This window comes from Cupriavidus necator A5-1 (genome assembly GCF_000744095.1).
GTDB classification, from domain to species: domain Bacteria; phylum Pseudomonadota; class Gammaproteobacteria; order Burkholderiales; family Burkholderiaceae; genus Cupriavidus; species Cupriavidus necator_A.
This window is the reverse complement of record NZ_JQLI01000008.1, coordinates 2733569-2845856: the sequence shown is the minus strand read 5'-3', so window position 1 is coordinate 2845856 and position 112288 is coordinate 2733569. Positions and strand designations below refer to the sequence as shown.

General features: G+C 66.6%; 111 protein-coding genes, 3 tRNA genes and 1 pseudogene (2 of these 115 cut by a window edge). 66 read left to right on the top strand and 49 right to left on the bottom strand.

Translation table 11 applies throughout. The features are described from left to right. On the top strand, nt 1-1316 hold the 3' portion of the coding sequence (gene pyk / locus K307_RS37115; protein WP_063771731.1) for a pyruvate kinase. The gene continues 169 nt to the left of window position 1, outside the view; the window shows 1316 of its 1485 coding nt (coding positions 170-1485); its start codon lies off the left edge, out of view; its stop codon occupies nt 1314-1316. Next, nucleotides 1313-2470: a glycerate kinase gene (locus tag K307_RS37110; RefSeq protein WP_230626306.1), complete on the top strand. Its 1158-nt coding sequence runs from the start codon at nt 1313-1315 to the stop codon at nt 2468-2470. Before pyk ends, K307_RS37110 begins: the two co-directional genes overlap by 4 nt. Before the next feature lie 34 nt (nt 2471-2504). Here K307_RS37110 and K307_RS48275 read toward each other — a convergent pair whose 3' ends face one another. After that, a complete protein-coding gene (locus K307_RS48275) occupies nt 2505-2819 on the bottom strand; it encodes a hypothetical protein (RefSeq protein ID WP_155301334.1) in 315 nt (104 codons plus the stop codon). 167 nt (nt 2820-2986) lie between these two features. After that, a complete protein-coding gene (locus K307_RS37105) occupies nt 2987-4408 on the bottom strand; it encodes an aldehyde dehydrogenase family protein (RefSeq protein WP_042886085.1) in 1422 nt (473 codons plus the stop codon). Between the two features lie 101 nt (nt 4409-4509). On the opposite strand from K307_RS37105, the gene K307_RS37100 reads away from it, so the two are divergent. Beyond that, nucleotides 4510-5433 carry a LysR family transcriptional regulator gene (locus tag K307_RS37100; protein ID WP_042886083.1) on the top strand — a complete coding sequence of 308 codons (924 nt, stop codon included), beginning with the start codon at nt 4510-4512 and terminating at the stop codon, nt 5431-5433. Nucleotides 5434-5581: 148 nt separating this feature from the next. Here K307_RS37100 and K307_RS37095 read toward each other — a convergent pair whose 3' ends face one another. Then, nucleotides 5582-5791: a hypothetical protein gene (locus K307_RS37095; RefSeq protein WP_042886082.1), complete on the bottom strand. Its 210-nt coding sequence runs from the start codon at nt 5789-5791 to the stop codon at nt 5582-5584. Nucleotides 5792-5940: 149 nt separating this feature from the next. Here K307_RS37095 and K307_RS48270 point away from each other — a divergent pair, with 149 nt between their 5' ends. The 4 genes from K307_RS48270 (at nt 5941) to K307_RS48265 (ending at nt 7565) form a co-directional block, all read left to right on the top strand. Beyond that, entirely contained in the window at nt 5941-6192 is a 252-nt protein-coding gene (locus K307_RS48270) for a hypothetical protein (protein WP_042887907.1), read from the top strand. A gap of 492 nt (nt 6193-6684) precedes the next feature. Further along, nucleotides 6685-6933: a hypothetical protein gene (locus tag K307_RS37085; RefSeq protein ID WP_042886080.1), complete on the top strand. Its 249-nt coding sequence runs from the start codon at nt 6685-6687 to the stop codon at nt 6931-6933. Between the two features lie 93 nt (nt 6934-7026). Beyond that, nucleotides 7027-7371, top strand: a complete 345-nt coding sequence (locus tag K307_RS37080) for a hypothetical protein (protein WP_051975345.1) — start codon at nt 7027-7029, stop codon at nt 7369-7371. 20 nt (nt 7372-7391) lie between these two features. Next, nucleotides 7392-7565, top strand: a complete 174-nt coding sequence (locus K307_RS48265) for a hypothetical protein (RefSeq protein WP_155301333.1) — start codon at nt 7392-7394, stop codon at nt 7563-7565. On the opposite strand, the gene K307_RS37075 is transcribed toward K307_RS48265, so the two are convergent. From K307_RS37075 to K307_RS37065, 3 genes are all read right to left on the bottom strand, one after another. Then, on the bottom strand, nt 7545-8510 hold the full coding sequence (locus K307_RS37075) for a Bug family tripartite tricarboxylate transporter substrate binding protein (protein ID WP_042886079.1): 966 nt from the start codon (nt 8508-8510) through the stop codon (nt 7545-7547). The two genes, K307_RS48265 and K307_RS37075, sit on opposite strands and share 21 nt — an antisense overlap. A 121-nt stretch (nt 8511-8631) precedes the next feature. Next, nucleotides 8632-9732, bottom strand: a complete 1101-nt coding sequence (locus K307_RS37070; protein WP_042886078.1) for a porin — start codon at nt 9730-9732, stop codon at nt 8632-8634. 144 nt (nt 9733-9876) lie between these two features. After that, entirely contained in the window at nt 9877-10800 is a 924-nt protein-coding gene (locus K307_RS37065; RefSeq protein WP_042886076.1) for a dihydrodipicolinate synthase family protein, read from the bottom strand. 190 nt (nt 10801-10990) lie between these two features. On the opposite strand from K307_RS37065, the gene K307_RS37060 reads away from it, so the two are divergent. Further along, nucleotides 10991-11920 (top strand): LysR family transcriptional regulator, encoded by a 930-nt coding sequence (locus K307_RS37060; RefSeq protein ID WP_042886075.1) that lies wholly within the window; start codon nt 10991-10993, stop codon nt 11918-11920. Between the two features lie 361 nt (nt 11921-12281). Here the strand turns inward: K307_RS37060 and K307_RS37055 are convergent, their stop codons facing one another. Beyond that, on the bottom strand, nt 12282-14732 hold the full coding sequence (locus K307_RS37055; RefSeq protein WP_051975344.1) for a TonB-dependent receptor: 2451 nt from the start codon (nt 14730-14732) through the stop codon (nt 12282-12284). A 180-nt stretch (nt 14733-14912) separates the two neighbouring features. Here K307_RS37055 and K307_RS37050 point away from each other — a divergent pair, with 180 nt between their 5' ends. From K307_RS37050 to K307_RS37010, 9 genes are all read left to right on the top strand, one after another. Continuing rightward, the gene (locus K307_RS37050) at nt 14913-16346 is read left to right on the top strand and encodes a histidine kinase (protein WP_080745362.1); all 1434 of its coding nucleotides are present in this window, start codon (nt 14913-14915) and stop codon (nt 16344-16346) included. Then, entirely contained in the window at nt 16343-16963 is a 621-nt protein-coding gene (locus K307_RS37045; protein WP_042886074.1) for a response regulator transcription factor, read from the top strand. Before K307_RS37050 ends, K307_RS37045 begins: the two co-directional genes overlap by 4 nt. A gap of 215 nt (nt 16964-17178) precedes the next feature. After that, nucleotides 17179-18162, top strand: a complete 984-nt coding sequence (locus K307_RS37040; RefSeq protein ID WP_042886073.1) for a tripartite tricarboxylate transporter substrate binding protein — start codon at nt 17179-17181, stop codon at nt 18160-18162. Continuing rightward, entirely contained in the window at nt 18159-18935 is a 777-nt protein-coding gene (locus K307_RS37035) for an ABC transporter ATP-binding protein (RefSeq protein ID WP_042886072.1), read from the top strand. The genes K307_RS37040 and K307_RS37035 overlap by 4 nt, the downstream gene beginning before the upstream one ends. After that, a complete protein-coding gene (locus K307_RS37030) occupies nt 18932-19951 on the top strand; it encodes a PQQ-dependent catabolism-associated beta-propeller protein (RefSeq protein ID WP_042886071.1) in 1020 nt (339 codons plus the stop codon). Before K307_RS37035 ends, K307_RS37030 begins: the two co-directional genes overlap by 4 nt. A 34-nt stretch (nt 19952-19985) precedes the next feature. Continuing rightward, the gene (locus tag K307_RS37025; protein WP_155301332.1) at nt 19986-21149 is read left to right on the top strand and encodes an ABC transporter substrate-binding protein; all 1164 of its coding nucleotides are present in this window, start codon (nt 19986-19988) and stop codon (nt 21147-21149) included. Between the two features lie 24 nt (nt 21150-21173). After that, nucleotides 21174-21986 carry an ABC transporter permease gene (locus K307_RS37020; RefSeq protein WP_042886069.1) on the top strand — a complete coding sequence of 271 codons (813 nt, stop codon included), beginning with the start codon at nt 21174-21176 and terminating at the stop codon, nt 21984-21986. A gap of 208 nt (nt 21987-22194) precedes the next feature. Continuing rightward, on the top strand, nt 22195-23937 hold the full coding sequence (locus K307_RS37015) for a PQQ-dependent methanol/ethanol family dehydrogenase (RefSeq protein WP_042886067.1): 1743 nt from the start codon (nt 22195-22197) through the stop codon (nt 23935-23937). A gap of 92 nt (nt 23938-24029) precedes the next feature. After that, nucleotides 24030-24356 (top strand): c-type cytochrome, encoded by a 327-nt coding sequence (locus tag K307_RS37010; protein ID WP_051975343.1) that lies wholly within the window; start codon nt 24030-24032, stop codon nt 24354-24356. 53 nt (nt 24357-24409) lie between these two features. Here the strand turns inward: K307_RS37010 and pqqE are convergent, their stop codons facing one another. The 5 genes from pqqE to pqqA all read right to left on the bottom strand — a co-directional run bounded on the left by pqqE (nt 24410) and on the right by pqqA (nt 27623). Then, entirely contained in the window at nt 24410-25567 is a 1158-nt protein-coding gene (gene pqqE / locus K307_RS37005) for a pyrroloquinoline quinone biosynthesis protein PqqE (protein WP_196251682.1), read from the bottom strand. Further along, nucleotides 25539-25811 (bottom strand): pyrroloquinoline quinone biosynthesis peptide chaperone PqqD, encoded by a 273-nt coding sequence (gene pqqD, locus K307_RS37000; protein ID WP_042886064.1) that lies wholly within the window; start codon nt 25809-25811, stop codon nt 25539-25541. The genes pqqE and pqqD overlap by 29 nt, the downstream gene beginning before the upstream one ends. Continuing rightward, nucleotides 25808-26500, bottom strand: a complete 693-nt coding sequence (pqqC, locus tag K307_RS36995) for a pyrroloquinoline-quinone synthase PqqC (protein WP_042886062.1) — start codon at nt 26498-26500, stop codon at nt 25808-25810. Before pqqC ends, pqqD begins: the two co-directional genes overlap by 4 nt. After that, complete coding sequence (gene pqqB, locus K307_RS36990) at nt 26497-27414, bottom strand: pyrroloquinoline quinone biosynthesis protein PqqB (RefSeq protein WP_042886060.1); 918 nt, start codon at nt 27412-27414, stop codon at nt 26497-26499. Before pqqB ends, pqqC begins: the two co-directional genes overlap by 4 nt. A 134-nt stretch (nt 27415-27548) precedes the next feature. Further along, entirely contained in the window at nt 27549-27623 is a 75-nt protein-coding gene (gene pqqA, locus K307_RS46975) for a pyrroloquinoline quinone precursor peptide PqqA (protein ID WP_012355514.1), read from the bottom strand. Between the two features lie 83 nt (nt 27624-27706). On the opposite strand from pqqA, the gene K307_RS36985 reads away from it, so the two are divergent. Beyond that, the gene (locus K307_RS36985; protein WP_042886059.1) at nt 27707-28645 is read left to right on the top strand and encodes an alpha/beta fold hydrolase; all 939 of its coding nucleotides are present in this window, start codon (nt 27707-27709) and stop codon (nt 28643-28645) included. A 64-nt stretch (nt 28646-28709) separates the two neighbouring features. Here K307_RS36985 and K307_RS36980 read toward each other — a convergent pair whose 3' ends face one another. Beyond that, nucleotides 28710-30707: a sigma-54-dependent Fis family transcriptional regulator gene (locus tag K307_RS36980; RefSeq protein ID WP_042886058.1), complete on the bottom strand. Its 1998-nt coding sequence runs from the start codon at nt 30705-30707 to the stop codon at nt 28710-28712. Nucleotides 30708-30993: 286 nt separating this feature from the next. Between K307_RS36980 and pedF the strand changes: the two genes are divergently transcribed. Together pedF and K307_RS36970 are read left to right on the top strand one after the other, a co-directional pair. After that, on the top strand, nt 30994-31473 hold the full coding sequence (pedF, locus tag K307_RS36975) for a cytochrome c-550 PedF (RefSeq protein ID WP_042886057.1): 480 nt from the start codon (nt 30994-30996) through the stop codon (nt 31471-31473). A gap of 84 nt (nt 31474-31557) precedes the next feature. Beyond that, the gene (locus tag K307_RS36970; protein ID WP_051975342.1) at nt 31558-32466 is read left to right on the top strand and encodes a substrate-binding periplasmic protein; all 909 of its coding nucleotides are present in this window, start codon (nt 31558-31560) and stop codon (nt 32464-32466) included. 97 nt (nt 32467-32563) lie between these two features. Here the strand turns inward: K307_RS36970 and K307_RS36965 are convergent, their stop codons facing one another. From K307_RS36965 to K307_RS36945, 5 genes and pseudogenes are all read right to left on the bottom strand, one after another. Further along, a complete protein-coding gene (locus tag K307_RS36965; protein ID WP_042886055.1) occupies nt 32564-32995 on the bottom strand; it encodes an HU family DNA-binding protein in 432 nt (143 codons plus the stop codon). 260 nt (nt 32996-33255) lie between these two features. Further along, a complete protein-coding gene (locus K307_RS36960) occupies nt 33256-33747 on the bottom strand; it encodes a polyhydroxyalkanoate granule-associated phasin (RefSeq protein ID WP_230626304.1) in 492 nt (163 codons plus the stop codon). A 465-nt stretch (nt 33748-34212) separates the two neighbouring features. Further along, nucleotides 34213-34728: pseudogene (locus K307_RS36955) on the bottom strand (cytochrome b/b6 domain-containing protein); the annotation flags it as partial. Nucleotides 34729-34753: 25 nt separating this feature from the next. Then, nucleotides 34754-35020, bottom strand: a complete 267-nt coding sequence (locus K307_RS36950; protein ID WP_042886052.1) for a PepSY domain-containing protein — start codon at nt 35018-35020, stop codon at nt 34754-34756. 100 nt (nt 35021-35120) lie between these two features. Continuing rightward, nucleotides 35121-36635: a CoA-acylating methylmalonate-semialdehyde dehydrogenase gene (locus tag K307_RS36945; protein ID WP_042887898.1), complete on the bottom strand. Its 1515-nt coding sequence runs from the start codon at nt 36633-36635 to the stop codon at nt 35121-35123. 185 nt (nt 36636-36820) lie between these two features. On the opposite strand from K307_RS36945, the gene K307_RS36940 reads away from it, so the two are divergent. The 11 genes from K307_RS36940 to K307_RS36890 all read left to right on the top strand — a co-directional run bounded on the left by K307_RS36940 (nt 36821) and on the right by K307_RS36890 (nt 46889). Continuing rightward, a complete protein-coding gene (locus tag K307_RS36940; protein WP_042886050.1) occupies nt 36821-37786 on the top strand; it encodes a LysR family transcriptional regulator in 966 nt (321 codons plus the stop codon). A gap of 225 nt (nt 37787-38011) precedes the next feature. After that, nucleotides 38012-38746 (top strand): succinate dehydrogenase/fumarate reductase iron-sulfur subunit, encoded by a 735-nt coding sequence (locus tag K307_RS36935; RefSeq protein WP_042886048.1) that lies wholly within the window; start codon nt 38012-38014, stop codon nt 38744-38746. A 2-nt stretch (nt 38747-38748) separates the two neighbouring features. Then, nucleotides 38749-39084: a succinate dehydrogenase gene (locus K307_RS36930; RefSeq protein WP_042886047.1), complete on the top strand. Its 336-nt coding sequence runs from the start codon at nt 38749-38751 to the stop codon at nt 39082-39084. Beyond that, nucleotides 39081-39428: a succinate dehydrogenase gene (locus K307_RS36925; protein WP_042886046.1), complete on the top strand. Its 348-nt coding sequence runs from the start codon at nt 39081-39083 to the stop codon at nt 39426-39428. Before K307_RS36930 ends, K307_RS36925 begins: the two co-directional genes overlap by 4 nt. Beyond that, a complete protein-coding gene (locus K307_RS36920) occupies nt 39429-41177 on the top strand; it encodes an L-aspartate oxidase (protein ID WP_042886045.1) in 1749 nt (582 codons plus the stop codon). A 12-nt stretch (nt 41178-41189) separates the two neighbouring features. Further along, on the top strand, nt 41190-42125 hold the full coding sequence (locus tag K307_RS36915) for a fumarate hydratase (protein ID WP_042886044.1): 936 nt from the start codon (nt 41190-41192) through the stop codon (nt 42123-42125). Next, the gene (locus K307_RS36910; RefSeq protein WP_042886042.1) at nt 42119-42802 is read left to right on the top strand and encodes a fumarate hydratase C-terminal domain-containing protein; all 684 of its coding nucleotides are present in this window, start codon (nt 42119-42121) and stop codon (nt 42800-42802) included. Before K307_RS36915 ends, K307_RS36910 begins: the two co-directional genes overlap by 7 nt. A 33-nt stretch (nt 42803-42835) precedes the next feature. After that, nucleotides 42836-43669 carry an amidohydrolase family protein gene (locus K307_RS36905; protein WP_042886041.1) on the top strand — a complete coding sequence of 278 codons (834 nt, stop codon included), beginning with the start codon at nt 42836-42838 and terminating at the stop codon, nt 43667-43669. Nucleotides 43670-43745: 76 nt separating this feature from the next. Continuing rightward, on the top strand, nt 43746-44660 hold the full coding sequence (locus K307_RS36900; protein WP_042886040.1) for a LysR family transcriptional regulator: 915 nt from the start codon (nt 43746-43748) through the stop codon (nt 44658-44660). Nucleotides 44661-44868: 208 nt separating this feature from the next. After that, entirely contained in the window at nt 44869-45963 is a 1095-nt protein-coding gene (locus K307_RS36895; protein WP_042886039.1) for a Bug family tripartite tricarboxylate transporter substrate binding protein, read from the top strand. A gap of 203 nt (nt 45964-46166) precedes the next feature. Continuing rightward, on the top strand, nt 46167-46889 hold the full coding sequence (locus K307_RS36890) for a sulfite exporter TauE/SafE family protein (RefSeq protein WP_042887897.1): 723 nt from the start codon (nt 46167-46169) through the stop codon (nt 46887-46889). Between the two features lie 105 nt (nt 46890-46994). Here the strand turns inward: K307_RS36890 and K307_RS36885 are convergent, their stop codons facing one another. Beyond that, entirely contained in the window at nt 46995-47870 is an 876-nt protein-coding gene (locus tag K307_RS36885) for a metal-dependent hydrolase (protein ID WP_042886038.1), read from the bottom strand. Between the two features lie 143 nt (nt 47871-48013). Further along, the gene (locus K307_RS36880) at nt 48014-49564 is read right to left on the bottom strand and encodes a serine hydrolase (RefSeq protein ID WP_042886037.1); all 1551 of its coding nucleotides are present in this window, start codon (nt 49562-49564) and stop codon (nt 48014-48016) included. 285 nt (nt 49565-49849) lie between these two features. Here K307_RS36880 and K307_RS36875 point away from each other — a divergent pair, with 285 nt between their 5' ends. Then, nucleotides 49850-50068, top strand: coding sequence for a DUF1484 family protein (locus K307_RS36875; RefSeq protein ID WP_042887896.1), 219 nt, complete (start codon nt 49850-49852; stop codon nt 50066-50068). Between the two features lie 219 nt (nt 50069-50287). On the opposite strand, the gene K307_RS36870 is transcribed toward K307_RS36875, so the two are convergent. Together K307_RS36870 and K307_RS36865 are read right to left on the bottom strand one after the other, a co-directional pair. Continuing rightward, nucleotides 50288-50374 (bottom strand) — tRNA-Leu (locus K307_RS36870). Nucleotides 50375-50436: 62 nt separating this feature from the next. Then, entirely contained in the window at nt 50437-51336 is a 900-nt protein-coding gene (locus K307_RS36865; RefSeq protein WP_042886036.1) for a LysR family transcriptional regulator, read from the bottom strand. Nucleotides 51337-51458: 122 nt separating this feature from the next. Between K307_RS36865 and K307_RS36860 the strand changes: the two genes are divergently transcribed. After that, nucleotides 51459-52421: a Bug family tripartite tricarboxylate transporter substrate binding protein gene (locus K307_RS36860; RefSeq protein WP_042886035.1), complete on the top strand. Its 963-nt coding sequence runs from the start codon at nt 51459-51461 to the stop codon at nt 52419-52421. Nucleotides 52422-52465: 44 nt separating this feature from the next. After that, complete coding sequence (locus tag K307_RS36855; protein WP_051975339.1) at nt 52466-53290, top strand: substrate-binding domain-containing protein; 825 nt, start codon at nt 52466-52468, stop codon at nt 53288-53290. 214 nt (nt 53291-53504) lie between these two features. On the opposite strand, the gene K307_RS36850 is transcribed toward K307_RS36855, so the two are convergent. The 6 genes from K307_RS36850 to K307_RS36825 form a co-directional block, all read right to left on the bottom strand. Further along, nucleotides 53505-53591: transfer RNA gene (locus K307_RS36850), tRNA-Leu, on the bottom strand. Between the two features lie 102 nt (nt 53592-53693). Beyond that, a complete protein-coding gene (locus K307_RS36845) occupies nt 53694-54515 on the bottom strand; it encodes a MetQ/NlpA family ABC transporter substrate-binding protein (protein WP_042886034.1) in 822 nt (273 codons plus the stop codon). Nucleotides 54516-54716: 201 nt separating this feature from the next. Then, a complete protein-coding gene (locus K307_RS36840; RefSeq protein WP_042886033.1) occupies nt 54717-55037 on the bottom strand; it encodes a type II toxin-antitoxin system PemK/MazF family toxin in 321 nt (106 codons plus the stop codon). After that, nucleotides 55031-55279: an AbrB/MazE/SpoVT family DNA-binding domain-containing protein gene (locus K307_RS36835; protein ID WP_042886032.1), complete on the bottom strand. Its 249-nt coding sequence runs from the start codon at nt 55277-55279 to the stop codon at nt 55031-55033. The genes K307_RS36840 and K307_RS36835 overlap by 7 nt, the downstream gene beginning before the upstream one ends. A 154-nt stretch (nt 55280-55433) precedes the next feature. Next, nucleotides 55434-55841, bottom strand: a complete 408-nt coding sequence (locus K307_RS36830) for a VOC family protein (protein ID WP_042886030.1) — start codon at nt 55839-55841, stop codon at nt 55434-55436. A 118-nt stretch (nt 55842-55959) separates the two neighbouring features. Continuing rightward, complete coding sequence (locus K307_RS36825) at nt 55960-56634, bottom strand: SGNH/GDSL hydrolase family protein (RefSeq protein ID WP_042886029.1); 675 nt, start codon at nt 56632-56634, stop codon at nt 55960-55962. A 166-nt stretch (nt 56635-56800) separates the two neighbouring features. Between K307_RS36825 and K307_RS36820 the strand changes: the two genes are divergently transcribed. After that, nucleotides 56801-57271: an SRPBCC family protein gene (locus K307_RS36820; protein ID WP_042886028.1), complete on the top strand. Its 471-nt coding sequence runs from the start codon at nt 56801-56803 to the stop codon at nt 57269-57271. Further along, nucleotides 57268-58749 carry a DHA2 family efflux MFS transporter permease subunit gene (locus K307_RS36815; protein WP_042886027.1) on the top strand — a complete coding sequence of 494 codons (1482 nt, stop codon included), beginning with the start codon at nt 57268-57270 and terminating at the stop codon, nt 58747-58749. The genes K307_RS36820 and K307_RS36815 overlap by 4 nt, the downstream gene beginning before the upstream one ends. Before the next feature lie 66 nt (nt 58750-58815). On the opposite strand, the gene K307_RS36810 is transcribed toward K307_RS36815, so the two are convergent. Then, on the bottom strand, nt 58816-59085 hold the full coding sequence (locus K307_RS36810) for an acyl-CoA-binding protein (RefSeq protein WP_042886025.1): 270 nt from the start codon (nt 59083-59085) through the stop codon (nt 58816-58818). Between the two features lie 128 nt (nt 59086-59213). Between K307_RS36810 and tsaB the strand changes: the two genes are divergently transcribed. The 4 genes from tsaB to K307_RS36790 are packed head-to-tail and all read left to right on the top strand — an operon-like array spanning nt 59214 to nt 62536. After that, nucleotides 59214-59966: a tRNA (adenosine(37)-N6)-threonylcarbamoyltransferase complex dimerization subunit type 1 TsaB gene (tsaB, locus tag K307_RS36805; protein ID WP_042886024.1), complete on the top strand. Its 753-nt coding sequence runs from the start codon at nt 59214-59216 to the stop codon at nt 59964-59966. Then, on the top strand, nt 59963-60523 hold the full coding sequence (gene rimI / locus K307_RS36800) for a ribosomal protein S18-alanine N-acetyltransferase (protein ID WP_080745361.1): 561 nt from the start codon (nt 59963-59965) through the stop codon (nt 60521-60523). Before tsaB ends, rimI begins: the two co-directional genes overlap by 4 nt. Next, complete coding sequence (locus tag K307_RS36795) at nt 60520-61428, top strand: uracil-DNA glycosylase (protein WP_042886023.1); 909 nt, start codon at nt 60520-60522, stop codon at nt 61426-61428. Before rimI ends, K307_RS36795 begins: the two co-directional genes overlap by 4 nt. Next, on the top strand, nt 61403-62536 hold the full coding sequence (locus K307_RS36790) for a DUF1853 family protein (RefSeq protein WP_042886021.1): 1134 nt from the start codon (nt 61403-61405) through the stop codon (nt 62534-62536). Before K307_RS36795 ends, K307_RS36790 begins: the two co-directional genes overlap by 26 nt. Before the next feature lie 50 nt (nt 62537-62586). Here the strand turns inward: K307_RS36790 and lplT are convergent, their stop codons facing one another. Beyond that, a complete protein-coding gene (gene lplT, locus K307_RS36785; RefSeq protein ID WP_042887891.1) occupies nt 62587-63906 on the bottom strand; it encodes a lysophospholipid transporter LplT in 1320 nt (439 codons plus the stop codon). A 580-nt stretch (nt 63907-64486) separates the two neighbouring features. On the opposite strand from lplT, the gene alr reads away from it, so the two are divergent. The 4 genes from alr (at nt 64487) to K307_RS36765 (ending at nt 68276) form a co-directional block, all read left to right on the top strand. Then, nucleotides 64487-65608 (top strand): alanine racemase, encoded by a 1122-nt coding sequence (gene alr, locus K307_RS36780; RefSeq protein ID WP_042886020.1) that lies wholly within the window; start codon nt 64487-64489, stop codon nt 65606-65608. Between the two features lie 107 nt (nt 65609-65715). Next, a complete protein-coding gene (radA, locus tag K307_RS36775) occupies nt 65716-67077 on the top strand; it encodes a DNA repair protein RadA (RefSeq protein WP_042886019.1) in 1362 nt (453 codons plus the stop codon). A 2-nt stretch (nt 67078-67079) separates the two neighbouring features. Next, complete coding sequence (locus K307_RS36770) at nt 67080-67751, top strand: GNAT family N-acetyltransferase (RefSeq protein ID WP_080745360.1); 672 nt, start codon at nt 67080-67082, stop codon at nt 67749-67751. Between the two features lie 39 nt (nt 67752-67790). Further along, nucleotides 67791-68276 carry a disulfide bond formation protein B gene (locus K307_RS36765; protein WP_042886017.1) on the top strand — a complete coding sequence of 162 codons (486 nt, stop codon included), beginning with the start codon at nt 67791-67793 and terminating at the stop codon, nt 68274-68276. A 240-nt stretch (nt 68277-68516) separates the two neighbouring features. Here the strand turns inward: K307_RS36765 and K307_RS36760 are convergent, their stop codons facing one another. Continuing rightward, on the bottom strand, nt 68517-70448 hold the full coding sequence (locus tag K307_RS36760; protein ID WP_042887888.1) for an ATP-binding cassette domain-containing protein: 1932 nt from the start codon (nt 70446-70448) through the stop codon (nt 68517-68519). A 282-nt stretch (nt 70449-70730) separates the two neighbouring features. Here K307_RS36760 and K307_RS36755 point away from each other — a divergent pair, with 282 nt between their 5' ends. The 16 genes from K307_RS36755 (at nt 70731) to K307_RS36680 (ending at nt 88247) form a co-directional block, all read left to right on the top strand. After that, entirely contained in the window at nt 70731-71726 is a 996-nt protein-coding gene (locus K307_RS36755; protein ID WP_042886016.1) for a MurR/RpiR family transcriptional regulator, read from the top strand. 8 nt (nt 71727-71734) lie between these two features. Further along, nucleotides 71735-72709, top strand: a complete 975-nt coding sequence (locus K307_RS36750; protein ID WP_042886014.1) for an isoaspartyl peptidase/L-asparaginase family protein — start codon at nt 71735-71737, stop codon at nt 72707-72709. Between the two features lie 52 nt (nt 72710-72761). Further along, nucleotides 72762-74666 carry a dipeptide ABC transporter ATP-binding protein gene (locus tag K307_RS36745; RefSeq protein WP_051975338.1) on the top strand — a complete coding sequence of 635 codons (1905 nt, stop codon included), beginning with the start codon at nt 72762-72764 and terminating at the stop codon, nt 74664-74666. A gap of 38 nt (nt 74667-74704) precedes the next feature. Next, on the top strand, nt 74705-76261 hold the full coding sequence (gene gsiB / locus K307_RS36740) for a glutathione ABC transporter substrate-binding protein GsiB (protein ID WP_042886013.1): 1557 nt from the start codon (nt 74705-74707) through the stop codon (nt 76259-76261). Between the two features lie 157 nt (nt 76262-76418). Further along, nucleotides 76419-77339, top strand: a complete 921-nt coding sequence (gene gsiC / locus K307_RS36735) for a glutathione ABC transporter permease GsiC (protein ID WP_042886012.1) — start codon at nt 76419-76421, stop codon at nt 77337-77339. Nucleotides 77340-77346: 7 nt separating this feature from the next. Next, the gene (gsiD, locus tag K307_RS36730; protein WP_013956996.1) at nt 77347-78261 is read left to right on the top strand and encodes a glutathione ABC transporter permease GsiD; all 915 of its coding nucleotides are present in this window, start codon (nt 77347-77349) and stop codon (nt 78259-78261) included. Nucleotides 78262-78264: 3 nt separating this feature from the next. Then, nucleotides 78265-79302: a P1 family peptidase gene (locus tag K307_RS36725; RefSeq protein WP_042886011.1), complete on the top strand. Its 1038-nt coding sequence runs from the start codon at nt 78265-78267 to the stop codon at nt 79300-79302. Continuing rightward, complete coding sequence (locus K307_RS36720) at nt 79302-80120, top strand: M55 family metallopeptidase (RefSeq protein ID WP_042886010.1); 819 nt, start codon at nt 79302-79304, stop codon at nt 80118-80120. The genes K307_RS36725 and K307_RS36720 overlap by 1 nt, the downstream gene beginning before the upstream one ends. An 86-nt stretch (nt 80121-80206) precedes the next feature. Further along, on the top strand, nt 80207-81004 hold the full coding sequence (locus K307_RS36715) for a hypothetical protein (protein ID WP_042886008.1): 798 nt from the start codon (nt 80207-80209) through the stop codon (nt 81002-81004). Nucleotides 81005-81088: 84 nt separating this feature from the next. Then, the gene (locus tag K307_RS36710; RefSeq protein WP_042886006.1) at nt 81089-82159 is read left to right on the top strand and encodes a M14 family metallopeptidase; all 1071 of its coding nucleotides are present in this window, start codon (nt 81089-81091) and stop codon (nt 82157-82159) included. Nucleotides 82160-82438: 279 nt separating this feature from the next. Further along, complete coding sequence (locus K307_RS36705) at nt 82439-83065, top strand: CDP-alcohol phosphatidyltransferase family protein (RefSeq protein ID WP_042886004.1); 627 nt, start codon at nt 82439-82441, stop codon at nt 83063-83065. 4 nt (nt 83066-83069) lie between these two features. Continuing rightward, nucleotides 83070-84839 carry a bifunctional alpha/beta hydrolase/class I SAM-dependent methyltransferase gene (locus tag K307_RS36700; RefSeq protein ID WP_042886002.1) on the top strand — a complete coding sequence of 590 codons (1770 nt, stop codon included), beginning with the start codon at nt 83070-83072 and terminating at the stop codon, nt 84837-84839. After that, a complete protein-coding gene (locus K307_RS36695; RefSeq protein ID WP_042886000.1) occupies nt 84836-86215 on the top strand; it encodes a phosphatase PAP2/dual specificity phosphatase family protein in 1380 nt (459 codons plus the stop codon). The genes K307_RS36700 and K307_RS36695 overlap by 4 nt, the downstream gene beginning before the upstream one ends. Next, entirely contained in the window at nt 86205-86657 is a 453-nt protein-coding gene (locus tag K307_RS36690) for a hypothetical protein (RefSeq protein WP_051975337.1), read from the top strand. The genes K307_RS36695 and K307_RS36690 overlap by 11 nt, the downstream gene beginning before the upstream one ends. Nucleotides 86658-86661: 4 nt before the next feature. Continuing rightward, on the top strand, nt 86662-87288 hold the full coding sequence (locus K307_RS36685) for a lysophospholipid acyltransferase family protein (protein WP_042885999.1): 627 nt from the start codon (nt 86662-86664) through the stop codon (nt 87286-87288). A 5-nt stretch (nt 87289-87293) separates the two neighbouring features. Further along, on the top strand, nt 87294-88247 hold the full coding sequence (locus K307_RS36680; protein WP_080745446.1) for a phosphatidate cytidylyltransferase: 954 nt from the start codon (nt 87294-87296) through the stop codon (nt 88245-88247). A gap of 13 nt (nt 88248-88260) precedes the next feature. Here K307_RS36680 and K307_RS36675 read toward each other — a convergent pair whose 3' ends face one another. Next, nucleotides 88261-89160 (bottom strand): LysR family transcriptional regulator, encoded by a 900-nt coding sequence (locus K307_RS36675; protein WP_042885996.1) that lies wholly within the window; start codon nt 89158-89160, stop codon nt 88261-88263. A 216-nt stretch (nt 89161-89376) separates the two neighbouring features. On the opposite strand from K307_RS36675, the gene K307_RS36670 reads away from it, so the two are divergent. From K307_RS36670 to K307_RS36660, 3 genes are read left to right on the top strand one after another with little or no spacing between them, the layout of a single operon-like run. After that, nucleotides 89377-90387 (top strand): tripartite tricarboxylate transporter substrate binding protein, encoded by a 1011-nt coding sequence (locus tag K307_RS36670; RefSeq protein WP_042885994.1) that lies wholly within the window; start codon nt 89377-89379, stop codon nt 90385-90387. Between the two features lie 11 nt (nt 90388-90398). Then, nucleotides 90399-91412: an NADPH:quinone oxidoreductase family protein gene (locus tag K307_RS36665; RefSeq protein WP_042885993.1), complete on the top strand. Its 1014-nt coding sequence runs from the start codon at nt 90399-90401 to the stop codon at nt 91410-91412. Nucleotides 91413-91427: 15 nt separating this feature from the next. Beyond that, nucleotides 91428-92585 (top strand): CaiB/BaiF CoA transferase family protein, encoded by a 1158-nt coding sequence (locus K307_RS36660; RefSeq protein ID WP_042885990.1) that lies wholly within the window; start codon nt 91428-91430, stop codon nt 92583-92585. A gap of 62 nt (nt 92586-92647) precedes the next feature. Here K307_RS36660 and K307_RS36655 read toward each other — a convergent pair. The 3 genes from K307_RS36655 to K307_RS36645 all read right to left on the bottom strand — a co-directional run bounded on the left by K307_RS36655 (nt 92648) and on the right by K307_RS36645 (nt 95446). Beyond that, nucleotides 92648-92724, bottom strand: a tRNA-Val gene (locus K307_RS36655). A gap of 108 nt (nt 92725-92832) precedes the next feature. Further along, on the bottom strand, nt 92833-94383 hold the full coding sequence (locus K307_RS36650) for a class I adenylate-forming enzyme family protein (RefSeq protein ID WP_042887885.1): 1551 nt from the start codon (nt 94381-94383) through the stop codon (nt 92833-92835). Nucleotides 94384-94447: 64 nt separating this feature from the next. After that, entirely contained in the window at nt 94448-95446 is a 999-nt protein-coding gene (locus K307_RS36645; RefSeq protein WP_042885989.1) for a tripartite tricarboxylate transporter substrate binding protein, read from the bottom strand. A 345-nt stretch (nt 95447-95791) separates the two neighbouring features. Here K307_RS36645 and K307_RS36640 point away from each other — a divergent pair, with 345 nt between their 5' ends. Further along, nucleotides 95792-96112 (top strand): helix-turn-helix domain-containing protein, encoded by a 321-nt coding sequence (locus tag K307_RS36640; protein WP_042885987.1) that lies wholly within the window; start codon nt 95792-95794, stop codon nt 96110-96112. Beyond that, a complete protein-coding gene (locus K307_RS36635; RefSeq protein WP_042885984.1) occupies nt 96105-97427 on the top strand; it encodes a HipA domain-containing protein in 1323 nt (440 codons plus the stop codon). Before K307_RS36640 ends, K307_RS36635 begins: the two co-directional genes overlap by 8 nt. A 9-nt stretch (nt 97428-97436) precedes the next feature. On the opposite strand, the gene K307_RS36630 is transcribed toward K307_RS36635, so the two are convergent. The 7 genes from K307_RS36630 to dapC form a co-directional block, all read right to left on the bottom strand. Continuing rightward, complete coding sequence (locus K307_RS36630; protein WP_042887883.1) at nt 97437-98696, bottom strand: MFS transporter; 1260 nt, start codon at nt 98694-98696, stop codon at nt 97437-97439. A 211-nt stretch (nt 98697-98907) separates the two neighbouring features. Beyond that, a complete protein-coding gene (prmB, locus tag K307_RS36625; RefSeq protein ID WP_042885983.1) occupies nt 98908-99801 on the bottom strand; it encodes a 50S ribosomal protein L3 N(5)-glutamine methyltransferase in 894 nt (297 codons plus the stop codon). A gap of 23 nt (nt 99802-99824) precedes the next feature. Further along, on the bottom strand, nt 99825-100976 hold the full coding sequence (dapE, locus tag K307_RS36620) for a succinyl-diaminopimelate desuccinylase (protein WP_042885981.1): 1152 nt from the start codon (nt 100974-100976) through the stop codon (nt 99825-99827). Nucleotides 100977-100997: 21 nt separating this feature from the next. Next, nucleotides 100998-101345, bottom strand: a complete 348-nt coding sequence (locus tag K307_RS36615; RefSeq protein WP_042885980.1) for an ArsC family reductase — start codon at nt 101343-101345, stop codon at nt 100998-101000. Between the two features lie 43 nt (nt 101346-101388). Continuing rightward, nucleotides 101389-101772, bottom strand: a complete 384-nt coding sequence (locus K307_RS36610; RefSeq protein ID WP_042885978.1) for a hypothetical protein — start codon at nt 101770-101772, stop codon at nt 101389-101391. A 100-nt stretch (nt 101773-101872) separates the two neighbouring features. Then, complete coding sequence (gene dapD, locus K307_RS36605) at nt 101873-102700, bottom strand: 2,3,4,5-tetrahydropyridine-2,6-dicarboxylate N-succinyltransferase (RefSeq protein ID WP_022535359.1); 828 nt, start codon at nt 102698-102700, stop codon at nt 101873-101875. 66 nt (nt 102701-102766) lie between these two features. Further along, nucleotides 102767-103966, bottom strand: coding sequence for a succinyldiaminopimelate transaminase (dapC, locus tag K307_RS36600; RefSeq protein ID WP_042885976.1), 1200 nt, complete (start codon nt 103964-103966; stop codon nt 102767-102769). Between the two features lie 193 nt (nt 103967-104159). On the opposite strand from dapC, the gene K307_RS36595 reads away from it, so the two are divergent. After that, nucleotides 104160-105125 (top strand): DMT family transporter, encoded by a 966-nt coding sequence (locus K307_RS36595; RefSeq protein WP_042885975.1) that lies wholly within the window; start codon nt 104160-104162, stop codon nt 105123-105125. 24 nt (nt 105126-105149) lie between these two features. Here K307_RS36595 and K307_RS44685 read toward each other — a convergent pair whose 3' ends face one another. The 7 genes from K307_RS44685 to K307_RS36565 form a co-directional block, all read right to left on the bottom strand. Next, nucleotides 105150-105737 (bottom strand): SCO family protein, encoded by a 588-nt coding sequence (locus K307_RS44685; protein WP_051975336.1) that lies wholly within the window; start codon nt 105735-105737, stop codon nt 105150-105152. Beyond that, nucleotides 105734-107902, bottom strand: a complete 2169-nt coding sequence (locus K307_RS36585; protein ID WP_051975335.1) for a heavy metal translocating P-type ATPase — start codon at nt 107900-107902, stop codon at nt 105734-105736. The genes K307_RS44685 and K307_RS36585 overlap by 4 nt, the downstream gene beginning before the upstream one ends. An 11-nt stretch (nt 107903-107913) precedes the next feature. After that, complete coding sequence (locus K307_RS36580; RefSeq protein WP_042885972.1) at nt 107914-108669, bottom strand: sulfite exporter TauE/SafE family protein; 756 nt, start codon at nt 108667-108669, stop codon at nt 107914-107916. 245 nt (nt 108670-108914) lie between these two features. Next, nucleotides 108915-109124, bottom strand: a complete 210-nt coding sequence (locus tag K307_RS36575; RefSeq protein WP_035824470.1) for a hypothetical protein — start codon at nt 109122-109124, stop codon at nt 108915-108917. Beyond that, nucleotides 109117-109293 (bottom strand): cbb3-type cytochrome oxidase assembly protein CcoS, encoded by a 177-nt coding sequence (gene ccoS, locus K307_RS48260; protein WP_116320632.1) that lies wholly within the window; start codon nt 109291-109293, stop codon nt 109117-109119. Before ccoS ends, K307_RS36575 begins: the two co-directional genes overlap by 8 nt. A gap of 8 nt (nt 109294-109301) precedes the next feature. Continuing rightward, nucleotides 109302-111017 carry a cbb3-type cytochrome c oxidase subunit II gene (locus K307_RS44680; protein WP_063771730.1) on the bottom strand — a complete coding sequence of 572 codons (1716 nt, stop codon included), beginning with the start codon at nt 111015-111017 and terminating at the stop codon, nt 109302-109304. Further along, on the bottom strand, nt 111014-112288 hold the 3' portion of the coding sequence (locus tag K307_RS36565) for a cbb3-type cytochrome c oxidase subunit I (protein ID WP_051975334.1). It continues 156 nt past the right edge of the window; 1275 of the gene's 1431 nt are visible here — the last part of the coding sequence; its start codon lies off the right edge, out of view; its stop codon occupies nt 111014-111016. The genes K307_RS44680 and K307_RS36565 overlap by 4 nt, the downstream gene beginning before the upstream one ends.

The window sequence follows — 112288 nt, the reverse complement described above, 5'->3', positions numbered from 1 at the left end:
AAAAGGAGGTGGGGAGGCCGATCGCCGTGCTGGCCGACCTGCAGGGCCCCAAGCTCCGCGTGGGGATGATGGGCCAACCCAGCATGCTCGAGGAAGGACAGCGCTTTATCCTGGACCAGTCTGAGGAACCGGGCGATGCATCGCGGGTCTTCCTGCCGCATCGGGAGTTGTTCGACTGTGCCGAGCCAGGAAGAACCCTGTTGCTCGACGACGGCAAGCTCCAGCTGCGTATCGACGCAGTCGAGCCGGCGAGACTGGTGACAACCGTTGTCACCGGCGGCGCGCTGTCATCGCGCAAGGGCATCAATGTGCCGGATGCCGTGATCCCCATTCCCGCGCTGACCGACAAGGATCTTGCCGATCTGGATTTCGCCCTGGCGCTCGGCGTGGACTGGGTAGCGCTGAGCTTCGTGCAGACGCCGGACGATGTGGCCGCCGCGAAGCAGCGGATCGGCGGCAGGGCGGCAGTCATCGCCAAGCTCGAGAAGCCGTCCGCAATCGAACATCTGGAAGCGATCGCCACGCTGTCTGACGCCGTCATGGTGGCCCGCGGCGACCTCGGCGTTGAATTGCCGCCTGAACGCGTGCCGGCGGTGCAGAAGCGGATCTCCCGCCTGTGCCGGCAGCTGGGCCGTCCCGTGATCGTTGCCACGCAGATGCTCGAATCCATGATCTCCGCGCCGGTACCCACGCGGGCAGAAGCGTCGGATGTGGCGAGCGCGATCTATGACGGCGTTGACGCCGTCATGCTGTCGGCCGAGTCCGCCACCGGGCGCTATCCGGTCGCCGCGGTCACGATGATGGATCGGATCATCCGCGAGGTCGAGAGCGATCCTCTGTACCGGAACATCATGGATGCCCAGCAGGTGGCCCCGCTTGCCAACCGGCAGGATGCGGTATGCGGCGCGCTGCGCGACATCACCCGCACCGTTGGCGCCAAGACCACCATCGCCTACACGTCGTCCGGCGCAACCACGCTGCGCGCCGCGCGCGCGCGGCCACAGACGCCAATCGTTGGCGTGACGCCGTCGATCGAGGTTGCGCGGCGCATCAGCCTGGCATGGGGCATTCACGCGGCGGTAAGTCCTGACGTCCGGGATGTCGACGAGATGGTCGCTGTTGCCAGCAGCGCCGCGGTGGCTGAAGGCTTTGCCGCCGAAGGCGAGGAAATCGTGATTGTGGCAGGGATGCCGTTCGGCATGCACGGTTCGACCAATTTGCTTCACGTGGCAAAGGTGACGGCACCGCGCCGCCCCGATGCCGTGACGGTTCACAACGAGCAGGCGTTCGCCAACGAAGGATCGATCTCACAATGATGGAAACAGCAGCGCTGAAGGTTCTGGTTGCCCCTGACTCGTTCAAGGGCAGCCTTTCCGCCACCGAGGTGGCTGACCGCATCCGCGCCGGCATCCGCCGCGCTGTTCCTCGTGCCGACGTTACCCTGGCACCGATTGCCGATGGCGGCGAGGGGACCGCCGAGGTCCTGGCGGCCACGCTGCCGGGCGTCTGGGAAGAGGTGATCGCCACCGACGCCAACGGCGCGCAAAAGCCGGTCCGCTACTTCCGCGGCCACACGCCGGAGTTTGGCGAACTCGCGATATTCGAAGTGGCTGAAGTGGTCGGCCTTCCGTACGCACTGGTGGAGCCGGGGCAACGCACGACCAGGGGGATTGGCCATGTCATCCGGGCGATCGCGGATCGGGGTGTCGATACCATCGCGATCGGGCTGGGCGGATCTTCCACCAATGACGCGGGCGCCGGCCTGCTGGCGGAAACAGGCTTCCGCTTTACCGATGCGGAGGGCAACGCATTGTGGCCAACCCTGGATACGCTGGACGTGATCAGCGGCGCAACCTGTCAGCGGCCTGCGCAGCTCGGCCGCATCCGGCTGCTCGGCCTGTCGGACGTCAACAATCCGCTCTGCGGGCCAAACGGCGCGACCTTTGTCTTTGGCACGCAGAAGGGCGTGCAAGACCTGGCCGCGGCTGATGCAAGGCTGGAACGGTTTGCGAAGCGATGCGTGGCCACTGTCGGGGAGGATGTTGCCGATGCGGAAGGCAGCGGCGCCGCCGGCGGCATAGGCTTTGCGCTGCGCTTGCTTGGCGCAGAGATTGTGTCCGGTGCGGCGTTTGTACTGGGCGCTGCCGGTCTCGATGCAGGGCTCGGCGCGTTCGACTGGGTCATCACCGGCGAGGGACGGTCCGATGCGCAGACGATGATGGGGAAGGGGCCTGCGATGATCGCGCGGATGGCGCGCGAGGCTGGCGTGCCGGTAACGCTGCTCTCCGGCGCCGTCGAGCCCGATGCCGGCTTGGCTGAAGCCTTCGATGGGTGTATCTCGATCCAGCAGGGGCCGGTATCGATCGGCTTTGCGATGGAGAATGCGGCGGCGTTGCTTGAGGATGCTGCATTCCAGCTTGCGAGGCTTTACGTCGCCGCGAGGCAGCAAGGACATCGCCCGGGCGTATAGCAGAAAAGCAGGAAACCGAAAGGAAAACGGTTCTTCACAGATTACCGGGGAAGGCCGCCCGGATCTTGAGGACGAAGTAGTGAGCATCGCGAAAGCTATAGGCCATGCGTTTGATCACCTTGACATGCACGGCGCTGACGCTCCGGCCACAGCCACGCAAACTATAGCCTTCCCAGCAGCCAAGCTGCGCCGTAACATCGCCTAAAGCCACCGCTACCTTCCCGTCACCGTTATTGTTGCCTGGCAACGATAACAGCGGTGACGGTGGGATTCTGGGATGATTTGCTAGGAAAGGGAAAAGGCCGAGTCGGCCATCTACAGGCGTTGGCCCGTAGTTGCGCAGTGCCATCCGAACGGCGGCTCCGCTCAGACAACGGACTTTCGCGCTGCGACCGCGAACGTTGCATTGTCGGCGTAAGCAGCCCACGCGGCACGGTTACCAACTGTCCTCCACGCGCTCTGGCAGTCCTCCTTGCAGCCCGGTGAGTCGCTTCAGCGAGCGTTTGGGTTGCGCGATCACGAAACAGTGAGAACGGCCTTCGGCTCGAGAAAAGCCTCGAGCCCAAACGTGCCGTACTCGCGGCCGATACCAGATTGCTTGAAGCCGCCGAATGGCGCGGCTGGTTCGTGTGCCAGCGCGTTGACTAGTACTCGGCCCGCTTCGATTCGCCGTGCGAGCGCGCGCGCACGCTGATCATCCGCCGAGAACACGTACGCTTGCAAGCCGTAATTGGTGTCGTTGGCGATAGCGACCGCATCTTCTGTATCGCGGTACGTGATAATCGACAGCACAGGACCGAAGATCTCTTCGCGGGCAATCGCCATGTCGTTGGCCACATCGCTGAAGACGGTCGGACGCACGAACCATCCTGCGTCGATGCCATCTGGGCGGCCTTCGCCTCCCGCGATCAGGCGCGCGCCTGAGTCGATGCCGATCCGTATATAGCGCTGCACGCGTTCCCACTGCTTTTGGCTGACCATTGGGCCGACAGTCGTCCGGGGATCGCGCGGATCGCCTGCCTGCGTGCGCGCCACTTCTTGCTGCACCCTCGCTTCGAATTCCGCGAGCCGCTGCTGCGGCACCAGAATGCGCGTGCCCGCGATGCACGCCTGGCCGCTATTCATGAAGCCGGCCTGAATCGCGAGTGGTACCACCTCGTCGAAGTTCGCGTCGTCGAGCACGAGTACCGGCGACTTGCCGCCAAGTTCAAGCGTCACGCGCTTCAACGTCTCGGCGCCCGCGCGCAGAATCGTCTTGCCGACCGCGGTCGAACCGGTGAACGACAGCTTTGCGACATCCGGATGAGAACTGATTTGCGCGCCGACCGTTTCGCCGCGTCCCGTCACGATGTTGAACACGCCCGGCGGCAAGCCGGCTTCGTGCAACGCTTCGGTGACGATGCGCGTCTGGATCGCGCTCATCTCGCTTGGCTTGATGACGGCCGTGCAGCCCGCAGCCAGCGCGGTGGCAAGCTTGCCGCAGATGAAGCCCGCGTTACTGTTCCACGGCGTAATTAGACCGGCGACACCTAGCGGCTGCATCACGACCTCAGCAGTACCCGCGCGACGCGTGAACGCATAGTCCTGCAGTACCTTCGCCGCTTCGAGCAGCACCTCGCTCGCGTGCTGCGCCATCCAGCGACCGCGCGATACGGGCGCTCCATATTCCTCCGTGATTGCTTCGTACAGCTCGTCCTCTTTGGCGACGATAGCTTCGTGTATGCGCCTGAGCATGTCGATGCGCTCGCACTTACTGGTGCGGGAAAACGCGGGAAACGCGCGCTTTGCGGCGGCGATCGCATCGCGCGCGTCTTGCGCATCGGCGAGCCGCGTCCGGCCGATTACCTGCTCGGTCGCCGGATTGACGAGGTTGAACAGTTCGTCGCCGTGCGGTGTGACGAACGCGCCGTCGATATAAATCTTGTCGATGATCTGCATGGCTGCTACCAGAAAAGGTTCCAGACGACGAAAGATAGACCCCGATGCATTCCGCTGACTAGTCGTACAATACGGCATGTGCCGTTGAAAAATTTGGGACAATGAACACCTCGGGCTTGGGCGAACTGGAGGCGGTGCTGGCCGTCGCGCGTCATCGCAGCTTTCGCGCGGCCGCGACGGATCTGGGCATGTCGACGTCTGCGCTCAGTCATGCGGTGGCGGCGCTCGAAGCGCGTATCGGCGTACGGCTCTTCAATCGCACGACACGCAGCGTGTCGCTGTCAGAAGCCGGCGCGCAGTTCGTCGACAGCGTCGCGCCCGCACTCTCGGCTATTCGCGGCGCGATCGAACAGGCGGGCAGCTTCCGCGACACGCCATCGGGCACGCTGCGCATCAATGCGTCAACCGGCGCGGCCAGGCAGGTGATGCCGCTCTTCATCGAATTCCTGCAGCGCTATCCGGAGATGAAGCTCGATCTGGTCACCGAAGGGCGCCTGATCGATATCGTTGTCGAAGGCTTCGATGCCGGCATTCGTCTGACCGAAACGGTGCCGCAGGAAATGATCGCGGTGCCGTTCGGTGACAGGCAGCGCTTTGCCGTGGTCGGCAGTCCCGCCTATTTTGCGCAGCAAAAGCCGCCGCGCACACCTGCCGATCTGAACGCACACCGCTGCATCCGCTCACGCATGCCGAGCGGCGCGATATATCAGTGGGAGTTCGAGCGGCACGGCGAAACGTTGCGTATCGACGGCAAAGGCGCGCTGACGCTCGACGAGCCGGGCCTGATGCTGGCCGCGGCACGTGCCGGTCTCGGTCTTGCGTATCTGACCGAATGGAACGTCGCCGCGGATCTGGAAGCTGGCACGCTGGTTCGCGTGCTGGACGATTGGACGCCCCCGCTCGACGGCCTCTGTCTATACTATCCGGGCCGCCGCCACGTGCCGGCCGGACTGCGTGCACTGATCGACATGATCCGCGAACACGCCGACGCGCGGCGGGCGCGCCGTCAGCGCAGGTCTGCATAGGGGACGGAGCCCGGCGCACGGACCTGGTGCGGCGTTACGAGGTACGGACGACCGATGCGCCCCCAAAGCTGCCGTTTACCTGATGAGACGGCGAACGGCGAAGAGGCGGCCCGAACCGCCGCCATCTCCTTCAACGATATGCCGAGGCTCAATGGCGCTTGCGCTTGGGGGCCGGCTTCCTGGTTGTCAGCGCATCGGCCCAAAACGTCATCACCTGCTTCGTCCCTTCCGTCATTGCGTTTGAAGCCTGACGCTTGCCTTCCGCCGTCATCCGGCCGCGTGTCGCGCCGGCGATTCGGTTGGCATTGCTGAGCCACATGCTCATGAACGGATTCTTCTTGTTCCAGGGGTTCTTCATAGCGTTTTCCGGGTGCGATTGCAATGAATGGAGTGCTCTGGACCGCAGTCGTCAGCCGCCGCAGCCGCTGACGATGGCTGCGGCGACTGAACCCTTCAGCTCACTGGCATGGGAGCCGGGAGTTGGAGGCCGGGACGTCAGGGGCGTCCTTGCCCGCCTTGCCCGCCCTGTCCGCCTTGCTGCCCACCCTGTTGACCGCCCTGTTGACTACCCTTGTCGCCAGGCTGTTGGCCACTCTGGCCGCCTTGCTGCTCGCGCTGGCCGCCGCGCTGGTCCTGGCCGCCTTGCTGACCACCTTGTTGGCCCCCTTGCTGGCCCCCTTGCTGGCCCCCTTGCTGGCCACCTTGCTGGCCACCTTGTTGCTGCTGCTGATTAGCCTGTTGCTGCTGATCCTGTCCTGATTGCGGTTGCTGTGCCATGGTGCGCTCCGATCGCGGCTGAATGCCACATCCCCGGTGCGCAAGGGCCGTACCAGGGCGACGACCGCCACGTCAAAGCAACGCCGCTGGGAGTAATCGCCGACCTGTGAGGCGCCACCATGGCCGGGAGTATTAATTTCCCCTGACCAGGGCGGCGCAGGGCAACTCCTCCAGGCATCGCTGGCCGCACTCGGTTCAGCCAGCCCCCGGACGCCGCTTTCTACAAGACATCGTCTAAGTTACCGGGGCTACAGCGCAATTTTTCAGCTGGCGGGGAGTGACAGCCCAGTGCTCGCAGTCAGCGAGAAGGTGGCTGGCAGCGGCCTTGGGGTGAACCGGGGTTGATACCGTGGCCCTGCATGATAATCGCGCCGCCCCACGGCACGGGAATTGCCTCATCAGGAGTCATAGCTGAAGCGTTTCATCTACCTTCACGACCTAACACTTATGGGATGACCTTATGGACCCCGGCACATGGATATCGATGACAAGCGGCTTACCAAATACCGTGGGTACCACATTCAGGTTGTCCTTATTGCTAGCGCTAAGGACATGTTCGAAGCCTGGTTCCAGATAGCGGGGCCCGTGAAGCCGCCGGGGGCTGCCGTGCTGGGAAAGCGTGTCAAGGTCAACGGCAGGCCGTTCAGCCGGCGCTGGGCCTATCTCGTTGGCGAGTTGGCAGGTAGGGCCGCAATTGACGGAATCCTGGGCGGCGATGACTAGCGTTTCATCACCGGGATCAGATGGGCTGCTGACAATGCTCGGCGGGTGCCAGGCCGGCCGGGGTGGCTTGTAGCGCTGCAAGGAGATATTTTCATGACGCACTTCGTTCCCTTCACTGTGCAGCATCTCGAAGCGGCATGCCGTGTCCTCGGAGACACCGAACGCGGTCTTACAGGACCGCAAATTGGGAGGCTGCTCCAGGAAATCGGACTCCCGGATCCGTGCCAGACCATGACCAAATGGAAGCGCTTATTCAAGGCACTGGCGAGTGCACAGCATCGCTTTCGGGTGGGCAATCATTTAATTTTGCTGATCGACCACGCCGCTCGTGAAGCCGACGGGCTTCGTTGGTGCCGGGATGAAATGAACGCTGTGCTGTCGTTTTCAGGCTTGTATGTGCGGAAGGACGGTCGTGTGGCATTCCTGGCAAATGGATAGCGCTGGAGCAAGCAACGCTGATGGCCGAACGCCTGCAGGAACTCGCCGACGGCACCGCGACGATCCAGCGCTTCGTGCCCGGACTGGAACAAGCCGAGACAACGCTGCGACTTTGTTCCGCCAAGGCGTCACCGCCGTCCTTGCACGCACGACTCCGTCCAGGCAGAAGCACCTCAGTCGAGTTTGATATTTGACGCCTTGATCAGGGTGCTGAACCTTGCCTTCTCTTGCCTGATGTATGCGATGAAGTCTGCCGGCTGGGACGCCGTGGCGGTAAATCCATATTCACCCAGCACCTTGGCCGCTCGCTCCGAAGCCAATGCCTTCGCGACTTCTCTCTGGATGCGTTGAGTCAGTTCGGCAGGCATGTTCGCCGGTCCCCACAACCCGTACCAGGAAACCATTTCGAAGCCATTCAACCCGGACTCCGCGACCGTCGGAACGTCCGGCAAGGCGGAAATGCGCTTCGCACTGGTGACGGCGAGCGGCTTTAGCTTTCCGCTCTTCACATGCGGCAACGTCGATGGCAAGGCATCCACCATGGCATTGATGTGTCCACCCATGACTTCGGTCAACGCCGGGGCAGTGCCCTTGTAAGGGATGATCTCGAACTGCAGCTTGCCTTCGTGCTTGATCGCTTCTTCGGCAAGATGGCTAGCCGAGCCGACTGCCGAGGTGCCAAAGGTGTACTTGCCCGGCTCCTTCCTGATGGCGGCCATGAATTCCTTCAGGTCTTTTGCAGGAACACCGGGATGGGCAGTGACCAGCATCGGGACGCTTCCCAGTTGCGTGATCGCCGTGAAGTCCTTTTCTATGTCATAGGTCTTCGTACTCATGAGCATCGGTGTGGCCACGAAAGTCGATGCCTGCACGAGCAGGGTATATCCGTCTGGCGCAGCGGCCGCCACAAGCTTGCTGCCGAGCGTTCCGCTGGCACCAGGCCGGTTATCGACAATGAATTGCTGGCCGAGATTCTCGCTCAGGCGCTGCGCAACAACCCGTGCGACAGCGTCCACCGTTCCGCCCGCGGGATACGGCACTACGATTCTTACCGGCTTGTTCGGGAAGGTCTGTCCGAGAGCTAGTGGGGCGGCAAGAGCAAAGCTCATGGCCAGTAACGTTCTCAAGATGCATCGCATTGTCGTCTCCTGATGTTGACTTGCATGTTTGATGCTCCGCCTCAACTGGCGGGCGCGCGAAGAATTGACTCTTTTCCCCGGCGGTTGCGAATTCCTGTCGACACACAGCGATAGCGCCAGCTCAGAAAATATGCTTGACACCAAGCATTGCCCCAAACTGGTTTCCACCCGGTGTCGGCGCGCTGGTTCCAACGGCGCTGCCAGCGCTGACCGACAAGGCCAGTTGGCCGCGGTTGTCAATAAAGCCAGTCGTGACATAGGCCGAGGCCCGCTTGGAAAAGGCGTAGGTACCGCGCAGGGCGCCGAGCCATGCCTTATTGGCGCTATGGTTAAAGCCCAGGTAATAGAGTTGCCCGGCAAGATTGAAAGCGGGCGTGAGATCGTAGGCCAGGCCAGCATAGTAAAGCTGGCTATGGGACGTGGTGCTGCCTTCATTATTCCTGAAGGTGCCGCCGATACCGATCTTCGCCTTGGACAACTGCATGTAAGCGCCAAAGTGCAGGCGGTCGTCCTTGAGGCCGCTGCTCACCAGTCCGCCTGCCGCGCCCGCGCCGCCGCGCAAGGAGTCATACGCGGTCGCCAAGCCCCACCAGTTGGTGTCATAGCGCAGCATCACGGACCATTCGCGGCATGCCTTGCTGTCAGCGGGATTTTCTCCCGGGCAGTTGGTTCCCGCCGGGTTTTGGCCTGCATTGACCGTGTCTCGCCCCAGGCTGTAGGTGGCGCCGACTGTCAGGCCACCGAACGTCCCTTTGTAGGCGATCGCATTGTCGGCGCGGGCATTGGGGCGGTAGCTGTCCAGAGCGTTGGCGCCGTAGATATTTGGCCCGAGGATATCGGAATCCAGTGTCGACCAGAAGGTCATCGTCCACTGACGGCCGAAGGAGAGCTGCCCCCAGCGATTGCTCAGCCCGACAAAGGCCTGACGACCAAACAATCTGCCGCCCTGGTTCGATGATCCGGAATCCGGCGCGAAGCCTGATTCCAGTACGAAGACGGATTTAAGTCCGCCTCCCAGGTCGTCCGTGCCTCGCATCCCCCAGCGCGAAGGCACGGTCGCCGTCAGGTTTGGCATGCGCACGACACTGTCTTTGCCAGCGCCAATATGATTGACATACTCGACGCCGGTGTCGATGACGCCGTATAGCGTCACGGATTGCGCCAACACGAACAGCGGCGTGGCACATAGCGCGCCGGCGCACCATTTCCCCGTACCCTTCACAGGTGTCTCCTTGTTGTTCTACGTTGTCACAGCGGGCGGAGGACAAGCGACCAGCTGCTTCGCTGCCGGCGCTGTAACGGAGGGGACGGAGGCCAGGCTCGGCCCGGCCTCCCGGCACAGCCTCCTGGCTGCGCCTGCCGAGGCTCAGCCGGCGAGGCCGGCGGCGCGAATCGCGTTGGCAATATCGATTTCGGCGCCAGGCTCCAGCGGCAGCAGCGGCGAGCGCACGGTAGCGTGTTCGAGGATGCCGCGCGCCACCAACGCATGCTTGAGCGCCACCGTACCTTCCATGTGCGAGCCGCGGTGGTACACGTTCTTGGTGACCGGGAGCAGCTGGTCATGCAATGCGCGGGCGCGCGGATAGTCCTTCGCCTTGCCGGCCTTGATCAGTTCAATCAGCAGCTCGGGGGCGATATTGCCGTAGCCCACCAGCGCACCGTCGACGTCGAACATGGTATGCAGCAGGTACTCGTCGTGGCATGTCAGGATCTGCAGGTCCGGGTTCTCGCGGCGGATCACGGGGATCTCGGTATCCCAGCGGCGCATATTGCGTACACCGTTCTTCATCGCGAAGACGCCCGGCTGCGCCGCGATCTCGAGCTGGGTTTCCAGGTTGTAGGTGGCCTTGGTGGCGTCCGGGTACTGGAACAGGATCAGCGGCAGGCCGCTTTCCTCGTAGATGGCGCGATAGCGGTCCTGGGGCGCGCCCTTCTGGTAGCCGAAGCGCAGCCAGCCGTGCGACGGATAGACGAGGCCAGCCGAGGCGCCAGCCTTGATGGCGCGCTTGGCTTCGGCAGCGGCCACCTGGGTGCCTTCCAGCGTGATACCGGCAATCACCGGCAGCTTGCCGTCCACCGAGTTCACGAAGCTTTCGATCACTGCCATTTGCTCTTCCTGCGACAGGAAGGTGCCTTCGCCCGCGTGGCCGAGGACGACCAGGCCCTTGACGCCGTCGAACCCGCCCAGCCACGAACCGAGTCGCTGGATAGCCGCATGGTCAACCGCGCCGTCGCGGGTGAATGGGGTAACGGGGGCCGGAACAAGACCGCGCAGATCAATGTCTTTCATGTCACTTCCTGTATGGGTGAGAAGTTCACCGGGTGGCAGGGTGCCCCCGCGGCGAGCCCGCCGCTCCCTGAGTTTTTCAGGGCTGCGACGTGCATGCGAGGCAGTCTAGGGCCCGAATCGCCATACCGGAACTGACAGATCAGCTATTTCAGATATACTGATCAGACATAGCGCGCAACTGAAGTCAGCGATGAACTACTCCGCGTGGAAACTGTTTCTGGCGGCTGCCGATCTGGGTAGCCTGAGCAAGGTGGCGCAGTCCTACGGCACGAGCCAGCCCCATATCAGCCGCCAGCTCAACGACCTGGAACAAGAATGCGGAGGGCGCCTGTTCCAGCGGACGGGCCGCGGCGTGGTGCTGACGGAGTTCGGCGAGCGCATAGCACCCAAGGTCAGGGCCTGGGTGGCCGGCACCGACCAGCTTGTCAACGACATCCACTCCACTTCGGGCAAGCCGATCGGCATGGTGCGCATCGGCATCCTTCCCTCAACTGCACACCCGCTGGTCAGCACGCTTTATTACCGCCTGAAGGAGCGTTACCCGCTCGTCCAACTCAGTGTGCGAGAGGGACAAGGTGCGCAACTTGAGAACTGGCTGGAAGCCGGTCATGTCGACCTGGCGATCTTGTTCCGGCACAGTCCGGTGCCCAAGCATGGCGACGTGTATCTGGTCGAAACCGCTACCTATCTGGTTGGCGCCGCCGGCGACAGCGTGACCGCCAGCCCCACCGTACCGTTTTCCGCGCTCCACAACCTGCCGTTGGTAATGTTCTGCCGGCCCAACAGCTGGCGCGACAGGCTGGACCAAATGGCACTGGAGCACGGCATCACGCTGAACGTAGCGGTGGAGGCCGATTCGCTAAGCCTGCAGACCCATATCGTTGCCGACGGAGGCATGTACGCGCTGCTGGGGCCGTATGCGATCTCGAACGCGGGCCGGGACTGCCGCTTGCAGGCTTCGAAGATCATCAATCCGCAGATCAACCGCCATATTGCGCTGGCCATGTCGCGCCATGGGGAACTCACGCTGGCGTGCCGCACCGTGATGCAACTCGTTCGAGAGATTGCGCAATTTGGAGGACCCGAGTCGACGGGGCGGGGAACCGAGGTCTCAACTTGAGAATCGCTGCAACGCGTGCGCCGTGCGCGGGCCATAAAGCTGTCAACGCGTCTTGCGCAATCTGAAGTGAATGACGTCTGTGCGATTCTTCACTATCTGACCGAACGCCATTCTCCGATCGCCGCATCGCAGTGAATCGCACCGTTCGCCATTGAAACACCCTTAAATGTGAAAGGTTTTAGACACTATGGCGGATGCTGATTCAATGACCATCGTTCAGCATGGAATACGCGGGGCAGGTGTTCGCTCCGCTTTTCCGAGCTCTCGGGGCACCCCCCCGGACCCCGGGGGCTTCTTTTTCAACATGCCTCTGAGCAGAGGAGGAGGGCGCGGTACGTGCCTGGCCGCCACCCCACATCCCCTACATCCGATACACCACCCCCACAAAGAAACTCCGCGGCGCCCCCGGTGCCACGAACAATGCGCTGGCGCCATCCCCCGGCGCGACATGCGGCTGCACCAGGTTCCCATTCGGAAATAAGTTGTTGGCGATCTGGCCATAGGTCTCATAACGTCGATCGAACAGGTTGGCCACGCGCGCGTAGACCTCGAAGCGCTTGTTCACCTTGTACGCCGCACGCAGGTTGACGGTCGCGTACCCAGGCACGCGCCAGTCGGCGGTCTTCGGCGCCGTGCCCGGCTGCGGATCGCTGCGCAGGCCGTCTTCGTTGCCGCTGGCGACAGTGCTGGACACCGCCACCATGTCGGCCCCGAGCGTCAGGCTGGCCATTGCCTGCCAGTCGACGCCGAGCTTGAGCGTGTGGCGCGGCAAGCCGGCCATGCGCATGCCCGGCCGGATGTCGATGGTGCGTTCGCCTGACGCGAGTTGTCCTGTTGCCTGGTAGGTGGCCTGCAGGTAGCTGTAGCCGAGCCGAAGCGTGACATCGCCCAGCCGCTGGCGCGCCGTGAGATCGAGGCCCTGATTGCGGGTGCGGTCGAAGTTGGCGAAATACCCCAGCTGGGTGTTGGGCGCGCGCAGGAACAGGATGTCGTCGTGATTGTCGATGCGGTACAGCGTGGCGGTGACTTCGCTGTCCTTGCCGGGGCGCCAGCGCACGCCGGCTTCGTAGGCGTGGGAGACGACCTGCTTCAGGTACGGGTCGGCCTGCAATCCTGCCGGCAGGCGGCACGGCCTGGTCGGGTCGGCACAGCCCAGTTCGAGCACCGTGGGCACGCGGTTGTTCTGGGCATAGCCGCCGAACACGGTGACGCCGCCACCGAGCTTCTGCGCAAGTCCCAGCGCGGGGTTGAGCCGGCGGTAGGTAAATTGCTCGCGCGGCTGTTCGCTGCCGTCGCTGTTGCGCAGCGTATTGCTGACCGTGGCGAGATTCCATCTTGCCGAGGCGGTCAGGAAGGTGCTGGGCGTCAGCGACCAGGTGTCGGACAAATACAGGCCGAACGTGCGCGAGGTGCCGCTGACCCCGGAGAACAAGGCATTGGGTTCGTCCGGATCGGCCACGGCGCCGCGGTCGGCGGTGAAGGTGCCAAGCTGCGCATATTGGGAATAGGTCAGGTTGCTGCGGTCGAGGCTTGCGCCGGCGTTCAGCACGTGGTGCTCGGTTTCCTTTGCCAGGCTGAGGGCCACGCCGACGGTCCGCTGCCGCATATGGGTGGTGTTGACCACGGCGGGATGCAGCGCGGCGCCTTCGGCGCGGGTCACGCCACAGTTTTCGCCGCGGGGGCTGCCGTCGGCGTTGAAGCCGTCCTCGCAGGCTTCGGCATAGGCCTCGTAGTCGGGGTTCACGTCGCCGTTGACGGTGTCGCGGCGGCTGGTGCGCACATAGGCGAGGGCCGCGGCGCTGGTCTTGTCGTCGAACCAGTGGCGGCCGTTGAGGGCGACCTGGGTCACCTGGTTGCTGGTCTTGTCCGGATAGGTATACACGGCACGGCGATTGGCCTGGTAGATGTCGGGCAGGGTGGCATCGCCGCTGGCACGGAAGGCCGGGACCAGGCCGTTGCCGGTCAGCGTACTGCGCCCGTGCAGCACGGAGACGTCCCAGCTATCGGTGTCGCCGGCATAGCCTGCCTTGGCGAAGATGTTGCCGAGCCGCCCATCCGAATGGTCGCGCCAGCCGTGCTCCTGGAACAGCGTGCCGGCGGCAAAGGCATGCCAGCCGCCGGCACTGCGCACGCCGCCTGACAGGTCAGCACGCTTGCGGCTGCCGCTGCCGTAGGACAGGTCGGCCGTGAAGCCGGGCGAGTCCAGGCCTGAGCGAGTGGTCATGGCCAGCGAGCCGCCCAGGGTGTTGAGGCCGTAGGCCGGGTTTGCGCTGGAGATCATCGATACGCTCGCGAGCGCGGCTTCCGGGATCATGTCCCAGCTCACCACGTCGCCGAAGGGCTCGTTGACGCGGATGCCGTCCAGGTAGACCGACAGGCCTTGCGGCACGCCCGGGATCGACGAGGCGCGGAAGCCGCGATAGGTGAGATCGGTCTGGAACGGGCTGCCCTGGATGTCGTTGACATTGACGCCGGCCAGGTTGCGCGCCAGGTAGTCGGTCAGGTTGCCGGCGCGCGAGCCGTCCAGCTCATCGCCGCGCACGGTCTGCACGGTGTAGGGCACCAGGTCGCTGTCCACGCCGATGCCGGGAAGCGGCGCGGCCGCCACCACCAGCACTTCCGGCAGCACCGCGCTGTCCTGGTTTGGTACAGGCTGTACCGGGGTGTCCCATTGTGCAACAGCGGGCTGCTGGATCAGCAAGGCCACGGCGATCGTGATCGCGGTGGCAGTGCCGCAACCGGATCGGCCGCAGCGGGCCGCGGCGTGGTTGGGCAGCTGTCGTTGCTGGGCCCGGGACGGGTTGGCTGGCATCTTGCATCTCCTCCTGGATACCGGCGCGTTACCTGCATTGGGTAGCGCCTTAACTGGAACTGGCTGACGGGACCGGGAGCAGTTTTCGCACCTCAGGCATCGGGAAAAACTCCCGATCTGCAATCGGTCTGAGATCGGGCCCCCGCACCGGCGTCCGCCATCCTCCGGAGGAGTACTGCCATGACGATGTCGCGCTACCTGGCCAGCCGAGCCATCGGGCTGTCCGTCACCTGCCTGTGCTGTGCGCTGCTGGCGGCGCTGTGGCTGGCGCGGCAGGCCGTCAGCGAAGAACGCAGCGGCGTGGCCGCGCTGGCGCAGCTCATGCCGCGACTGTCGGCGCTGCAGTCCGCCACGCCGGCGGAGCGCGCTGCGCACCTGGCGGCGCTGCGCGCCATCAATGAGTCGGGGCAGATGCGGCACCTGCGGCTGCGCCTGGAGGACGGCGCGGGCCGCGTACTGGTGGACGCGCCGCAACCGGCCAGGCGCAACGATGCGGAGGACCAGGACCGCTCGTTCACCTTCTTGCAGGCCGACATGGCGGCCGTGGAAAGCGCCTGGGAAATCGCTGCGCGCGACGGCACCGTCTACCGTGCCGCGCTGCACTGGGACCCGGCCAGCGAGCTGCGCGAAGCGCGCGCCGACGTGGCCGGCAACCTGGCCATGCTGGCGCTCTATGGCGTGCTGCTGCTGGGCTGCCTGCTGTGGACGGTGCGGCGCGCCTTCGCGCCGCTGCAGCATATCCTCGACGCCATCGGCCACTACGAGCAGAAGGACTACAGCGTGCGCCTGCCTGCCATGCGCATCCGCGAGCTGGACCTGATCCGCGGCGCGCTGAACCACCTGGCCGGCGCGCTGGCCGAGCACCAGGCCGAACGGCGCGCGCTGAGCCGCAAGCTGCTCGAAGCGCAGGAATGCGAACGCGCGCGGCTGGCGCGTGAGCTGCACGACGAGTTCGGCCAGGTGCTGACCGCGATGCGCGCCGACGCGACCTACCTGGTGCGCAAGAGCACCCATGCGCCGATGCTGCAGATCGTGGCGAACGACCTGGCCGGGCATTGCGCCAGGATCCAGGACGAAGTCCGCCACCTGCTGCACCGGCTGCGCCCGCATGGCGCGCGGCCCGACGGGCGGCTGGCTTCGCTGGAGCGGCTGCTGCAGGACCTGGTGCGGTGCTGGCGCGAACAGCCGGGGCAGTCGGTGCGGCTCGATTGCGAAGTCGACCTTGGCGACGCCGCGCTCGGGCCCGACCTGACGCTGACGCTCTACCGGCTCACGCAGGAGGCGCTGACCAATGTGATGCGCCATGCCGGCGCGCGCTACGTGGCGATCCGCATTGCCGCGACGGCCCGGGGCGGGGTGCACTGGTGCGTGGAAGACGATGGCCGCGGAATCAGCGATATCGCTGCGGCACTGCAGCGCAGCCATGGCCTGCGCGGCATGCAGGAGCGCGCCTGGGCGCATTGCGCCACGCTGTGCATCGGACCGGGGCAAGGGGCGGGCGAAGTGACGGGCGAAGCGGTGGGCTGCCGCCTCAGTGCGAGTTTCCCGCTGCCGGCACCGGCTGCCGCGCCGCTTATATATGGAAGCCAACCAGCAGGGAGACAACCAGCATGAACACGATCGATGTTGTCATCGCGGACGACCACGCGGTCGTGCGCACGGGATACCGGCGCCTGCTCGAACTGGAGGACGGCATGCGCGTGGTGGCCGAGTTCGGCGATGGCGATGCCGCCTATGCCTGGCTCACGCAGCATCCGGCCGATGTGCTGGTGCTGGACCTGTCGATGCCGGGCCGGGGCGGCCTGGAGATGCTGCAGCGGCTGGGCGCGCGTGTTCCCGCGTTGCGGACCCTGGTGTTCAGCATGCATGACAGCGCGGCGATCGTGACGCAGGCCATGCGCGCCGGCGCCGCCGGCTACCTGACCAAGGGCAGCGCGCCGGAGGCGCTGGTCGATGCCGTGCGCAAGGTGGCGGCCGGGCAGCAGGTGTTGTCCGCGGACGTGGCAGGGCTCGTCGATACCGGCGCGCCGCCGCCTCACCTGACGCTGTCGCCAAGGGAGTTCGACCTGTTCCGCCAGTTCGCGCGCGGCATCGCGATCGAGGACGTGGCGGCCCGCTTCTGCCTGAGCACCAAGACCGTAGCCAACTACCAGACGCTGATCCGCAAGAAGATGGGGCTCGCCAACCGCGTCGAGATGCACCGCTATGCGGTCGAGCATGGCTTCGGGTGAGCGCTGACCCTGTCACAAAGCAGGACAGCGATGTGTTCCACCACGAGACAGTCATGCACGGCGCAGTGCACAACGCACGGTCCTGCGATGGCCACAGGCAGCGCGCTCCGGCCCTGCGTGGACAACAACCGGCACGGACACCACGCTCATGCTGCGGCGCACATGGTATCGGCCTTGCGTTGTCCTCCCGCATCCACACCCAACCTCGCCCGATCATGTTCCGTCGCCTCGCCTGCCTGCTGCTGCTGTGCCTCGGCCTCGCCCATGCGGGCGGCGCGCAGGCCGAAGGCGCGCAGGGTTACCCCTCGCGGCCGATCACGCTGGTGGTGCCGTGGCCGGCGGGCGGCGCCACTGATATCTCCATGCGCATCCTGGCGGAACTGGCCGGGCGCGAACTGGGCCAGCCCATCGTGGTGGAGAACCGGCCCGGTGCCGGCGGCACGCTGGTGGGCAGCGTGCTGGCCGCCGCGCGGCCGGACGGCTACACCATCGGCCAGTTGCCGCTGACGGTCTATCGCTTCCCGCACCTGCAGAAGACCGCCTGGCAGCCGCTGCGCGACATCCAGCCCGTGCTGATGATCTCGGGTTATACCTTCGGCATCGTGGTGCCGGCCGACAGCCCGTTCCGCTCGCTGCGTGAGCTGGTCGCCTGGGGCCGCGCGCATCCGGGCGCGCTGACCATGGGCTCGACCGGCATCGGCACCACCGCGCATCTCGCCATGGAAGACGTGCTCGGCCGCAGCGGCGTGCGCTTTATCCATGTGCCGTATCACGGCACCGCCGACCAGATGCTGGCGGTCGCCAACGGCTCGCTGATGGCGGGCGTCAATTCCACCGGCTTCGCGCCTTTCGTGGAGAGCGGCAAGCTGCGGCTGCTGGCGGTGTTCAGCGCGCAGCGCTCGGCGCGCTGGCCTGACGTGCCCACCGTCAGCGAACTGGGCTCTGCCGACGCGGTCCATAACTCCCCGTACGGCATCGGCGTGCCGCGCGGCACGGACCCGGCGATCGTCAGCCGCCTGCATGATGCGTTCCGCACCGCCATGCAGCACCCGCGTCACCTGGCCGAGCTGGCCAGGTACGACCAGGAACTTACTTACTTAAATACCGCGCAGTACGAGGCCTACCTGCGCCAGGCCTGGGACACCGAGCGGCTCTTTGCCGAGCGCGTGGGCACGGCGCGTCCGAAGGGGCAGCTATGACAGCCACGCAAGCACCGCTGGCGCTGTGTTGCGACGGCGTGCGCAAATCGTTCGGCGGCCACGCCGCGCTCGACGGGGTTTCGCTTGGAGTGCGGCGCGGCGAATTCGTGGCGCTGCTCGGGCCCAACGGGGCGGGCAAGACCACGCTGTTCCAGATCCTCAGCGGCCTGTTCGTTGCCGATGCCGGCCGCGTGACGGTGATGGGCAGCGATATGCGCCGCGATCCGGTGAGCGCGCTGGCACAGCTCGGCATCGTGTTCCAGCAGCCGGCCATCGACCTGGACCTGCCGGTGCTGGCCAACCTGCGCTTCCATGCCGATCTGCACGGGCTGCCGCGCGCCGTCGCCAGGCAGCGCATTGAACGGCTGCTGGATGCCTTTGGCCTGGCCGGGCGTGCGCGTGCGCCGGTGCGCGAACTGTCGGGCGGCAACCGGCGCAAGGTGGAGCTGGCGCGCGCGCTGCTGCATGAACCCGCGGTACTGCTGCTGGACGAGCCCACGGCAGGACTCGACCCGGCCTCGCGCGCGCAGCTCGTTGCCGATGCCAGGCGGCTCACGGCGCAGGCGCGCGCGGGCGTGCTGTGGGCCACCCACCTGGTGCAGGAAGTGGAGCACGCGGACCGCGTGATCGTGCTGGACCGCGGCGGCGTGCGGTTCGACGGCACGCCTGCGGCGCTGCGCGGCGTGGCGGAGCGCGACAGCCTTGAAAGCGCTTTCCTCGCATTGACGCCGCCGCCTTCGGACAACCCGGCGAGAAGGACGGTTCCCGCATGAACGAGATGCCATCGCTGCGCTGGTTTGCCGCCACGCTGCTGCTGGCGACGGCCTTGCTGGTCGCCGCCGGACTGGCCGAAGCCGCGCAAGGCGGCGCGGCGCGCGTTGCCAGCGAACAGGTCTTTGTGTCGAGCGAGAAGGACGATGCGGTCGCCGCCTACCATGCGCGCACCCGGCAACTGCTGGCGGTGTGGCGCCAGTGCAAGCGGCCGCGCCACCTGCAGCTTTCGCCGGACCGTGCGCGCCTGTACGTAGCCTGCAGCGACGACAACCGCGTGGACGTGGTCGACGTGGCCAGCCGCAAGACGCTTGCCTCGCTGCCGGTGGGCGACGATCCGGAACTGTTCGACCTGAGCCAGGATGGCCGCACGCTCTATGTCTCGAATGAGGAAGACGCGCTGCTGTCGGCCTACGACACCGCTTCGGGCAAGCGCGTATTCGCGGTCAAGGTGGGCGAGGAGCCCGAAGGCGTCAAGGTCAGCGCGGACGGCCGGCACGTGTACGTGACCTCGGAGGTCGCCAACCTGGTCCATGTGGTCGACGTGGCAGCGCGCAAGGTGATCCGGAACATCCAGGTCGGCAACCGGCCGCGGCGGCTGCTGCTGGTGCGCGACGGCAAGGAGCTGTGGGTGTCCAACGAGCTGTCCGCCAGCGTCAGCGTGATCCGTACCGATACGCTGGAGGTCGCCCAGACCATCGCGTTCGCGCCGCGAGGCTTCCGTGCGGAGGACGTGACCCCGGTGGGCATGGCGGCCAGCCGTGACGGTACGCGCGCGTATATCGGGCTGGGGCGCGCCAATCATGTCGCGGTGGTCGAGGTGGTATCGCGCCGGGTGCTGGGCTACTTGCTGGTCGGCCGGCGCGCATGGGGGCTGGCGCTGAGCCGCGACAGCGCGCGCCTCTACGTCGCCAACGGCCTGTCCGACGACGTCAGCGTGGTGGATACGGCCAGCGGCAAGGCGGTGGCCACGCTCAAGGCGGGCCGGGTCCCGCATTCGGTGGCGATCGATGACTGACCTGTCGCGCCGCGCAGGCAGGGGAGTGCGGGCCATGCTTGCCACCGCCACGCTGATCTTGCTGTCGGCCCTGGCACAGGCGGCCGAGGTGCGCGTGGCGGTGGTCTCGCTGGCCGGCGACCCCCGCTATGAAGCGCGGCGCCTCGCGCAGCGCTTGCCCGGCCAGCCGCAAGGCCGCGCGCTCGACGGCGCGCAGGTGGCGGCCGCCGAGGCGCGCTTCGCGCTGGAGGCCGCCGGCCAGTCGCTGCGGCTCGATCCTCATGAAGCGCGCAGCGAAGCCGAGATCGAGCCGATGGTCGCCGCCCTGGCGCGCCAGGGCACGCGCTTTATCCTGCTCGACCTGCCGTCCGCAGCCGTGCGGGCGGCCGCGGGCTCGGTCAGGCCGGGCGAGGCCTTGCTGTTCAACGTCTCGGCCGATGACGACGAACTGCGCGGCGCTGGCTGTTCGCCAGTGCTGCTGCACACGCTGCCCAGCCTGCGCATGCGCGCCGATGCCCTGATGCAATACCTGGCCCTGCGCAAATGGCGCCGGGCCTTGCTGCTCACCGGCCCGTCCGCGGCCGACGCGGCGCAGCGCGACGCGCTGGCGAAATCGGCGCGGCGCTTCGGCATCGCCTGGTCGGGACAGCGCACGTTCCGGCTCTCCAACGATCCGCGCGAGCGCGACCAGGCCAACCTCAGCCTGCTGACCACCGGCGTGGACTATGACGTGGTGGTGGTGGCCGACGCCGACGGCGAGTTCGCCCGCAGCGTGCCCTACGCCACGCAACTGCCGCGCCCGGTGGTGGGCGCCAGCGGCCTCGGCGCGCAGGCGTGGCACTGGGCCTGGGAGCGCAACGGCGGGCCGCAGCTCAACCGGCGCTTCGAGCGCGCAGCGGGACGTCCGATGACGGGCTACGACTGGGCGGCATGGGTCGCGGTCAAGGCGATTGCAGAAAGCGTGGCGCGGCAGCCCAGGGCTGGCTTTGCCGCGCAGGCGCAAGCGCTGGCCGCGGGCAATGTGGTGGTGGACGGCTTCAAGGGCCCGCCACTGTCGTTCCGGCGCTGGGACCGCCAGTTGCGCCAGCCGTTGTTGCTCGCCCACGCGGACGGCGTGGTCAGCGTGGCACCCGTGGAAGGCGTGCTGCATCCGAAGAGCAATCTCGACACGCTGGGCGCCGATGAAGCCGACACGGCTTGCCGAATCCCGTCCACGTAAGACATCCATGTAAGGCTCCTCGCCATGGCCTCGATCCTGATCCATCGCTGGCGCGCGCTGCGTGCCGTCTGCGGCCGCGAACTGGGCAAGTACCTGCGCCAGCCCGGGCGCCTGCTGTCGTCGCTGGTGCGACCGCTGCTGTGGTTGCTGGTGTTCGCCGCGGGCTTCCAGAACGCGCTGGGCGTCGCCATTGCGCCGCCCTACGACACCTATATCGAATACAAGGTCTACGTGGCGCCCGGCCTGCTCGGCATGATCGCGCTGTTCAACGGCATGCAGTCGTCGCTTGCCATGGTGTACGACCGCGAGATGGGCGTGATGCGGCTGCTGCTGACCGCGCCGTTGCCGCGCGGCTGGCTGCTGGGCTGCAAGCTGGCGGCGGGCACGGTGCTGTCGCTGCTGCAGATGGCCGCGTTTTTGCTGGTGGCGATGGTCTTTGGCATCCGCTTCGAGCCGCTCGACTTGCTGGCGGCGACGGGTGCCATGGCGCTGGCGGCATTGATGCTGGGTGCGCTGGGGCTGCTGCTGTCGGTCCATGTGCGCCAGCTCGAGAATTTTGCCGGCACCATGAATTTCGTGATCTTCCCGATGTTCTTTGTCAGCTCGGCGCTGTATCCGCTGTGGAAGCTGCAGGAGTCGGGCGCGGAGGTGGTCTACCAGCTCGCCCGCTTCAACCCTTTCACGCACGCGGTCGAGGCGATCCGCTTTGCGCTGTACGGGCAGACGGCACCGGTGAGCCTGGCAGTAGTCGCGGGCAGCGCCGTGGTGTTCTTCGTGCTGGCGCTGCAGGGTTACGACCCGCAGCGCGGCATGGCGCGCCGCCGTCAGCAGGCATGAGCGGCCGATGGCGTTGCGCAGTGCTGGCTTCTGTGCACTGTTCAATCCTGGAGCAACTGCAACGCAGTGTTGCGCGCTGGCACGGCGATAACAACGCAACCAGGCCGCAGAGGGCCCGTTTGCGCGGGTTTGCAATTGGCATGGGAATTGCCAAAGGCATGTCTGGTGTTGGCGCACCAGGGAAACCAAAACAAGAGAGGAGAAGGCAATGAGGACATTACGAGCAGTGGTGGCAGTTGCGGCTGCCATGGCAGGTCTGGCCGCGCAGGCGGCGGTGACCGATGCCATGATCGAAAACGACGCAAAGTCCCCCGGCGACGTGTTGTCGTGGGGCATGGGCCCGCAAGGCCAGCGCTATTCCACGCTGTCGCGCATCAATACGAAGAACGTCAGCCACCTGGTGCCGGCCTGGTCGTTCTCGTTCGGCGGCGAGAAGCAGCGCGGGCAGGAATCGCAGCCGGTGATCCATGACGGCAAGATGTTCGTGACGGCCTCGTACTCGCGCGTCTACGCGCTCGACCTGAAGACCGGCCGCAAGCTGTGGAAATATGAGCACCGGCTGCCCGAAGGCATCATGCCGTGCTGTGACGTGGTCAACCGCGGCGCGGCGCTCTACGACAACCTGGTGATCTTCGGCACGCTCGATGCGCAGCTCGTGGCGCTCGACCAGAACACCGGCAAGGTGGTGTGGAAGGAGAAGCTGGAGGACTATGCCGCCGGGTATTCCTATACGGCGGCGCCGCTGATCGTCAAGGGCATGGTGCTGACCGGCATCTCCGGCGGCGAGTTCGGCGTGGTGGGCCGGGTCGATGCGCGCGACGCAAAGACCGGGCAACTGGTGTGGTCGCGGCCGGTGGTCGAAGGCCATATGGGCTACAAGTACGACAAGGAGGGCAACAAGTCCGAGAATGGCGTAACTGGATCCCAGGGCGCGAGCTGGCCGGGCGAAACCTGGAAGACCGGCGGCGCGGCCACCTGGCTGGGCGGCACCTATGATCCTGCGACCGGGCTGGTCTACTTCGGCACCGGCAACCCGGGGCCGTGGAACAGCCATATCCGTAAGGGCGACAACCTCTACTCCGCATCGACGGTGGCGATCGACCCGACCACCGGCAAGATCGTCTGGCACTACCAGAACACCCCGAACGACGGCTGGGACTTTGACGGGGTCAATGAGTTCGTGACCTTCGACCTGGACGGCAAGCGCATGGGCGGCAAGGCCGACCGCAACGGCTTCTTCTATGTCAACGACGCGGCCAACGGCAAGCTGGTCAACGCCTTCCCCTTCGTCAGGAAGATCACCTGGGCCACCGGCATCGACCTGAAGACCGGCCGCCCCAACTTCATCAATGAAGGCCGCCCTGGCGACCCCGCCAACGGCAGCGATCCCAAGAAAGGCAAGTCCGTGTTCGCGGCGCCGGGCTTCCTCGGTGGTAAGAACCAGCAGCCGATGGCTTACAGCCCGCAGACCGGCCTGTTCTACGTGCCCGCCAACGAATGGGGCATGGACATCTGGAACGAGCCGATCAGCTACAAGAAGGGCGCTGCCTTCCTTGGCGCCGGCTTCACCATCCATCCGCTGAACGAGGATTACATCGGCTCGCTGCGCGCCATCAATCCCAAGACCGGCAAGATCGTATGGGAGGTCAAGAACAGCGCGCCGCTGTGGGGTGGCGCGATGACCACCGCCGGCGGGCTGGTGTTCTGGGGCACGCCGGAGGGCTACCTGAAGGCGGCCGACGCGAAGACCGGCAAGGAGCTCTGGCAGTTCCAGACCGGCAGCGGCGTGGTGGCACCGCCGGTCACGTGGGAGGACAACGGCGAGCAGTACGTGGCCGTAGTGTCCGGCTGGGGCGGCGCCGTGCCGCTATGGGGCGGCGAGGTCGCCAAGCGGGTGAATTTCCTGGAGCAGGGCGGCTCGGTGTGGGTGTTCAAGCTGCATAAGAGCTGAACGCGCGCGCACGGAAACTGTCCGCGGCATGCCGGTGGCGGACGCCGGCGTGCCGCGGGCGCGGTTGCAACACGAAACAGCGGGACACAGGTATGAAGAATCAATGGATGGCGCAGGCAGCCGCGGCTTCGGTGCTGCTGCTCTGCGCGGCACCAGGCGCCACGGCGGCCGATATGCAAGCGCTGGCTGACAAGAACGGCTGCTTTTCCTGCCATGGCATGCAGTCGAAGCTGGTGGGACCGGGATTTGCCGAGGTGGCGGAAAAATACAAGGGCGATGAGCAGGCGGCCGAACGGCTGGCCAAAAAGATCCGCGAAGGCGGCAAGGGCGTGTGGGGGCGGATTCCGATGCCGCCGCACGGCAGTCTTGGCGAGGACGATGCGAAGAAGCTGGCGGAGTGGGTGTTGAAGGTGGGTTAAGGCAGCAGGGTGTGGGCGATACCCCGGCCTGGCATGCGCCAGGCCGGGGCTTTTTACTTTTGGCCGCTGCTCAGCCGCAGTGAGTTGCCGTCGCTGCGGAACACCATCGGGTAGGCCCGGTCACGCGCCTGGACAGCTGCCAGCCGGCCCTGCAGCACGATCTCGTTGACCTTTTCGTGCTCGCCTGAGCGATCGCAGACAGGATCGGTCGCGGCAGGGTCGCCGGTGAGCAGGAAGGCCTGGCAGCGGCAGCCGCCGTAGTCCTCCTCGCGCTGGTCGCACGAACGGCAGGGCTCCTGCATCCAGTGCGTGCCGCGGAAGCGGCGGAACGCATCGCTTTCGGTCCAGATCGCGCGCAGGCTCTGCGTGGTGACGTTCGGCAGCACCAGCCCCGGCAGCATGCGCGCCGCATGGCACGGCAGCGCGGTACCGTCCGGCGCGACGCCAAGGAAGGTCGTGCCCCAGCCGTTCATGCATTTCTTGGGCCGCGGCTCGAAATAGTCTGGCACCACGAACAGGATCTGGCATTGCCTGCCGACGCGCGCGCGGTACTGCTTGACCACCGCCTCGGCGTCGCGCAGCTGCTCCTGCGTGGGCATCAGCGCGAGCCGGTTCTCCCAGGCCCAGCCGTAGTACTGCGTATTGGCCAGTTCCAGGTATTCGGCGTCCATCTGCAACGCCATCTCGATGATGGTGCCGACATGCGCCAGGTTGTGCCGGTGCAGCACGCAGTTCATCACCATCGGGTAGCCGTGCGCCTTGATCATCCGGGCCACGCGCTGCTTCAGGTCGAAGGTGCGGGTGCTGGAGAGGAAGTCGTTGAGCTCGCGGGTGGAGTCCTGGAACGAGAGCTGGATATGGTCCAGGCCCGCTTCACGCAGGCCGGCCAGGCGGGCGTCGGTCAGACCCACGCCCGAGGTGATCAGGTTGGTGTAGAAGCCGAGGCCGTGCGCGTGCCGCACCAGCGCCTCCAGGTCCTTGCGCAGCAGCGGCTCGCCGCCGGACAGGCCAAGTTGTACGGCGCCCAGCGCACGGGCCTGGCTGAATACGTCGCACCACTGCGCGGTATCGAGCTCGACCGTGTTGCGGGCATAGTCCACCGGGTTGGAGCAGAAGGCGCAGTGCAGCGGGCAGCGGTAGGTCAGTTCCGCCAGCAGCCACAGTGGCGGGCCTGGCGACACCTCAGACCAGCCAGCCGCGTTCGATTGCATGTTTGACAAAGGCATGTACCTCCGGGGCGATGCCCTGCACGCCGAAGGCGGCCTGCAGGTCGTCGATCAGCATGTCCAGCGTGTGGCCGCCGTCGCAGCGCTGCAGGATCGCCGCGGCGCTGTCGTTGAGGGTGACCATGCCTTCCGGGTACAGCAGCACCCAGCTTTGCTGGGACTCCTCCCATTGGAGGCGGAAGGTCCGGTGCAGCACCGGTCTGGCAAGTTCGGGAGCGCTGGCTGTCATGGGTTGGCTTGCTGGATGGCGTCGAGCATCGACCAGAGCACGTCGAGCTTGAACTGCAGGATATCGAGCGCGCGTTGCTGTTGCGCCGCGGTGCGGAAGTAGCCCAGCGTCACGCGCAGGCCGTGGTCCACGTCGCGCTGGGCCAGCGGAATGCGCGAGCGGAAGTAGTCCAGGCCCGCTGCATCGATCCACGGGTAATGCGTTGGCCAACCCGCCAGGCGCTCCTTGTGGATCTCGGGCGCGAACATCTCCGTCAGCGACGAGCACACGGCTTCCTGCCACGGCGCCCGCCGCGCGAAATTGACATAGGCGTCGACCGCGAAGCGCACGCCGGGCAGCACGTGCCGGTGTTCGACCAGTGCCTCGCGTTCCAGTCCCACCGCCAGCCCCAGGCGCAGCCAGGCCTCGATGCCGCCGGGCTGCGCGTCGGAGCCATCGTGGTCGAGGATGCGCACCACCCACTCCCGGCGGGTGTCGCGATCCGGGCAGTTCGACAGGATGGCGGCATCCTTCAACGGGATGCACGCCTGGTAGTAGAAGCGGTTGGCCACCCACGCGCGGATCTGCGTGGGCGAGCACTGCCCCGCGGCCATGCGCTGGTTGAAGGGATGATGGATGTGGTAGCCACTTTCCTTGGCGCGCAGGCGGGCTTCGAACTCTGCCGGGCTCCATGCGATCGGTTCTGTCATAGCGTGATCTCCATGCCGTCGTAGGCGAGTTCGATGCCGTGCCGCTTCAGCACGGCGCGTTCCGGCGCGTCTTCCACCAGCACCGGATTCGTGTTGTTGATGTGGATAAGGATCTTGCGGCTGGCGGGCAGCCGGTCGAGGATTTCGATCATGCCGCCGAGGCCGGACAGCGGCAGGTGGCCCATGTCGGCGGCGGTCTTGCCGGAGAAGCCGAGGGCCTGCATTTCGTCGTGGCGCCAGAAGGTGCCGTCGACCAGCACGATGTCCGCGCTGCGCAGCTCGGTGAAGACGTGGTCGTCGACCAGGCCGAGGCCGGGCGCATAGAAGGCACGGCGGCCGCTGCGGCGGTCTTCGATGCGCAGGCCGATATTGTCGCCGGGGCGGGGCGCGTGGCGGTTGGGCGAGTAGGGCGGGGCCTTGCTCTGCAGCGGTACGGCGGTAAGCGTCACGCCGTCCAGCGGCGGTATCGAGAACGGCGTGCCGTCGCAGGACAGGGCGTGCGTCTGCAGCCCGCAGTAGTGCGACAGGATGCGCGTCAGCGGGAAGGCCGCGCCAAGATCGTCGAGCACGGATGCGGTGGCGTAGACCGGCAGCGCCTGGCGGTGTTCGCGCAGCATCAGCAGGCCGGTCACGTGGTCGATCTGCGCATCCATCAGCACGACCGCGGCGATGGCGGTATCGCGCGGCGCGCGCGCCGGTTGCAGCGCAGGCGACTGGCGTAGCTGCTGCAGGATATCGGGCGACGCGTTGATGAGGATCGCGTCCGGTCCGTCACCGTGCAGCGCGATCGAGGATTGCGTGCGCGGCGTGGCGCGTACCGAGCCCCGGCGCACGCCATCGCAGTTGTGGCAATTGCAGTTCCATTGCGGAAAGCCGCCGCCGGCGGCCGACCCCAGTACCCGGATGGTTGTCATGGCGCGAGCGCTTTGTGGTGGGTCATGGCATTTACCGCCGTCGTTCCCGCCTGCGCGGGAATGACGACAGAAGTCGATGCGTTAGCTGAACAGCCTGCAAGACGGGCATTGCGCCTGCCCGACCGCATGCACGATCAACGGTTGGCGATGTACATCGTGATTTCAAAGCCAAGCCGCAGCTCGGTGTAGGCGGGCGTGGTCCATGTCATGTCTGTCTCCTTGGGTGGCATGGTTAGTGAATATCGTCCTGGTACGGCAGCGCGGCTGCCGCCTCGCTGACAAGGCAACATCCATGCCCGACGCACCCATGACATCGGACCGTTTTTTCCTGCGTACGCCGGACGCGCAGCGGATGCATGTACGACTGATCGGTCCCGCGGATGGCGAGCCATGGCTCGTCTTGCATGGGGGGCCTGGCAGCGGCTGCTCTGACGCGATGGCGGGATGGTTCGACCATGAACGGCATCGCGTGGTGATGCCGGACCAGCGCGGCGCGGGACGATCCACGCCGGCAGGTGGCCTGCGCCGCAATAACGTGGGCGCGCTGCTGGCGGACCTCGAACAGTTGCGCCGGACCCTGGGTATCGAACGATGGGGTGTGGTGGGCGGATCGTGGGGTGCGGCGCTCGCGCTGGCATATGCGGCGCAATGCCCGGACGCCGTGGCGGCGCTGGTGCTGCGTGGCACGTTCCTGACCGGACGTGACGACGTGTTCGCGTTGTTCGCGCCGCGCCATGGCAGGCGCCGCATGCTGCAATGCGTCAAGCCGCGGGGCGAACGCCTGCCCGATCCGCGGGCCCGGCTGCTCACTGTGTCACGGCTGTTGCAAAGTGGTACGACTGTTCAAAAATGGAACACTGCCGCGGCGTGGCGCGCCAGCGAACAGGCGCTGCTGGGTCTGTCGCCCCGGCTGCATTGCCGCCGCCAGTCCCGACGCGGGCTGGACGCGGCGGTCAACAAGTACCGCATCCAGGCGCATTACCTGCGCAACCGCGCCAGGCTGGGCAAGCCAGCGTTGCTGCAGGCGGCGCGCCGGATTGCCGCGCGAGGCCTGCCAGTGACGGTGCTGCATGGCCGTGCCGATGCGGTGTGCCGTCCCGCCAATGCGCTGCGCCTGCAGGCGGCCATGCCGGGCGCCCGACTGGAATGGGTGGCCGGCGGCCACCTTGCCAGTGGCGTCATGCGCGATGCCCTGGCGGCTGCCATCCGCGCAGCCGGCTGGCAACGATGACGACGCTGACCCGGCGCGGCTTTCCCGGCGCGATGCCCGCCGGGGCTGCGGATGGCCGTGAAGATCAGCCCGCCGGATGCGGCAGCCCCCGAGCCTCTTCCATCTTCCGGTAGACCGTGTTGCGCGAGATGCCCAGCGCCTTGGCCGCCGCCGAGATATTGCCGTTGTGCGCCTTCACCGTGGCGACAATGGCCATGGCCTCGACATCGGCCAGCCGCGCCGGCAGTGCGCCGGGTTGCGCGCCGGGCAGCAGCTGGGTCACGGGCACGGCAGCCGTCCCTTGCCGCTCGCGCAGGTCGTCCAGGAAGTCGTCGGGCAAATGGTCCGGGGTGATTTCGGCCTCGCCTTCCGCCATCAGCCGCGCCGTACGCAACAGGTTGCAGAGCTGGCGGATATTGCCCGGCCAGTGGTAGCGGCGGAATAACTCCATGACCTCGGCGGCGATGCGGGGCGGTTCGCTTGCGGCGTGGCTTTCCGCCTGGCCCTGGCGCAGCAGCTTGTTTGCCACCACGTCGAGATCGCTGCGCTCGCGCAACGCCGGCAGCCGCACCACCAGCCCGTTGAGGCGGTAGTACAGGTCTTCCCGGAACTGGCCGTTGGCCACCAGCTCGCGCAGGTTGCGATTGGTGGCGCAGACCAGCGACACGTCAATATGGATCACCTTGCTGCTGCCCAGCGGCGATACCGCGCGTTCCTGCAGCGCGCGCAGCAGCCGGCCCTGCAGGTGCAGCGGCATGTCGCCGATCTCGTCCAGGAACAGCGTGCCGCCGTTGGCCAGCAGCATCTTGCCGATGCCGCCCTTCTTGCGGGCGCCGGTGAAAGCACCTTCCTCGTAGCCGAACAGCTCCGACTCGATCAGGTTCTCGGGGATCGAAGCGCAGTTCACGGCGATAAACGGTCCGGCGTGGCGCGGGCTGTCGGCATGGATGGCGCGCGCCATCAATTCCTTGCCGGTGCCGGTTTCGCCCAGCACCATCACCGGAATGTCCTTGCCGATCACCTTGCGCAGCTTGGTGATGACCGCCCGGATCTGGGCATCGCCGGTGTCGAGGTCATCCAGCCCCGCCGGCCGTGCCGGGTCGGCGGCCAGGCTGCGTGGCACGATGGGCGTGTCCCGGTCGTCTGCGTGTACGGGATACGCGCCGCGGGCGGCCACCCCGGCGGGCGAGGTTTTCGACTCGACCCGCGCGCTGACCTTGACGCCGCTCGGCAACTGCAGCTGCACCGTGCCGGCCTGCGCGGCGCGCACGGCATCGAACAGCTGCGACATCGACAGGCCGAACAGAGAAGAAAACGTGTGCGCCTGCAGCGCGCCATTGGACAGGCCAAGCTGGAACTGCCCGCTGCGGTTGGCCGACAGGAAGCGGCCGCCGGGCGTGAACGAGACGATGCCCTCCACCAGCGTGCCCAGGAACTCCGCGCGCGAATGGAAGCGGATGCAGATCATGTCGCGGAAGGCGTTGCCGAACAGCTGGTTCTCGATCATCTGCGCCGACATCCGCACCAGCGCCATGGTGTGCTTGTGGAAACCGCGCTGGTCGCCGGTCACATCCAGCGCCCCGACGGTCTTGCCATAGGGATCGAGGATGGTCATGCACGAGCAGGTCAGGAACTGGTTGGCCTCCAGGAAGTGGTCGGCGCCGTGTACCAGCGTGGCCCGGTCCTCAGCCAGGGCCGTGCCGATGGCATTGGTGCCGCGGCGTGCTTCAGACCAGTCCGCGCCCGGGCGCAGCGCCACCTTGTCGGCCCGGGCGAGGAAGTCGTCGTCGCCCAGCGAGTGCAGGATCAGCCCGTCGGCGTCCGTCAGGATGACCATGCTCTGCGTGTTCACGATCTGGTCGTAGAGCGTTTCCATCACCGGCAGCGCGTAGGTGAACAGGGACTGGCTGCGCTCGATCCGCGTTTTCAGCTCGCTTTGCAGCACCGGACAGAAGTCCGGCGACTCGTAGGGGCGCAGGCCGTAGGCGGCCGAGCGCTGGTGGGCCTGGGCAATCAGGTCGGCGCGTTCGGGCTGGGCCGCGCCAGCCGCCTGGGCGCGGACAGGTTCCGCTTGCAAGGTCATCTCTGTGTCTCCTGTGGAAAATCGCCCGCGATCTTTGCGCGGGTCGCTGTCGGCGCCTTCGCCGCCTTCACCGGGGCTTGGTCGACAGTGTTGCGTCATGAAGCAAAACACTTGCCAGAGTGTGGCATTCCGGGACAGCGGGCAGCCGATGCTGCGCTGCACATGCCGGCGCAGGCCCCGCAAGGCCCGTAAAAACCGGGCGCGCGTCCTTGCCGGCCCGCTGGTATGGCTCTTGCGGAAATGGAGGCAAACAACAGAGCAAAACCATTCACCGTAGGAGACACCCATGAAAACGCAGCGCCGCCTGCTTGCCTTGCTCTCGCTTTGCGCAACCCTGACTGTCGTCCCGGCCGGTACCGTGCTGGCCCACGGCGACGTCACGCCACAAGCCGTCGATACCAAGGCACTGCCGCCGCTTGGCGACGAATGGCGTCCGGACAATCCCTACCGGACCGGCGCCGCGCACGATGAAGCCATGCGCATCGGCAGCTCGGCCTACAACCAGAACTGCGCGCGCTGCCACGGCCTGGAAGCGGTGTCGGGCGGGATCGCGCCGGACCTGCGCAAGCTCGACAGCGACTGCACCTCGCTGGCCGATGCCAAGAAGAAGCAGGCGTGCATGAGCGAGATCTCGCAGTTCTACACCACCACCGTGCGCAAGGGCCGGACGCGCGACGGGCGCGTGTACATGCCGCCATTTGACGGCGTGCTGAGCCAGGAAGCGGTGTGGGCGATCAAGACCTACCTGGAATCGCGGCGGGAGTGAGGGGAGGGTCTGCCAGATCCTTTGCCATCGTCCTGCTTCCGGCCCCGCAGTGGCGGGGCCCAATAAAAACGTGAGGAGACCCCCATGCCTGCCAGCCCTGCCCGTGGCCCGAGGCGTTCCGTGATCCAGCCGCCGGCGTCCGCGGCCAATGCCATGCGCTGGCTGTGCGGCGCCTTGCTGGCTGCCATCGCACTGCTCGGCATGCAGCCCGCCATGGCAGACCTAGACCGGATCCGCCAGAGTGGCACCCTGAAAGTTGCGGTCTACAAAGGCTTGCCGCCGTTCTCCGCGGCGGCGGGCAGCCAGTACGCGGGCATCGATGTGGCGCTGGCCAGGGCATTGGGCGAGGAGCTGGGTTTGTCGGTGTCGCTGTTGCCGTTCGACGCCGATGAAAATATGTCGGACGACCTGCGCGCCATGGTCTGGCGCGGCCATTACCTGGGCTACGGCCCGGCGGACGTGATGCTGCACGTACCGGTCGACCGGGCCTTCATGCGCGAGAACGACAAGGCGCTGATCTTCGCGCCCTATTACCGCGAGACCTTCGTGCTGGTGCTGGACCGCCAGCGCCTGCCGGCCGTCCGCAACCTGGCGGACCTGGCCGGGCAGCCGACCGGCGCAGCCGCCGGCTCAGCCGGCGCCAATGCCCTGCTGGCCGGCGCGGGCGGCGCCTTGCGCGACAAGGTCAGGATCTACCCCGAAGCCGAAGACGCGCTGCGCGCGCTGTTCGCCGGTGAGATCGCTGCGGCGATGGTGACGCGCGCGCAATACGAAAGCGCGCTCAAGGCCGCCGATCAATCCGCCGTCCGTTTTGCCACGGCGGATATCAGCTCGCCGCTGCTGCCGCCGCGCGGCTGGGCCGTGGGCATGGCCATCAAGGCCGGCCAGAGGGACCTGGCGGAATCGCTGGAGAATGCGCTGAACGCGCTGCGCAAGAAGGGCACGCTGGAGCGGATCTTTGCGGGATATGGGGTGACGATGCAGGAGCCGTGAGGCATCTGCGAGCTGTAGTCCAGCGATGAAAAAAAGACCCGGAATCGCGAGATTCCGGGTCTTTTCTTTCGGGACGGCCGGTTGGCCAGGCGCGCGATTACAGCGCGGCGTCCTTCAGCTTCTTCATCGGACGCACCTTCACCTTCACGCTGGCTGGCTTTGCGGCAAACCATTGATCTTCGCCGGTGAACGGGTTCTTCCCGAAGCGCTTCTTCGTGGCCGGCACTTGAATGGCCGACACCTTGAACAGACCCGGCAGCGTGAACTCACCCGCGCCCTTCTTGTGAATCGCGCCCACCATGGTGCTTTCAAGATGGGTAAGCACGGTCTGCACGGTCTTCTTGTCCAGTTCGGTCTGGGCGACAAGGTGTGCCAGCAGGGTGGACTTGGTGAACGTGTCCTTCAGCGGCTTGGCGACCGGGGCAGGCGCGGCAGCCTTCTTGGCCGGAGCGGCGTTCTTCGCCGGAGCAGCCTTCTTTGCAGCGGTCTTCGTGGCAGTCTTTGCTACAGGTTTTGCTTTCGTGGCCATAGTCGTGTCTGGTTGGAAATGCGCGCCTGCAGGCTGGACTCAGTTGCAGCGCACCGGCGAAGGATAGCAAAAGCTGCCCAGCATGCAAGGGCTGGAAAGCATTGCCGCTCCGCGGCTGGTGCGCTTCTGCAACATCTCATCGGCCGGGATCGTGGCAGCGATGCGGTCGCAGGTGCGATGGCTGGCCAACCCAAGTACCTGGCTACGGCCCGAAAAAGCTGAACTTCAGCACGGGCCACGAGCATCGCCAGCGATGGCGTTCATGCCGCGCTCAGGCGTCTCGCATTTGCCGTCGCACGGCCGTGAATCGGCGCGAGGATCTCCTGCATCAGGGATGTCGCCGAACTGACCAATTGCAGGGGACTGGCGGGGAAGTCGGTTGCCAACCTCAAGAGTTCGATCTGGCGTTCGAACCATTGCTCGGCCGAACGACTCGACGCCAGCGTCGTAGCTGCAGCGGATGTAGCCCAGAGATGATCGCTGGTGTCCTTTGCGAGCACGATGGTCAGATTCATCAATCCCGATTGCATCGCAAGCATCGATTCGGATGCGGCCTCCCCCTTTTCAACACTCATGAGGCTGAATTCGCGCCGGTCCTGCTCATCAGGCGACGGACCCGCAATCGCCATGCGCGTTGTGCGAACGGTGACGACATGGATCGTCGCCTGGAGCAATTCGCACATTTCACTAAAGAGGCGCGACCAGTTTGTGGAAACATCAATGACGGGCTGGGAGATAGCGGAAGAAGGCAAGGTGTTTTCCTTGGGTGTCCGTTTGATCCGGACAGTGGAAGAGGGTGAGGATCCTGGGGCTCTACGTTCGAAGACTCGTCGGGTAGAGGCCCAGCTTGCCGACGACTGAACAGGTCAGGCCGCGACAAGCACGGGGGGCGCACTCGCATTCATGAGGGCGTCTGGGTAGGCTTTGTTTCTCGCCGATCCAGCGTATGCTCAAGCATAGGCGTATATATGTTGCACTGCAACATATCTTTCGCGTTGGGATGGAAAAGTGGCAGAGCTGCCGCTATCCTGCGCGCCATGGCGGGCTACGGCATTGCCACCCGGAAGAATGAGCGGCCGTCGGATGCCATGGAGCAGTTCGTGGGGATACTACGCGCGGCGGTCCGGCAATACAGCAGGGGAGTTCGGGATCGCTGGTGAGCCCGCTGGGCGTGCGGATTCATCCTCCGGCGATGGGTTGCCTTGATCCCCCGCCGGCTTCCTGCCGGTCACCATGGCCAGGGTCAGGTTCTCCTTGTGCAGCCGGCTCATGAGAATCGCGGCGCCAATGTGGACGCACACCAGCGCCAACAGCACGTATGCGGTGATGCCATGGACGTCCTTGGGCCAGTCCTCGCCCCAGAACATATCCAGCCGCGATATCCAGCCGGTGGCGGCCAGTGAGAGGATGAGGGCCCACAGCGCCAGCATCATCGTCGCGCCCAGTGGATTGTGGCCAAGGTAGCGGGGCGGATGCCCGGCAACAGCGGCTTTGATGTATGCGACAACGCCTGTGCGGCCGGGAACCCATTCGCGGAAATTCGCCGCGCCGTTGCCCACCATTCCCCAGACCACGCGGACCAGCATCAGGCACGCGGCCGCGTAGCCAAGATTGCGGTGCAGCGGCCCGCCGGAATCCTCGTACAGGTCCCACAGCACCAGTGCCGCCACGGCCCAGTGCGTGATACGGACAATGGGGTCCCAGACCAGGACGGACGGGCGCGGCGGCTTCACGGCGCGGGTACAGGAAGGCGCGACGTTACTTTTCTATTTCCGCCTTTACCACGTCAAGTGTCTTGGTATCGAAATAGATCTCCGCCTTCTTCCCCTCCTTGGTCGTGCCGTAGATCTCGTAGCAGTTTCCATCTACCTTGAACTTCTTGATGTTGTAGCCCTGCGCTTCGATCCTGGCGCGGGCGTCGCTTTCCTTCATCCATTCGCTCTTGGGGTGCGCGGGGCATTTCGCGCTGGCCAGCGCGGAACCGGACACCAGGATCATTGCCATCAGCGCGCCAATTCTAAGCATAGGAAGTCTCCGTTCGTGGGAGGCTTCAGCATAGTGCAAGCGAAAATGATTCGCAATCAGCGGCAGCACCAGTGGGGGATGTTGCTGTCGCCCTTTCCCTTTACTTGGCGGTCGGCATCGCGAACTCGGCGCCCCGCGCCGTGTCGTTGGGCCAGCGCTGCATCACGCTCTTCTGCCGGGTGTAGAAGCGCACGCCTTCCTCGCCATAGGCATGCATGTCACCGAACAGCGAGCGCTTCCATCCGCCGAAGCCGTGCCACGCCATCGGCACGGGGATCGGCACGTTGATGCCGACCATGCCAACTTCGATGCGGCGGGCGAACTCGCGGGCGATCTGTCCGTCGCGCGTGTAGCAGGCCACGCCGTTGCCGAATTCATGGTTGTTGACGAGCTTCACCGCCTGCGCGAAGTCGTCCACGCGTACGCAGGACAGCACCGGACCGAAGATCTCTTCCTGGTAGATGCGCATATCGGGCGTGACGTTGTCGAATAGCGTGCCGCCCGTGAAGAACCCCTGTTCGTGGCCGGGCACCTTGTAGTTGCGTCCGTCGACCACCAGCTTCGCGCCTTCTTCCACGCCCAGGGCGACGTAGTTTTCAATGCGCTCCAGCGCCTGGCCCGTAACAACCGGGCCCATCTCGGCATCGGGCTCCATGCCGTTCTTGATGATGAGTTCGCGGGCACGGGCTTCGAGCTTCGGCATGATCTTGTCGGCCACGTCGCCCACGAGCACGGCCACCGAGATCGCCATGCAACGCTCGCCGGCCGAGCCGTAAGCCGCGCCGATCAGGCCGTCCACGGCCTGGTCGATGTCAGCGTCCGGCATCACCACCATGTGGTTCTTGGCGCCGCCGAGCGCCTGCACGCGCTTGCCCAGCCGGGCGCCGGTCTCGTAGATGTAGTTCGCGATCGGGGTCGATCCCACGAAGCTGATGGCCTTTACGTCGTCATGATGGAGCAGTGCATCGACGACGGTCTTGTCGCCCTGCACGACGTTGAACACGCCGTCGGGCAGCCCGGCTTGCTTGAGCAGGCGCGCCATGAACAGCGAGGCCGACGGATCGCGCTCGCTCGGCTTGAGGATAAAACAGTTGCCGGCGGCGATGGCCACCGGGAACATCCAGCATGGCACCATGCACGGAAAGTTGAAAGGCGTGATGCCGGCCACCACGCCCAGCGGCTGGCGCAGGGTCCAGTTGTCCATGCCGGTCGAGACCTGGTCCGTGAAATCGCCCTTGAGCAGCTGGGGAATGCCGCAGGCGAATTCGATGATGTCGATGCCGCGGCTGACTTCGCCGGCCGCATCGCTGAGCACCTTGCCATGCTCGGCAGTGATGATCGCGGCCAGTTCGTCCTTGTGCTGGTTCATCAGTTCCAGGAACTTCAGCATGACCCGGGCGCGGCGGATCGGCGGCGTGTCGGACCACTTCGGGAAAGCCGCCAGGGCGCTGGCCACGGTGGCATCCACGTCTTCCGTCGTGCCCAGCCGCACCTGCCGCGCCACGGCGCCGGTGGCCGGATTGAACACGGCCTGCGAGCGCGTGCCGGTGCCGACGTACGGCTCTCCGGAAACAAAATGGATAACGTCTGTGGAATTGGTGTAGGGCGTGGTCATGGGCATCCCCTGTCGTTGTGTAGCGGCCCAATGGCTCGCCGCGTCGATGGTTGACGCAGTGTATGGAGACCTGTGGCTACCGGGTAGTCACCCGTCGCCGAATTCACTGTTCAGGAATTTTTGCTACTACCATGCCAGAGATACAAAAAATCCATCGGCTCAAGTAATGAAAGAGGCAGTCAGACATGAGACAAGGCGACGTGGAGGATCTTTGGGAGCACCTGCATTGGCTCGTGGTGCTGCATCAACAGGGCAGTTTCAGCAAGGCTGCAGCCCGACTCGGGGTCAGCAAGGCCTCGATGAGCCAGCATATTGCCGACCTGGAAAAATCGGCCGGCATCATGCTGGTACAGCGCACGACACGCAGCGCCACGCTGACCGATGCCGGCCGGCAGCTGGTGGAATCGATGCGCGGCGCTTTCGAGCAGATTGCCACCGGCTTTGCCAATGTGCGCGATCTCGCCGGTGCCCCGCGCGGTTTCCTGCGCGTCACCGCTCCGGTGGCCTTTGCCAGGCAGCAACTGGTTCCCCGGCTACCGGACTTCCTGCGTCGCTACCCGCAGGTCCAGATCGAACTCGACATGTCGGACCGCGTACGGCCGTTGGCGCAGGAGGGCTTTGACATAGCCGTGCGCCACACTTCCGCACCGCCGGAAACCCACGTGGCCTGGACCTTGGCCGCTACACGCACCCTGCTGGTTGCGAGCCGCTCCTACCTGCGCGCAAGAGGCACGCCCCACGCGCCACAGGCATTGGCTCAACATGCCTGCCTGCACTATCCGCGCGTGCAAGGCACGCCTACCTGGACGTTTGTGCCGATGATCGCGGGCGCAGAGGCGGGACATGCCGATCCCGTGACCGTACCCGTTGCCGGTCCGCTGGCTGTGAACAACAGCGAGGCGTTGCGTGACGCGGCCATCGAGGGGCTTGGCATCGCGCTGCTGCCTGATTTCAGCGCACAGTCGGCGCTGGAGACGGGGCGGCTCGTAGAGGTGCTTCCCGAATGGCGTGCGACGGGGGCATTCGGTGACTGGCTGTACGCGATCCGCCCCTATTCCGCGCACGCGTCGCGCGTGTCACAGATCTTTGTCGATTACCTGCGAGAGACGTTTTCAGAGGGATTCGAGTCCAAGCCGCCGACACTTCTTTGACGCCTCGTCGAAATGAGGTGCGTAAAGGCCACTTTACGAGGATAACTTCAAAAAATATCAACTTAATTATTATTGATTCAGAAATACCGATTAATTAAACTCGTTTCAACTCATCCACGACAGATCACGGCCGGAATGCGGTCGGTACGGAGAGGTCATCCAGCGCCGGTATGCGCGCGGAACCAAGATGGCGCGTCAGCGCATCGACTGAAACGGGAGACAGAAATGGAGGCGACAAAGGCCGCGCACCGCACGCTCACGGTACGCATTGCACGCGGCACCGGCGAGGGCAGTTTCACCACCTACGAGGTGCCGTGGCGCGAGAACCAGACGGTTCTCGACGTGGTCACCGAAGTGCAGCGCCGGATCGACCCGACGCTGTCCTACCGTTTCGCATGCCGGGTGGGCGTGTGTGGTTCCTGCGCGATGACGGTCAACGGCCGCCCGCGCTGGACCTGCCGCACGCACGTCAGCCGCGTGGAGGAAGACGGCGTGATCGTCATCGAGCCTTTGCGCAACATGCCCCGCATCAAGGACCTGGTGGTGGACATGTCCGAGTTCTTCGAGAAGTGGAAGAAGGCGGGCAACACCTTCATCGGTACTGCCACGCGCAATGACCCGCCCGCCGCGGTGTCGCCGGCCAGCCGCAAGCGCAAGATGGCCGATGCCGCAATCGAGTGCATCAACTGCGGCGTCTGCTATGCCGCTTGCGACGTCGTGTCGTGGGACAAGGAATACCTGGGCCCGGCGGCGCTGAACAGGGCATGGACGCTATTCAACGACGAACGGCATGCTGACCCCAAAGACGTGCTGCACAAGGCGACGTCGGGTAGCGGATGCAATGCCTGTCACTCCCAGGGAAACTGCATGACGCATTGCCCGGTCAGCCTGAGCCCGACGGGCAGCATCGCCGGCCTGAAGAAGAACGCGCTGCTGCAGTTCCTGAGGGGAGGAGGTTGAACATGGAGTCGCGCCTGTTCGCCCTGCAGCGCCTCACGGCCATGATCATGGCGCCGTTCGTGCTGGTGCACCTGGCGGTCATCCTCTATGCGGTGCGCGGCGGCCTGACTGCTGCCGAGATCCTGTCGCGCACGCAGGGAAGCTGGCTCTGGATCCCGTTCTACTCGCTGTTTGTGCTCAGCGTGGCGGTTCACGTTCCGATCGGCCTGCGCAACATCCTGATCGAGTGGGCACGCCTGAGCCGCGGTGCGGCATCAACGCTGTGCCTTCTGTTCGGCCTGCTGCTGCTGACCATGGGATTGCGTGCCGTGGCAGCGGTGGGAGGGCTCTTGTCATGAAATCACCGCGCAATCACCGCGCTTACTGGGCGTTCCTGGGACACCGATTGTCCGGTCTTGCGCTCGGCGTCTTTCTTCCGGCGCACTTCTACGTCCTGGGCCTGGCGTTGGCGGATCGGGCACGCATGGACGCATTCCTGAAATTTGCCGACATGGGCGCGGTGAAATTCGGCGAATGGGGCCTGGTCCTTTTGCTGTCCATGCACATGTGCTTCGGCCTGCGGCTGCTGGCGCTGGAACTGCTGCCATGGAGCACCACCCGCGACGCACGCCTGTCGTGGATCAGTTGGGGTGGCGCACTGTCATTGCTGGTGGGCGTGATCTTTGCCCTGGGGGTAATCTGAATGCAGATCGAGAACCACAAGACGGACATCCTGATCCTCGGCACCGGTGGTGCGGGTCTGTTTGCAGCGCTGCATGCGAAGAAGGCAAATCCTGCGCTGAAGGTATCCGTGGCGGTCAAGGGCCTGCTCGGCAAATGTGGTTGCACGCGCATGGTCCAGGGCGGGTACAACGTTGCCCTGTCCACGGGAGATTCGGTCGAGCGCCATTTCATGGACACGATCGAGGGCGGGAAGTGGCTGCCCCGGCAAGACCTGGCCTGGCGGCTGGTAGAGGGCGCCATCGAACGGGTGCGCGAACTGGAGAACGAGATCGGCTGCTTCTTCGACCGCAACCCGGACGGCACGCTGCACCAGAAGGCATTCGCTGGCCAGAGCTTCGACCGTACGGTGCACAAGGCGGACCTGACCGGCATCGAGATCATCAACCGGTTGATGGAACAGGTGCGGGCGCTCGATGTGGAGGAAATGGAGGAGCACCGGGCCATCGAGCTGATCCCCGCTGCAGACGGTTCGGGCATCGCTGGCGTGCTGTTTATCGACATGCGCCGTGGCACCTATCGTCTGGTGCAGGCCAAGGCGGTGCTGTTGGCCACCGGCGCGGGCCCGACCATGTACCGCTATCACACGCCATCGGGCGACAAGACGTGCGACGGCCTGGCCATGGCGATGCGCTACGGCCTGAGCCTGCGGGACATGGAGATGGTGCAGTTCCATCCCACCGGATTGCTGGGCGGTCCGGACACCCGCATGACCGGAACTGTCCTTGAGGAGGGTTTGCGCGGCGCGGGGGGCTACCTGATCAATGGCAACGGCGACCGCTTCATGACGAATTACGATGCGCGCGGCGAACGGGCGACGCGCGATGTGGTGAGCCGCGGCATCTACGCAGAAATGCGGGCCGGCAGGACCGGGCCGATGGGCGGGATCTATATCCAGATGAGCCACCTCGGACCGGAGAAGGTGGCCAAGACCTTCCCCGGTATGGTCAATCGCTGCAAGGATTGCGGCTTCGATCTGGCCGGCGGCCGGGTCGAGGTGGTGCCGACGGCCCACTACCTGATGGGCGGTGTTGAGTTCAACGTCGATTGCAGCACGGCCTCGCCCGGGTTGTTCGCCGCCGGCGAAGATTGTGGCGGTGTACACGGCGCAAATCGGCTGGGTGGGAATGGCGTCGCCAATTCGACCGTGTTCGGCGGCATTGCGGGCGATTCGATGGCGGCCTACGTATCCGGTGTGCAGCATTGGAAGGAGCCGGACCGGCGCGTGATCCAGGGCGGCATCGAGCGCGCCGAATATCCGTTCTCGCGGCGCGCGGGCGCGATTCACGATCTGCGCGACGCGCTGGCGCAAACCATGTGGGATGACGTGGGCGTGCTGCGCCATGAATCTGCGATGCGCCGCGGGCTCGATTCGATCGCATCGCACCACGCCGACTTGATGGGCATGGGAGTGCCCGACGGAGATCGCCGCTACAACGTCACGTGGCACGACTGGCTGAACTTGCAAAGCCTCGTGGATATCTCGCGCGTCATCACTGTGTCTGCGCTGGCGCGTGAAAACAGCCGCGGCGCCCACTTCCGCGAGGATTTCCCCGAGCCGGGTGACCTGCACGGTAGCCGCTATACCCGCGTTACCGCCGACGGTGAGGACCTTCGCCTGGACATGGTTCCGGTCAAGTTCGACATCGTCCAGCCGGGTACGTCATTGATTACCGGCGAGGCCGGTCAACCCCCAAAAGTTGCAGCATAGAGGACCGCTACGATGACCATCTCCATCGATCGGGTCGAGGAAGCCGCGTTCGAGATCATGAAGCGCGCCGCGATCGAGATCCCCACGGACTACAAGCAAGGCATCCAGGCATTGCAGAAGACAGAGACCGGCAAGTTGCCGCGCTTTGTCATCCACGCCATGCAGGACAACTGGGACGCCGCGGACCAGGACCGCCGTCCGATGTGCGCCGATACGGGCCTGCCGCGCTACTACGTGAAGGTCGGCAACAACGCCACGGTTCAGCGTGGATTTGTCGCAGTCGAGAAGGCGTTGCGCAAGGCCACTGCCGATGCGACCCTGGCCATTCCGCTGCGGCCGAATCGCGTCCATCCGCTCTGGCGTACCGACAACAATAACAATGTTGGCATCAATGCACCGGAGATCGAATGGTCGTTTGAGCCCGATGCGGATTGGGTCGACATCACCACGGTCCATAAAGGCGGGCTGTTCGGTACCGATTACCGGATGCTGTTTCCGGGCGATGGCATGGACGGCATCAAGCGTTTCGTGCTCGATACCCTGATCGCGTTCGGCAAGCGCGGCCTGGCATGCCAGCCGGCGATTGTCGGCATCGGCCTGGGGGGATCCAAGGATACGTGCATGCAGCTCGGCAAGCAGGCTGCCTGCCTGCGCGTGGTGGGGGACCGCAATCCCGATCCGAAGATCGCCGAACTGGAACTGGAGCTGATGCAACTCGGCAACTCGATCGGCATGGGTGCCATGGGCTTCGTCGGCTCTTCCATGGTCGTCGATTGCCATATCGAAGTGGGTCATACCCATACGGGCGGCATGCCGATCAGCCTGCATACGTTCTGTCTGTCGTCGCGACGTGCCACTGCACGTATCCATGCCAGCGGCGACATCGAATACCGCACCGACCCCCAGTGGTTCACCCCTTACCTGCGCAGGGAGACAGTGGAATGGTAACTCCGCAAGACGATGACATGAAGGTCTTCCACATTAATGTTCCCGCCACGACGGAAGACATTGCAAGACTCGAGCTGGGATCCGCCGTCTACCTGACCGGCCTGATCTACACCGCACGCGAAGGCGTCTATAAGAAGGTGCTCGACGAAGGCATTGCGCCGCCGGTTGAACTGAAGGGACTAAGCAATGTGAACTTCCATTGCTCCCCGGCGGCAGCCCCCACCGGCGATGGTGGCTACAACGTCGGTGCGGTCACGGCAACGGCGAGCTTTCGCTTCTCGAAATGGATCCCGAAATGGCTGGAGAGGACGGATTGCCGGATCTTCATCGGCAAGGGCGGTATGCCTGCCGACGACTATAAGCGGGTGATGGCCCCGGGCGGTGCGATCTATTTGACCACGGTGGGGTACGGCACCGGCGCGCTGCTCGGACGCGGCATCAAGCGTGTGCGCGACGTGTTCTGGCTCGACGAGCTTGGGATTGCCCAGGCGATGTGGCTGTTCGAGGTCGAAAATTTCGGCCCGTTCATTGTCGAAAGCGACCTGGCGGGGAATTCGCTCTTTGCCCAGCATGCCGAAGTGATCAACGCGGGCATCGAGAAGCTGTACGCCGGACTCAAGCCACCCGCATTGCACCGCTATGGCGAGACAGATGATCGCAAGAACGAGGTGATGTAAGGCAATCACGTAGCGAGCCAGCAAGGAACGAACATGATCATCGACTTCAGACTCCGGCCGCCACTCGGTGGCTTCCTCAATACCCTGATGTACTCCGCGGGCGAGCGCCGGGACGGCTTCACGCGCACGGTCGGCTTCGCGCCATCGCCGGCGGCGCAGCAGCAGTCCATGGACCTCCTGCTGCAGGAAATGGACGAGGCAGGTGTTGATAGGGGCGTTGTCGTCGGACGTCTGGCCGGGACCCTGGGTAGCGTATCGAATGCCGACGTGCAGCAGATCGTGCGCGAGTACCCGGGGCGGTTCATCGGCGCCGCATCCATCGATCCGACAAATCGCGTTGCCGCGTGCAAGGCCATTACCGATGCGGTCGGCAACGGCTTCAAGGCCATCAACATTGAGCCGGGTTCGTATCCGGTGCCGATATACGCCGACGATCGCCGCCTGTATCCCATCTACGCGCATTGCGAAGACCTGGATGTGCCGGTGATCCTGATGGTTGGTGGCACGGCGGGACCGGACCTGAGCTATTCAGACCCCGTGCGCACTGACCGCGTGCTTGCCGATTTCCCGAATCTGAAAGTCGTGGTGGTGCATGGCGGCTGGCCGTGGGTCACGGAGATCCTCCACATTGCGTTCCGTCGGCCGAATATGTACCTCTCCCCGGACATGTACTTCTCGCGCATGCCTGGATGGGAGGAATACGTCAAGGCTGCCGACACCTTCCTGGCGGACAGGATGCTGTATGCGAGCTCGTTCCCGTTCTGTCCGGTGCGCGACTACAAGCATTGGTTCGAGCAGTTGCCGATCCGCCCGGAAAACATGGAGAAGGTAATGGGCGGCAATGCACGCCGTTTGCTGGGGCTGTAAATGCGGTGCGTACGTCCATGCGGCAGAATGACGGCGCACCGCGCCAGCGGCTTGAACCACATAACACTTGTCAAACATGGACGTTAAGACGCTCTACACCCTGGTAGCCATTGCAGATCGCGGTAGCTTCGCGGAAGCGGGCAACGCAATCGGGCTGTCGCTGTCCGCAGTGAGCATGCAGATGCGCGCCCTCGAAGAAGAGCTCGGCATGACGATCTTCGATCGCAGCCGGCGGCCGCCGGTGCTGACCGATGCAGGGCTCGCTTTCACAAATCGTGCACGTGACCTGCTGACGCACTGGGAAAGCATGAGCGCCGCGCTCAAGCGCGAGGCTGCTGGTGGCGTACTCAAGCTTGGCTCGGTGCACACGTGCGTGTCTGGTGTCTTGCCGCTCGCGCTGAAGCGCATGCAACAGCAAGGCCATCGGATCGACATTCACCTGACCACCGGCCTCACCCACGACCTCGAAAGGGCGGTGTACCGCCGCCAGCTTGACGTTGCCGTCGTCACGGAACCGGAGGTGCCGCGCCTGGACCTGCAGTTCCTGCCGTTCTTCAACGAAGAGTTCGTGGTCATCACGCATGTCACGACGCGTGGCGATTCGGATAAGGGGGTACTCGAGACTACGCCCTATGTCCGCTTCAATCGTACCGCGCGTGTCGGCCTGCTTGTCCAGGAGGAAATGGTCCGTCGGCAGATTGCCGTTCGATCGACCATGGAAATTGATACGCTTGAAGGCGTGATCGCAATGGTCGCCAACGGACTTGGATCCTCGGTGGTACCTGCGCGCGGTGTGGAGAACGAGTTTCCGACGACGATCCGCACCATCCCTTTCGGCTCGCCGCCGCTGACGCGCAGGCTGGGTATTCTGGTGCCGCGTGACAATCCGCGGGCGCACCTGTCGAAAGTGTTGCTCGACGCCCTGACCGCCGTCACGGCACCGGCGACCACCCCCGACGACAGCCGTCCGAGGCTGGTCCGGAAAGATTAGCCATGGCGACGGTGCGACTTTATCGAAGCGGATAGCAGCAGGGAATTGAGTCCTCGATATTCAACTTACGTTCACGCATGGATTTCAGTGCGTGAGGAGCACCTGTTTTCCGAATTTATATGAGAGGCACAGTAATCAGGATTTATAGAAAGTGGAAATACCGAAGACGATAGTCGCGAAGCATAGCGGCACCACAAAGGAGACAACGATGAACTCGCTTGACACTGAGAACAAGGTCGGCCACTGGCGCGCCCGGGCGCAGCAATGGCTGCTGCGCATGCGTGCAATTCCCATCGTGAAGGCGTTGTGCCGCGATGCCGACACCAGGCGCCATCGCACGTCGACCGCAGTGGCTATGTTTGCCTTTGCGATCGCGCCGATGTACATGGTGCGGGCGCAGGCGCAGGAATGGCCTGCCAAGCCGATCCGCCTGGTTGTGCCGTTTGCCGCCGGCGGCGCCACCGACTTGCTGGCGCGCGCGCTGGCACTGGAACTGGGCAAGCAATGGAGGCAGCCCGTGGTGGTGGACAATCGTCCCGGCGCCGGCGGCGCTGTGGGCGCCGAGGCCGTGGCCAAGGCCGCGCCCGATGGCTACACGCTGTTGCTGGCGTCGGGCAGCATGTTCACGGTCAATCCCTACATCTACCAGAAGCTCCCTTACTCGGCGGAAAGCTTCGAGATGATCAGCAAGGTGGCGAGCGGACCGATGGTGTTGACCATCAATGTCAAGGTACCTGCAAAGACGATGGATGAGCTTATCAGCTACGCGAAGGCGCATCCTGGCAAGCTCACCTTTGGGTCGGCGGGCAACGGCAGCCAGGTCCACATGGCCAGCGAGGCGTTCTCCGAGGCCGCCGGTATCGACGTCGTCCATGTGCCATACAAGGGTGAGGGGCCGGCCTACGCGGATCTGATGGCCGGCGTGGTCGACATGACCGTGGGCAATATCAATGCCATTTCTCCTTTGCTCAAGGGCGGCCGCCTGCGCGCGCTGGCCGTGACTGGCAAGGAACGGTCTTCGTTGCTGCCTGACGTGCCCACCGTCGCCGAGGCGGGTTTGCAAGGATTTACCTTCTATGGCTGGTTCGCGCTGATGGCGCCGGCCGGCACGCCGAAAGACCTGACGACGAAGATGTATGCCGACCTCGAGCGGGCAGTATCCGAGCCAGGCATGCAGCGCTACCTGGCGACTCAGGGTATGACGAAGACCTTGACCGCAAGGGGCAGGCTTCCCGATGAGATTGCACAGGAGTCCGGCCGCTGGAAGTTGCTGGTCGGCAAAAGAAAGATCTCCGCGAACTAGCGTGGCCCCTGGGCAGAACGGCCCCAGTTCGTTCAAACGACTGGGGCAATCGCTCCTGGCACTAGGTGTAGAAGCGGCGGCCAAGTACGTGTCGGAGAACTTCGCCGCATATCGGTCCGTCGCGAGGAGCGCGGGCATCCAGATTCAGGTGGGATAAAGCAGCGCATAAGGACGATCGGTCAAAAATGGGAACAGAGCACTACATGGTCCTGGGCGCAACAGTTGCCGGTGCCTATACGGTATTCGGGCTCACCGGGTTCGGGGCGGCGATGGTTGCGGTTCCCATACTCGTCCAGTTCCTGCCGCTGCATTTCGTCGTTCCGATGTTGCTGCTGCTGGACTTCATCACCACCACGATGGTCGGCTTGCGGAACTGGACTTCAGTCTCCCGAGCCGAACTGCTTCGACTGCTTCCGTTCATGATGGCGGGTGTGGCGCTCGGTACCACCGTTCTGGCGAAAGTCGAATCACGTTGGCTACTCGTTTGCCTGGGCTTGTTTGTCCTGGTCATGACGATCCGCGCGCTCGTGGTGCCTGCCACCCATGTGCAGGAGACCGGCAAGGGATGGGCTGCACCGGCCGGCGTGATTGGCGGGGTATTCAGTGCGCTGTTTGGTACCGGTGGCCCGATCTACACCATGTATCTTTCCAGGCGCTTGACCCACATTGATCAGTTCCGGGCGACTATTGCGGCAGTGATTCTGGTCAGTGCTGTCGTGCGCCTGTTTGCGTTCGCCGGCAGCGGACTGCTGCAGCAAGGCAACCTGCTTGGTAGTGCGGCGTTCGCTGTGCCATTCAGTCTCGCTGGCTTGGCCATGGGATCAATCTTGCGGCGGCGAATTTCCGCAGATGCCGTGCGCCGGGCACTGCTTCTCTTCCTGGCTGCGAGCGGCGCATCGGTTCTTTGGCGCGGCATTACGATGTAGATTTCGACCGAGTTGCGGGGAAGCGAGCTACGCGTCAATACCGGCGCGTGCGTGCGGACGGCCTGCGACTGTTTACTCGGCCTTGCCAGCGCCGTCACACCTGAATCAGAAATCCACCTTCTCCCCCGGCTGCGGCACGATCACGCGCGTCGCCGCGCCGCTACCCAGCGCCGCCGTAAGCTCAGCCGGCGTTCCCTGCAACTGCGGCGTAGTCTGGTAGTGGATCGGAATCGCAAACCTCGGCCGGATCATGTCCCGCACTGCAATCGCGGCATCCTGCGGACCCATCGTAAAGTGCCCGCCGATGGGGATCAGCACCACGTCAGGCTTGTAGAGATCGCCGATCAATCGCATGTCGCCGAACAGCCCCGTATCGCCCATGTGCCAGATCCTGAAGCCGTTTTCCATCTCGATGATGTAGCCCACGGGCTCACCGCCGTAGTGGGTTTCGTCCTTGCCGGTGGTGGGGTTCTTCAGTGCCAGTTCGGATGAATGCTCGGCATGCACCGCGGTGATCTTGGGGCCGGTCGGGCCGAACGGCATCACCGTGCCGGTCTTGCCGAAGCGCTGGACCAGCGCCGCGGGCACCATGCCCAGGCTGATGAGGGACTGGCCCATGCCGCCGCCGTTGTAGATCGGGGCGTTGTTCAGCTGGGCCAGCGCGGGGGCATCGCCGAGATGGTCGCTGTGGGCGTGGGTAACGAGGATGAGGTCGACCTTGCCCAGTGCCTGCAACGGCTTGAAGCCGGCGGGCGTCTTGGGATTGGTGGTCAGCCACGGATCGATGACGATGACCTTGCCGCCGGGGGTGGTGATCCGGAAGGCGGCCTGGCCGAGCCACAGGACTTCAGTCTTGCCGGCGGCGGTCTGGGTGGCGGGCCCCGGCGCCTGCGTGACCGCGGTTGGCGTCGGGGGCGGCGTGCCGCAGGCGGCGAGCGTGGCAACGGCGGCGGTGAGTACTACAGAGCGGAGTCTGAGCATGGTCTTCCTTCCGGTAGCTGAGTCACTTCTCAAACCGTTCCAGCCCAACGGGGGCAGGGGGCGATGTGCAGTATCGGCAGGGGTCTCAGCAGTGTCAACTCGGCACTACCCGCGGGCGCCAGGGTGAAATCAATCGCTTCGCCTCACCGCACAAACACCCCAAGCCCTTCGTGGTCGTAATACTCCAGCCACACCTGTCCGCTGGCAAACGCCGCCCGCGAGATCGTGCCCAGGGTCGCGTTCTCGTTGTGGAGCGTGAAGGTAAAGACATCGCCGTCCCAATGGGTCAGGGGCAGGGTCAGCGGCCTCGCGCCGAGTGTCATCACCAGCGTGCCACCCTGGTCGGTCACCTGCAGCGGGCCGTAGTAGTCGTTCTGGTAGGTGCCGGTATACAGCGACAGCGCGCGCGGCGGCAGCGGGTTGGCGGGGATTGGCTGGCCGACCAGGCGGCCTTCCGGTGCGAGCAGTGGCGCAAAGGCGTCGGCGAAGATCTTGCCCCAGTCGCGGCGGATGGCGCCGTATTGCACGAGGTCGAAGAACTGCGCGTTGAGCGTTTCGGGGATGCCGATGGGGTAGCCGTTGGTCAGCGTCACGATGGCCAGGTCCAGCGAGGGCACTGCGGTGAAGTTGGTAGCCGCGCCCACCACGAAAGCGCCGGAGTGGTTGAGCGACGTCAGGCCGAGTTCGGTCGTGCCGATATTGAAGCCATAGCCGTAGTAGCCGGCCGGGCGGCCGTTGGCGGGCGGGGTGCTTTGCATCTGCGGACTCAGGGCTGGTGCCAGCGCGGCGGCGTCGACGATGCGCCGGCCGGCGAATTCGCCGTTGCCCAGCAGCATGGCCAGCCATTTGGCCATGTCGTTGACGGAGGCGCTGACACCGCCCGCGGGCGACTGCGCATCCGGCATGGAGCCCATGCCTTGCACCCAGGTGCCGTTAATCTGCACGTGGCCGAGGGCATGGTTGTCGCGCGCGGCGAAGTCGGCGTAGCGCGAACTGGTGCGGGTCATGCCCAGTGGCTGGTAGATGGCTTGTTCCGACAGTGTCGCCCAGTCGATGCCGGCGGCGGTGGCCACCGCCTCGGCCGCGGCCGTCATGCCGAAGTTGGTGTAGTCGTAGACCGCGCGGAATGGATGGAGCGGAAGATAGCGCAGGCGTGTCAGTACCTGGCGGCGATTGTAGCCCATGTCTTCGAGCCGGTCGCCGGCGTGGTCGGGCAGGCCGGAGCGGTGGGCGTACATGTCGCCGATGGTGACGGCCTCGGTGACCTCCGCTTCGGACAAGGCGAACCAGGGCAGGTGCTGCTGCACCGGCGTGTCCCAGCTGATGCCGCCGCCGCCGACCTGCCGCGCCACCACGGTCGCGCCAATGGGTTTGGAGACGGAGGCTAGCTGGAACACGGTGTCGGCGTCGACGGGCGCGGGATCGGTGACCAGCCGGCGGCCGAAGCCTTTGGCGTAAACGGTTTGATCGCCGCGCACCACGGCCACGGCCATACCGGGCAAGCCGGAGCTTGCCATCAGTTTGGCGGCCAGCGTGTCGACCTGGGCGATGGCCTCGGTGATCCGGGATTCGGGTATGGCATCGGGCAGCGGGGTGGGCGGATCGTCATCGCCGCCGCAGGCGGGCAGGGCAGGGACGAGCAGGCCGCCAAGCGCGGCTTTCAGGAATCGGCGACGCTCTTGCAGTTTGCCCACGGCAGTTCTCCCGACAGGCGGCGCGGCCGCGCCCATGGATAGAACTACTGTAGGCGATGAGGGCGGAGGGCGGCGAATGCGAAGGGGCTTATCGACGCTGCGTTGCCGGAGCGAGAGACTGCAAGCCTCACCGAGGGGTTCGGTGGGCGGGTGTGGCAACCCGGGAAAGCATTGGAGAGGTTGGTCTCATTCTGTTCAGAATCGCGCGCGCAAGCCGTTTCCATGGCGGCCCGGGCGGGGCAGCCGAGAGGCTGGCCGGGTTGTCCCTTGTCGGAGGATCACACGATGCAAACGTGCAGCCATAACACCGCAGAAGTCCTGAATATCGTCCCGGCCGGAACGGTGGAATCCCTCGAGCGAATCAGCGCCGGTTTGAGCGCAATTCTGTCGTTGCTCGAAATCGAGAGCGAACGTTCGGAGACGAGTCACGCCTTGCATTCGCTGCTGGCGATGGTGAAGTTGCAACTAGACCAGACGGCAGAAGAGCTTTGCCCGGCGGATTGAAAAATCCATCGCCGCAAAAGACAAAAAGCCCGCACTCTTTTGTGCGGGCTTCTCGCTTCAAGAACCTTGGTGCCCAGGAGAGGACTCGGTCACCCATGCGCGACCCCGGGCAACGCTTGCAAGCGTTGCCTTTTCTCGTCCTCACGGGAAGTCCTCAAGGACTTCCCTTTCCGGGCTGAAACGAAGAAAGGCTCGCTTGCCTGAGCCTTTCTTAAAAATTGGTGCCCAGAAGAGGACTCGAACCTCCACAGTGTTGCCACCGCTAGGACCTGAACCTAGTGCGTCTACCAATTCCGCCACCTGGGCAAGGTGAGCGCCGCATTCTACAGCGCGCGAAAAAATTTGCAAGTGCGCCGCGCTTCCACCAGTCACGCCTCGGGCATTTCAGTAGCAAGGATTTCAAACAGCGCCTTTGCCGCAGGCTGCAGCCCCCGGTCGCGACGGCGTATCAACGCCAGCACCCGGTCCACTGTCGGTTCAATCAGCGGGATGGCGCACAACCTCGGATGATCCGGCGGCAACGCCAGGCCCGGCAGCACTGCCATGCCGAGGCCGGCTTCAACCAGTGCCAATACCCCGACCACGTGGTTGGCCTCGTAATAGATGGTCGGACGCCGCTCAAGATGCGCAATGGCATTTTCGATCAGGGCGCGATTGCCGCTTTGCTTCGAGACGCCGGCCATCCGCTGCCCGGCCAGCTCCTGCCATGCAACAGACGGGCGACCGGCCCAGGCGTGGTCGCGCTGCAGCACCAGCCGATAGGGCTCGGTGCGGATCGCGCGGAATTCGATATTCGGTTCCTGTGCGCCCATGAAGTTGAGGCCGAAATCCGATTCTCCCGACAGGACGCTGGCCAGTACAGCGTTTGCGCTCTCGTCGATTACCCGCACGCGCACGCCCGGATGACGGCTTGCAAACACGCTGATGGCATCCGAGAGCAGGTGCACCGCGGCAGAGGGTATTGCCGCCACCGTCACCAGGCCGCGCTGCAGTGCGGTCTCGTCTCCAAGGCGGAAGACCGCGCTATCGAGAATATCCAGCGCAGCCCGGGCTTCCTCCAGGAACTGCTTGCCGATGCTGGTCGTTTCCACGCGCCGGGTGGTGCGCTCCAGCAAGCGCGAGCCGAGCGTCTTTTCCAGCTTGTCGATTCTGCGACTGAGCGCCGGCTGCGAGATATGGAGCGTTTCGGCGGCTACCCGGAAACTGCCCTTGTCCGCAGTGGCGACAAATGCCTGCAAATCCTCAAGAGCCAAATTAATGCGCGACATGCATGAAACCATCAGAACATTGCAATTCACAGAATAGTTTGGCCCGCGTACTCTTGCAATGCCCGCCCACTGCATCCTGAAATGCCGGCCGTGCCACATGAAGATGAATTACGGAGACTAAATTGCGACCTGCTGTCCGCCGCCTTGCGCTCGCCCTTGCCCTGGGCACTTTTACGTTTGCCGCCTGGGCTGAAACCTGGCCCGCCAAGCCAGTGAAGTTTGTCGTACCGTTCGGGCCGGGCGGCGCCAACGATCTGGTAGCCCGCGCAGTGGCGGATGCCGCATCCAAACAACTTGGTCAGCCCATCATCGTAGAAAACAAGCCCGGCGCCGGTTCGGTGCTTGGGGCTGACTACGTGGCCAAATCCGCCCCGGATGGCTATACCTTCCTCGTACCGGCGGCCGGGGTGATCACCAACGGCATGATCAAGGCGAGGATGCCCTACAAAGAGCAGGACCTGGTGCCTGTCGCCATGCTGGCTGTCAGCCCGTCCGTCATCGTCGTGTCAGCGGACTCCCCGATCAAAGACCTGAAAGGCCTGATCGCCAGCGGCAAAGGCGGCAAGAGCCTGAACTTCGCCACCGCAGGGACTGGCAGCACGCCGCACTTCGTCGCGGAAATGCTGAAGCTGGCGACCGGCTCCAGGCTGGAGATCATCCCGTACAAGAGCGGCTCAGAAGGCATGGTCGCCGTGGTCGGCAAACAGGTAGACGCGACTTCCGAGGCAAGCGTTGTGGTACTTCCCCAGATCAAGGGAGGGAAGCTGCGTGCGATTGCTTCCACCTGGAATACGCGCATTGCTGCCATGCCGGATGTGCCGACCACGACGGAACTTGGTTACCCCAACGTATTTATTGGCCACTGGTCCGGTGTGTTTGCGCCGCGCGGTACGCCTGACGCGATTCTCGACAAGATGAACAAGGCCATCGATGCCGCCATCAAGTCGCCTGAACTGCGCGCCCGGCTGATCCCGCAAGGCATCCAGCCAATGGGCGGAACACGCGCCGACTTCACGAAGTTCCTGGCCGACGAGAAAGCGCGCCTCGGCCCGATCGCGCGCGCTGCCAACATGAAAGAAGACTGACTGGCGTTCAAATTCGCCAGCAACAAGATCATGGAGACGACTTGATGAAGCTGACCGCCATGGCCGCCGGTAAGGCCTCCCTTGTTTTCCTGCTCTGGCTGGCCGGCCCAGCCTGCGCAGACGATATCCGCGTCATTACGTCGGGCGGCTTCACGGCGGCATACCAGCAACTGGTGCCGTTGTACGAAGCGGCCACGCAGGACCGCGTCATCACCGCCTACGGCGCATCGATGGGCAACGCACCGGATTCCATTCCCAGCCGGCTGGCCCGCGGCGAGACTTTCGATGTGGTGATTCTCGCGGACTCCGGTCTGGAGAAACTGGTATCCGAAGGCAAGGTGGCGGCAGGCAGCCGGGTCGACCTGGCCCGCTCGCTGATCGGCATGTCGGTCCGCAAGGGCATGCCTAAGCCGGATATCAGCACAGTGGAAGGCCTGAGGCAGACCTTGCTCAACGCGAAATCGATTGCGTATTCCGCCAGTGCCAGCGGGACCTACCTCTCCAATGAATTGTTCAACCGGCTCGGCGTCGCGGACCAGATCAAAGACAAGGCGCACAAGATCTACAGCGAGCGCGTCGGCGCCGTGGTGGCACGAGGCGATGCGGAAATCGGCTTCCAGCAAGTCAGCGAGTTGCTGCCATTCAAGGAGCTGGATTTTGTCGGTCCGTTGCCGGCCGAGCTGCAGCAATCGGTTTTCTTCTCCGCAGGCATGGTCGCGGGCAAGCAGTCCGCGGCAGCGTTGCGCTTTGTCCGGTTCCTTGCGTCCCCGGCGGCAGCCTCGATCGTACGAACAACAGGGCTGGAGCCGGTCGCCACGCCTCTGCCACCACCGGCGCCTCCGGCGCTCGGGCAGGCCCCGAAGCAGTAAGCCTGTCCTGGTCGTCGCAGAAACAAAAAAGGTCTGCTTTGCGCAGACCTTTTTTAATCGTGGTGCCCAGGAGAGGACTCGGTCACACAAGCGCGACCCCGGCTGCGCTTGCAAGCGCAGCCTTTCTCGTCCTCGCGAAAAGCGCTCAAGCACTTTTCTTCCTGGGCAGAAATGAAAAAAGGTCTGCATTGCGCAGACCGTTTTTTTTAAATCGTGGTGCCCAGGAGAGGACTCGAACCTCCACAGTGTTGCCACCGCTAGGACCTGAACCTAGTGCGTCTACCAATTCCGCCACCTGGGCAAGGTGAGCGCCGCATTTTACAGAAGGCGGCGGAATTTGCAAGCGCTTCTGGCGGGCTCACGCAAGGAATCTTGCCGGACTGCAGTCAAGCACTGGCGTCAATCAGAACGACGGCACCATCGCGCCCTTGAACTGGGCCTTCATGAACTGGCGCACGTCTTCCGACTGGTAGGCGGCCACCAGCTTCCTGACCCACGGCTTGTCCTTGTCCTGCGTGCGCACCACGATGATGTTGGCGTACGGGCTGCGCAGGTCTTCCAGGCCGATGGCGTCCTTGGTCGGCTGCAGGCCGGCGGCGAGCGCGTAGTTGGTGTTGATCACGGCGGCGCTGACGTCGGGCAGGGCGCGCGCCAGCTGGGCGGCGTCCAGTTCCACGATCTTCAGCTTCCTGGGGTTCTCGGCCAAGTCCAGCGGGGTGGCGTTGACACCGTTGGTGCCGGCGCCGGCCTTGAGCTTGATCACGCCTTGCGACTGGAGCAGCAGCAGGGCACGGTTCTCGTTGGACGGGTCGTTGGGCACGGCGACCTTGGCGCCTTGCGGCAGGTCCTTGGCCGACTTCAGGTTCTTCGAATAAATGCCCAGCGGCGAGATATAGGTGTAGCCGACGCTGGTCATCTTGTAGCCGCGCTGCTTGACCTGGCTATCGAGGTAGGGTTGGTGCTGGAAGCTGTTGGCATCCAGGTCGCCTGCGTCCAGTGCGGCGTTGGGCTGCACGTAGTCGTTGAACTCCACGACCTTGACGTTCAGGCCGTTGCGCTTGGCCACTTTCTGGACGACTTGCCAGACTTCGGCATCCGGGCCGCTGACGGTGCCGACGCGGATGGTCTGTTCCTGGGCCGAGGCGCTGCCGGCGGCGATAAAACCGATGGCGCCGATGGTGGACAGGGCGACCGCCAGGCGCTTGAAGAGAGACGTGCTGCGCATGAGAGTTTGGAAGTGTTCTGGTTATGTGGCGAGAGAGAGTCCCGCCGGGGCAGGGATCGCCTGCGCCGACGAGGGCCACAGATTAACGCAATTGCGTCAAAACTGCGCACGGGGAATGAATCTGGCGTCTATTTCTTTTTCATATTCTTATGAAATCAAATGACTCCATGAACCTGGCATTAAATGCCTTTGTGGCGTGCCTCAGTCCGCAAAGACCTCGCGCAGGGTGCGCAGGGTCTCCAGCATCGTCTTTTCGTTAAGGCCGCCGGCTCGCTTGAGCAGCCGTGACTTGTCCACGGTCCGGACCTGGTCCAGCAGGATCAGGCCGGTCTTGCGCTGGAACGTCACCGCGACGCGAAACGGGGCAGGACGACTGCCGGTGCTCATCGGCGCCACGGTGACGGTGCGCAGGTAGTCGTGCATTTCCGGCGGTGAAACGACGACGCAGGGGCGAGTCTTCTCGCTCTCGCTGCCGACGGTAGGGTCGAGCGCAACCAGCCAGACATCGCCACGCGCTACCATTTCAGCTCCGCATCGTCGGCGTTGGGGAAGTCGCCCAGCACGAGGTTGTCGTCACCGGCCGCGGCGATGGCCTGGCTTGCTTCCGCCCAGCCTTGACGGGGTGCGATTCTTGGACGCCGGATGACCAGCGCATCGTTCACGATTTCCATTTCCACTTCGTCCTCCAGACCTAGCTGTAACAGGATTGCCTTGGGGATCAGTACCCCTTGGGAGTTGCCCATCTTCCGGATCGTCGCTTTCATGCCTCGTCCCTCGTCGGTTGCGTACACTTTTCGTGGCAGCACAATGTTATAACGACAGCGGGTTCGAGGCGAGGTCATGCGCGATGCTGCATGGAAATGTGACATCCGAGCCTGGTCTTGGACAGGCGAAATGTCCGAAAGTCGGTGCGCTGCGTCAGCCGGCCACCGCACCGTATCCTTCCCCCTTCCACTCAATAAAACAAAGCCCATGCCCAAACGGATCCGACAGCGTCGCCTGCCGCCCCCATTCGAAATCCTGCGGCCAGTCCTCGATCTCCGCGCCGGCTTCCAGCGCGCGTTCAATGGCCTGTTCGAGGTTGGACACGACAAAGTCCAGGTGGACCGGCGTCCAGTGGCGGCGATAGTCGCGCGGGGTGTCTGAGCGCGTGGTGGGGCGGGTGCCCGCCGGTTTGGCGAGCAGGTAGATCGGCGTAGTGCCGCCGACCATTTCCGCGACGGTACCGTCGAACAGCTTGCGGCTCAGCTTCAGGCCGAGCGCTTGTTCGTAAAAGCCGATGCCGCGCGACAGGTCGTCGACGTCGATATTGATCAACAACTCCATGACAGCCTCCTGACGGCGTTCTGTGTGAGAGCGGCCGCATTGTGCGCCGGGGCTCCTGACAATTCCTGTCAGGAGTGATGTTTCAGCCGGCCGTCAGGCGGGTGCCCGGAGGGCGGCGTCAGCGCTCCAGCAACCGGTGCACGACCAGGCACAGCGCATCGCCGAGCGCCAGGTGAGCGTCGGCGTCCAGGTGCACGCCGTCGACCTCACTGCTCTGGATCACGGTGCCCGCATCGAACAGCGGGCAGTCCAACTGCGCGCAGACCTCTGCAACGGCCTGCGGCAGGCCCACCCACTTGTGCTCGCCGCCCGCGAACTTGGACGCCAGCGGGCCGCGCGGCGTGCGGATCGGCGGCGGCGTGACCACCAGTACCGGTGGCACCGGCATGCCGGGTTCGATCGGCGCGGTACGGATTGCGTGCACCAGCGCGCCGATGCCCTGGGCGGCGTGCCAGGCATTGTGCGGGTGCATCGACTGGAAATCGTTGTTGCCCAGCATCAAGACCACCAGCGCCAGCGGCGAGTGGATCTCGATGCGCTGCGCCAGTCCTTGCAGGCCGTTGCGCCCGGGTTTGAAGGGGTCGTCCCAGACCGTGCGGCGGCCGTTCAGGCAGTCTTCGATGATGCGAACGGGCGCGCCGCCGTCGGCGTTCAGGCCGAGTTCCAGCCGGCCGGGCCAGCGCACCGGGAAGGGCAGGCGCTGGCGGGTGCCCGGCACGATGCCCCATGAAAGCGAGTCGGCGTAGACAAGGACTTGGAGGGGATCAGTTTCGGCCAAAGGCGCGGCGGGCATGAGGGGGCTCCAGTCTGCGAATATGCGGTCGATAAACAGCAAAGGGAGCGGCGTTCAGAGTACCGCCGCGGGCTGTGACAGAAATGTTGCACCGCGCAGACAAAAAGGTCTTCCGAACACGCGGAGACTTCATAATATCGACTTACTGCTGACAGGGAGAAAGAAGTTGCGTTTCGAGCACTTGGTTGAGATCAACGATCCAGGCAACCCTCAACTGGATCCGCTGACGCCTGACCAGCTGTGGCAAGGGCTGGTGCTGCGCGCCGAGTCGCCCGAACTGTTCGTGCTGGGCCTGGACAGCGCCGAGGTGGTTGGCCGGGGCGACAGCTGGATCGATCGGGTGCTGCATTTCGGCGCGGCCTCGATCCATGACCGCGTGGTATTCGAGCCGCGCCGGCAGGTGCGCTATGAAACCGCCGCCACCGCCGAGCATGCCGGCGGCACCCTGACCATGGCGATCGAGACCCCGGGGCCCGGCGCGCTGCTGCTGCGCTTTGTCTACGACACCACCATGCCTGCGGTCGATGCCAGCGGCGACGCCCGCTATGCCGAGATCGTCAAGTCCGCCTACCACGAGGCCGACATCGACACCGTTCGCAAGATCCGCGAGATCGCCGACACCGGGCGGCTGGGGTGAACCGCGGCCCCGTCACGCCGGAGGGCTCCGGCCAGCCGCCGGGCGGGCCGACGCGGCAGGCGCTGCGTGCGCGCTATGGCGACCGGCTGCGCTGGCTGGTGCTGATGACGCTGATGCTGGGCACGATCTCGTCGATCGTCTCGTCCACTATCGTCAACGTTGCCATTCCGGACCTGAGCCAGCACTTCGCGCTGGGCCAGGAGCGCGCCCAATGGGTCGCGGCCAGCTTCATGATCGCGATGACGCTGTCGATGCTGCTGACGCCGTGGCTGCTCAATCGCTACGGGTTGCGCCGCACCTTCCTCGGCGCGTCGGTATTGCTCGGTGTGGGCGGCTTCTTTGGCGGGTTCTCACCGACCTATGGCGTGATGATCGCGATGCGCGCGGCCGAAGGCGTGGCGGCGGGCATCATGCAGCCTTTGCCCAATATCCTGATCCTGCGCTCGTTCGAGGAGCGCGAGCAAGGCAAGGCGATCAGCGCGTTCGGCTTCGGCGTGGTGCTGGCGCCGGCGTTGGGGCCGAGCCTGGGCGGCTTCCTGGTGGAGGCGTTCGGCTGGCGTTCCATCTTCTTCGTGGTGGTGCCGCTGACGCTGATCGGCGTGGTCATGGCGCGCCGCTTCATGGCGGTGGATTCGATCATGATCGGCGAGCGCGAGCCGCTGGACTGGCGCGGACTGGGGCTGGCCGGCATCGCCACGGTCAGCCTGCTCAACGGCGTGGTGCAGATGCGCGACAGCGTGCCCGCGGGGCTGGCGCTGGCGGGCTTTGGCGTGCTGATGCTGGCGGCGTTCGTGCTGTGGCAGCTGCGTGCCGCCTATCCGCTGATGAACCTGCGGCTGTACAGCTACCGGCAGTTCGCGGCCGGGGCGGTGGTGGCCTTTATCTATGGCGCGGGCTTGTTCGGCTCGACCTACCTGCTGCCGGTCTACATGCAGATGGCGCTGGAATACACGCCGTCGCGCGCGGGCCTGGTGCTGCTGCCGGCGGGCGTGGCGCTGGCCCTGACGATCGGGCTGGCGGGGCGCTTCACGAATCGGATCGCGCCGCACGTGCAGGTGTCGTTCGGGCTGGCGCTGCTGGCCTTGTCGTTCGTGCTGATGGCACTAGGTTCGCGCACCACGCCATACCTGGTGCTGGTGGCGCTGGCGATTCTGGGGCGGATCGGGTTGGGCTGCATCCTGCCGTCGCTGACGCTGGGGGCCATGCGCGGGGTGGATTTCTCGCTGATTGCGCAGGGCTCGAGCTGCATCAACTTCCTGCGCCAGCTGGGCGGCGCCATTGGCGTGAGCCTGGCAGGCGTGGGCCTGCAATGGCGGCTGGCGGAGCATGGCGCGGTGGCGGGCCAGGCCGGCGATGCAGCGTTGCAGGCGGCGCGCATCCGGGCCTTCGATGAAACCTTCCTGGCGGTGGGGGTCGTGATCGCCAGCGCGATGTTCTCGGCGTGGCGGATCCGGCCGAGGCCGGTGCCGGCGGGCTGAAGCCGCCGGGGCGTGAAGGATGCGTGACCGGGAGCGCCATGCCGGCGCCCCGCGGCAAGGTGCGGATCAGCTGGCGGCGCCGCTGCGCAGCTCTTCCACCAGCGCGATGTACTGTTCCATCGCCTGTTCGCGCGCGGTGCCGCGCAGCGCTTCCCAGGCTTCGAACTTGTAGCGGCCGACAAAGTCGGTCATGCCCGGCTTGTCGCCGTGGGCGTCGCCTTCGCTGCCTTGCTTGAACAGCGCGTACAGGCGCAGCAGGGTCATATTGCTGGGGCGCTCGCTCAGTTGCTTGACGTCGATCTGGGCCTGGTCGAAGCGTGCCTGCAGGTCGCTCATGGTTTCCTCCGTTTGTTCTGGCTGGATTGCAAAAGTGCAGCCCGATGATAGCCGCGCCAGCGTGCCCTACCGTGCGTATAAAACCGAAGAAGCCCTCGGTTCCGGGCGCCAGCGGATACAATCGCGCCATGTCCTGGATTCTTGCTGTTGAAACTTCTACGGAGTGGTGCTCGGTCGCGCTCGGACGTGCCGTCGCGGGTGCCGGAATCGAGTGCCTGGTGCGCCATGAGCACACCGGTGTACGCTCGTCCGCACGCGTGCTGCCGGCCGCGGGCGAGGTGCTGGCCGAGGCCGGCATCGCGCTCGCCGATTGCGCCGCGATCGCCTTCGGCGCCGGCCCGGGCTCGTTCACTGGCCTGCGCACGGCCTGCGGCGTGGCGCAGGGGCTGGCCTTCGGGGCCGGCCTGCCGGTGGTTCCCGTCAATACCCTGATGGCCTGCGCCGAACGCGCGCGCGAGGCTTCGCTACCGGACAATACCGCGGTGCTGGTGGCGCTGGATGCGCGCATGGACGAGGCCTATTCCGGCGCCTTCCGCTGGAATGCCGCCGTGCGGGAATGGGCGGAAATCACGCCGATGCGGGTCGGCGCGCCGGAAACGATGGCGCTGCCCAAGGGCGATTTCTGGCTCGCGGGCAATGCCTCGACGGTATTCGGCGAGCGGCTGGCAGGCCTGGCGCGCGCCTCGCGCGTGCTGCCGGAGGCGATGCCGCATGCGCAGCCGATGGTCGCCATCGCCCTGCGCGCACTGGCTCGCGGTGAGGCCATCGACGCCGACCAGGCCATGCCGATCTACCTGCGCGACAAGGTCGCCCAGACCATCGCCGAACGCGAAGCCGTGGCCGCCGCACGCGCCGCGGCCCAGGCCGGGAGCGCATCGTGAGCGCCGCCTATCCGCTGGAAGAGCGCAACGAGTGGCCGGTAGTACCGGCCATGCCGCCGCTGCCGGACGGCTGGGCGCTGGGCCGCATGAGCGCGCTGGACCTGGAGGCCGTGGCCGGCATCGAGGCACGCGCCTACAGCCATCCGTGGACGCGCGGCAATTTCGAGAACTCGGTCAAGGCCGGGCATCTCGGCCTGACGCTGCGCGACCCGGCCGGCACGCTGGTGGCCTACGCCGTGCTGATGCCGGTGGTCGACGAAATGCACCTGCTCAACATCACTGTCGAGCCGCGGCGCCAGCGCCAGGGGCTGGGGCGGCTGATGTTGGCGATCGTGCTGGCTACCTCGCACGCGCACCGCATCCGCACCATGCTGCTGGAAGTGCGCCCCTCCAATGCCGGCGCGATCGCGTTGTACCAGGCCGCCGGATTTGTCGAGATCGGACGCCGCAAGGGGTATTACCCGGCCGCGGGCCGCACCCGTGAAGACGCGCTGGTGCTGCGCCGCAGTTGGCCGGAAGATGCCGCCGCCAATGAAGGCACGGAGGGCCGCGCATGAGCCGCCGCGCGCAATTCCTGGAAGTGCTGGGCATCCCGGCGGAGTGGGTGCTGCGCCAGCGCGCCGGCGGCGAACCGCAGGCCCTGGCGCTGCCCGAGGCAGGCGAGGCCGCCACGGCTGAGGCGCCGCTCAGCGCCGCTCCTGCCGTTCCGGCCGTTTCGATTGCCGAAGCCCGGCCCGTAGCCGAAGCGCCCCTCGCCGCAGTGGTGCAGGCCGCCGCGCCGACGCCGCCAGCCGAGGCACCGGTCACCTTCGCCAGGGCGCCCGCGATGCCCTCGCTGGTGCCGGCGGGCCCGGAGCCCGGCTCGGCGCAGGCCGATCGCGAGGCCGCCATCGCCACCATGGACTGGCCCGCGCTGGAAGCGGCGGTTGCCGGCTGCACCGCCTGCGGCCTGTGCCAGACGCGCACCAACACCGTGTTCGGCGTGGGCGACCGCCAGGCCGAATGGATGCTGATCGGCGAAGCCCCCGGCGAGAACGAGGACCAGCAGGGCGAGCCCTTTGTCGGCCAGGCCGGCAAGCTGCTCGACAATATGCTTGGCGCGCTCGGGCTGGCGCGCGGGCGCAATGTCTTTATCGCCAACGTGCTCAAGTGCCGTCCGCCGGGCAACCGCAACCCGGAGCCGGACGAGGTGGCGCAGTGCGAGCCCTTCCTGCGCCGCCAGATTGCGCTGGTGAAGCCCAGGGTGATCGTGGTGCTGGGCCGCTTTGCGGCGCAGTCGCTGCTGCGCTCGACCACGCCGATCGGCAAGCTGCGCGGCACCGTGCATATCTACGAAGGCATCCCGGTGGTGGTGACCTACCATCCGGCTTACTTGCTGCGGACCCTGACCGACAAGGCGCGCGCCTGGGAAGACCTGTGCCTGGCGCGCGAGGTGCATGACCGTGCGGGAGCTGGGGCCTGATCTCGCGCTGAACCGCGGCGGCGACGGCAATTTGCCGTCGGGCCCGCCGCTGTGGCGCCGCGCCGCGTCGGCACGTACGCGCGACCTGGCCTGGACCACGCTGTCGCCGCCGCTGCTGGCGGCGGTACCGGGCGCGGCCCCGGCGCGCTGGCCCGCCGGCACGCTGGCTGCCTGGCAGCGCTGGCTGGAGACGGCCGACCCCGCCGCGCTGCCCGCCACCATCGACGAGCTGGCCGACGGCCATCCGCTCTCCGCCGACGATTCCAGCCATGACCCTGCGAGCCGCAGCCTGCGTCTGGGCCGCCATGCCGAAAGACTGCTGCATTTCGCGCTGCGCCATATGCAAGGGCTGTCGCTGCTGGCCGCCAACGTGCCGGTGCGACGGGCGGGCAGGCAGGGCATCCGCACGCTGGGCGAGCTGGATTTCGTCTGGCGCGAGCTGGCTTCCGGCGAGGTGGTCCACTGGGAGATGGCGGCCAAGTTCTACCTGATGGCCGGCACGCAGCCGCTGCCGCGGTTGCAGGATTTTGTCGGCCCGAACCTGGTCGACCGGCTTGGCGACAAGCTCGGCCACGTGGTGCATCGCCAGCTGCCGCTCGGGCGCACGTCCGAGGCGCAGGCGCTGCTGGGCCATGCGATCGACCGTAGCGAGGTCTACCTGTTGGGCTGGCTGTTCTATCGCGACGGGCAAGTGCCGGCAGGGCTGGACGCGCTGGGCATTGCGCCCGACCACCTGAACGGCTGGTGGTCGTCGCTGGACGGGTGGATGGCGCGTGCCGCTTCGCGGCCAGTATCGCGCTGGTGCCGGTTGCCGCGCTCGGGCTGGCTGTCGGGGGCGTTCGTGCCGGAGGCCGGTACGGAAGAGGTCGAGGCGCTACACGCCTTGCTGGCGCAACGCTTTGCCGATCCGCGCCATGATCACGGCTGGCGCCGCGAAGCGCCGGTGATGCTGTGCGAACTGGAACCGGCGGGGCCGCAGGCGCCGGGGTGGTGGCGCGAATGCTCGCGGGGTTTCGTGGTGCCGCCGGGCTGGGAGGCAAGGGCGCTGGCGCGGGCGGCGGAGGAGCCGCGGCCGGGGCCGCGGGCCGCGCCGGACGACGCGGCCTGATCCCCGCGCCGGCTGTGTGGCTGGCAGGCGGGGCGAGCGAGTGTGACGGCCTAGTGGTGCTTGTCCTCGCCGATCATCGCCAGCGAGTTGAACGTACGCACGTTGTATTTGTGCAGCTTGAGCACCAGCCACATGGTCAAGCAGATAAACAGCCCCAGCGCGATGATCACCACGCCGATCGGCACGTTCAGCTTGATCAGCAGCGCGTACAGGCACAGCATCAGCAGCACCGAGACGTTCTCATTGAAGTTCTGCACCGCGATCGAGTGGCCGGCCGACAGCAGCACGTGCCCGCGGTGCTGCAGCAGCGCGTTCATCGGCACCACGAAGTAGCCTGACATCGCGCCCACCACCATCAGGAACACATAAGCGATGAACATGTACAGCGGCATGTGCATGCCCAGGATGTGCAGCGTGACCTCGGGCATGGCGTTCTTGGTATAGAAGGCCATGATCATCACGGTCGCGCCCATCGCCACGCCGAAGGGTAGCACCGACAACGACTTGCGCAGCGGGATGCGCGCGGCGGCGAGGATCGCGCCCACGGCCACGCCCACGGCCACCACCGCCTGCAGCAGCGCGCCCTGCGACAGGTTCAGGCCGAGTGACTTTTCCGCCCATTTCAACACGATGAACTGCAGCGTGGCGCCCACGCCCCAGAACAGCGTGGTCACCGCCAGCGAGATCTGGCCGAGCTTGTCGCGCCACAGCGCCAGGAAGCAGTCGCCGAACTCGGCGATCAGCTTGATCGGGTTCTTTTCCTGCTGCGGATAGCGCGCGCCGGTGTCGGGGATAAACAGGTTGAAGACCGAGGCGACCACGTAGAACAGCATGATCACCACCATCGCGGCCTCGGCCGGCGTGTCGATGCCGGTGTTGATGTAGGGCAGGTCCAGACGCAGCAGGATGTCGGAGATATGCACCGAGATCAGTGCGCCGCCCGCCACGGTGCCCAGGATGATCGAGCCCACCGTCAGCCCTTCGATCCAGCCGTTGGCCATCACCAGCTTCTCAGGGGGCAGCAGCTCGGTCAGGATGCCGTACTTGGCCGGCGAGTACGCCGCCGCACCGAATCCCACCACGCCATACGCCAGCAGGGGGTGCAGCCCGAACATCATGATCGCGCACCCGACCACCTTGATGGCGTTGGTGATGAGCATCACCCGCCCCTTGGGCATGGAGTCGGCAAAGGCGCCCACGAACGCGGCGAGGATGACGTAGGAGAGGACGAAGAACAGCTTGAGCAGCGGGGTCATCCACTGCGGGGAATGCAATTCGGTGAGAAGGGCGATGGCGGCGATCAGTAAGGCGTTGTCGGCCAGCGACGAAAAAAACTGCGCGGCCATGATGGTGTAAAAACCCTTCTTCATGCTCTCGACTTTGTCTCCATCGCGCACTCCGTGCGGCTCGGCCAGGGCGGCGCCGGCCGAGGAGGCCATGGTTTGCAGGGAACCTTGTGCCGCGGCCGTGTCGAATTGTGTCGGTTGCACTTTGCTGCGGCGACGTGCGGCTTGCCTGGCAGTCATTGACATAATGCTTCGCTTTTAGAACATGGCCGGAGCGTCCGGCTTTATATCACGAAACCATGACATTCCCGAACCCCGGCAAGGCGCCTTTTTGACAGCCAATTGCCGCGCCGATTCCCCAAGGACCCCCGGCACCGGCTTCTGAATGTGTTCAAATAACGGCTGCGAACGCCGCCAGCCTACCGGGTCTTCCCTGATCTGGTGCACTGGTCGGGCAAGATGGCGACCGGAACACATTAGCGCGAGATGACCCGCGCCGGTTGCCCCCAACGTGCTGCCACACACCGACAGGTGATGTTTGCGCCATCGACACTGAGACAGAGCCGTCCTTCCAGCCGCCGCCGTGCCGCCAGCGCGCGCTGCCCGCGTCGGCGTTGCCCGCTGGATCGCCCGCCCGCTCGTCCTATTTTCGAGATGTGACTCCATGCCAAGACCCATCCACGCTGTCATCCACCAACCCGCCCTCGCCAACAACCTCGACGTTGTGCGCCGCAGCGCGCCCGATTCGCGCATCTGGGCCGTGGTCAAGGCCAATGCCTACGGCCACGGCATCCGCCGTGTGTTTGCCGCGCTGCGCGGCGCCGACGGCTTCGGCCTGCTCGACCTGAACGAAGCTGTGCTGCTGCGCGACCTCGGCTGGCAGGGCCCGATCCTGCTGCTGGAGGGCTTCTTCCAGCCGCAGGACGTGGACGTGATCGAGCAATACCGCCTGACCACCGCCATCCATTGCGACGAACAGCTGCGCATGCTGGAAAGCGCACGTCCCCGGGGGCCGCTGGCGATCCAGCTCAAGCTCAACACCGGCATGAACCGGCTGGGCTTCCAGCCGGCCCAGTACCGTGCCGCCTGGGAGCGCGCCCGCTCGATGCCCTGTGTGGGGAGTATCGTCCATATGACGCATTTTTCCGATGCGGATAGTCCCCGAGGCATCGCCCACCAGATCGAAGCCTTCGATGCTGCCACGGCCAACCTGCCGGGCGAGGCCAGCCTGTCGAACTCGGCCGCGGTGCTGTGGCATCCGCAGGCGCACCGGGCCTGGGTGCGCCCTGGCATCATCCTGTACGGCGCCTCGCCGTCCGGGCGCGACGCCGATATCGCCGGCACCGGGCTGCAGCCGGCCATGTCGCTGCACAGCGAGCTGATCTCGGTGCAGGACCTGCAGCCGGGCGACAGCGTCGGCTATGGCTCCTTGTTTACTGCCGATCGGCCGATTCGCATCGGCGTGGTGGCCTGCGGCTATGCCGACGGCTACCCGCGCCATGCTTCCGGCTGGGGCGAGCAGCGCGCGCCGGTGCTGGTCGACGGCGTGCGCACGGAACTGGTGGGGCGCGTGTCGATGGACATGCTGTGCGTGGACCTGACGCCGTGCCCGAAGGCCAAGGTGGGCAGCGCGGTCACGCTCTGGGGGCAGGGCCTGCCGATCGACGAGGTGGCGCAGGCCAGCGGTACGGTCGGCTATGAGCTGATGTGCGCACTGGCGCCGCGCGTGCCGACTACGGTGGCGACCATCACGGCGTCTGACAGCGCCGCGCCCGTAGTGGCCTGAGCGCGCAGTCCCGCGCAAACCGCCAGCGCGGGCACAGGCCCGCCGCCTTACCATCTGCCGGCCGGGCCACTTGTGTGCCCGGCCCTTTTTTCCTGCAAGGACATCCGTTGGCCAAGACCAAGACTGTCTATACCTGTACCGAATGCGGCGGCACCACGCCGCGCTGGGCCGGCCAGTGCCCACATTGCCAGCAGTGGAACACGCTGGTGGAGACGGTGGCCGAGACCGCCTCGACCAAGCGCTTCCAGCCGCTGGCCGCGTCGGCCACGGTGCGCAAGCTGTCCGAGATCGAGGCGGCCGACGTGCCGCGCTTTTCCAGCGGCATCGATGAATTCGACCGCGTGCTGGGCGGCGGGCTGGTGTCGGGCGGCGTGGTGCTGATCGGCGGCGACCCCGGCATCGGCAAGTCCACGCTGCTGCTGCAGGCACTGGCCAACCTGGCCGGGCAGCGCCGCGTGCTCTATGTCAGCGGCGAAGAATCCGGCGCGCAGATCGCGCTGCGCGCGCAGCGCCTGGGGGTGGAAAGCCCGTCGCTTGGGCTGCTGGCAGAGATCCAGCTCGAGAAGATCCAGGCCACGCTGGAGGCAGAGAAGCCCGAAGTCGCGGTGATCGACTCGATCCAGACCCTGTACTCCGAGGCGCTGACCTCGGCGCCGGGCTCGGTCGCGCAGGTGCGCGAATGCGCGGCGCAACTGACGCGCATCGCCAAGAGCACCGGCATCACCATCATCCTGGTCGGCCACGTGACCAAGGAAGGCAGCCTGGCCGGGCCGCGCGTGCTGGAGCATATTGTCGACACGGTGCTGTACTTCGAGGGCGATACCCATTCCTCGCACCGGCTGATCCGCGCTTTCAAGAACCGCTTCGGCGCGGTCAACGAGCTGGGCGTGTTCGCGATGACCGAGCGCGGGCTGCGCGGCATCAGCAACCCGTCGGCGCTGTTCCTGTCCCAGCATGAAGAGACCGTGCCGGGCTCGTGCGTGCTGGTGACGCAGGAGGGCACGCGGCCGCTGCTGGTGGAAGTCCAGGCGCTGGTCGATACCGCGCATGTGCCCAACCCGCGTCGGCTGGCGGTGGGGCTGGAGCAGAACCGGCTGGCGCTGCTGCTGGCGGTGCTGCACCGGCATGCGGGCGTGGCCTGCTTCGACCAGGACGTGTTCCTGAATGCGGTTGGCGGGGTCAAGATCACCGAGCCCGCGGCCGACCTGGCGGTGCTGCTGTCGATCCATTCGTCGATGCGCAACAAGCCGCTGCCGCGCGGGCTGGTGGTGTTCGGCGAAGTCGGGCTGGCGGGCGAAATCCGGCCAAGCCCGAGGGGCCAGGAGCGGCTGAAGGAGGCCGCCAAGCTGGGCTTCACGCTGGCCGTGATCCCCAAGGCCAACGCGCCCAAGCAGAAGATCGACGGGCTCGAAGTGATCGCGGTGGAGCGCATCGAGCAGGCGATTGATCGCGTGCGGCACCTGGACTGAGCATGGACGGCGACGGTATGGCCTTGGAGACCGAACGCCTGCGGCTGCGCCAGTGGCGCGAGGCCGACTACGCGCCGTTTGCCGCGCTCAATGCCGACGCGGAGGTGATGCGCTACTTCCCCGCCACGCTGACGCGCGCCGAAAGCGACGCGATGGCGGATCGCTGCCGCGACCTGGTCGCGACCCGAGGCTGGGGTTTCTGCGTGGTTGAGCGCAAAATTGATGGTGGCTTCCTGGGGTTTGTCGGCCTGCACGAGCCAGCGGCGGCACTGCCGTTTTCCCCCTGCGTGGAGATCGGCTGGCGCCTGGCGCGGCATGCCTGGGGCAGCGGCTACGCGACCGAGGCGGCACGCGGGGCGCTGGACTGGGGCTTCGGGCGGCTGGGGCTGGAGGAGGTCGTGTCCTTCACTGCGCTGGATAACCGCCGCTCGCGTGCGGTGATGGAGCGGCTCGGCATGCACGAGGATGCGCTCGTGTTCGAGCATCCCACACTGCCGCCCGGGCACCCGTTGCGGCCGCATTGCCTGTATCGTCTGCCGCGCACGGCGTGGCAGGAGGCCGGAGCCTGGCACCGCTGCGTCAATCCGCCGCAGGGCAGGGGATGCGGCCCCGGTGTGACGCCCAAGGCGGGCGCCGCAAAATCGGTAATAATGCGCAGCAACGCCGCGCCCTGAACTGACGGCACCGTTTACCGGAACACCTGATCACCATCTATGCAAGCCAACTCACGTGCCTATTTCCTGCTGATCGCCCTCGTTTCCTTCGGCCTGGTCGGCGTTGCGCTCTACCTGCAGTTTGAAAAGGGCTACCAGCCTTGTCCGCTCTGCGTGATGCAGCGCTTTGCCTTTATCGGCATCGGCATCTTCTCGCTGCTGGCCGTGGTGGCGCAGAATACGCGCTCGCTGTGGCAGGGGCTGGGCATGCTGTCCGGCATCGCCGGCATTGCGGTGGCGGTTTACCACGTGTCGCTGCTGCTCAATCCCAAGGCCAGCTGCGGCATCGATCCGCTGGAGAACTGGGTCAATGCGTTGCCGACGGCCAAGGTGTTGCCGCAGGTGTTCTATGCCGATGGCCTGTGCGCTGCGCCGCTGCCGCCGGTGCTGGGGCTGTCGGTGCCGGCGTGGTCGTTGATCTGGCTGTTTGTGCTGACGCTGACGTTGGCGGTGGGGTTGATTCGGCGGGAGAAGAATTTCCGCTGAACTTCGCGGACAACGGAATAGAGAACCGGCGCCATGGGCGCCGGTTTTTTCTGCTGCGCTGCTCGACGCTGGCTGTTTGCACCCCTCTCCCATTTATGGGAGAGGGGCGGGGGAGAGGGCGGGAGCCTCCACGAAGTGAGGCGTTTCGATGCTTGCCATGCGCCTGCCCTCTCCCGCATGCGGGAGAGGGAAGCAAACAGGCGCTGGTTTGAAGGCTTTCGATTGATTGCGTCAGACCCCTCACGCAATCTGCTCGATCTGCTCCTGCAACTCCAGCCACTTCTCTTCCAGAGTCTCCAACTCGCTATTGACCTCGCCCTGGCGCTTGAGCATCTCCATCAGCCTGGCCTTGTTGGCTTCGGCATAGCTCGTTTCGTCGGCCATGAACTGGTCGATTTCCGCCTTGGCCGTCTGTAGCACGGCCATGCGCTTCTCGACTTTCTCCAGTTCTTTCGTCAACGGCTTGCGCAGTGCCGACAGCCGCTGGCGCTCGTCCGCTTCAGCGCGGCGCTGGTCCTTGCGATTGATGGAGGCGGCGGCGTCACCGTTCTCCGCCTGGTGCGCGGCCACCGCGGCGTTGCGCTTGGCGGCGGCCTGCTGCAGCAGCCAGTCGCGATAGTCGTCCAGGTCGCCGTCAAAGGGCTTGATGGTGCCGTCGGCCACCAGCATGAACTGGTCGGCGGTGGCGCGCAACAGATGCCGGTCATGCGAAACCAAAATCAGCGTGCCTTCAAACTGGGCCAGCGCCATCGTCAGCGCCTCGCGGGTATCGAGGTCCAGGTGGTTGGTCGGTTCGTCCAGCAGCAGCAGGTTGGGCTTCTGCCAGACGATCAGCGACAGCGCCAGCCGCGCTTTCTCGCCGCCGGAGAAAGGCTCGATCGGCGAGGTGGCCATATCCCCGCGGAAGTTGAAGCTGCCGAGGAAGTCGCGCAGTTCCTGCTCGCGGGTGTCGGGCGCCAGGCGCGCCAGGTGCTGCAGCGGCGAGTCGTGGTCGCGCAACGTCTCCAACTGGTGCTGGGCGAAGTAGCCGATCTGCAGGCCCTTGCCCAGGCGCAGCTTGCCGGTGAGCGGATCCTGCGTGCCGGCCAGGGTTTTGACCAGTGTCGACTTGCCCTGGCCGTTGGCGCCGAGCAGGCCGATGCGCTGGCCGTTCTGGATCGACAGCGCCAGGTTGTGCAGGATGGTCACGGGCGGGTCGGCCTCGGCATAGCCGCAGTCGACGCCGTCGAGCACCATCATCGGGTTGGGCGCGGCGTCGGGCTCGCGGAACTCGAAGGCGAAGCCGGAAGCCACGTGCACCGGCGCCAGCCGTTCCATCTTCTCCAGCGCCTTGACCCGGCTCTGCGCCTGCCGCGCCTTGGTGGCCTTGGCCTTGAAGCGCGTGATGAACGATTCCAGGTGCGCGATTTCCTTCTGTTGGCGCACGTAGGCGGCCTGTTGTTGCGCCATCTGCTGCAGGCGCAACGTCTCGAACAGCGTGTAGTTGCCGCCGTAGCGGCGCAGCTGCTGGTTTTCGATATGCACGGTGACGTTGCAGATCGCGTCGAGGAACTCGCGGTCGTGCGAAATCATCACCAGCGTGCCCGGGTAGCGTGCCAGCCAGTCTTCCAGCCAGACGATGGCGTCCAGGTCCAGGTGGTTGGTGGGTTCGTCGAGCAGCAGCAGATCGGACGGGCACATCAGCGCCTGCGCCAGATTCAGGCGCATGCGCCACCCGCCGGAGAACGATGCCACCGGCTGCGTCACCTGCGCCAGCGTGAAGCCCAGGCCCAGCAGCAGCGCCTCGGCGCGCGCCGGGGCGGTGTAGCCGTCGGCGTCGGCAAACTCGGCGTGGGCCTCGCCCTCGGCGCTGCCGTCGCCGGTGCCCTGTGCGGCGGCGATGGCGGCTTCGATCGTGCGCAGACGCGTGTCGCCGTCGATCACGTAGTCCACCGCGCTGCGATCCACCGCCGGTGTTTCCTGCGCCACATGGGCGACGCGCCACTGCGCCGGCACGCTGACATCGCCCCCGTCCGGATGCAGTTCGCCACGCAGCAGCGCGAACAGCGTCGACTTGCCGCTGCCGTTGGCGCCGACAAGGCCCACGCGCTCACCCGGGTTGAGCGTCACGCTGGTGTGGTCGAACAGCACCTTGGTGCCGCGCTGGAGGACAAGCTGGTCGATTCGGATCACGAGTTGGGGAAACGTCTGAAAGAAGAACGGAAAAACGCGGAGAAAAGCGGGCAGCAGCGGGTTTGCTGCGTTGGCCGGCATTGTAGCGTTTCCGGTGCGGGCCCATGCCCGCAGATGTGAAAACGCTTCCGAAACGGTGCCGGTCGTGCACCTGCGCGGTGCCGGGCACGTCCGTGCGCCTAGGGATTACCCTCGGTCTGGCAAAACTCTATTTTCTTTGGGTTTGGTTGAGTGTAAATTCATTTTCATGATGTAGCCGCGCATTTTCCTCACCCATCACGCATGCCCACCAACGGCCATTCCATCTCCGAGCGCATCGCGCGCAGCCTGCCGACGCTGACGCCGGCACACCGCCGCATGGCGGAATACGTGCTGGCCAACCTGTTCCGCGCGGCGACGATGCGCATCGACGAGTTCGCGGCGGCGGTGGAGGTATCGGTTGCCACGGCCAACCGCTTTGCGCGGGCGCTGGGATTTGACGGCTATCCGCAGTTCCGGGCCGAGCTGGTGCGCGGCTACGAGGCCACGCTGGCCCCGGTGGAGCGGCTGCGCAGCGAGCTGGAGCGGCCCGCGACCGCGGCCGAGGTGTTCGCCGCCTCGCTGGAAGACGCCGCCGCCAATGCCGAAGCCACGCGGCGCGGCATCGATGCCGCAGCCTGCGAGCGCGCGGTCTCGGCGATCCTGGGGGCGCAGCGCGTGTACGTAGCGGGTTTTGGTGCCAGTGGCTTCCTCGCCGGCCTGCTGCAGCACGGGCTGGAAATGCATTGCCGCATGGTGACCTCGGTGGCGGGCGCCGGCGGCGCCTCGCATGCGGCGCGCCAACTGTTCAAGCTGCAGCCGAGCGACCTGCTGATCGTGATCGCCTTCCCGCGCTATGTTGCCGACTCGGTCGAGCTCGCCCAGCGTGCCAAGGCGCACGGCGGCCAGTTGCTGGCGCTGACCGACGGGCCGACCTCGCCGCTGGCGCCGATCGCCGATATCGCGCTGTACGCGCAGGCGGCCAACCGGCTGTCGGCCAATTCCGATGCCACCGTGCTGGCGCTGATCGAAGCGCTGTGCGGCGCGGTGGCGCACCGGGCCGAGCGGCCGGTCAAGGCCGCCGCCGAAATGACCGAATTCCTGCTGCCGTGGCTGTACGGCGCCGCGGGCGTCGAACGCGCGCAGCGTGCGGACCGCGCCAATCGGACCGAGCTCGCCGCCCACGACGACGCAGCACAGCCCATCGAAGCCAAGGCCGGCGCCACGCGCCGCCGTTCCCCTCACACCCAGAAGTCCTGAGCCCTCTCATGCATCAACCAGTCATTGCCATCCACGGCGGCGCCGGCACCATCACCCGCGCCGCGATGGACCCCGCACGCGAACGCGAATACACCGAGGCGCTGCAACACGTGCTGCGAGCCGGCCAGCGCATCCTGGCCGATGGCGGCAGCGCGCTCGACGCCGTCACCGAGGCCGTGCGCCTGCTGGAAGAGTGCCCGCTGTTCAACGCGGGCAAGGGCGCCGTGCTGACCCATGCCGGCACCTTTGAACTGGACGCCGCGGTGATGGACGGCGCCACGCTCGATGCCGGCGCGGTGGCCTGCGTCACGCGCCTGCGCAATCCGGTGCTGGCCGCGCGCGCGGTGCTGGATCACAGCGAGCACGTGCTCTTTGCCGGCGCCGGCGCCGAGGCATTTGCCGAAGCGCAGGGCCTGGAACTGGTGGCGCCGGACTACTACTTCACGCAGGCTCGCCACGATCAGTGGCAGCGCGCCCGCAGCACCGCAGGCATGGCGCTGCTCGACCACGACGCCGCCGCGCTGGCCGCGCAGGGCAAGGCCGGCGCGGCCGATCCGATCGATCCCGACAGCAAGTTCGGCACCGTCGGCGCGGTCGCGTGCGACAGCCGGGGCAACCTGGCCGCTGCCACCTCCACCGGCGGCGTAACCAACAAGCGCGTGGGCCGCGTTGGCGATACGCCGGTGATCGGCGCGGGCTGCTATGCCGATGAGGTCGCGGCCGTGTCGGCGACCGGCACCGGCGAGATGTTCATCCGCACCGTGGCCGCGTACGACGTCTCTGCGCAGATGCGCTACGCCGGCCTGTCGCTCGAGGATTCGGCCCGGCGCGTGGTGATGGAAAAACTGCGCGCCATCAACGGCCGCGGCGGCCTGATCGCGGTGGACCGCGCCGGCAACGTCACGCTGCCGTTCAACACCGAAGGCATGTATCGGGGTTTCGCCCGGGTGGGCGAGGCAGTGAACGTGTCAATCTACGGCTGACCTGCACCGCACCAGCAAGTCCGAGCATCAAGCAGCAATACAAGGAGTTCCAGTGGCCACTACCCCTGCGCAATCGCACGCTTCCGCATCCGGCACCGCACTGCCGCCCGAGCGCGTCGTCTCGGTGAACGGGCTGACCGTGCGCTTTGCCACGTCCGAGCGCACCGTCGAGGCGGTGCGCAACCTGTCTTTCCATGTCGACCGCGGCGAGACGCTGGCGGTGGTGGGCGAGTCGGGCTCTGGCAAGTCGGTCACGTCGCTGGCGCTGATGCGCCTGGTCGAACATGGCGGCGGCAAGATCGTCTCCGGCAGCATGGCGCTGCGCCGGCGCGGCGGCGAGGTGCTCGACCTGGCGCGCGCGGATAACGCCACGCTGCGCAGCGTGCGCGGCGCCGACGTGGCCATGATCTTCCAGGAGCCGATGACCTCGCTCAACCCGGTGTTCCCCGTGGGCGAGCAGATCGCCGAATCGATCCGGCTGCACCAGGGCAAGAGCCGCGCCGCGGCGCGCGCCGAGGCGCTGCGCATGCTGGAGCTGGTGCGCATCCCCGAGGCGCGCCGCGTGCTGGAGCGCTATCCGCACCAGCTCTCGGGCGGCATGCGCCAGCGCGTGATGATCGCGATGGCGCTGTCGTGCAAGCCGGCGCTCCTGATCGCCGACGAGCCGACCACGGCACTGGACGTGACCATCCAGGCCGAGATCCTGCAGCTGATCCGCAGCCTGCAGGCCGAGATGCATATGGGCGTGGTCTTCATCACCCACGATATGGGCGTGGTGGCCGAGGTGGCCGACCGCGTGCTGGTGATGTACCGCGGCGAGAAGGTGGAAGAGGGCAGTTCGGACGATGTGTTCCGTGCGCCTGCGCATCCGTATACGCGCGCGCTGCTGTCGGCGGTGCCGCGGCTGGGCGCGATGAGCGGCACCGACCTGCCGGCCAAGTTCCCGCTACTGCGCCTGGACAGCGCCAACGCCGAGCCGGTCGCGCCGCAGGACACTGTGACGCCTGGCGTCGCGCCGATCCTGCGCGTGCAGGACCTGGTGACGCGCTTCGACGTGCCCGGCGGGCTGTTTGGCCGCGTCACGCGGCGCGTGCATGCGGTCGAGAAGGTCAGCTTCGACCTCTATCCCGGCGAGACGCTGGCGCTGGTGGGAGAGTCCGGCTGCGGCAAGTCCACTACGGGCCGCTCGCTGCTGCGCCTGGTGGAAAGCCAGAGCGGCACGATCGAGTTCGCCGGGCAGAACATCAGCAAGCTGGAAGGGCCGGCGCTGCAGACCCTGCGCCGCAATATCCAGTTCATCTTCCAGGACCCGTTCGCCTCGCTCGATCCGCGCGTGCCGGTGGGCTATTCGATCATGGAGCCGCTGCTGGTGCACAAGGTCGCCAGCGGCAAGGAGGCCGAGCAGCGCGTGGCCTGGCTGCTCGACAAGGTGGGGCTGGACCCCTCGCACGCGGCGCGCTATCCGCACGAGTTCTCCGGCGGCCAGCGCCAGCGCATCTGCATTGCGCGCGCGCTGGCGCTGAACCCCAAGGTGGTGGTGGCCGATGAATCGGTGTCCGCGCTGGACGTGTCGATCCAGGCGCAGATCGTCAACCTGATGCTGGACCTGCAGCGCGAGCTTGGCATCGCCTTCCTGTTTATCTCGCACGACATGGCGGTGGTGGAGCGCGTGAGCCACCGCGTGGCGGTGATGTACCTGGGCCAGATCGTCGAGATCGGCCCGCGCCGCGCGATCTTCGAGAACCCGCAGCACCCGTACACGAAGAAGCTGATGTCGGCGGTGCCGATCGCCGACCCGGCGCGGCGCCACCTGCGGCGCGAGCCGCTGAACGACGAGATCCCCAGCCCGATCCGCGTGGTCGGCGACGAACCGGTGGTGCAGCCGCTGGTCCAGGTCGCCGGCAGCGGGTCGCTCGGCCACTATGTCGCCCGGCATGCCGTCGGCGGCGCTTATTGAAGTCCTCGAAGTCAAGAAGTTACCAAGGAGATTCGACGATGTCTGCACGTATGGTTTTGCCCCGATGGATGGCCGGTGCCTTTGCCGCCGGCGCGCTGGGCATGCTGGCTTCGGCCCCGGCCTTCGCGGCCAAGGATGCCGTGATGGCGGTGTATTCCACCTTCACCTCGCTCGATCCGTACGACTCGAACGACACGCTGTCGCAGGCGGCCAGCAAGTCCTTCTACCAAGGGCTGTTCGGCCTGGACAAGGACATGAAGCTGGTCAACGTGCTGGCCGACAGCTACGACGTCAGCAAGGATGGCCTGACCTACACCTTCAAGCTGAAGAAGGGCATCAAGTTCCACGACGGCACCACGTTCGATGCCGCCGCCGTCAAGGCCAACCTGGACCGCGTCACCAACCCGGCCAACAAGCTCAAGCGCTACACGCTGTTCAACCGTGTCGCCAAGACTGACGTGGTCGATGCCAATACCGTCAAGGTCACGCTGAAAGAGCCGTTCTCGCCGTTCATCAACGTGCTGGCGCATCCGTCGGCGGTGATGATCTCGCCGGCCGCGCTGCAGAAGTACGGCAAGGACATCGCCTTCCACCCGGTCGGCACCGGCCCGTTCGAGTTCGTCGAGTGGAAGCAGCCCGATCACCTGAAGGGCAAGAAGTTCGCCGGCTACTGGAAGACCGGCTACCCCAAGATCGACACCATCACCTGGAAGCCGGTGGTCGACAACAACACGCGCGCGGCGATCATGCAGACCGGCGAGGCTGATTTTGCCTTCAGCATCCCGTTCGAGCAGGCCGCCGTGCTGAAGAACAGCCCCAAGGTCGAACTGATCTCGGCGCCGTCGATCATCCAGCGCTACCTGTCCATGAACACCATGGTCAAGCCGTTCAACGATCCCAAGGTGCGCCAGGCCATCAACTACGCGATCAACAAGGACGCGCTGGCCAAGGTCGCCTTTGCCGGCTACGCCGTGCCGTCCGAGGGCGTGGTGCCGCCGGGCGTGGACTTTGCGGAGAAGCTGGGCCCGTGGCCGTATGACCCGGCCAAGGCGCGCGCGCTGCTGAAGGAAGCCGGCTACCCGAACGGGTTCGAGACCACGCTGTGGTCGGCCTACAACCACACCACCGCGCAGAAGGTGATCCAGTTTGTGCAGCAGCAGCTGCAGCAGGTCGGCATCAAGGCCTCGGTGCAGGCGCTCGAAGCCGGCCAGCGCGTGGAGAAGGTGGAGAGCGTGCAGAAGCCGGAAGACGCCGGCGTACGCATCTACTACGTGGGCTGGTCGTCGTCGACCGGTGAATCGGACTGGGCGCTGCGTCCGCTGCTGGCTTCCGAGTCGATGCCGCCCAAGCTGCTGAACACCGCGTACTACAAGAACGACCAGGTCGACGCCGATATCGCCGGCGCGCTGCGCACCACCGATCGTGGCGAGAAGGCGCGCCTGTACAAGGACGCGCAGGAACGCATCTGGAAGGATGCGCCGTGGGCCTTCCTGGTGACCGAAAAGGTGCTGTTCGCACGCAGCAAGCGGCTGACCGGCGCGTACGTGATGCCGGACGGCTCGTTCAATTTCGACGAGATCGATATCAAGCAGTAATGGGTAGATGGTCGGGCGGCGGCAGTACCCAGGCGCCCGATCCACGCTATCCCATCCCAGAGCAGTAAGCAGTAAAGCAGTAAGCCGACAGACGGCCGCCTGCCCGCGACGCGGGGTTCGCAGGCGGGCGGCCCGCGGCCTTTCCTCTTGGTGTGTCATGCTGAATTACTTCCTCAAACGTGTGCTGGGCGTGATCCCCACGCTGCTGATCGTGGCAGTGCTGGTGTTCCTGTTCGTCCACCTGCTGCCGGGCGATCCCGCGCGGCTGGCGGCGGGCCCGGAGGCCGACTCGGCCACGGTCGAACTGGTGCGCAAGGACCTTGGGCTGGACCGGCCCATGCACGAGCAGTTCGTCAACTTCTTCTCCAATGCGGTCCGCGGCGAGTTCGGCCATTCGCTGCGCACCAAGCGCCCGGTGAGCGAGGAGATCGGCGACCGGTTCATGCCCACGCTGCTGCTGACAGTGGCGTCGATGGCCTGGGCGGTGGTGTTCGGCATGGCGATCGGCATCGGCTCGGCCGTGTGGCGCAACCGCTGGCCGGACCGCTTCGGCATGACGCTGGCGGTGTCGGGGATTTCGTTTCCCGCCTTCGCGCTGGGCATGCTGCTGATGGAGGTGTTTTCGGTGCAGCTGGGCTGGCTGCCGTCGATCGGCGCCGACACCTGGAAGCACTATGTGTTGCCGTCGATCACGCTGGGCGCCGCAGTGGCGGCGGTGATGGCGCGCTTCACCCGGGCCTCGTTCGTCGAGGTCTTGCAGGAAGACTTTATCCGCACCGCCCGCGCCAAGGGCGTGCGCGAGACGCTGGTGGTGGCCAAGCACGGCCTGCGCAACGCCATGATCCCGGTGGTGACGATGATGGGTCTGCAGTTCGGCTTCCTGCTGGGCGGCTCGATCGTGGTCGAGAAGGTGTTCAACTGGCCGGGCCTGGGGCGCCTGCTGGTCGATGCCGTCGAGATGCGCGACTACCCGGTGATCCAGGCCGAGGTGCTGCTGTTCTCGCTCGAATTCATCCTGATCAACCTGGTGGTGGACATGCTCTACACCGTGATCAACCCAACCATCCGCTACAAGTGAGGCCGGCATGACTGAGCTTTCCACGCCCGCCGCAAGTGAAGCGGCACCCGCCACCGCCCCCGTGCCGGAGGCCGTGCGCACGCCCTGGACCGAGTTCTGGCGCAAATTCCGCAAACAGCACCTGGCGCTGGGCGCCGGTGCGTTCGTGCTGGTGCTGGTGGTGATTGCCATCGTGGCGCCGCATATCGTGCCGTACGACCCGGAGAATTTCTTCGACTACGACGCGCTCAACGCCGGCCCGTCGGCCGCGCACTGGATGGGAGTCGATTCGCTCGGGCGTGATATCTTCAGCCGCATCCTGGCCGGCGCGCGCATCTCGCTGGCGGCGGGCTTCCTGTCGGTGATCATCGGCGCGCTGATCGGCACCGTGCTGGGCCTGCTAGCGGGCTACTACGAAGGCTGGTGGGACCGCATCGTGATGCGCATTTCCGACGTGCTCTTCGCTTTCCCGGGCATCCTGCTGGCGATCGGCATCGTGGCGATCCTCGGCAACGGCATGACCAATGTGATCTTCGCCGTGGCCATCTTCAGCATCCCCGCTTTCGCGCGGCTGGTGCGCGGCAATACGCTGATGCTCAAGCGGCTGACCTACATCGAGGCTGCACGCAGCATCGGCGCGTCGGACTGGACCATCCTGATGCGCCATATCCTGCCGGGCACGGTGTCGTCGATCGTGGTGTATTTCTCGATGCGCATCGGCACCTCGATCATCACCGCGGCCAGCCTGTCGTTCCTTGGCCTGGGTGCGCAGCCGCCCACGCCGGAGTGGGGTGCGATGCTTAACGAAGCGCGCGCCGACATGGTGACCGCGCCGCACGTGGCGATCTTCCCGAGCCTGGCGATCTTCCTGACGGTGCTGGCGTTCAACCTGCTTGGCGATGGCTTGCGCGACGCGCTCGATCCCAAGATCGACCGGCGCTGAGCCATGCATACATCGATGCCGCGCATCGGCGGCCTGCCCGCGGGGCCATCGGACAGCATCGCCGACGTGGCAGGCGTGACGGTCGGCCACTGCACACTGGCGCAGGATGCCGTGCAGACCGGCGTCACCGTGATCCGGCCGCACGCCGGCGATCCCTATTGCGACAAGGTGCCGGCGGCGGCGACCGTGCTCAACGGCTTCGGCAAGAGCGTGGGGCTGGTGCAGGTGGACGAGCTGGGCGTGCTGGAAACCCCGGTTGCGCTCACCAACACCTTCTCGGTCGGCGCCGTGGCGCAGGCGCAGATCCGCGCGGCGGTGGCCGCCAACCCTGAAATTGGCCGCGCACTGCCCACCGTCAATCCGCTCGTGTTCGAATGCAATGACGGCTACCTGAACGATATCCAGCGCATGGCCGTGGAGGGCCGCCACTACGATGCCGCGCTCGCCGGCGCCGGCCAGGACATCGCGCAGGGCGCGGTCGGGGCCGGGCGCGGCATGTCGTCGTTCGGCGTCAAGGGCGGCATTGGCACGGCGTCGCGGATGGCGGACGGCTATTGCGTGGGCGCGCTGGTGCTGGCTAATTTCGGCACGCCGGAGTCGCTGACCGTGGGCGGACAGCTGCTGGGGCCGGAACTCGTGAAGCGGCTGGCGCAAGCCGACACCACGGCGCAGCCGGAAAAAGGCTCGATCATCATGATCCTGGCCACCGACGCGCCGCTGGACGCGCGCCAGCTGCGTCGCCTGTCGCTGCGCGCGGGTGCAGGGCTGGCCCGCACCGGCTCGGTGTTCGGGCACGGCTCGGGCGATATCGCGCTCGCATTCTCCACCGCCTATACCGTGCCGCACCAGGCCGACCAGCCCATGCCGGCCGTCGCCATGCTGCACGAAACCAGGCTCGACCCGCTGTTCCGCGCCGCGGCCGACAGCGTCGAGCAAGCCATCCTGCATGCCTTGTGGCACGCCGCAACGGTACAAGGCCGCGACGGCCATTGCCGTCGCGCGCTGCTGGACGTGATGCCTGAACTGGGTAAGACCGCCTGATGAAGATCCTGATTTCCACCGATATCGAAGGCGTGGCCGGCGTCTTCCACGCTGAACAGACCCGTCCCGGCAACGGCGAATACGAACGCGCCCGCGCCTGGATGACCGGCGAGGCCAATGCCGCCGTCGCGGGCGCCTTTGCCGGCGGGGCCACCGAAGTGCTGGTCAACGATTCGCACGGCGGTTTCCGCAACCTGCTGCCGGACCAGATCGATGCGCGCGCGCGGCTGGTGCTGGGCAAGCCGCGCTATCTCGGCATGATGGCCGGCGTCGAAGCCGCCGCCGACGGCGTGCTGATGATCGGCTACCACGGCCGCGCGCAGAGCCGCGGTGTGCTGGCGCACACCATCAACAGCGGCGCGTTTGCGCGGGTCTGGCTCAACGACAAGGAGGTGGGCGAGGCGGGCCTGTATGGCGCGCTCGCCGGCGAGTTTGGCGTGCCGGTGCTGATGGCCAGCGGCGACGACGTCTTCGTGCAGGAGACCCATGCGCTGATGCCGTGGGTGCGCTATGTCGAGACCAAGTCGGCTGGCGGCTTTGGCAGCGGCACCACGCTGTCGCCGGCGGCTGCGCGCGAAGCGATCGCGGCTGCCGCGGCTGAGGCGGTGCGTGATCGTGCGCAAGCGGAATGCCTGCGCATGAGCACGCCCGTGACCTGCCGGCTGCAGACGCTCACGCCAGCCCATGCGGACCTGTTCTGCCAGTGGCCCGCGCTCGAGCGCCGCGACGGCGTCACGCTGTGCTTCCAGGCCGATACGGTGCAGGCGGCAATCCGCATGCTGAACTGCCTGTCGGCGATGTCGTTCATGCTGAAGTAAGGTCGGGCAGGGCAGTTTTCCGGGGGGCGGCCCGCGGATCGGCGACAATGGCGGGTTCGAGCAATACCCAAGGCTTTACCCCACGCATGACCCAGGCAACTGACGGGGGCTGGATCCCCGTACGCAAGGACTTCGTCGACCCCGCCACGCGCTGCCATGCGCGCGGCAACAGCCGCCGGCACCACGGCTTTGCGGCCGGGCAGGCCTATATCCTGCGCGACGCCGCCGGGCACGAGCACCCGTTCGGCGAAGACTGTGCCCGCGCTGCGGTGCCCCATCCCGGCCTGCTGCTGCAGGTGCCGGACTACACCGAACGCGACGTGGTGCCGCGCAGCGCTTTGCCCGAGCCGGTGCCTGCCGGCGTGCGCCGCCGCCCCAGCGCGGCGGAAACGGCAACTGCCGAGCGCGCCGCCGCGATCCGCTACCTCGTGCTGCGCATGGAAAAGGTGGCCTCGGTGCCGCGCGTGCAGCCGACCGTGCGCTTCCCGGCGCTCGACCCCGTCTATGAACAGTACCTGCGCACCGGCGATCTCGCCGCGCCGCAGGTGCGCCGCATCCTGGCGATCGAGCGCAGCCCGACCACGCCGCCACGGCTGCGCGCCACCAACCTGCTGGATGTCTATACGGCACACGTGAAGCTGGAGCGGCTGATCGCCGCCTCCAACAGCGTTGGCAACATCCGCTTCCTGCGCGGCCTGCACGACTGGCTGGCGCGCCACCTGGTGCTGTCCGCCAGCCAGCTTGCCGCCGGCGGGATCGAGATGCATGCGCAGGCATTTAGCTCCCCGGGCATCTGGGGGCCAGGGTCTGACGCAGAGCCGGCGGCCCCGTCCCAGAACCGCTCCGATAGCCGCCCCGGCGACCGCTCCGACTCGCTGTTCTAGCCGCGGTTGGCCGCAGTTGGCTCGCGGTTGGCAAGATCGGCCGAATGGCGTCTAATGCCTGCATCGCCTTCCGCCGGTCACGCCATGAGCCATTTTTCGCGCAGCTATGCCGAAGCCCGCCAGAAGTTCCTCGACGCCGCGCGCACGGCCGGGGCCGGGCTGGCGCAATTCCCGCATCCCACCCGCCGCGGCAGCGCCGGTGAGGACCTGGCGATCGACGTGGCGCTGGCGGGCTCGCCCGAAGCCCCCCATTGCCTGATGGTGACCTCCGGCATCCACGGCGCCGAGGGCTTTGCCGGCTCGGGTGCGCAAGTGTCGATGTTGCACGACACCGACCTGCTTGCCGCTTGCGCCACCGGTGACACCTGCCTGCTGCTGGTGCATGCCGTCAATCCCTACGGCTTTTCCCACCTGCGCCGGGTCAACGAAGACAACGTCGACCTGAACCGCAACTTCATGGACTTCACCCAGCCGCTGCCGTATAACGCGCCCTATGCCGAGATCGCGCCGTTGCTGCTGCCGCCGCAGTGGCCGCCGTCCGACGCCGAACAGGCGCAGCTGATGAAGGCCGTGGCCGAGCGCGGCATGCCCTGGTACCAGGCCGCGCTCAGCGGCGGCCAGTACCAGGACCCGGACGGGATGTTCTTCGGCGGCACCAAGGCGACCTGGAGCAACTACACGATGTGCCGCATCCTGGCGCGCTTCGGCGCCGGGCGCCAGGCGCTGCGCTGGATCGACGTGCACACCGGGCTGGGTCCGCGGGGCTATGGCGAACCCATCCAGATGGGCCCGGATACGCCTGAGTCGATCGCGCACACGCGCGCGATCTGGGGCGCGCGGGTGACCTCCATCTACGATGGCTCGTCGACCTCGGCCGCACTGACCGGGCTGGCCTGGCAGGCGGTGCCGCAGACACTGCCCGGCGTGGACTATGCCGGCATCGCGCTGGAATTCGGCACGCTGCCGGTGGGCGAGGTGCTCGACGCGCTGCGTGGCGACCACTGGCTGTACCGCCACCCGGAGGCTGACGAGAACCAGCGCGCGCTGGTGCGCCAGGCGATGTGGCAGGCGTTCTACGGCGATGCCGACGACTGGCGCGACGGCGTGGTGGCGCAGACCTCGGACGCGGTGCGCAGCGCGATCGCCGCGGCTTGATACTGCCAGGGGCGCCCCCCGCCGGGCGTTGCCTGCGCCAGCGCGCGGCGGTCGGAAATGTTCGATTCACCATTAATGTCACTTCTGATAATGTCTCGCCTTTGACGGTGGAGTGCCGAGCCAGGCACAGCCGTCGCCAGGCGATTGCAGGACAAGCGATTGCAATACCAGGAATAAGCACGGAAGGGGTCCCGGCTCGCCACGGCGCAGTGCCATGCGCCGCTCCCGCCTGGCGCTCGGCGCCGCTTCCGGCACCACCCCGGCAGGGAGGCCGGCGCGATGACGCTCTACGAACTCAAGCCCAGATTCCAGGCGATGCTGCGCCCGGTGGTGCAGGACCTGGCCCAGCGCGGTGCCACCGCCAACCAGGTGACCGTGGCCGCGGCGGCAGGCTCGCTGGCCATCGGCGCGCTGGCCGCGGTGGGCGCGTTGGTGGCCGAGACGTCCACGCTGTTCCTGCTGTTTCCCCTCTGGCTGTTCCTGCGCATGGCGCTCAACGCCATCGACGGCATGCTGGCGCGCGAGCACGGCCAGCAGAGTGCGCTGGGCGCCTACCTGAATGAACTCGGCGATATCGTCTCGGACCTGGCGCTGGTCCTGCCGCTGGCCGCGCTGCCGGCGTTCGGGCTGGGGCAGGTTGGCACCTTCGCGCTGCTGGCGGTGATGGTCGAGGCCACCGGCCTGATCGGCCCGCTGGCCGGTGCCAGCCGCCGCTACGACGGCCCGCTGGGCAAGAGCGACCGCGCCTTCGCGGTCGGCGCGATCGCGCTGTGGGCCGGCCTGGGGCTGGGCTTCGGCGCGGTCGCTTCCTGGCTGTGGCTGGCGCTGTCGCTGCTGTCGTTGTTCACCATTGCCAACCGGGTGCGTCGCGGCGTTGCCGAGGCCCGCGCCCGCACCGCGGAGTAAGCGCATGGACCGACTGTCGAGCCGCCAGCCGCTGGAGCGGCAATTCCAGACCCACGATGGCCAGGCACTGTTCTACCGGCACTGGCCGGCGGTGGAGGGCCCAGCGCGCGGCGCAGTGGTGCTGTTCCACCGCGGCCACGAACATTCCGGGCGCGTTGCGCACCTGGCCGACGAGCTCAACCTGCCAGGCTACGACATCTTCGCGTGGGATGCGCGCGGCCATGGGCGCTCGCCGGGCGAGCGCGGCTACAGCCCCAGCCTGGCCGATTCCGTGCGCGATATCCAGACCTTCACCGGGCATATCGCCGAGGTCCATGGCATCCCGCTGGAACGGATGGCGGTGGTCGCGCAGAGCGTGGGCGCTGTGTTGGCGTCCACCTGGGTGCACGACTACGCGCCGCCGATCCGCGCGCTGGTGCTGGCCTCGCCGGCGTTCAAGGTCAAGCTCTACGTGCCGTTTGCGCGGCCCGGGCTGAAGCTGATGCAGCGCGTGCGCGGCAAGTTCTTCGTCAACAGCTACGTCAAGGCCAAATTCCTGACGCACGATCCGGAGCGCATCGCCAGCTACGACAGCGATCCGCTGATCACGCGCCCGATCGCCGTCAATATCCTGCTGGACCTGTACGAGACCGCGGAACGCATCGTGGCCGATGCCGCGGCGATCACGGTGCCGACGCAGCTGCTGATCTCGGGCGCCGACTGGGTCGTGCACCGCGGACCGCAGGACCGTTTCTACGAGCGGCTGGGGTCGCGCACCAAGGAGCGGATCGTGCTCGACGGCTTCTACCACGACACCTTGGGCGAGCGTGACCGCAAGCTGGCGGTCGATGCCGCACGGCGCTTTATCGTGCGCGAGTTCGAGACGCCGTCGGCACCGCGCTCGCTGCTCGATGCGGACCAGATCGGCCCGTTCCGCGAGGAGTCGGACCGGCTGGCCTCGGCGCCATCCGGGCTGGCCGCGTGGTACTGGCGCGCGGCGCGGGCCAACCTGAAGCTCGGCGGGCTGTTCTCGGACGGCGTGCGGCTGGGCCATGAAACCGGCTTCGACTCGGGCTCGACGCTCGACTACGTTTACCGCAACACGCCATCGGGCCGCGGCAAGCCGGGCCGGCTGGCGGATCGGCAGTACCTGGACGCGATCGGCTGGCGCGGCATCCGCCAGCGCAAGGTCCACGCCGAGGCGCTGATCGCCGACGCCGTGCGGCGCTTGCAGGCGGCCGGCATGCCGGTGCGGATGGTCGATATCGCCGCCGGGCACGGGCGCTATGTGCTTGAGGCGCTGGCAGGGCTTGATGGCGGCGCAGCCGCGGTCGAGTCGATCCTGTTGCGCGACTACAGCGCGCTGAACGTCGAGCGGGGCAGGGCGTTGATTGCTGCCAAGGGCCTGGGCGGCATTGCCCGCTTCGAGCAGGGCGACGCCTTCGACGGCGACAGCCTGGCCGAGCTGACGCCGGCGCCGACGCTGGCCGTGGTGTCCGGCCTGTACGAGCTGTTCCCCGAGAACGCGCCGGTGCGCCGATCGCTCGACGGCCTGGCGCGTTCGGTGCCGCCCGGCGGCTACCTGGTCTATACCGGCCAGCCCTGGCACCCGCAGCTGGAGTTCATCGCACGCGCGCTGACCAGCCACCGCGCCGGTGCCGCCTGGGTGATGCGCCGCCGTTCGCAGGCCGAGATGGACGAACTGGTGCGCGCGGCAGGCTTCGACAAGGTGACCCAGCGCGTCGACCCCTGGGGCATCTTTACCGTCAGCCTGGCGCGCAGGCGCGGCGCATGAGCACGCTGCCCGCCGACGCAGCGACCGATGCGCCGGCAGGCGAGCGCCCCTGGGCGCTGGCTTGCCTGCTGCTGGCTGGTGCCGGCGCGCTGTTCTTCTCCAGCTACGGCTTTGCCAACTGGCTGGCGAGCCAGCGCGCACACGTGCCTTCGTTCTACTTCGAATGGGAGCGGGGCATTCCGTTCTTGCCGTGGACCATCGTGCCGTACTGGTCGATTGACCTGCTGTACGGCATTTCCTTCTTCCTGTGGCGCACGCGGGCGGCGCTGCTCACGCACGTCAAGCGGCTGCTGATGGCACAGCTGGTCTCGGTGGCGTGCTTTATCGCCTTCCCGCTGCGCTTTGCCTTTGCCCGGCCACCGGCCGACGGGCTGCCCGGCGAGCTGTTCACGCTGCTGGGCGGTTTCGACCTGCCGTTCAACCAGGCGCCGTCGCTGCATGTCAGCCTGATGGTGATCCTGTGGGTCGCCTTCGCGACACACCTGCGCGGCGGCTGGCGCTGGGTGCTGCACGGCTGGTTCGCGCTGATCGGCGTTTCGGTGCTGACGACCTGGCAGCATCACCTGATCGACGTGCCTACCGGGGCGCTGGTCGGCTGGCTGTGCGTCTACCTGTTCCCGCTGCAGCTGCCGGCGGTCGCTGCAGGCGGGCCTGATGCGCGCACGCGCCAGATGGCGCGCCGCTACGCGCTCGGGGCGGTGGTGGCGTTGCTGTGTGCGCTGCTGGCACTGGGCAAATCCGTGACGCTGGCGTTCCTGCTGCTGTGGGGCGCGCTGGCACTGGCCTGCGTCGCGCGGGTCTACGCGTTGGGGGCGCCCGCCTGGTTCCAGAAGGCGGGCGATGGCACGATGGCGCCCGCCGCGTGCTGGGTGCTTGCGCCTTACCTGCTCGGCGCCTTCCTCAATTCCCGCTGGTGGACGCGGCGCGCGCCGCAGCCAAGCCCGATCGCCGATGGCGTCTGGGTCGGCCGCTTCCCGACCGATGCCGAGCTGCGCACGCTTGGCGCCGATGCCGTGCTCGACCTGAGCGCCGAACTGCCGCGCGCCGCCACCGATGCGGCGCTGGCCTACCGCTGCGTGCCGGTGCTGGACCTGACCGTGCCCACGCCAGGGCAACTGGAGCAGGCCGTGGCCCAGCTCCAAGCCTGGCAGACGCAGGGCCGTCGTGTGCTGGTGAGCTGCGCGCTCGGCTACTCGCGCAGCGCGCTGGTGGCGGCCGCATGGCTGGCGCGCCGGCAGGGGCTGCGCAACGCCGACGCGGCATTGGCCGCGCTGCGTGCGCACCGGCCCGCGGTCGTGCTCGGGCGCGAGCATGCCGAGGCGCTGCAGCGCTGGCTCGACCATCCCCCTGTGCCGGAGGCCGGCGATGCGCGCTGATCCCATCGACAGTATCCGCCGCGACAATACCGACGCGTGGATCGCCCATGCCGTGGCCGGCGCGTTGTCGGGCGCGATGTGGATCGGTCTGGCAGGGCTTGCTTTTGCCATGGCCTCGGCCTGGCTGGCGGTGACCGCACAGGCGCCGCGTGCGCTGGCTGCCGCGCCGTTGCTGCTAGCGCTGGCGCAGCTGTGGCTGCTGCTGCGCGTGGCGATCGACCGGCGGCTGTTCGACGCGCTCGCCACGGCCGCAAGCCACTACGGGTCGCCCGACTTGGCCGCGCTCGACACCGCGTTGATCGAGCTGGGCTGGCTCACCACGCAGCGCGCCGGCCGCCCGCTGCCCGAACGCGCCCGCGGCGCCATGCGGCTGGTGCGCGCAAGCGCCGCGCTGGCCGCGGCCCAGCTCGCGCTCACCTTGCTGATTTTGATCCTGAGGTAACACCATGTGGCTTGCCCGCGCCACCGCGCGCGCCATCATCGTCTTTGCCCGGTTGCTGACCGGCATGCGCGCCAACTGGCAGGGCTGCATCCCGGCCGCGGTGCAGCGCGTCTACTTTGCCAACCACAGCAGCCACGGCGACTTCGTGCTGATCTGGGGTTCCCTGCCGCCCGACCTGCGCACGGGCACGCGCCCGGTGGCCGGCGCCGATTACTGGGACTGCTCGCCGCTGCGGCGCTTTATCGGCCGCGACGTGTTCCGCGCGCTGCTGATCGACCGCACCCGCAGCGATCCCGGTTGCGACCCGGTGGCGCTGATGCGGGGCGCGCTGGAAGGTGGCGACTCGCTGATCCTGTTTCCCGAAGGCACGCGCAACACCACCGATGCGCGCCTGCTGCCGTTCAAGAGCGGCATCTACCACCTGGCGCGCGCCTGCCCGGCGGTGGAGTTCGTGCCGGTCTGGATCGACAACCTCAACCGCGTCATGCCCAAGGGCGAGGTCGTGCCGGTGCCGCTGCTGTGCACCGTGACCTTCGGCCAGCCTGTGCTGGTGGCCGACGGCGAGGGCAAGGAAGACTTCCTTGCCCGCTGCCGCGACGGCCTGCTGTCGCTTGCCCCGGAACTGGAGTGATGACCATGCCGACTCTCCATTGGAGCCACGAGACCTGGCTGCTGTTCGGCGGCCTGTTCGGCGTGCTGATGCTGGCCTCGACTGTGACCGCGCTGCTGCGCTGGCGCGTGGCGGGCGGCGGCCAGCACGCGGTGATCGACAACCTGGCGCAGCGGGTCGAGGCGTGGTGGTGGATGATCGGCGTCATGGGCGTGGCCTTCGCGCTGGGCCGAACCGCGGTGATCGTGCTGTTCTTTCTGCTGTCGTTCTTCGCACTGCGCGAGTTCGTCACCATCATCAACACGCGGCGCGGCGACCATCGCGCCATCGTCGCCGCGTTCTTCGTGTTCCTGCCGTTGCAGTACGTGCTGGTCTATATCGACTGGTACGGCATGTTCTCGATCCTGATCCCGGTCTACGCCTTCCTGATCCTGCCGATCCTGGCGGCGCTGTCGTCCGAGACCACGCGCTTCCTGGAGCGCTGCGCCGGGGTGCAGTGGGCGGTGATGATCTGCGTGTTCTGCATCTCGCACGTGCCGGCGCTGCTGACGCTGCCGATCCCGGGCTTCGAGGGCCGCAACCTGCTGCTGATCGCCTTCCTGGTGATCGTGGTGCAGGGCAGCGACGTGCTGCAGTACGTGTGGGGCAAGCTGTGCGGCAAGCGCAAGATCGCGCCGCTGCTGTCGCCATCCAAGACCGTCGAAGGCTTTGTCGGAGGCGTGGCCAGCGCCACCGCGCTGGGCGCGGCGCTTTCGTGGATCACGCCGTTCTCGCCGTGGCAGGCCGGGGCGATCGCGCTGGTGATCGCGCTGATGGGCTTCCTGGGCGGACTGGTGATGTCAGCGATCAAGCGCGACCGCGGCATCAAGGACTGGGGCCACATGATCCAGGGCCACGGCGGCATGCTCGATCGGCTCGACTCGGTCGTTTTCGCCGCGCCGGTGTTTTTCCATATCACCCGCTACTGGTGGGTGCCCTGAGCCCTTGCCGCGCTCAGATCTCCGTCTCTTCGCACCACTTCACCACCGCATCGCGGAAGTCCTGGCAGATCGGCGACAGGTAGCCACCGGCGCGCCACAGCACCGCGAGCTCGTGCTGCCATGACATGCCAGGGCCGCTGATGGCCTGCAGGCCCTGGCCTTCGGCCTGCTTCAGGATGCGCGGCGGCATGATGCCGAGCAGGTCGGAATGCCGCAGCAGCTCGCCGAAGGCCACCGGCGAGGCCGTGCTTTCCACTGCCACGCGCGGCGGTGGCAGGCCGACCGAAGTGAACCGTTCTTCCAGCCACTGCCGCAGGTAGAGCGAACTGGCCGGCACGGCCCAGCGCTCCTCCGTCAGGTCGGCCAGCGAGCGAAAGCGGTCCTGGCGCGGATGGCCGCTGCGGCAGACGATCTGCATGGTCAGTGGCCCCAGCGGCAGCCAGTCGATGTCCTCTGGCACGCTCGCCGGGCGGGCGGCAAGGATCAGGTCGGCATCGCCGTTCTGCAACACCGCCATCAGACGCGCACTCAGGTGAGTCTCGATCGAGAACACCGCCAGCGGGCGGCTGACGAAGAACTGCGCCAGTAGCGGCGACAGCAGCGAAGGCACCAGGTAAGGAATCGCGCCCAGCCGCACGGTGCCCGCGCGCGCCAGGCGTTGCTCGGCCAGCTCGTTGCGCAGGTCGGTGGCCGCCAGCGAGATCTTGCGGGCGTGCGCGAGCAGGGTCTTGCCCACGCTGGTCAGCACCAGCCCGCGCGGCGTGCGCTCGAACAGCGGCATGCCGGCCTCGCCCTCCAGCCGCGCCAGCGTCTTGGACAGGCCGGACTGCGTCATGCCGAGGGTATCGGCGGCGCGGTGCAGGTTGCCGTGTTCGCTGACTACCAGGAAGGCTGCAAGGTCCTCGAATCGCATGGGCGTAGCGGGCGCGGAAGTGGAGCGGGCCATTGTAGCGCCAGCGCCATGGTGTCCAGGCGCCGATGCGGCGCTGCGCCGTGCCCGCGAGGACTTGGCTCGCGCCGGGCGGGAATCGCCGGCGGCGTGCGGGTGGCCTAGACTGCGCTGGCATCCCTCGCGTACTGCCGACCACAGGCAGTCATCAAAGAAGGGAGCCAAACCGGAGACGAACCAATGTTGACCCCTTGCCTGCAGCGGCTGCGCGCCGCCATGCTCGGCGTAGTGCTGGCCGCAGCCGCGGCCGCCAGCGTCGCCGCGACTGATTCCTCCATCGGCAATGACAGCGAACCCTATCCATCGCGCCCGCTGACCATCGTGGTGCCCTCGGTGGCCGGCAATGTGAACGATGCGGTGGCGCGGCTCATTGGGCAGGAGCTGACCAAGAGCTGGGGCCAGCCGGTCATCGTCGACAACAAGCCGGGCGCAGGGACCACTACCGGCACCAAGTACGTGGCCCGCGCTGCGCGCGACGGCTACACGGCGCTGCTGACCTTCACCGCGCACGTGCAGAACCCGTCGCTGTACCCGCGCATCGGCTACGATCCGATCGCCGACTTCACGCCGGTCAGCGAGGTGGCGATCTCGTCGACCATCCTGGCAGTCTCGCCGGACTTCCCGGCACGCACCCTGCCGGAGCTCGTGGCGCTGCTCAAGGCCAACCCCGGCAAGTATCCGTACGGCTCCTACGGTGCCGGCACCACCGGCCATATCCTGGGCGAGCTGCTCAAGCGCGACGCGGGACTGCAGATGGAGCACGTCGCCTACAAGGGCGGCGCGCCGCTGGCCACCGACCTGGCGGCTGGCCACGTGAAGATCGGCTTCATTGCGGTCGGTACGGCGATGCCGCTGCTGCAGGGCGGCAAGCTGATCCCGGTGGCGATCGCCGGCACCGAGCGCTCGGCGCTGCTGCCCAAGGTGCCGACCTTTCGCGAGGCAGGCTACAAGGGCTTCGAACCGGATGCATGGATGGGCCTCCTGTTCCCGGCCGGCGTACCGAAGGCGCGGGTGGAGGCGCTGTCGCGTGAGGTCGCGCGCATCGTGCGCCTGCCCGAAGTCGCGAAGAAAATGCAGGACCTCAACCTGGTGCCCGTAGGCGGCACGCCGGAGGCCTTCGCCGCGGTGATGAAGAGCGACCGCGACAAATGGAGCCGCATCATCCGCGATGTCGGCATCACGCTGGAATGACAGGATTACCGATGCAAGAGGACGATTACCTGGGACTGGTCTGCACCCGCTGGTGCCACTGGAGCGAACTGGAGCTGCAGCGCATCCCGCGCCGCCCGCTCGCTCCCGGGCAGGCGCGCATCCGCGTGCGGCATGCAGGCGTGGGCTTTGCGCTGAGCCTGTTCGTCTCCGGCAAGTACCAGCGCAAGCCGCCGCTGCCGTTCACGCCCGGCACCGAGGCGGCGGGCGAGATCATCGAGGTGGCGCCCGACGTCACGCGTCTGCGCCCGGGCATGCGCGTGGCCGCGGCGCTGGACTGGGGCGGCTTTGCCGAGGAAGTGGTGACCACCGCCGACACGGTCTATCCCGTACCCGACGGGCTGGAGCTGGCGCACGCCGCCGCGCTGCCGGTCACCTACGGCACGGTCTGGGCCGCGCTGGCGTGGCGCGCCGCGCTGCAGCCGGGCGAGACCATGCTGGTCCACGGCGCCAGCGGCGCGCTGGGCACGGCGGCGGTGCAGGTGGGCCGCCTGATGGGCGCGCGCGTGATCGCCACCGCGAGCACCGAGGCCAAGCGCGAGGCGGCGTTGCGCAACGGTGCCGCGCATGCGCTGCCGTCCGACGCGGCCACGCTGGCAGCATCGGTCAAGGCGCTGTGCCCGGCGGGCGGGGCGGACGTGGTGTTCGATCCGGTGGGCGGGGACCTGTTCGATGCCTCGCTGCGCTGCACGGCGCCGGGGGCGCGGCTGCTGTCGATCGGGTTTGCCAGTGGGCGCATCCCGGAGGTGCCGACCAACCTGCTGCTGGTCAAGAACCTGTCGCTGATCGGCTTCAACTACGGCTACTACATCGGCTGGGGCCTGACCGACGAGCGCAAGCGCTTTGCGCCGCAGGTGCAGCAGGTGGTCGCGCAGATCATGCAGGCGGTGGCGAGCGGCGAACTGGTGCCGCCGGTGCTGCAGCATTTCCCGCTGCGCGACTGGCTGGCGGCGGTGGACACGACGATGTCGCGCCGCGCCATCGGCAAGGTCATGCTGGATATCTGAAACGCGGAGGACGACATGCAGCACGCACAAGCGATACCCGGCAACAATGACGAAGCCATGCTGGACGGCCTTACCGTGCTCGACCTGAGCCAGGGCATCGCCGGTCCGTATTGCGGGCTGATCCTGCGCCAGCAGGGCGCGCGCGTGATCAAGGTAGAGCCGCCGGGCGGCGACTGGTCGCGGCAGATGGGGCGCATCCGCGCCGGCCACACCGCGATCGCGGTGGCCTGCAACGCCGGCAAGGAAAGCGTGCTGCTGGATGCGCGCACCGAAAGCGGCCGCGCGGCAATCGCCAGCCTGGCGGAGCGGGCCGACGTGGTGATCCAGAACTTCCGGCCCGGCGTGGCCGAGCGCATGGGCGTGGGCTACGAAACGCTGGCAGCGCGCAATCCGGCGCTGGTCTATGTTTCGATCTCCGGCTACGGCCATGCGGGCCCGATGGCATCGATGCCGGCGGTCGACACCACCGTGCAGGCCTTCAGCGGGCTGATGCACCTGAACCGCGACGCCGCGGGCCAGCCGCGCCGCATCGCCTTCTACCTGGTCGACCTGAGCACCGGCCTCTATGCGGCGCAGCATGCGTCAGCCGCCTTGTTCAAGGCGGCGCGCCGCAGGCAGGGCCGGCACGTGCGGCTGTCGCTGCTGGAGACCAGCGCGGCGCTGCAGTCCTACCTGATGGTGGACGATGCCATGTTCCCGGATGCGGAACTGGCCGCCGCCAACGCGCCTACGGGGCTGTTCGCGGCCGCCGATGGCATGCTCTACGTCAGCATGCTCAACGACGCGATGTTCGCGCGCCTGGCGCGGCTGCTGGGTTTCGATGACTGGCTGGCGGACGCCGAACTGCAGAGCAGCGCCGGCCGGCTGCCGCGTGCGGCGGAGCTGAACCGGCGCGTGGCGCAGGCCCTGGCCGCGCAGCCGCTGGCGCACTGGGAGGCGCTGCTGACCGAGCATGACGTGCTGTTCGGGCGCGTGGGCCATGCGCGCGACCTGCTGGAGAGTCCGCAATGCGCGCAGGCGGGGGTATTCGGCCGGCTGCCGCTGGCGGAGATCGGCGAGGTGCCGTGGGCCAACCTGCCGGGCATGGCGGGCGCCGTGGCGCCGACAGGCGAGGCGCCTGCGCTGGGGCAGCACACGGAAGCGGTGCTGGCAGAGTTCGGCATCGGCGCCTGACAGGCGAGCGCCAAAGAAAAACGGACGGTGCGCAATGCGTACCGTCCGTTTCCTTTATGCGTTGGTAGGCTCGATTGGACTCGAACCAACGACCCCCACCATGTCAAGGTGGTGCTCTAACCAGCTGAGCTACGAGCCTAGCGAAGGCGCGAATTATAGAGACGCCTTTGCAATTGCGCAAGCACCCTCGCGAACTTTCTTCGATTGTGCTTTGCCCAGCGCGTCTCGTCCGGTCACACCTGCGCGATCAGGCCTGCACCAGCCGGTCGCGCAGTTCGCGCTTGAGCACCTTGCCGATCGCACTGCGCGGCAGGCTATCGACCGCGTGCACTTCGGCCAGCCGCTGGGTCTTGCCCAGGCGCTCGTTGGCCCATGCCAGCACGTCTTGCGCCGTGGCACCGGCACCCGCGCGCAGCGCGACGAAGGCCACCGGCGTCTCGCCCCAGCGCTCCGACGGCACGCCGACCACCGACACCTCGGCGACGGCCGGGTGCTCGCGCACCACGGCCTCGAGATCGCTCGGGTAGATGTTGAAGCCGCCCGAGATGATCATGTCCTTCTTGCGGTCGAGCAGCACCAGGAAGCCGTCTTCGTCGAAGCGGCCAATATCGCCGGTGCGGATAAAGCGATTGCCCTGTGCATCGCGCCATTCGGTTTCCGCGGTCTTCTCGGGCTGGTTGTGGTAGCCGTTCATCATCGCCGCCGAGCGTCCCACCACTTCGCCGACGCTGCCCGGCGGCAGCTCGCGGCCCTCGTCGTCGATGATGCGGATATCGGCGCCCGGCGCGGGGCGGCCGACGGTGTGCAGCTTGTCCGGGAACTGGTGGGCCTGCAGCAGGCAACTGCCGCCGCCCTCGGTCATGCCGTAGAGTTCGGTCAGCCCGCCCGGCCAGCGCCGCAGCACATCGGCCTTCAGCGCCGGGCTGAACGGTGCGCTGGTGCAGAACTTCTGCTGGAAGGATGACAGGTCGTGGCGATCGAACTCCGGATGCGCCAGCAGGCGCTGGTACTGCACCGGCACCAACATCGTATGGGTGACGCGATGCTGCTGCGCCAGCGCCAAGTACTCGCCGGCATTGAACTTGGCCATCAGGATCGCCGTGCCGCCCAGGCCGATGGTCGGGAAGAAGCTGGCCAGCGTGGTGTTGGAGTAGAGCGGCGTGGACAGCAGCGTAATCGCGTGCGTGCCGTAGCCGGTGGCGGCGCCGCGCGACACATGCGCCCAGCGCATGCCGTGCGACTGCACGATGCCCTTGGGCAGGCCGGTGGTGCCGGACGAGTAGATGATGTTCAGCGGCATCTCGGGGCGGATGTCGGGCTCAGTCACCGGCGTGCCGGCGGGAGCGAGCCAGGACTCGTAGGGTTGCCCGGCATCGCTGCCGTCGAGGGTGACCACGGGCGTGCCGGCCAGCTTGTCGCGCACGGGCTGCAGGGCTGCTGCCACGGCGGCATCGGCGAACAGAATGCGCGCGCCTGAATCGGCCACCATCCCGGCCAGGCTTTCCGCTGTGGACGACGGGGCCAGCGGCGCCACCACCACGCCGGCGCGTACCGCGCCCAGGTAGGCCGCCGCATATTCGATCGAGGACGTCGCGCAGATGGCGATGGCCTCGCCGGGGCGTACCCCGTCGCGTGCCAGCGCCGCGGCGATGCGGTCCATGGCGGCGTCCAGGCCGGCGTAGTCCATGACGCGCTCGCCCTGCATCAGCGCGCGCTGCGCGGGGCGTTGCGTGGCATGCTCGCGCACGAGCACGGACATGGTGGTGAAGGGGCGTTGGAGCGGGGTCGGTTGGGTCATAGTCGGCAAGAGGATGCGGGCGCCGGCCTGGCCGCGCCCGATGGGCAATGACGGATTGGAGAATTTACTGGATCTGCGCGCCGGATTCCTTGACCACCTTGCTCCAGCGGCTGATCTCGGCATCGATATGGGTGCGCAGCGCTGCCGGCGTGGAGCCCACCGGCTCGTAGCCGTTGGTGGCCAGCGTGGCTTTCAGGTCGGGCTGGCGCAGCACCGTGGCGATCTCGGTGCTGAGGCGGTCGATCACTGGCTGCGGCGTGCCGGCCGGGGCCAGCACCGCGTACCAGCCGGTGATGCTGATGCCCGGCACGCCGGCTTCGGCCAGCGTCGGCACGTCGGGCGCGACCGCGGCGCGCTGGCTGCCGGTCACCGCCAGCGCGCGCAGCTTGCCGCTCTTCACATGCGGCAGCGTGGTCGAGATGCTGTCAAAGGTCAGCTGGACCTCGCCGGACAGCATCGCCGTCACCACCTGTGCGCTGCCCTTGTAAGGGACATGGGTCATCTTGACGCCCGCCACGGAATCGAACAGCTCGCCCGCCAGGTGGCCGGTATTGCCGTTGCCGGCCGAGGCAAAGGTCAGCTTGCCGGGCGCGGCTTTGGCCTGCGCGATCAGCTCCGCCACATTGGTGGCCTGCAGCGACGGGCTGCCGGCCAGGATCATCGGCAGGTTGGCCACCAGCGACACCGGGGCGAAATCCTTGCGCGTGTCGTAGGGCAGCTTCGGGTACAGGCTGGCATTGATGGCATGCGCGGCCAGCACCATGATCAGCGTGTAGCCGTCGGGTTTGGCGCGCGCCAGCGCCTGGCTGGCGATGGTGCCGCCGGCGCCCGGCCGGTAATCCAGCACTACCGGCTGGCCGAGCCGCTCCTGCAGCTTTGCCGCGACCGGGCGCGCCAGCAGGTCGGCACTGCCGCCCGGCGGGTAGGGGATCAGCAGCTGGATCGGGCGCGACGGCCAGGTCTCGGCCTTCGCGGCGAACGGTACGGCGGCGACTGCGGCCGTGGCCAGCAAGCCGGCCAGCCATGCGCGACGGCCCCAGGCGGGGCGCAGGGTGGATGCCATGAACTTGTCTCCTCGTTATGCCGGCGGCGCAGTGCGGCCGTGGTCCCCTGTTGTCGGATATAGGGTGGGACGCTGGTGTCACACAGACGGTAAAGGCGTTAGCGTGCTGGTGGAATTCTTAAATCGATAAGTCTGGCTTTTTGCAGGTGGAGCGGTAACCCGGCGCGGGGCCGAATTGTTGTGCCGGTCGGCTTGTGCCGGGAGGTATCCTTCTCAAAAATCTTTGCGAACGAGGAGATTTCAGGGTCGGGGCGGTGGTTGCAAGGCAAAATCTTTGCGCTCGAGGAGATTTCTTGATTTTCTGGGCAGGGCGCACTAAAGTCTTTGCGATCAGGGAGATTTTTTGTGCAACTGTCACTCAACGACCCCAGCGATATGGGCGCCTTCGTGCGCGCCGCCCGCAAGGCCCAGGGCCTGCGGCAGGACGATGCCGCCGGCGCGATCGGCGTCAGCGAGAACTTCATGGTCCGCGTCGAGAACGGCGCGGAGGGCATCCAGTGGGGCAAGCTGTTCCAGGTGCTGGAAGGGCTGGGCCTGCGCGTGACGGTCGACGTGCCGGAGGCGGCGGCGCCGCTGGTCGACGCCGAGCGGGACAAGCTCAGGCAGCGCCAGGCGCGCAGCCACAAGCGGCGCGCGGCAGCACGCGGGACCGGCCAGCATGGCTGAGCGCGTACTGGTCGCCAGCATCAACGGCATGCCGGTTGGCGAGCTGCACGATGCCAACGATGTCTGGTCGTTCCGCTATGACCCGGCCTGGCTCGGCAGCCCGCATGCCTTTGCGCTGAGTCCCGCCTTGCCGCTGCAGGCGCCGCCACTGGCCGACGGCAGCACGTTGCGCCCGGTGCAGTGGTATTTTGACAACCTGCTGCCCGAGGACGGCCAGCGCGCGCTGCTGGCGCGCGACGCCAGCATCCGCAACGAGGCCGACGCCTTTGCGCTGCTGGCGCACTACGGCGCGGAGTCGGCGGGCTCGCTGACGCTGCTGCCGCCGGGGCGCACGCCCGCCGCCGTGCCGAACCTGCGGCCCCTGACCGATGCGGCGCTCGATGCGCGCATCCACAGCCTGCCCAGCGTTCCGCTGACGCATGGCGCGGTCAAGCGCATGTCGCTGGCCGGTGCCCAGCACAAGCTGGCGGTGGTGCTGCGCGACGGCGCGTTGTTCGAGCCCGGTGCAGATACCCCGTCGACGCATATCCTGAAGCCGACGCACCAGATGCAGGAGGTCTATCCGCATTCGGTCGCCAACGAATGGTTCGTGATGTCGCTGGCCGCGCGGCTGAAGCTGGACGTGCCGCCGGTACACCGGCGCTACGTGCCGGCGCCGGTCTACCTGATCGACCGCTTCGACCGGCGCCTGGCGCCCACGGGGCAGTGGGAGCGGCTGCATGCGATCGATGCCTGCCAGCTGCTGAACCTGCCGCGCACCTTCAAGTACGACCAGGGCAGCGTCGAGCGGCTGGCGGAACTGGCCGCCCTATGCCGCGCGCCGGCGGTGGCGCGGGCGCGGTTGTTCGACTGGCTGGTGTTCAACATCCTGGTGGGCAACTCGGACGCGCACCTGAAGAACCTGAGCTTCCTGGTGTCCGATGCGGGCATTGCGCTGGCGCCGTTCTACGACCTGCTGAGCGAGGCGGCCTATGCCACCCGCACCTATGGCAAGACCGGCTGGCCCGAGGCGCACCGGTTTGCGTGGCCGGTGCTGGGTGTCGAATTCTATGGCGATTTTTCACGCGCGCTGGTGCTGGAGGCGGGGCGCGCTCTGGGGTTGACGACGGTGACCGCCGAGCGGCGGCTGGATGCGATGCTGCGCGGCATCGGGCCAGCGGCTCAAGCACTCTACGAGCAGGCCGAGAAGCAGAACGCTGCCATGGCACAGGAGCGCCCGACGCTGACCAGCGGGTTTGCCGGCGAGTTGGCGTGCCTGCGCGTGATCCGCTTTACCGTGATTGCCGACATGGTGCGGGCGCTGTCGCCGGCCTGATGCGGAGGTCTAGTTGGTCGGATGCGGCGGGCTGAAGAAATACAGCACCAGCGCTGCGCCGATTAGCACAGCGGCCGACACGAAGATCGCCGAATAGGTGAATGCCACCGGCCACTCGCGCACATGGCCCGCATTGGCGATCAGCCCGAAGGCCCATGACATCAGCGCCGAGCCCAGGAACACGAAGGTATTGAGCAGCCCCAGCCCGCGTCCGCGCCGCGACGGCGGGATCAGGCCGCGGCCCTGTGACATCACCAGCGGGTGCAGCATGCCGATAGTCGACAGCAGCGCCATCATCGCCACCCCGTAAGCAATGCCGGTGGCTGGCCACAGCGCCAGCAGGATCGCACCCGACATGGCAAAGCACGACCAGCCGACGATGGTGGTCTTGAGCGTGCTGCGGCGGACCAGCACCGGCAGCAGGAAGGCGGTCATGAAGCCGGCTAGGCTCAGCAGCGTCAGGGCCACCCCGCGCGGCGCCGAGCCCAGGCCGAACACGTCGGCGAGGTAGGGCCCGCTCCAGGCGTTGCGGAAGGCGGTGCCGGCGGCCATGGCTACGCACAGCGGGATCAGCGTCCACAGCGGCGCCAGTCGCAGCAGTTGCATGCTCTCCGACAGCATCGCCGGCCACGATGCGCTGCGTGCCTCGGCATGGCCCTGGTCGCGCACGAAGCGCCAGACCCCGTAGCAGGCCGCCACCATGCCCAGCGCCGACACCGCCATCGACGGGCGCCAGCCGATCAGCGAGATCGCCCAGCCCAGCGGCGCGGTGGCGCACAGCGCGCCGATCATGCCCATGGCGTTGGAACGGCTGACCACGCGGGTGTAGTCGCGCTCGGACAATTGCTCGGAGGCGAAGTGCAGCAGCCCCATGAACACCGGCGCGCAGGCCAGTCCCAGCCCGACCTGCGCCAGCGTGGCAGCGGTGCCGTTGGGGGCGAGCACGAATACGATCGACGACAGCGCGCCCACGGCCAGCAGCATTGCGGTAGGTCGGCCTACACCGTAGCGGTCGAAGGCGATGCCCACCGGGATCTGCGCCACGGCGAAGGCCAGGAAGAACGAAGACGACAGCGCGCCGAAGCCCGCCGGTGACAGGCCGAAGTCATGCTGCAGTTCGGGCGCCATGACCGCCAGGCAGGAGCGGAAGAACTGGCTGAGCGCGAAGGCAAAGGTCAGCATGGCGATGCCGCGTACGGCATGCGTGGCCGCGGCCCGGGCGGGCAGGGCGTCGGGTGAACCGGGGAGAGGGGTGTTGCTGGCGGTCACGGCTTCAGGGTTTGCCACGGCACTGGGTGCGGTATCTGCAGCGAGTGTAGAGCTTGCGTGAGATTCATGGCCGTGGGGTGGCCGGTGTTCGCCCAGATTGCGCGTGGGGTGAGCAGGTCCGCTGACGCTTGAGATCCTGATTGTTTGCTCCCCTCTCCCGCAAGCGGGCGCAAGCGGGAGAGGGGAGCAAACAGCCGGTTCGCTATGCCGATTACCCCGGCAATCCGTCGTACGTCAGCAAGAACACCTGCTCATCGCCCGCGCTGACCGGCAGCCAGATGATCTCCAGTTCCGGGAAGGCGGCTTCAACATTGGCATGCTCATTCCCAATCTCCACCACCAGCACGCCTCCGGGGTTCAGGTGCGCCTTGGCCCCGGCAATAATCCTTCGCACCACATCCATCCCATCGTTCCCGCCAGCCAGCGCGATGCGCGGCTCGGCCAGGTACTCGGGCGGCAGCGACTGCATCGACGCCTCGTTCACATACGGCGGATTGGTCAGGATCACATCGTAGGTCGCGCCATGCGGCAGCGGCGCGTACAGGTCGCCCTGGTACAGCCGGATACGGTCATCCATCTTGTAGTCGGCCACGTTGCGCCGCGCCACCGCGAGCGCATCGGGCGAGATGTCGACGGCGTCGATCTTCGCGTTGAGCCACACGTGCGCGGCGACGATCGGCAGGCACCCCGAGCCGGTGCACAACTCCAGCACGGGGCCGATCTGCTCGGTCTCGCCGACCCACGGCTCCAGCCCTTCCTGCAGCAGTTCCCCGATAAAGCTGCGCGGCACGATCACGCGCGAGTCCACGTAGAAGCGCAGGCCGTGCATAAAGGCTTCGTGCGTGATGTAGGCGGCCGGGACGCGGTCGTTGACGCGGCGGTCGATGACCTTCAGCACGGCATCGATTTCTTCCGGCAGCAGGCGCGCATCCAGGAACGGGTCGAGCGTGTCCAGCGGCAGGTTCAGCGTATGCAGCACCAGGTAGGCCGCTTCGTCATAGGCGTTGGCGCTGCCGTGGCCGAAGGACAGGCGCGCGGCGGTAAAGCGCGAGACTGCGAGACGCAGCAGGTCGCGCACGGTGCGCAGGGGGGAGGGCGTTGCCATGTGGGTGTCTTTCGGCGAAAAAATCAGGCGATCAGGCGTTCCAGCACGCCGCGGTAAACGTTCTTCAGCGGCTCGATAAAGCGCACTTCGACGTGCTCGTCGATCTTGTGGATGCTGGCGTTGGGCGGGCCGAACTCGATCACCTGCGGGCAGATCCTGGCGATAAAGCGGCCGTCGGAAGTGCCGCCGGTGGTCGACAGCTCGGTCTGGAAGCCGGTCTCGGCCTGGATCGCGGACGACAGCGCCTCGGACAGCTCGCCGCGCGGTGTCAGGAAAGGCTCGCCGCCCAGGGTCCAGTCCAGCGTGTATTCGAGGCTGTGGCGGTCCAGGATCGCATGCACGCGCGCCTTCAGGCCTTCCGGCGTGCTGGCGGTGGAGAAGCGGAAATTGAAGTCGATGGTGATGTGGCCCGGGATCACGTTGGTGGCGCCGGTGCCGCCATGGATGTTCGACATCTGCCAGCTGGTGGGCGGGAAGTATTCGTTGCCCTGGTCCCAGACCTCGGCGGCCAGTTCGGCCAGCGCCGGAGCGGCTTCATGGATCGGGTTGCGCCCCAGGTGCGGGTAGGCGATATGGCACTGAATGCCCTTGACCGTGAGCTTGCCCGACAGCGAGCCGCGGCGGCCGTTCTTGACCATGTCGCCGAGCGCGTTGACCGAGGTCGGCTCGCCGATCACGCAGTAGTCCAGTCGCTCGCCGCGTGCGGTCAGCGCTTCCACCACCTTGATGGTGCCGTCGTGCGCCGGGCCTTCCTCGTCGCTGGTGATCAGGAAGCCGATCGAACCGGCATGCGCGGGATGCGCCTTGACGAACTCTTCCACTGCCACCACGAAGCCGGCGATCGAGGTCTTCATGTCGGCGGCGCCACGGCCGTACAGCTTGCCGCCACGGTGGGTCGGCTCGAACGGGTCTGAGTGCCATTGCTCCAGCGGGCCGGTCGGCACCACGTCGGTATGGCCGGCGAACACCAGCAGCTTGCCGTCCTTGCCCTGGGTGCCGCGCTTCACCGCCCACAGGTTGGTCACGCGGAAATCGTCAGGGCCGCTGACGAGGGCTTCGCAGTCGAAGCCGAGCGCCTTAAGGCGGGTTTCCAGGATGGCCTGGCAGCCTTCGTCGGCGGGCGTGACGGAGCGGCGGCGGATCAGGTCTTCGGTCAGGGCAAGAGTGGCGGTCATGGGACAGCGGAAATCAGGAAATCAGAACTGGCTGGCGTACTGGTCGGCGGAGAAGCCGACCATCACCTTGCCATCGTGGGCCAGCACCGGGCGCTTGATCAGCGACGGGCTTTGCTGCATCAGCGCGATCGCGCCGGCTTCTTGCTCGGCGCGGGCCTTGTCGGCGTCCGACAGGGCGCGCCAGGTAGTGCCCTTGGGGTTGAGCAGCGTGGCCAGCGGCACGTACTTGAGCCAGCCGCGCAGCATGGCTTCATCCACGCCTTGCTTCTTGAAGTCGTGGAAGCTGTAGGCCACGCCGTTGGCATCCAGCCAGGTGCGGGCTTTCTTGACGGTATCGCAGTTGGGAATGCCGTAGAGCAGGACGGTCATGGCTAGTCTTGATGGAATGCAGGTGTGTTGCCTTGCGGCTGGATCAGCGGAACAACAAATTCAGCGCAATCACCAGGCCGCCCAACCCCAGCGCCACGCCGCCCATCGCCACCGCGGTCATCAGCCGCAACCGGCGGTCCAGCCGCGCGGCTTCCTTGCGCAGGGCCTCGATGGTGATGGCGTGCTGCTCGGCCAGCAGCTTGACCGCTTCGGCCTGCTGCACGGCGGCCGCTTCCAGCTCGGCAATGCGGGCGGCGGGATCGCGCGCATCGGCCACCGCGCCTTCGGGCGTGCCGTCCTTGCGCTTGCTCTTCTTCAGCTTCTCGATGGTCTTGTTGGCCTGCTCGAGAATGGTGGGCAACAGGGAGAGCACGGTACTGACGGTGGTGGGATCCAGGGCCATGAGTCGCTTGCGGAGGGAAGGCATGTTCAGCCTGGCCAGGCGGGGTGACGACGGGAAATGCGGTCCCGGGGCACGGCCCCGGGACGGGGTGGCGCAGCCCTCGGGGCTTGCGCCGTGCGGGCGATCAGTCGCCGCGCAGCAGGTCGTTCAGGCTGGTCTTGGCGCGGGTCTGCGCGTCGACCTTCTTCACGATCACGGCGCAGTACAGGCTGTACTTGCCATCCTTGGACGGCAGGTTGCCCGCCACCACCACCGAGCCGGCCGGCACGCGGCCATAGTGGATCTCGCCGGTTTCGCGGTCGTAGATCTTGGTCGACTGGCCCAGGTACACGCCCATCGAGATCACCGAGTTCTCTTCCACGATCACGCCTTCGACCACTTCCGAGCGCGCGCCGATAAAGCAGTTGTCTTCGATGATGACCGGGTTGGCCTGCAGCGGCTCCAGCACGCCGCCGATGCCCACGCCGCCCGACAGGTGGACGTTCTTGCCGATCTGCGCGCACGAACCGACCGTGGCCCAGGTGTCGACCATGGTGCCTTCATCGACATAGGCGCCGATGTTGACGTACGACGGCATCAGCACGGCGTTCTTGGCGATGAACGAACCGCGGCGGGCCACGGCGGGCGGCACCACGCGGAAGCCGGCCTTGGCGAAGTCGTCGGCGCTCCAGTTGGCGAACTTGGTCGGCACCTTGTCGTAGAACTGGGCAAAGCCGCCGGCGCTCATCGGCGCGTTGTCTTCCAGGCGGAACGACAGCAGCACGGCCTTCTTGACCCACTGGTTGACGATCCAGTCCTTGCCTTGCTTCTCGGCTACGCGCAGCGTGCCGGCGTCGAGCTGGCTGATGACGTTGGCGACAGCCTCGCGGATATCGTTGGGGGCGGACTTGGGCGACAGGCTGGTGCGGTCTTCCCAGGCCTGGTCGATCAGGGCTTGCAGTGCTTGCGTCATGTTCGTTTTTTCAGTGGTTGATTGGATGGCGGGAGAAGGCGAAATTTCCTCCCGGGAAAGTGCGGGTCAGCCCAGCGATTTGCAGAATTCCACGATCCGGCGCGCGCCTTCCAGGCATTCCTCGGGCGTCGCCACCAGCGCCATGCGCACGCGGTTGGCGCCGGGGTTGATGCCATCGGCCTCGCGCGCCAGGTAGCTGCCGGGCAGCACGGTCACGTTCTGCTCGGCCAGCAGGCGCGCGGCGAACTCGGTATCGCTCAGCCCCGTGCGCGAGACGTCGGCCCACAGGTAGAAGCCGGCGTCGGGCAGCGCCACGTCCAGCACCTCGGCCAGCATCGGCGTCACTTCGCTGAACTTGCGCACGTAGGCGGCGCGGTTCTCGCGCACATGCGATTCATCGTTCCAGGCGGCGATGCTGGCGCTCTGCACCGCCGGGTTCATCGCACCACCGTGGTAGGTACGGTATAGCAGGAATTTCTTCAGCAGCGCGGCGTCGCCGGCAACGAAGCCCGAGCGCAGCCCCGGCACGTTGGAGCGCTTGGACAGGCTGGAGAACATCACCAGCCGTTCGAAGCCGCGGCCCAGTTTGTGGGCGGCTTCCAGTGCCCCCAGCGGCGCGCGGCCTTCGTCGAAATAGATCTCGGAGTAGCACTCGTCCGAGGCGATCACGAAGCCGTAGCGGTCGGACAGCGCAAACAGCTGCTTCCAGTCGTCCAGCGACAGCACCGCGCCGGTCGGGTTGCCCGGGGTGCACACGAACAGCAGTTGCACCTTTTGCCAGACTTCGTCGCCGATGCGGTCGAAAGCCGGGGCAAAGTTGCGCGCCGGGTCGCTGTTGGCGAACACCGGCGTGGCGCCAGCCAGCAGCGCGCCGCCTTCGTAGATCTGGTAGAAAGGGTTCGGGCACATCACCAGCGCGCCGGGCCTGGTGCCGTCGACCACGGTCTGCGCAAATGCAAACAGGGCTTCGCGCGAGCCGGTCACCGGCAGCACTTCGGTCGCGGCATTGACCTTGGGCAGGCCGTAGCGGCGTTCCAGCCAGCTGGCAATGCACTGCCGTAGTGCGTCCGAACCGGCCGTTGTGGGATAATTCGCCAGCCCCGCCAGTGACTCCGCCAGCGCTTGCTTGATGAATTCGGGCGTCGGATGCTTGGGTTCGCCGATGCCAAAGCTGATGGCCGGCTTGTCGGCAGGCTTCACCTGCGCGAAGAGCACCCGCAGTTTCTCGAACGGGTAGGGCTGGAGCAGGTCGAGGCGCGGATTCACGTTGTAAAGGTCGGGGCCGGTTAAAACGACGCATTATAGAGGAACGGCGCGGGATTCCGTGCGCCGGACCGGCCCGCGCGGCCGGCCGGGGTACGGATGGCGGGCATCACGCCATGGTGATGCCACCGGCGCCGTCCGGGGCGAGCCTGTGCAGGAACGGCAGGCGTCCCGGCTAGCCTCCACAGATTCCCTCATGAGCACAAATACTGTTGCGGCGCAGCATGCGCCGTCTGACCGCCATGCGGTCAAGGCTTCTCTTTCTATCCTGCTGGGCGCCTCGGTCTGGGGCATCGCCTGGTTCCCGTACCGCGTGCTGGCGGGCTGGGGCCTGGGTGGCATGCATGCCGCGGCGCTGGTCAGCTCGGTGGCGGCCATCGTGTCGCTGCTGGCGTTCCGCCGACAGCTGGCCGGCCTGCGTCCGCACTGGCTGTTCGTCGCGATCGGGCTGGCCGCGGGCGTGACCAACGCCGGCTTTGTCTGGGGCAGCGTCAACGGCCATGTGATGCGGGTGCTGCTGCTGTTCTACCTGACGCCGGTCTGGACCGCGCTGTTCGCCCGGCTGTTCCTGGCCGAGCGGCTGTCGGCGGCGGGGCTCTCGCTGGTGGCGCTGGCGCTGTTCGGCGCGGGCCTGATGCTGTGGACGCCGGAGGTCGGCGTGCCGCTGCCGGGGACCGCCGCGGAGTGGTCCGGGCTGGTCGGCGGCATGGGCTTTGCCGTCAACAACGTGCTGTCGCGCCGCGCGGGCCAGCGCTTCCCGGACATGGATGCACGCGTGCGCACGGTGGTGGTTTACCTCGGCTGCACGGTGGTGGGTGTGCCCGCCGCGCTGCTGCTGGACGGCCCGTCGGTCACGATTGCCGCGGGCGCGCAGGTCAGCGCCGCCATGCTGGTGCTGGGCCTCGCGGCGGTGCTGGTGGTCAGCAACTCGGTGGTGCAGTACGGGCTGCAGCGGCTGCCGGCCAACCGCGTGTCGCTGCTGATGCTGTTCGAGATCGTGATCGCGGCGGTATCGGCGTGGTGGCTGGCGACCGAGGTGCTGAGCTGGAAGGAAGCGGCCGGCGGGCTGTGCATCGTGGCGGCCGGGGCCTTGTCGGGGCTGGTGCACCGAAGCAGGCCGGTGCGTGCTTCGGCAGTGCCTGACGCCGAACTGGCCGCCTAGGCTTTTCCTTGTGCGGCGTTCGGATCACTTGCGCACGCGTGCCTTCAGATAGGCGGCGGTCAGCAGCGGCACGTCGAACGGCGCCAGGAACTGCCCGTGCACCGTGGCATCCGGCCCGACCAGGATCAGCGAGCCGGGATAGGCTGCGTTGGGGGCGGGTGGCACGCCCGGTCTGGCGCCGAGATCGTCGATCATTCGCGCCAGCGTCTCCGGGCTGCCGGTGGCACCCATGAAGCGGGCGTCGTAAGGGGCAAGGTAGCGCCGTAGTGCGTCCGGCGTATCGCGCTGCGGGTCCAGCGAGACGAACAGCACCTGCGTGGTGGCAAGCTTCTGCGTCGTGCTGATGCGCTGGTACATCCCCGTCAGCGCCGTCAGCGCCGCGCCGCATGGCGCTCCGCAATGGGTGTCTCCCAACAGCACGAGGGTCCAGCGGCCTTGCAGCTGCGCCTGGGTAAATGCGCGGCCATTCTGGTCGGTGAGGCTGAAATCGCCCACCGGCCAGCCGCGCGACGACAGGTCGGTGCGCTGGCTCTCGTTGTGCGTGGCCGGCGCAAGGCCCGGCAGCGAGACGGCGAAGAGGCAGGCGGCCAGCCTGGCCAGCCATCGGTTCATGGTGAAACTCCCTGACCGGATCGCAATGCAGCAGGATGGCCCAGTGCCGTGGCGCCAGCGCTCTCGGCGGTGCCTGCATTCGCATCGGCAGTTGCGCTGGCGCGCCACGAGCGCATCGCCACGAACACGCTGGAGCCGGCCATCAGCACCGCCGCGAGCACCGGTTGCAGCAGCCCGCTGGCGGCCAGCGCCAGCGCAATCGCGTTGTAGCCGAAGGCCCAGGCCAGGTTGGCCCGGACCGTGCGGCGCACCTGGCGCGCTTGCTGCAACAGCCACGGCAGGCTGGCCAGGCCCGAGCGCGGCAGCACGACATCCGCGCTTTCGCGGGCCAGGTCGGAGGCATTGCCCACCGCGATGCCGACCGAGGCAGCCGCCAGCACCGGGCCGTCATTGAGGCCATCGCCGACCATGGCGACCAGCCCTGTGCCGGCGGCCCAGTCGCGCAGGGCACGCACCTTGTCCTGCGGCAGCAGCCTGGCCTGCCACGCAGCGATATGCAACGCGCCGGCCATTGCCGCCACCGCGTGCGGATTGTCGCCGCTCAGCAGCAGCGTGTGCAGGCCCTGGCGCTGCATCTCGGCGATCACGTCGCCAACATGCGGCATCGGCAGCGTGCGCAGCGCGATCAGGCCGTGCGCCTGGCCCCCCCAGCCGACCAGTACCAGCGTGCATCCCAGTGGCGCCGTAGCGAGCAGGGCGGGTGGCACGTGCCACCCGAGCGTGCCGAGAAAGGCGGGCGATCCCAGCGCGCAGACCATGCCGTCGAATCGACCGGACAGGCCCTCGCCGGCATTGGCCTCGACTTCATTGGAGGCTGAGGGGGGCGATGCCGCGGCGCGCGCCATGGCGGCAATCGAGCGCGCAACCGGATGGTCCGAAGCCTGCGCCAGCGCAGCCGCCACGCGCAGGACTTCCGCGTGGCTGGCGCCTTCGGTCTGCATGCCGACGGGGTGCAGCGTGTCCGCCGTCAGCGTGCCGGTCTTGTCGAAGGCAATGCCCTTGAGCCGCGCCAGCCTTTCCAGCACGTCGCCGCCGCGCACGAGAATGCCGCGTTGTGCCGCCAGTCCGATCGCCAACGCATGCGTGAGCGGGGCTGCCAGGCCCAGCGAGCACGGGCACGCCACCACCAGCACGGCCAGTCCGGCCAGCATCGCGGCATCCGCCGCCTGCGCCGGAGCGACTGCCCGGCTGCCCCAGAACCATGCACTGGCCGCCGCCAGTGCCAGCACGCCCGGGATGAACACGGCAATGATGCGGTCGACAGTGTCGCCCGCCAGCGATTTGCGCGCCAGCGCTTCACGCACCTGCCGGCCGATCTGCTGCCACCGGGTCTGCGAGCCGGCCACCGTGGCACGGACCAGCAGCGGGCGGCTGCCGTTGATGCTGCCGGCGTGCACCAGCGCGCCCGGCGGCTTGAACTGCGGCTCGCTCTGCCCGGTCAGGACGGCTTCGTCGCACTCCGAGCGGCCATCCACGACGATGCCGTCGACTGGCACGCGTTCGCCGGGAAGTATCCGCACCAGTTCGCCCGGCCGGATGTCGACGACGGCGCGCCAGTCTTCGGTGCCGCCATCGACCACGCGCGCCTCGGCGCGTTCAGCCGCCAGCATCGGCGCGAGGCGGCGCGCGGTGCGTACGCGCACCCGAGCTTCCAGCAGGCGGCCCAGCGTAAACAGCAGCAGCACCATGGCGGCGGTGTCGAAATAGACCAGGCTGGAGCCGCGCAGCACCTGCCAGCCCGAATAGCAGTAGGCGGCGAGCACGCCGATGCAGACCAGGGTGTCGGTCGACAGCCGTCCCTGCCGCATGGCCTGCCACGCGCCTTCGGCAAATGGCCGCCCGAGCAGCAGCACCAGTGGCGTTGCCAGCGCCCACAGCAGCCAGTGAACCGGGCCGCGCAGCCAGGCTTCATCCCCCGTGAAGGCATCGGCGTAGAGCAGCCAGCTGAACAACATGACGTTCATCGCGAGAAACCCGCCGACGCCGAGCCGGATCAGCGCGGCCGCAGCCTGCGGTTCCTCGTGCTCGCCATGGTGCACCTGATAGGCCAGGCAGCAGCCATAGCAGCAGAACCAGTGCGTTGCGCCGTCCAGCTCGCGCTGCTGGCCCAGACGTCCGACCGGCAACTGGCAGTGACTGCAGGCGTGCGTGGTTTCGATGGGCATAGGAGGCCTGGCTAATGCAGGTGGGCGCTCATCGGCACCACGCCGCGCGCGAGCGTGATCAGTCCGAGCAGCACGATGAACGCGCCGGCGGCGCGCACGCCCTGCATGCGCCAGCCCAGGTGCGCCGCCGGCGCAGGCAGGAAGCTGGCCACGACGGGCTGCACCGGGATGCTCGCAGGCCGACGCCGCGCGCGCCACCAGAGCCCGAGGCCGCCCATCGCCAGCATGGTGGGCAAGGTGCCGAGCCCGAACGCGACCATGATCTGCAGGCCGCCCAGCGCAGTGCCGCTGGCTGCCGCCTGCGCAGCGAAGGCATAGACCAGAGGGCAGGGGAGGAAGCCGTTCAGCACGCCAAATGCCAGTGGCGCGCCAGGTCCGGGCTGGCGCAGCAAGGTGTGCAGCGATTGCGCCAGCCACTGCGCGCCCGCGCCGCCCAGCGCATGGCCGCCACGGCCGAGGAGCCCGGCCAGGTTCAGCCCGATCATCAGCATCAGCACCCCGGACAGGATGGCCAGTCCGCGCTGCACCATGCTGGCCGCGCTGCCTTCACCCGCATGACCGACCAGCAGCATGCCGAGATAGCCGGCCAGCGTGCCGAGGAAGGCATAGCTGCCGATCCGGCCGAGGTTATAGCTCAGGTGCCGCAGCAAGGAGGCAAGGCGTCCGCCGGGCGCGGGGCCCAGGCCACAGGCAAAGCCACCGCACATGCCGACGCAGTGCATGCTGCCGGCGGCGCCTGCCAGGAACACCAGCCACAGATCGCTCATCGCCTCTCCTGCTACTTGCGTACCGCCAGATAGACCACCCAGGCAAAGAAGCCAACCGTGATGATGACGAAGATCCAGAAGGCGATCGCTTCGGCGAGGGTCATGACGGGCTCCGCTTACAACAGGCGCAGTCCAAGCACGTTCAGCGCGAGTTCGCCGAACAGGAAGGCCAGGTTCAGCATGGCCAGCGCAAGCAGCAGTCTCGGTATCATGGTGGGCTCCGGTCAGTGTTGCGGACTGTCGGGTCAGCGCGTCAGGTCCAGCCCTGGCCCGAGCCCGCCCCAGTAGGCGTAGCCGTAGTACAGCGCCCAGACGAACAACACCAGGTAGACGACCAGCAGCCACGCGTTGATGCGGCCATGCCGCGCCTGGATATGGCCGCCGCCGTAGCCTTCGGTCTGGTGGTGATGCGGCTCTTCCTGCCCGGCGGGCGGGCTATCGCGTTCATCATTCATGGCCGGATGCCTCCGCTTCGTCATCCTTGACTTCGGCCCGGTAGGCCTTGTACTTGATGGCCTCGACGTCCTCGAACAGGCCCGACAGCACGGCCCAGATAAACACGCAGACCGCGCCGAGGCTCATGAAGAAGGCCACCACGAATTGCAGGAAGGTGAGTTCAGCCATGCTCGCTCCTAACGCTCGTCAGCAAATGCGAAGCCGTGCCGCCTGGCCCACGCCTCGCCGGCATAGGTGCTTGGCTGGCCGGGCTGCCCCGGCTGGTCGGCCCCCGGGGGACGATAGGCCTGGCGCGATTCGTCGGCGCGCAGGTCGGGGTCGTTCAGCGCGGCTTTCTGCTCGGGCGGAATCGGCAGCGGCTGGCCGGTCAGCGGATCGGTGTAGGCCGACAGGGACAGGACGAAGTAGGCCAGCGCCCAGCGGTCGTCCTCGGACACCGTGTCGCTGAACGACGGCATCGGCGTGCCGGACAGCCCCGTGCTCATGGTGCGGAAGATGTCCTTCACCGATGCCCCGGACTTGAACTGCCCGGTGGTCAGGTTGGCCGGCGGGATCGGGAAGCCGAAATCGTCCTTCAGTCCGGGCGCCTTTTCGCCGTCGCCCTTGCCGCTGCGCCCGTGGCATTCCCAGCATTTGGCGCGGTCCCAGGCCTGCTTGCCGCGCTGGATCAGTTCGGCCGAGGGCTTGGGCGGAACGCCGATGAAGATCGGTGCGAGCGGTGGTTCTTCGAGGAAATAGTAGTAAGGCTTGTCCGGTTTGCTGCGGTCGGCCGCCAGTACGTACTTGATGTACTGGATCACCGCCAGCCGGTCTTTCTCCGGCAGTTCGTGCCAGCTCGGCATCGCCGTGCCGCGCACGCCGCGCGTGATGGTGCGCAGCAGGTCGCCGTCATCCGGCATGGAGCCCGATGGCGTGAGCCGGAACTTGAATACGCCCAGTGTGAAGTTGCGCGGGCGGTCCTTCTGCATGAACGCGGCGGCCGGCCCGTTGCCGTCGCCCTTGACGCCATGGCAGCCAAGGCAGCGGCGCTCATACACGTTCTTGCCGTGCGCGATCCACTCCTCGGAACGCGGGATGCTCGTCTGCGAGGCCTCCATCTGCTGCGGTTCGAAGCGGTCGCGCCACTTGCCGCGGTTGGTGCCGAGCTTCTGCAGGTAGGCCACCAGCGCGCGCAGGTCTTCCGTGTCGGCGATCAGGATCACGGTCTCGCCTGTGAATTCCTTGTTGGGGGTCAGGATCACGGGGTACTTTCCGCGCTCCGGGACGTAGAGCAGGCCGGCCTGGTTGGGCGTCAGCGTGATGGTCTGGCTGCTGCCGAAATCGAACAACTTCCGCGTCTCGGGCGTGTTCTCGATGGTGCGGCGGCCCTGCTGGTCGGTCACCAGCCTTGCGGTGTGCGGCTCGGAAAACAGCGCGGAAAAGCGAGGCATGATCGAGTCGGGCGACAACATGCGCGGATCCCAGAAATGTGCCAGGTGCCAGGCATCGCTGAACTTCAGGCCGACGCGTGAGAGATCCGGGCCGATGCGCCGCGTCGAGAACAGGTGCGGCAGGTCGAACGCGTATTCGCCGGCCTGGGCGACCGGGCCCCAGCGCCGGGTCTCGCCGGTGACCGGGCGCACGAACTGCGAGTGGCAGTACCAGCAGCCCTCGCGTGTATAGACTGCGCGGCCGCGCAGCTGCAGCGGCGTGTAGTCGGTGGCGCGCGCTTCCATCCACTTGAGTTCGCCCAGGTCGGTGCGCACCACCTGGGTGACCTTGTCGGTGCGCGACTGCGGCTCCAGCATCGGCAGCACGCCCTGCACGAAGGCGGCCAGCGAGATGCAGCCGAATCCCGCGATCAGCGCATAGAAACGCAGGCCGTAGCGGCCATCGGGGCGGCGCGGGGTCATGTGGACGCTCCGCGTACGGCACCCGTGGCGCTCGATGCCGTGGCGGGCTCGGCCGACAGCACGGTGCGCATCAGATTGTAGACCAGCAGCGACATGCCGGTGTCCATCGAGATGCCGGCCGTGGTGCGCACCAGCCAGTAGGGCCGGATGGCCACTAGCGAATCCACCCATTCCACGCCCGCCATCAGCATGTAGCCCTGCTGCAGGCCGGCCATGGTCAGGTCCAGTCCCATCAGGCTGATGCCAAAGGTGATCAGCCAGAACGACCAGTTGCCGAGCCGTGGCGACCACAGCGGCCGCGCCACCAGCCTGGGTATCACATAGACCGTGCCGCCGATGGCCCACACGACGAAGGTGCCGAATACCGTCAGGTGCGAGTGCGAGATGACGAAGTCGCTAAAATGCGTTGGCTGCTGGATCGCGCGCAGGGCCTCGGTCGAGCCCTGGAAGCACCCCGCCAGGTACATCAGCGAGCCCATGATCAGGAATTTGGCGGTCAGGTTCTGGGTGAAGGTGTGCCAGCGGCCCATCATGGTGCCGAAGAAATTCTGCAATACCGTCCAGACCGGCACGATCAGCAGCATCGAGGTGATGATCGCCAGCGTCTCGGCCCAGTCGGCGATGGGGCTGTACAGATAATGGTGGATGCCGACGAAGGGATAGAACAGCGCCAGCGACCAGAACCCTACCAGCGACAGCTTGTGGCTGTAGACCGGGTTCTGCACGCTCGCCGGCAGGAAGTAGTAGATCAGCACGTAGCCGGCAGGCGTGATCCACAGCCCCACGATGTAGTGAATGAACAGGCCGTGGAAGGCGGCGCTGTTGATGCCGGTGATGGTGTAGGGCAGGATAAAGCTGCCCAGCACCAGGTTCATCACGGTCCAGACAAAGGCGCCGATCAGGTACCACACCGCCACGTAGAGCTGCGGCTCGCGCCGGTGCGCGATCGTCATCAGGAACTGCACGGTGGTGACCGTCACCACGAAGAAGATGATGGCGTCAATTGCAATCGGGAATTCGCCGGCTTCCAGGCCCTGGTTGTAGCCGAGCATCAGCGATGCCATGCCGGCAACCAGGCCCAGGTTCCACACCCATACCAGCCAGTGTCCCCACCGGCCTTTCCAGACCGGCACGCCGCACAGGCGCGGCAGCAGGTAGTAGCACAGGCCGATGAACAGCGTCGAGAAGGCGCCGAAGATCACGCCGTTGACATGCATCGGCCGCAAGCGGCCGAAGGTCAGGTATTGCGAGGTCCCCAGGTAGTCGGGGTA

Coding starts and splice junctions, on each gene's coding strand:
- K307_RS37100 (WP_042886083.1), top strand. CDS start 4,510: ATGAACACCTCGGGCTTGGGCGAACTGGAGGCGGTGCTGGCCGTCGCG.
- K307_RS37080 (WP_051975345.1), top strand. CDS start 7,027: ATGACGCACTTCGTTCCCTTCACTGTGCAGCATCTCGAAGCGGCATGC.
- K307_RS37055 (WP_051975344.1), bottom strand. CDS start 14,732: ATGCCAGCCAACCCGTCCCGGGCCCAGCAACGACAGCTGCCCAACCAC.
- K307_RS36770 (WP_080745360.1), top strand. CDS start 67,080: ATGGACGGCGACGGTATGGCCTTGGAGACCGAACGCCTGCGGCTGCGC.
- K307_RS36865 (WP_042886036.1), bottom strand. CDS start 51,336: ATGTCGCGCATTAATTTGGCTCTTGAGGATTTGCAGGCATTTGTCGCC.
- pqqD (WP_042886064.1), bottom strand. CDS start 25,811: ATGACAGCCAGCGCTCCCGAACTTGCCAGACCGGTGCTGCACCGGACC.
- K307_RS37105 (WP_042886085.1), bottom strand. CDS start 4,408: ATGCAGATCATCGACAAGATTTATATCGACGGCGCGTTCGTCACACCG.
- K307_RS36940 (WP_042886050.1), top strand. CDS start 36,821: ATGAGACAAGGCGACGTGGAGGATCTTTGGGAGCACCTGCATTGGCTC.
- alr (WP_042886020.1), top strand. CDS start 64,487: ATGCCAAGACCCATCCACGCTGTCATCCACCAACCCGCCCTCGCCAAC.
- K307_RS37030 (WP_042886071.1), top strand. CDS start 18,932: ATGAACGAGATGCCATCGCTGCGCTGGTTTGCCGCCACGCTGCTGCTG.
- K307_RS48275 (WP_155301334.1), bottom strand. CDS start 2,819: ATGGCACTGCGCAACTACGGGCCAACGCCTGTAGATGGCCGACTCGGC.
- K307_RS36855 (WP_051975339.1), top strand. CDS start 52,466: ATGAAGCTGACCGCCATGGCCGCCGGTAAGGCCTCCCTTGTTTTCCTG.
- K307_RS48265 (WP_155301333.1), top strand. CDS start 7,392: ATGGCCGAACGCCTGCAGGAACTCGCCGACGGCACCGCGACGATCCAG.
- K307_RS37040 (WP_042886073.1), top strand. CDS start 17,179: ATGTTCCGTCGCCTCGCCTGCCTGCTGCTGCTGTGCCTCGGCCTCGCC.
- K307_RS36650 (WP_042887885.1), bottom strand. CDS start 94,383: ATGACCCAACCGACCCCGCTCCAACGCCCCTTCACCACCATGTCCGTG.
- K307_RS36915 (WP_042886044.1), top strand. CDS start 41,190: ATGACCATCTCCATCGATCGGGTCGAGGAAGCCGCGTTCGAGATCATG.
- K307_RS36725 (WP_042886011.1), top strand. CDS start 78,265: ATGCATACATCGATGCCGCGCATCGGCGGCCTGCCCGCGGGGCCATCG.
- K307_RS36790 (WP_042886021.1), top strand. CDS start 61,403: ATGACCGTGCGGGAGCTGGGGCCTGATCTCGCGCTGAACCGCGGCGGC.
- K307_RS36700 (WP_042886002.1), top strand. CDS start 83,070: ATGGACCGACTGTCGAGCCGCCAGCCGCTGGAGCGGCAATTCCAGACC.
- K307_RS36595 (WP_042885975.1), top strand. CDS start 104,160: ATGAGCACAAATACTGTTGCGGCGCAGCATGCGCCGTCTGACCGCCAT.
- K307_RS36810 (WP_042886025.1), bottom strand. CDS start 59,085: ATGAGCGACCTGCAGGCACGCTTCGACCAGGCCCAGATCGACGTCAAG.
- K307_RS36690 (WP_051975337.1), top strand. CDS start 86,205: ATGCGCGCTGATCCCATCGACAGTATCCGCCGCGACAATACCGACGCG.
- K307_RS36720 (WP_042886010.1), top strand. CDS start 79,302: ATGAAGATCCTGATTTCCACCGATATCGAAGGCGTGGCCGGCGTCTTC.
- K307_RS37060 (WP_042886075.1), top strand. CDS start 10,991: ATGAACTACTCCGCGTGGAAACTGTTTCTGGCGGCTGCCGATCTGGGT.
- K307_RS36970 (WP_051975342.1), top strand. CDS start 31,558: ATGCCTGCCAGCCCTGCCCGTGGCCCGAGGCGTTCCGTGATCCAGCCG.
- gsiD (WP_013956996.1), top strand. CDS start 77,347: ATGACTGAGCTTTCCACGCCCGCCGCAAGTGAAGCGGCACCCGCCACC.
- K307_RS36890 (WP_042887897.1), top strand. CDS start 46,167: ATGGTCCTGGGCGCAACAGTTGCCGGTGCCTATACGGTATTCGGGCTC.
- K307_RS37045 (WP_042886074.1), top strand. CDS start 16,343: ATGAACACGATCGATGTTGTCATCGCGGACGACCACGCGGTCGTGCGC.
- K307_RS36575 (WP_035824470.1), bottom strand. CDS start 109,124: ATGAATGATGAACGCGATAGCCCGCCCGCCGGGCAGGAAGAGCCGCAT.
- K307_RS36645 (WP_042885989.1), bottom strand. CDS start 95,446: ATGGCATCCACCCTGCGCCCCGCCTGGGGCCGTCGCGCATGGCTGGCC.
- K307_RS44680 (WP_063771730.1), bottom strand. CDS start 111,017: ATGACCCCGCGCCGCCCCGATGGCCGCTACGGCCTGCGTTTCTATGCG.
- K307_RS37110 (WP_230626306.1), top strand. CDS start 1,313: ATGATGGAAACAGCAGCGCTGAAGGTTCTGGTTGCCCCTGACTCGTTC.
- K307_RS36930 (WP_042886047.1), top strand. CDS start 38,749: ATGGAGTCGCGCCTGTTCGCCCTGCAGCGCCTCACGGCCATGATCATG.
- K307_RS36895 (WP_042886039.1), top strand. CDS start 44,869: ATGAACTCGCTTGACACTGAGAACAAGGTCGGCCACTGGCGCGCCCGG.
- K307_RS36675 (WP_042885996.1), bottom strand. CDS start 89,160: ATGCGATTCGAGGACCTTGCAGCCTTCCTGGTAGTCAGCGAACACGGC.
- gsiB (WP_042886013.1), top strand. CDS start 74,705: ATGTCTGCACGTATGGTTTTGCCCCGATGGATGGCCGGTGCCTTTGCC.
- K307_RS36715 (WP_042886008.1), top strand. CDS start 80,207: ATGACCCAGGCAACTGACGGGGGCTGGATCCCCGTACGCAAGGACTTC.
- K307_RS37010 (WP_051975343.1), top strand. CDS start 24,030: ATGAAGAATCAATGGATGGCGCAGGCAGCCGCGGCTTCGGTGCTGCTG.
- K307_RS36905 (WP_042886041.1), top strand. CDS start 42,836: ATGATCATCGACTTCAGACTCCGGCCGCCACTCGGTGGCTTCCTCAAT.
- pedF (WP_042886057.1), top strand. CDS start 30,994: ATGAAAACGCAGCGCCGCCTGCTTGCCTTGCTCTCGCTTTGCGCAACC.
- K307_RS37035 (WP_042886072.1), top strand. CDS start 18,159: ATGACAGCCACGCAAGCACCGCTGGCGCTGTGTTGCGACGGCGTGCGC.
- K307_RS37095 (WP_042886082.1), bottom strand. CDS start 5,791: ATGAAGAACCCCTGGAACAAGAAGAATCCGTTCATGAGCATGTGGCTC.
- pqqB (WP_042886060.1), bottom strand. CDS start 27,414: ATGACAACCATCCGGGTACTGGGGTCGGCCGCCGGCGGCGGCTTTCCG.
- K307_RS36585 (WP_051975335.1), bottom strand. CDS start 107,902: ATGCCCATCGAAACCACGCACGCCTGCAGTCACTGCCAGTTGCCGGTC.
- lplT (WP_042887891.1), bottom strand. CDS start 63,906: ATGAAGAAGGGTTTTTACACCATCATGGCCGCGCAGTTTTTTTCGTCG.
- K307_RS37050 (WP_080745362.1), top strand. CDS start 14,913: ATGACGATGTCGCGCTACCTGGCCAGCCGAGCCATCGGGCTGTCCGTC.
- K307_RS36660 (WP_042885990.1), top strand. CDS start 91,428: ATGCAGCACGCACAAGCGATACCCGGCAACAATGACGAAGCCATGCTG.
- K307_RS36910 (WP_042886042.1), top strand. CDS start 42,119: ATGGTAACTCCGCAAGACGATGACATGAAGGTCTTCCACATTAATGTT.
- K307_RS36840 (WP_042886033.1), bottom strand. CDS start 55,037: ATGGTAGCGCGTGGCGATGTCTGGCTGGTTGCGCTCGACCCTACCGTC.
- K307_RS36845 (WP_042886034.1), bottom strand. CDS start 54,515: ATGCGCAGCACGTCTCTCTTCAAGCGCCTGGCGGTCGCCCTGTCCACC.
- K307_RS36695 (WP_042886000.1), top strand. CDS start 84,836: ATGAGCACGCTGCCCGCCGACGCAGCGACCGATGCGCCGGCAGGCGAG.
- K307_RS36685 (WP_042885999.1), top strand. CDS start 86,662: ATGTGGCTTGCCCGCGCCACCGCGCGCGCCATCATCGTCTTTGCCCGG.
- pqqC (WP_042886062.1), bottom strand. CDS start 26,500: ATGACAGAACCGATCGCATGGAGCCCGGCAGAGTTCGAAGCCCGCCTG.
- K307_RS36705 (WP_042886004.1), top strand. CDS start 82,439: ATGACGCTCTACGAACTCAAGCCCAGATTCCAGGCGATGCTGCGCCCG.
- ccoS (WP_116320632.1), bottom strand. CDS start 109,293: ATGGCTGAACTCACCTTCCTGCAATTCGTGGTGGCCTTCTTCATGAGC.
- dapE (WP_042885981.1), bottom strand. CDS start 100,976: ATGACCGCCACTCTTGCCCTGACCGAAGACCTGATCCGCCGCCGCTCC.
- prmB (WP_042885983.1), bottom strand. CDS start 99,801: ATGGCAACGCCCTCCCCCCTGCGCACCGTGCGCGACCTGCTGCGTCTC.
- K307_RS36875 (WP_042887896.1), top strand. CDS start 49,850: ATGCAAACGTGCAGCCATAACACCGCAGAAGTCCTGAATATCGTCCCG.
- K307_RS36580 (WP_042885972.1), bottom strand. CDS start 108,669: ATGAGCGATCTGTGGCTGGTGTTCCTGGCAGGCGCCGCCGGCAGCATG.
- K307_RS37085 (WP_042886080.1), top strand. CDS start 6,685: ATGGATATCGATGACAAGCGGCTTACCAAATACCGTGGGTACCACATT.
- K307_RS36680 (WP_080745446.1), top strand. CDS start 87,294: ATGCCGACTCTCCATTGGAGCCACGAGACCTGGCTGCTGTTCGGCGGC.
- K307_RS36795 (WP_042886023.1), top strand. CDS start 60,520: ATGAGCCGCCGCGCGCAATTCCTGGAAGTGCTGGGCATCCCGGCGGAG.
- tsaB (WP_042886024.1), top strand. CDS start 59,214: ATGTCCTGGATTCTTGCTGTTGAAACTTCTACGGAGTGGTGCTCGGTC.
- K307_RS36935 (WP_042886048.1), top strand. CDS start 38,012: ATGGAGGCGACAAAGGCCGCGCACCGCACGCTCACGGTACGCATTGCA.
- K307_RS37020 (WP_042886069.1), top strand. CDS start 21,174: ATGGCCTCGATCCTGATCCATCGCTGGCGCGCGCTGCGTGCCGTCTGC.
- K307_RS36885 (WP_042886038.1), bottom strand. CDS start 47,870: ATGCTCAGACTCCGCTCTGTAGTACTCACCGCCGCCGTTGCCACGCTC.
- K307_RS36900 (WP_042886040.1), top strand. CDS start 43,746: ATGGACGTTAAGACGCTCTACACCCTGGTAGCCATTGCAGATCGCGGT.
- K307_RS37075 (WP_042886079.1), bottom strand. CDS start 8,510: ATGCGATGCATCTTGAGAACGTTACTGGCCATGAGCTTTGCTCTTGCC.
- K307_RS36750 (WP_042886014.1), top strand. CDS start 71,735: ATGCATCAACCAGTCATTGCCATCCACGGCGGCGCCGGCACCATCACC.
- K307_RS36635 (WP_042885984.1), top strand. CDS start 96,105: ATGGCTGAGCGCGTACTGGTCGCCAGCATCAACGGCATGCCGGTTGGC.
- K307_RS36765 (WP_042886017.1), top strand. CDS start 67,791: ATGCAAGCCAACTCACGTGCCTATTTCCTGCTGATCGCCCTCGTTTCC.
- K307_RS36665 (WP_042885993.1), top strand. CDS start 90,399: ATGCAAGAGGACGATTACCTGGGACTGGTCTGCACCCGCTGGTGCCAC.
- K307_RS36920 (WP_042886045.1), top strand. CDS start 39,429: ATGCAGATCGAGAACCACAAGACGGACATCCTGATCCTCGGCACCGGT.
- K307_RS36945 (WP_042887898.1), bottom strand. CDS start 36,635: ATGACCACGCCCTACACCAATTCCACAGACGTTATCCATTTTGTTTCC.
- pqqE (WP_196251682.1), bottom strand. CDS start 25,567: ATGCAATCGAACGCGGCTGGCTGGTCTGAGGTGTCGCCAGGCCCGCCA.
- K307_RS36950 (WP_042886052.1), bottom strand. CDS start 35,020: ATGCTTAGAATTGGCGCGCTGATGGCAATGATCCTGGTGTCCGGTTCC.
- K307_RS36670 (WP_042885994.1), top strand. CDS start 89,377: ATGTTGACCCCTTGCCTGCAGCGGCTGCGCGCCGCCATGCTCGGCGTA.
- K307_RS36610 (WP_042885978.1), bottom strand. CDS start 101,772: ATGCCTTCCCTCCGCAAGCGACTCATGGCCCTGGATCCCACCACCGTC.
- K307_RS37065 (WP_042886076.1), bottom strand. CDS start 10,800: ATGAAAGACATTGATCTGCGCGGTCTTGTTCCGGCCCCCGTTACCCCA.
- K307_RS37015 (WP_042886067.1), top strand. CDS start 22,195: ATGAGGACATTACGAGCAGTGGTGGCAGTTGCGGCTGCCATGGCAGGT.
- K307_RS36925 (WP_042886046.1), top strand. CDS start 39,081: ATGAAATCACCGCGCAATCACCGCGCTTACTGGGCGTTCCTGGGACAC.
- K307_RS36710 (WP_042886006.1), top strand. CDS start 81,089: ATGAGCCATTTTTCGCGCAGCTATGCCGAAGCCCGCCAGAAGTTCCTC.
- K307_RS36965 (WP_042886055.1), bottom strand. CDS start 32,995: ATGGCCACGAAAGCAAAACCTGTAGCAAAGACTGCCACGAAGACCGCT.
- K307_RS36825 (WP_042886029.1), bottom strand. CDS start 56,634: ATGCCCGCCGCGCCTTTGGCCGAAACTGATCCCCTCCAAGTCCTTGTC.
- K307_RS36980 (WP_042886058.1), bottom strand. CDS start 30,707: ATGACCTTGCAAGCGGAACCTGTCCGCGCCCAGGCGGCTGGCGCGGCC.
- K307_RS36615 (WP_042885980.1), bottom strand. CDS start 101,345: ATGACCGTCCTGCTCTACGGCATTCCCAACTGCGATACCGTCAAGAAA.
- K307_RS36755 (WP_042886016.1), top strand. CDS start 70,731: ATGCCCACCAACGGCCATTCCATCTCCGAGCGCATCGCGCGCAGCCTG.
- K307_RS37025 (WP_155301332.1), top strand. CDS start 19,986: ATGCTTGCCACCGCCACGCTGATCTTGCTGTCGGCCCTGGCACAGGCG.
- dapD (WP_022535359.1), bottom strand. CDS start 102,700: ATGACGCAAGCACTGCAAGCCCTGATCGACCAGGCCTGGGAAGACCGC.
- K307_RS36835 (WP_042886032.1), bottom strand. CDS start 55,279: ATGAAAGCGACGATCCGGAAGATGGGCAACTCCCAAGGGGTACTGATC.
- gsiC (WP_042886012.1), top strand. CDS start 76,419: ATGCTGAATTACTTCCTCAAACGTGTGCTGGGCGTGATCCCCACGCTG.
- K307_RS36985 (WP_042886059.1), top strand. CDS start 27,707: ATGCCCGACGCACCCATGACATCGGACCGTTTTTTCCTGCGTACGCCG.
- K307_RS36830 (WP_042886030.1), bottom strand. CDS start 55,841: ATGGAGTTGTTGATCAATATCGACGTCGACGACCTGTCGCGCGGCATC.
- K307_RS44685 (WP_051975336.1), bottom strand. CDS start 105,737: ATGAACCGATGGCTGGCCAGGCTGGCCGCCTGCCTCTTCGCCGTCTCG.